This is a genomic window from Dyadobacter sp. 22481 (assembly GCF_052044875.1).
Lineage (GTDB): Bacteria > Bacteroidota > Bacteroidia > Cytophagales > Spirosomataceae > Dyadobacter > Dyadobacter endophyticus.
Genome location: NZ_JBQENV010000001.1, coordinates 865071 through 980413 on the forward strand (window position 1 = coordinate 865071; position 115343 = coordinate 980413).

General features: G+C 51.4%; 93 protein-coding genes (2 of these 93 cut by a window edge). 55 read left to right on the forward strand and 38 right to left on the reverse strand.

Annotated elements, in window-relative coordinates; all coding sequences use genetic code 11:
- Together ACTJJJ_RS03140 and ACTJJJ_RS03145 are read right to left on the reverse strand one after the other, a co-directional pair.
- On the reverse strand, positions 1–327 hold the 5' portion of the coding sequence (locus tag ACTJJJ_RS03140) for a hypothetical protein (RefSeq protein ID WP_188930750.1). It extends 126 nt beyond the left edge of the window; only the first 327 of its 453 coding nucleotides appear in the window; it begins with the start codon at positions 325–327; its stop codon lies off the left edge, out of view.
- Between the two features lie 188 nt (positions 328–515).
- On the reverse strand, positions 516–1037 hold the full coding sequence (locus ACTJJJ_RS03145) for a DinB family protein (RefSeq protein WP_188930748.1): 522 nt from the start codon (positions 1035–1037) through the stop codon (positions 516–518).
- A gap of 168 nt (positions 1038–1205) precedes the next feature.
- On the opposite strand from ACTJJJ_RS03145, the gene ACTJJJ_RS03150 reads away from it, so the two are divergent.
- From ACTJJJ_RS03150 to ACTJJJ_RS03175, 6 genes are all read left to right on the forward strand, one after another.
- Positions 1206–1757 carry a hypothetical protein gene (locus ACTJJJ_RS03150; RefSeq protein ID WP_188930746.1) on the forward strand — a complete coding sequence of 184 codons (552 nt, stop codon included), beginning with the start codon at positions 1206–1208 and terminating at the stop codon, positions 1755–1757.
- A 102-nt stretch (positions 1758–1859) separates the two neighbouring features.
- Positions 1860–4115 (forward strand): FG-GAP-like repeat-containing protein, encoded by a 2256-nt coding sequence (locus ACTJJJ_RS03155; RefSeq protein ID WP_440701423.1) that lies wholly within the window; start codon positions 1860–1862, stop codon positions 4113–4115.
- A 163-nt stretch (positions 4116–4278) separates the two neighbouring features.
- Positions 4279–4860 carry an RNA polymerase sigma factor gene (locus tag ACTJJJ_RS03160; RefSeq protein ID WP_188930743.1) on the forward strand — a complete coding sequence of 194 codons (582 nt, stop codon included), beginning with the start codon at positions 4279–4281 and terminating at the stop codon, positions 4858–4860.
- 103 nt (positions 4861–4963) lie between these two features.
- Positions 4964–5947 carry a FecR family protein gene (locus ACTJJJ_RS03165; RefSeq protein ID WP_188930741.1) on the forward strand — a complete coding sequence of 328 codons (984 nt, stop codon included), beginning with the start codon at positions 4964–4966 and terminating at the stop codon, positions 5945–5947.
- A gap of 320 nt (positions 5948–6267) precedes the next feature.
- The gene (locus ACTJJJ_RS03170; protein WP_229221659.1) at positions 6268–9750 is read left to right on the forward strand and encodes a TonB-dependent receptor; all 3483 of its coding nucleotides are present in this window, start codon (positions 6268–6270) and stop codon (positions 9748–9750) included.
- 35 nt (positions 9751–9785) lie between these two features.
- On the forward strand, positions 9786–11570 hold the full coding sequence (locus ACTJJJ_RS03175) for a RagB/SusD family nutrient uptake outer membrane protein (protein WP_188930739.1): 1785 nt from the start codon (positions 9786–9788) through the stop codon (positions 11568–11570).
- 205 nt (positions 11571–11775) lie between these two features.
- On the opposite strand, the gene rsgA is transcribed toward ACTJJJ_RS03175, so the two are convergent.
- Positions 11776–12840, reverse strand: coding sequence for a ribosome small subunit-dependent GTPase A (rsgA, locus tag ACTJJJ_RS03180; protein WP_188930737.1), 1065 nt, complete (start codon positions 12838–12840; stop codon positions 11776–11778).
- Between the two features lie 410 nt (positions 12841–13250).
- On the opposite strand from rsgA, the gene ACTJJJ_RS03185 reads away from it, so the two are divergent.
- Together ACTJJJ_RS03185 and ACTJJJ_RS03190 are read left to right on the forward strand one after the other, a co-directional pair.
- The gene (locus tag ACTJJJ_RS03185; RefSeq protein WP_440701424.1) at positions 13251–14123 is read left to right on the forward strand and encodes a DUF4349 domain-containing protein; all 873 of its coding nucleotides are present in this window, start codon (positions 13251–13253) and stop codon (positions 14121–14123) included.
- 61 nt (positions 14124–14184) lie between these two features.
- Complete coding sequence (locus tag ACTJJJ_RS03190) at positions 14185–15024, forward strand: hypothetical protein (protein ID WP_188930729.1); 840 nt, start codon at positions 14185–14187, stop codon at positions 15022–15024.
- Here the strand turns inward: ACTJJJ_RS03190 and ACTJJJ_RS03195 are convergent.
- A complete protein-coding gene (locus tag ACTJJJ_RS03195) occupies positions 15021–16364 on the reverse strand; it encodes a hypothetical protein (protein ID WP_440701425.1) in 1344 nt (447 codons plus the stop codon). The two genes, ACTJJJ_RS03190 and ACTJJJ_RS03195, sit on opposite strands and share 4 nt — an antisense overlap.
- A 174-nt stretch (positions 16365–16538) precedes the next feature.
- Here ACTJJJ_RS03195 and ACTJJJ_RS03200 point away from each other — a divergent pair, with 174 nt between their 5' ends.
- From ACTJJJ_RS03200 to ACTJJJ_RS03215, 4 genes are all read left to right on the forward strand, one after another.
- On the forward strand, positions 16539–19598 hold the full coding sequence (locus tag ACTJJJ_RS03200; RefSeq protein WP_229221655.1) for a SusC/RagA family TonB-linked outer membrane protein: 3060 nt from the start codon (positions 16539–16541) through the stop codon (positions 19596–19598).
- Between the two features lie 23 nt (positions 19599–19621).
- The gene (locus ACTJJJ_RS03205) at positions 19622–21292 is read left to right on the forward strand and encodes a RagB/SusD family nutrient uptake outer membrane protein (RefSeq protein ID WP_188930727.1); all 1671 of its coding nucleotides are present in this window, start codon (positions 19622–19624) and stop codon (positions 21290–21292) included.
- A 42-nt stretch (positions 21293–21334) separates the two neighbouring features.
- Entirely contained in the window at positions 21335–23842 is a 2508-nt protein-coding gene (locus ACTJJJ_RS03210) for a hypothetical protein (RefSeq protein ID WP_188930725.1), read from the forward strand.
- 150 nt (positions 23843–23992) lie between these two features.
- On the forward strand, positions 23993–25066 hold the full coding sequence (locus ACTJJJ_RS03215; RefSeq protein ID WP_188930723.1) for an NAD(P)H-dependent flavin oxidoreductase: 1074 nt from the start codon (positions 23993–23995) through the stop codon (positions 25064–25066).
- A gap of 18 nt (positions 25067–25084) precedes the next feature.
- On the opposite strand, the gene ACTJJJ_RS03220 is transcribed toward ACTJJJ_RS03215, so the two are convergent.
- A complete protein-coding gene (locus ACTJJJ_RS03220) occupies positions 25085–28624 on the reverse strand; it encodes a M1 family aminopeptidase (RefSeq protein WP_440701426.1) in 3540 nt (1179 codons plus the stop codon).
- A complete protein-coding gene (locus ACTJJJ_RS03225) occupies positions 28618–29514 on the reverse strand; it encodes an ABC transporter ATP-binding protein (RefSeq protein ID WP_188930719.1) in 897 nt (298 codons plus the stop codon). The genes ACTJJJ_RS03220 and ACTJJJ_RS03225 overlap by 7 nt, the downstream gene beginning before the upstream one ends.
- A gap of 62 nt (positions 29515–29576) precedes the next feature.
- On the opposite strand from ACTJJJ_RS03225, the gene ACTJJJ_RS03230 reads away from it, so the two are divergent.
- From ACTJJJ_RS03230 to ACTJJJ_RS03250, 5 genes are all read left to right on the forward strand, one after another.
- Positions 29577–31205 carry a sensor histidine kinase gene (locus ACTJJJ_RS03230; protein WP_188930717.1) on the forward strand — a complete coding sequence of 543 codons (1629 nt, stop codon included), beginning with the start codon at positions 29577–29579 and terminating at the stop codon, positions 31203–31205.
- The gene (locus ACTJJJ_RS03235) at positions 31202–31918 is read left to right on the forward strand and encodes a LytR/AlgR family response regulator transcription factor (protein WP_188930715.1); all 717 of its coding nucleotides are present in this window, start codon (positions 31202–31204) and stop codon (positions 31916–31918) included. Before ACTJJJ_RS03230 ends, ACTJJJ_RS03235 begins: the two co-directional genes overlap by 4 nt.
- A gap of 72 nt (positions 31919–31990) precedes the next feature.
- Entirely contained in the window at positions 31991–32395 is a 405-nt protein-coding gene (locus tag ACTJJJ_RS03240) for a hypothetical protein (protein WP_188930713.1), read from the forward strand.
- Complete coding sequence (locus tag ACTJJJ_RS03245; RefSeq protein ID WP_188930711.1) at positions 32392–33051, forward strand: TatD family hydrolase; 660 nt, start codon at positions 32392–32394, stop codon at positions 33049–33051. The genes ACTJJJ_RS03240 and ACTJJJ_RS03245 overlap by 4 nt, the downstream gene beginning before the upstream one ends.
- Positions 33051–33776 carry a tRNA threonylcarbamoyladenosine dehydratase gene (locus tag ACTJJJ_RS03250; protein WP_188930709.1) on the forward strand — a complete coding sequence of 242 codons (726 nt, stop codon included), beginning with the start codon at positions 33051–33053 and terminating at the stop codon, positions 33774–33776. Before ACTJJJ_RS03245 ends, ACTJJJ_RS03250 begins: the two co-directional genes overlap by 1 nt.
- Before the next feature lie 92 nt (positions 33777–33868).
- Here the strand turns inward: ACTJJJ_RS03250 and ACTJJJ_RS03255 are convergent, their stop codons facing one another.
- Positions 33869–34225 carry a winged helix-turn-helix transcriptional regulator gene (locus tag ACTJJJ_RS03255; protein ID WP_019943040.1) on the reverse strand — a complete coding sequence of 119 codons (357 nt, stop codon included), beginning with the start codon at positions 34223–34225 and terminating at the stop codon, positions 33869–33871.
- A 190-nt stretch (positions 34226–34415) separates the two neighbouring features.
- On the opposite strand from ACTJJJ_RS03255, the gene ACTJJJ_RS03260 reads away from it, so the two are divergent.
- From ACTJJJ_RS03260 to ACTJJJ_RS03280, 5 genes are read left to right on the forward strand one after another with little or no spacing between them, the layout of a single operon-like run.
- Complete coding sequence (locus ACTJJJ_RS03260) at positions 34416–34631, forward strand: hypothetical protein (RefSeq protein ID WP_188930707.1); 216 nt, start codon at positions 34416–34418, stop codon at positions 34629–34631.
- Positions 34632–34658: 27 nt separating this feature from the next.
- Positions 34659–35426, forward strand: coding sequence for an HpcH/HpaI aldolase family protein (locus tag ACTJJJ_RS03265; RefSeq protein ID WP_188930705.1), 768 nt, complete (start codon positions 34659–34661; stop codon positions 35424–35426).
- Between the two features lie 12 nt (positions 35427–35438).
- Positions 35439–36905: a GntP family permease gene (locus ACTJJJ_RS03270; protein WP_188930703.1), complete on the forward strand. Its 1467-nt coding sequence runs from the start codon at positions 35439–35441 to the stop codon at positions 36903–36905.
- A gap of 28 nt (positions 36906–36933) precedes the next feature.
- Positions 36934–37788 (forward strand): NAD(P)-dependent oxidoreductase, encoded by an 855-nt coding sequence (locus tag ACTJJJ_RS03275; RefSeq protein ID WP_188930701.1) that lies wholly within the window; start codon positions 36934–36936, stop codon positions 37786–37788.
- 60 nt (positions 37789–37848) lie between these two features.
- The gene (locus ACTJJJ_RS03280) at positions 37849–39138 is read left to right on the forward strand and encodes an enolase C-terminal domain-like protein (protein WP_188930699.1); all 1290 of its coding nucleotides are present in this window, start codon (positions 37849–37851) and stop codon (positions 39136–39138) included.
- Here ACTJJJ_RS03280 and ACTJJJ_RS03285 read toward each other — a convergent pair whose 3' ends face one another.
- The 3 genes from ACTJJJ_RS03285 to ACTJJJ_RS03295 are packed head-to-tail and all read right to left on the reverse strand — an operon-like array spanning position 39139 to position 41869.
- On the reverse strand, positions 39139–40017 hold the full coding sequence (locus ACTJJJ_RS03285; protein ID WP_188930697.1) for a sugar phosphate isomerase/epimerase family protein: 879 nt from the start codon (positions 40015–40017) through the stop codon (positions 39139–39141).
- Positions 40018–40074: 57 nt separating this feature from the next.
- The gene (locus tag ACTJJJ_RS03290; protein ID WP_188930695.1) at positions 40075–41631 is read right to left on the reverse strand and encodes a carboxylesterase/lipase family protein; all 1557 of its coding nucleotides are present in this window, start codon (positions 41629–41631) and stop codon (positions 40075–40077) included.
- Between the two features lie 19 nt (positions 41632–41650).
- The gene (locus tag ACTJJJ_RS03295) at positions 41651–41869 is read right to left on the reverse strand and encodes a hypothetical protein (protein ID WP_188930693.1); all 219 of its coding nucleotides are present in this window, start codon (positions 41867–41869) and stop codon (positions 41651–41653) included.
- A 117-nt stretch (positions 41870–41986) separates the two neighbouring features.
- On the opposite strand from ACTJJJ_RS03295, the gene ACTJJJ_RS03300 reads away from it, so the two are divergent.
- On the forward strand, positions 41987–44182 hold the full coding sequence (locus tag ACTJJJ_RS03300) for a phosphocholine-specific phospholipase C (RefSeq protein ID WP_188930691.1): 2196 nt from the start codon (positions 41987–41989) through the stop codon (positions 44180–44182).
- Between the two features lie 124 nt (positions 44183–44306).
- On the opposite strand, the gene ACTJJJ_RS03305 is transcribed toward ACTJJJ_RS03300, so the two are convergent.
- Positions 44307–45203: a phytanoyl-CoA dioxygenase family protein gene (locus ACTJJJ_RS03305; protein ID WP_188930689.1), complete on the reverse strand. Its 897-nt coding sequence runs from the start codon at positions 45201–45203 to the stop codon at positions 44307–44309.
- A gap of 162 nt (positions 45204–45365) precedes the next feature.
- On the opposite strand from ACTJJJ_RS03305, the gene ACTJJJ_RS03310 reads away from it, so the two are divergent.
- Positions 45366–46232, forward strand: a complete 867-nt coding sequence (locus ACTJJJ_RS03310; protein WP_188930687.1) for a helix-turn-helix domain-containing protein — start codon at positions 45366–45368, stop codon at positions 46230–46232.
- A gap of 30 nt (positions 46233–46262) precedes the next feature.
- On the opposite strand, the gene ACTJJJ_RS03315 is transcribed toward ACTJJJ_RS03310, so the two are convergent.
- On the reverse strand, positions 46263–46781 hold the full coding sequence (locus ACTJJJ_RS03315) for a hypothetical protein (RefSeq protein WP_188930686.1): 519 nt from the start codon (positions 46779–46781) through the stop codon (positions 46263–46265).
- Between the two features lie 204 nt (positions 46782–46985).
- Here ACTJJJ_RS03315 and ACTJJJ_RS03320 point away from each other — a divergent pair, with 204 nt between their 5' ends.
- A complete protein-coding gene (locus ACTJJJ_RS03320) occupies positions 46986–48449 on the forward strand; it encodes a Gfo/Idh/MocA family protein (protein ID WP_188930684.1) in 1464 nt (487 codons plus the stop codon).
- 54 nt (positions 48450–48503) lie between these two features.
- On the opposite strand, the gene ACTJJJ_RS03325 is transcribed toward ACTJJJ_RS03320, so the two are convergent.
- From ACTJJJ_RS03325 to ACTJJJ_RS03340, 4 genes are read right to left on the reverse strand one after another with little or no spacing between them, the layout of a single operon-like run.
- A complete protein-coding gene (locus ACTJJJ_RS03325; RefSeq protein WP_229221652.1) occupies positions 48504–49451 on the reverse strand; it encodes an amidohydrolase family protein in 948 nt (315 codons plus the stop codon).
- Positions 49452–49460: 9 nt separating this feature from the next.
- Positions 49461–51236: an amidohydrolase family protein gene (locus ACTJJJ_RS03330; RefSeq protein WP_188930682.1), complete on the reverse strand. Its 1776-nt coding sequence runs from the start codon at positions 51234–51236 to the stop codon at positions 49461–49463.
- 13 nt (positions 51237–51249) lie between these two features.
- Positions 51250–51603, reverse strand: a complete 354-nt coding sequence (locus ACTJJJ_RS03335) for a high-potential iron-sulfur protein (RefSeq protein WP_188930680.1) — start codon at positions 51601–51603, stop codon at positions 51250–51252.
- Positions 51604–51630: 27 nt separating this feature from the next.
- The gene (locus ACTJJJ_RS03340) at positions 51631–53763 is read right to left on the reverse strand and encodes a PVC-type heme-binding CxxCH protein (protein ID WP_440701427.1); all 2133 of its coding nucleotides are present in this window, start codon (positions 53761–53763) and stop codon (positions 51631–51633) included.
- Between the two features lie 275 nt (positions 53764–54038).
- On the opposite strand from ACTJJJ_RS03340, the gene ACTJJJ_RS03345 reads away from it, so the two are divergent.
- From ACTJJJ_RS03345 to ACTJJJ_RS03395, 11 genes are all read left to right on the forward strand, one after another.
- Complete coding sequence (locus ACTJJJ_RS03345) at positions 54039–57176, forward strand: heparinase II/III domain-containing protein (protein WP_440701428.1); 3138 nt, start codon at positions 54039–54041, stop codon at positions 57174–57176.
- A 149-nt stretch (positions 57177–57325) separates the two neighbouring features.
- Positions 57326–59461 carry a fibronectin type III domain-containing protein gene (locus ACTJJJ_RS03350; protein WP_188930669.1) on the forward strand — a complete coding sequence of 712 codons (2136 nt, stop codon included), beginning with the start codon at positions 57326–57328 and terminating at the stop codon, positions 59459–59461.
- Positions 59462–59624: 163 nt separating this feature from the next.
- Positions 59625–60299 (forward strand): hypothetical protein, encoded by a 675-nt coding sequence (locus ACTJJJ_RS03355; RefSeq protein WP_188930662.1) that lies wholly within the window; start codon positions 59625–59627, stop codon positions 60297–60299.
- Positions 60300–60318: 19 nt separating this feature from the next.
- Positions 60319–60942: a hypothetical protein gene (locus ACTJJJ_RS03360; RefSeq protein WP_188930660.1), complete on the forward strand. Its 624-nt coding sequence runs from the start codon at positions 60319–60321 to the stop codon at positions 60940–60942.
- Positions 60943–60952: 10 nt separating this feature from the next.
- Positions 60953–61888, forward strand: coding sequence for a hypothetical protein (locus tag ACTJJJ_RS03365; protein ID WP_188930658.1), 936 nt, complete (start codon positions 60953–60955; stop codon positions 61886–61888).
- Between the two features lie 47 nt (positions 61889–61935).
- Positions 61936–62520: an RNA polymerase sigma factor gene (locus ACTJJJ_RS03370; protein WP_188930656.1), complete on the forward strand. Its 585-nt coding sequence runs from the start codon at positions 61936–61938 to the stop codon at positions 62518–62520.
- Positions 62507–63841, forward strand: a complete 1335-nt coding sequence (locus ACTJJJ_RS03375; protein WP_188930653.1) for a hypothetical protein — start codon at positions 62507–62509, stop codon at positions 63839–63841. Before ACTJJJ_RS03370 ends, ACTJJJ_RS03375 begins: the two co-directional genes overlap by 14 nt.
- 157 nt (positions 63842–63998) lie before the next feature.
- On the forward strand, positions 63999–65216 hold the full coding sequence (locus ACTJJJ_RS03380; RefSeq protein WP_229221651.1) for a Gfo/Idh/MocA family protein: 1218 nt from the start codon (positions 63999–64001) through the stop codon (positions 65214–65216).
- Between the two features lie 77 nt (positions 65217–65293).
- Positions 65294–66250 carry an FAD:protein FMN transferase gene (locus tag ACTJJJ_RS03385; RefSeq protein WP_229221648.1) on the forward strand — a complete coding sequence of 319 codons (957 nt, stop codon included), beginning with the start codon at positions 65294–65296 and terminating at the stop codon, positions 66248–66250.
- A gap of 239 nt (positions 66251–66489) precedes the next feature.
- The gene (locus ACTJJJ_RS03390) at positions 66490–69603 is read left to right on the forward strand and encodes a SusC/RagA family TonB-linked outer membrane protein (protein WP_188930649.1); all 3114 of its coding nucleotides are present in this window, start codon (positions 66490–66492) and stop codon (positions 69601–69603) included.
- Between the two features lie 18 nt (positions 69604–69621).
- Positions 69622–71373 carry a RagB/SusD family nutrient uptake outer membrane protein gene (locus ACTJJJ_RS03395; protein WP_188930647.1) on the forward strand — a complete coding sequence of 584 codons (1752 nt, stop codon included), beginning with the start codon at positions 69622–69624 and terminating at the stop codon, positions 71371–71373.
- Positions 71374–71428: 55 nt separating this feature from the next.
- Here the strand turns inward: ACTJJJ_RS03395 and ACTJJJ_RS03400 are convergent, their stop codons facing one another.
- From ACTJJJ_RS03400 to ACTJJJ_RS03420, 5 genes are all read right to left on the reverse strand, one after another.
- Complete coding sequence (locus tag ACTJJJ_RS03400; RefSeq protein WP_188930645.1) at positions 71429–72139, reverse strand: hypothetical protein; 711 nt, start codon at positions 72137–72139, stop codon at positions 71429–71431.
- A 98-nt stretch (positions 72140–72237) separates the two neighbouring features.
- Positions 72238–73584 carry a TolC family protein gene (locus tag ACTJJJ_RS03405; RefSeq protein WP_188930643.1) on the reverse strand — a complete coding sequence of 449 codons (1347 nt, stop codon included), beginning with the start codon at positions 73582–73584 and terminating at the stop codon, positions 72238–72240.
- Positions 73574–76678, reverse strand: coding sequence for an efflux RND transporter permease subunit (locus tag ACTJJJ_RS03410; RefSeq protein WP_188930641.1), 3105 nt, complete (start codon positions 76676–76678; stop codon positions 73574–73576). The genes ACTJJJ_RS03405 and ACTJJJ_RS03410 overlap by 11 nt, the downstream gene beginning before the upstream one ends.
- Positions 76679–76686: 8 nt before the next feature.
- A complete protein-coding gene (locus tag ACTJJJ_RS03415; RefSeq protein ID WP_188930639.1) occupies positions 76687–77718 on the reverse strand; it encodes an efflux RND transporter periplasmic adaptor subunit in 1032 nt (343 codons plus the stop codon).
- Positions 77719–77821: 103 nt separating this feature from the next.
- Positions 77822–78385: a Crp/Fnr family transcriptional regulator gene (locus tag ACTJJJ_RS03420; RefSeq protein ID WP_188930637.1), complete on the reverse strand. Its 564-nt coding sequence runs from the start codon at positions 78383–78385 to the stop codon at positions 77822–77824.
- 214 nt (positions 78386–78599) lie between these two features.
- On the opposite strand from ACTJJJ_RS03420, the gene ACTJJJ_RS03425 reads away from it, so the two are divergent.
- Both ACTJJJ_RS03425 and ACTJJJ_RS03430 read left to right on the forward strand, forming a co-directional pair.
- Entirely contained in the window at positions 78600–79076 is a 477-nt protein-coding gene (locus ACTJJJ_RS03425) for a DUF6252 family protein (protein WP_188930635.1), read from the forward strand.
- Positions 79077–79140: 64 nt separating this feature from the next.
- Complete coding sequence (locus ACTJJJ_RS03430) at positions 79141–79530, forward strand: LytR/AlgR family response regulator transcription factor (protein ID WP_188930633.1); 390 nt, start codon at positions 79141–79143, stop codon at positions 79528–79530.
- Here the strand turns inward: ACTJJJ_RS03430 and ACTJJJ_RS03435 are convergent.
- From ACTJJJ_RS03435 to ACTJJJ_RS03445, 3 genes are all read right to left on the reverse strand, one after another.
- Positions 79520–80770, reverse strand: coding sequence for a hypothetical protein (locus ACTJJJ_RS03435; RefSeq protein WP_440701429.1), 1251 nt, complete (start codon positions 80768–80770; stop codon positions 79520–79522). The genes ACTJJJ_RS03430 and ACTJJJ_RS03435 overlap by 11 nt on opposite strands.
- Before the next feature lie 208 nt (positions 80771–80978).
- Complete coding sequence (locus tag ACTJJJ_RS03440) at positions 80979–81959, reverse strand: alpha/beta hydrolase (RefSeq protein WP_188930629.1); 981 nt, start codon at positions 81957–81959, stop codon at positions 80979–80981.
- Between the two features lie 167 nt (positions 81960–82126).
- Positions 82127–83368 carry a Na+/H+ antiporter gene (locus ACTJJJ_RS03445; protein WP_440701430.1) on the reverse strand — a complete coding sequence of 414 codons (1242 nt, stop codon included), beginning with the start codon at positions 83366–83368 and terminating at the stop codon, positions 82127–82129.
- 168 nt (positions 83369–83536) lie between these two features.
- On the opposite strand from ACTJJJ_RS03445, the gene ACTJJJ_RS03450 reads away from it, so the two are divergent.
- Together ACTJJJ_RS03450 and ACTJJJ_RS03455 are read left to right on the forward strand one after the other, a co-directional pair.
- Positions 83537–84394 carry an NAD(P)H-binding protein gene (locus ACTJJJ_RS03450; RefSeq protein ID WP_440701431.1) on the forward strand — a complete coding sequence of 286 codons (858 nt, stop codon included), beginning with the start codon at positions 83537–83539 and terminating at the stop codon, positions 84392–84394.
- Positions 84395–84427: 33 nt separating this feature from the next.
- Positions 84428–85237, forward strand: coding sequence for an AraC family transcriptional regulator (locus ACTJJJ_RS03455; protein WP_440701432.1), 810 nt, complete (start codon positions 84428–84430; stop codon positions 85235–85237).
- Here the strand turns inward: ACTJJJ_RS03455 and ACTJJJ_RS03460 are convergent.
- On the reverse strand, positions 85228–86205 hold the full coding sequence (locus ACTJJJ_RS03460) for an endonuclease/exonuclease/phosphatase family protein (protein ID WP_440701433.1): 978 nt from the start codon (positions 86203–86205) through the stop codon (positions 85228–85230). The genes ACTJJJ_RS03455 and ACTJJJ_RS03460 overlap by 10 nt on opposite strands.
- 249 nt (positions 86206–86454) lie before the next feature.
- On the opposite strand from ACTJJJ_RS03460, the gene ACTJJJ_RS03465 reads away from it, so the two are divergent.
- A complete protein-coding gene (locus ACTJJJ_RS03465) occupies positions 86455–88281 on the forward strand; it encodes an alkaline phosphatase (RefSeq protein ID WP_440701434.1) in 1827 nt (608 codons plus the stop codon).
- An 88-nt stretch (positions 88282–88369) separates the two neighbouring features.
- Here the strand turns inward: ACTJJJ_RS03465 and ACTJJJ_RS03470 are convergent, their stop codons facing one another.
- Positions 88370–88903: a hypothetical protein gene (locus ACTJJJ_RS03470; protein WP_440701435.1), complete on the reverse strand. Its 534-nt coding sequence runs from the start codon at positions 88901–88903 to the stop codon at positions 88370–88372.
- Between the two features lie 182 nt (positions 88904–89085).
- On the opposite strand from ACTJJJ_RS03470, the gene ACTJJJ_RS03475 reads away from it, so the two are divergent.
- From ACTJJJ_RS03475 to ACTJJJ_RS03500, 6 genes are all read left to right on the forward strand, one after another.
- The gene (locus ACTJJJ_RS03475) at positions 89086–89784 is read left to right on the forward strand and encodes a LytR/AlgR family response regulator transcription factor (RefSeq protein ID WP_440701436.1); all 699 of its coding nucleotides are present in this window, start codon (positions 89086–89088) and stop codon (positions 89782–89784) included.
- Between the two features lie 18 nt (positions 89785–89802).
- On the forward strand, positions 89803–91686 hold the full coding sequence (locus ACTJJJ_RS03480) for an ATP-binding protein (RefSeq protein WP_440701437.1): 1884 nt from the start codon (positions 89803–89805) through the stop codon (positions 91684–91686).
- A gap of 36 nt (positions 91687–91722) precedes the next feature.
- Positions 91723–92994, forward strand: a complete 1272-nt coding sequence (locus tag ACTJJJ_RS03485; RefSeq protein ID WP_440701438.1) for an MFS transporter — start codon at positions 91723–91725, stop codon at positions 92992–92994.
- Positions 92995–93087: 93 nt separating this feature from the next.
- Positions 93088–94320, forward strand: a complete 1233-nt coding sequence (locus ACTJJJ_RS03490; protein ID WP_440701439.1) for a GDSL-type esterase/lipase family protein — start codon at positions 93088–93090, stop codon at positions 94318–94320.
- A 42-nt stretch (positions 94321–94362) separates the two neighbouring features.
- On the forward strand, positions 94363–97809 hold the full coding sequence (locus ACTJJJ_RS03495) for a PVC-type heme-binding CxxCH protein (RefSeq protein WP_440701440.1): 3447 nt from the start codon (positions 94363–94365) through the stop codon (positions 97807–97809).
- Between the two features lie 185 nt (positions 97810–97994).
- Entirely contained in the window at positions 97995–98738 is a 744-nt protein-coding gene (locus ACTJJJ_RS03500) for a ThuA domain-containing protein (RefSeq protein WP_426294779.1), read from the forward strand.
- Positions 98739–98868: 130 nt separating this feature from the next.
- Here ACTJJJ_RS03500 and bla read toward each other — a convergent pair whose 3' ends face one another.
- On the reverse strand, positions 98869–99603 hold the full coding sequence (gene bla / locus ACTJJJ_RS03505) for a subclass B1 metallo-beta-lactamase (RefSeq protein WP_440701441.1): 735 nt from the start codon (positions 99601–99603) through the stop codon (positions 98869–98871).
- A gap of 191 nt (positions 99604–99794) precedes the next feature.
- Here bla and ACTJJJ_RS03510 point away from each other — a divergent pair, with 191 nt between their 5' ends.
- From ACTJJJ_RS03510 to ACTJJJ_RS03520, 3 genes are all read left to right on the forward strand, one after another.
- Positions 99795–100424 carry a Crp/Fnr family transcriptional regulator gene (locus ACTJJJ_RS03510; protein WP_426294777.1) on the forward strand — a complete coding sequence of 210 codons (630 nt, stop codon included), beginning with the start codon at positions 99795–99797 and terminating at the stop codon, positions 100422–100424.
- A gap of 84 nt (positions 100425–100508) precedes the next feature.
- Positions 100509–100682 carry a DUF1059 domain-containing protein gene (locus ACTJJJ_RS03515; RefSeq protein ID WP_440701442.1) on the forward strand — a complete coding sequence of 58 codons (174 nt, stop codon included), beginning with the start codon at positions 100509–100511 and terminating at the stop codon, positions 100680–100682.
- A gap of 97 nt (positions 100683–100779) precedes the next feature.
- Positions 100780–101142 (forward strand): DUF1304 domain-containing protein, encoded by a 363-nt coding sequence (locus ACTJJJ_RS03520; protein ID WP_188930599.1) that lies wholly within the window; start codon positions 100780–100782, stop codon positions 101140–101142.
- 55 nt (positions 101143–101197) lie between these two features.
- Here ACTJJJ_RS03520 and ACTJJJ_RS03525 read toward each other — a convergent pair whose 3' ends face one another.
- A complete protein-coding gene (locus ACTJJJ_RS03525; protein WP_440701443.1) occupies positions 101198–101791 on the reverse strand; it encodes a helix-turn-helix domain-containing protein in 594 nt (197 codons plus the stop codon).
- Positions 101792–101951: 160 nt separating this feature from the next.
- Between ACTJJJ_RS03525 and ACTJJJ_RS03530 the strand changes: the two genes are divergently transcribed.
- Positions 101952–104201, forward strand: a complete 2250-nt coding sequence (locus tag ACTJJJ_RS03530) for a M28 family metallopeptidase (RefSeq protein ID WP_440701444.1) — start codon at positions 101952–101954, stop codon at positions 104199–104201.
- Between the two features lie 74 nt (positions 104202–104275).
- Here the strand turns inward: ACTJJJ_RS03530 and ACTJJJ_RS03535 are convergent, their stop codons facing one another.
- The 6 genes from ACTJJJ_RS03535 to ACTJJJ_RS03560 form a co-directional block, all read right to left on the reverse strand.
- The gene (locus ACTJJJ_RS03535; protein ID WP_440701445.1) at positions 104276–105406 is read right to left on the reverse strand and encodes an SAVED domain-containing protein; all 1131 of its coding nucleotides are present in this window, start codon (positions 105404–105406) and stop codon (positions 104276–104278) included.
- Complete coding sequence (locus tag ACTJJJ_RS03540) at positions 105403–105888, reverse strand: hypothetical protein (RefSeq protein ID WP_440701446.1); 486 nt, start codon at positions 105886–105888, stop codon at positions 105403–105405. Before ACTJJJ_RS03540 ends, ACTJJJ_RS03535 begins: the two co-directional genes overlap by 4 nt.
- Positions 105885–107108, reverse strand: a complete 1224-nt coding sequence (locus tag ACTJJJ_RS03545) for a nucleotidyltransferase domain-containing protein (protein WP_440701447.1) — start codon at positions 107106–107108, stop codon at positions 105885–105887. Before ACTJJJ_RS03545 ends, ACTJJJ_RS03540 begins: the two co-directional genes overlap by 4 nt.
- Before the next feature lie 816 nt (positions 107109–107924).
- Entirely contained in the window at positions 107925–108758 is an 834-nt protein-coding gene (locus ACTJJJ_RS03550; protein WP_440701448.1) for a DUF3037 domain-containing protein, read from the reverse strand.
- The gene (locus ACTJJJ_RS03555) at positions 108755–109576 is read right to left on the reverse strand and encodes a HipA family kinase (RefSeq protein WP_440701449.1); all 822 of its coding nucleotides are present in this window, start codon (positions 109574–109576) and stop codon (positions 108755–108757) included. Before ACTJJJ_RS03555 ends, ACTJJJ_RS03550 begins: the two co-directional genes overlap by 4 nt.
- Before the next feature lie 113 nt (positions 109577–109689).
- Positions 109690–109908, reverse strand: a complete 219-nt coding sequence (locus tag ACTJJJ_RS03560; protein ID WP_440701450.1) for a helix-turn-helix transcriptional regulator — start codon at positions 109906–109908, stop codon at positions 109690–109692.
- Positions 109909–109913: 5 nt separating this feature from the next.
- Here ACTJJJ_RS03560 and ACTJJJ_RS03565 point away from each other — a divergent pair, with 5 nt between their 5' ends.
- Entirely contained in the window at positions 109914–110306 is a 393-nt protein-coding gene (locus tag ACTJJJ_RS03565) for a SymE family type I addiction module toxin (protein ID WP_440701451.1), read from the forward strand.
- A 26-nt stretch (positions 110307–110332) separates the two neighbouring features.
- Here ACTJJJ_RS03565 and ACTJJJ_RS03570 read toward each other — a convergent pair whose 3' ends face one another.
- Positions 110333–110506 (reverse strand): type II toxin-antitoxin system ParD family antitoxin, encoded by a 174-nt coding sequence (locus ACTJJJ_RS03570; protein WP_440701452.1) that lies wholly within the window; start codon positions 110504–110506, stop codon positions 110333–110335.
- A 160-nt stretch (positions 110507–110666) separates the two neighbouring features.
- A complete protein-coding gene (locus tag ACTJJJ_RS03575; RefSeq protein ID WP_440701453.1) occupies positions 110667–111422 on the reverse strand; it encodes an MBL fold metallo-hydrolase in 756 nt (251 codons plus the stop codon).
- A 138-nt stretch (positions 111423–111560) separates the two neighbouring features.
- On the opposite strand from ACTJJJ_RS03575, the gene ACTJJJ_RS03580 reads away from it, so the two are divergent.
- The 3 genes from ACTJJJ_RS03580 to ACTJJJ_RS03590 all read left to right on the forward strand — a co-directional run bounded on the left by ACTJJJ_RS03580 (position 111561) and on the right by ACTJJJ_RS03590 (position 113522).
- Entirely contained in the window at positions 111561–112352 is a 792-nt protein-coding gene (locus ACTJJJ_RS03580) for a hypothetical protein (protein WP_440701454.1), read from the forward strand.
- Positions 112353–112354: 2 nt separating this feature from the next.
- Positions 112355–112807 carry an SRPBCC family protein gene (locus tag ACTJJJ_RS03585; protein ID WP_440701455.1) on the forward strand — a complete coding sequence of 151 codons (453 nt, stop codon included), beginning with the start codon at positions 112355–112357 and terminating at the stop codon, positions 112805–112807.
- A gap of 73 nt (positions 112808–112880) precedes the next feature.
- Positions 112881–113522 (forward strand): hypothetical protein, encoded by a 642-nt coding sequence (locus ACTJJJ_RS03590; RefSeq protein WP_440701456.1) that lies wholly within the window; start codon positions 112881–112883, stop codon positions 113520–113522.
- 81 nt (positions 113523–113603) lie between these two features.
- Here ACTJJJ_RS03590 and ACTJJJ_RS03595 read toward each other — a convergent pair whose 3' ends face one another.
- Positions 113604–113927 (reverse strand): hypothetical protein, encoded by a 324-nt coding sequence (locus tag ACTJJJ_RS03595; protein ID WP_440701457.1) that lies wholly within the window; start codon positions 113925–113927, stop codon positions 113604–113606.
- Positions 113928–114090: 163 nt separating this feature from the next.
- Positions 114091–115343 carry the 3' portion of an alpha/beta hydrolase gene (locus ACTJJJ_RS03600; RefSeq protein WP_440701458.1) on the reverse strand. The gene runs 115 nt beyond the window's last position, so only the last 1253 of its 1368 coding nucleotides appear in the window; its start codon lies beyond the right edge, outside the window — the gene reads right to left on this strand; its stop codon occupies positions 114091–114093.

Consider the following 115343-nt stretch of genomic DNA (forward strand, 5'->3'; position numbering starts at 1 on the left):
ACTATCCTTAATAAACGCAACCCGCCGGGCGCCGTCATATTTTTTTCTTTCTCTATCCCATCCTTGTTTCAAAATTGCGTCAGGGTCGATCAGAGTGTCTTTAATCCAAAGCATTTTTTCAAGTCTGTTAAACGACAGTATTGATTTGTCTCTTGCTTTTCGGCTGTCGCTTTCATAAAAGGCATGATCGAACATGTCCTCGAAGAACTTAACATGAATATTATCAAGTGTGTAAATAGGTCTGGATGGATCGCAATACTCCTCTTTCCAAAGCTGCCGGAGCTCTTGCTCAGTCATCGCATGCGGCTTTATTTTTTTGTAACCCATATTATCCGCCACCTTACAACTTTGTCGTCAAACAATATTTTTTCTTGCAAGTTGAGCGTTGGGTTTTTGCTTTTGGACAAACCATCCATCTGATATTGCGGTTAGGCTTGCGGCTGCAATATCTTATTTTTCTTTTTGCGATTTGCTACCACTAAAAAGTCTATGTAAGCCGGTTATACATTGCAATTTCACCCCACCCGCAACCCAAAATCGAATCGCCCGCTCACCACCCTTCGTAAAATCCCGATCTGTCCGCAGTGGTACATGGTGTGCTTCACATTCCAATCAATAGCTTCAAACTTGTTGGTGGCGACGGGATGCGGAATAGAAATGGGTTCCAACGGGTTTTCAAGCTCTTCCAATGTGACGGTCGAAAGGATTTCCAGTGATTTCTGCTGCATGATTTTCAAGTCGGTGAGCAGCTTTTCGGGCGTGAACATGCCGACGGACTGTGCTGCCCCGGCGATGGTGAAGTAATCGCTGTAATCCTTGATGGGCAATTGGCGCAGGATATCCATTTGATGCCCGCGGATGACCATGATGGTGTGAAAGTAGTGGCTGACGATCAAGTGCCCGACTTGCCAGTTGATGCTGGATTCGATGGTGTCGGGAATGATCTCCCATTTCTCGAATGGTATGTTTTCGATGAGCTTGTTGGTCCACTCGTAGGAGTTCGCATTCTGGTGGATGAGCAGTTCAATGGTGTTCATGTTTTTGGCTGGCTGAAAAGGAAGTGGAATCCCAATGTATCGTATTTCCGGTAAGTGTTTGCAAGTCACCAATGGAAAATTATGAGACACGCAATTAATGGAAATATTGATAGAATATTTATGACGAATTTTTTTACAAAAACGCCTACATTTGATAAAAACTGACTGGTGAAAAAGGCCTTTTCCATTCTCATGTGCGCTTTGCTGCTCTACAATATCATGGGCTTTCCGCTCGTGTATTGGATAGGGGAGTATTTTGCGGATGGACAGCGTGGCGAAGTTTCGTCGGGATCTGTCGCGCCAGGGGATTTCCTGATCCTGAAAATCCCCATCATGGTCCCCTACCAGACTGACTGGCAGGTTGCCGAACAAGCCGAAGGGCGTTTGCGGCGTGGGGATGATTTTTATCAGATTGTAGAACAACAGCTGCTGAACGACACCCTGTATGTGAAATGCAAGCTGGATCTTTCGGCCAAAGACCGTTACCTCGACCTCGTTTCGCATGTAGACAAGCACGTGAAAGGCGGCGTCACCGACGGCAAAGGCAAAACGCCGCATTTGCTCAAAAACTTCTTAAAGGATTATCTCACGTTCAACAGGAAGCATTGGTTTTTTGTGATTGACTGGATCCCGACAGCGACCAGCTTCAAAGGAATCGTCCTGAACTTCCCTTCCCTATGCCTGCGCGTCGCGTCACCGCCGCCGAGGCCATTTTTTTGAAATACCACCATACATGAGAAACCCTTTACCGCCGTTCGCCGTGTCGGTAAGCGGGGTGCGTGTATGCGTTGTTTTATCAAAAATAAGGCTAACACATAGAATATGAGGCAAAAAATTATACTTTTTACCGTCCTGCTGACAGGCGCGCTGGCAATAAGCCTGTGCACGAAGCCAACCTCGGAGGACAAGATGCTGAGCTTGTTGCAGGAGTCGAAGCAAAGGGCATTTAACTACCAGAACAATTTCAGTCCGGACGCCCAGCTGCTTTACCTCGATTCGCTCCTCAAAGCCATACCGCCAGGTGAAGTGGCGCAGCAATTCAGGGTAAAGCACTTTAAGGCCAATATACTGCTGCAACTGGGCAGGCCCGACGATGCGATCGCTATCCTCAGACAGCTGGAACGGAATCCGGGCCCGTTCATGGCTTTGCCCGGCGTCATGCGGAAGGTAACCGACGACATGGCTGTGGCATATCTGCGCTTTGGTGAGCAGATCAACTGTATCAATAACCATTCTGTGGATGCGTGCATCCTCCCGATCAGGAATGGGGGTGTGCACAGCAATACCAAAGGGTCGAAAGGGACAGTTGATATTTATAAAAGAATGCTCTCCGAAAAACCGGATGACTACGAAGCATTGTGGCTGCTTAACATTGCGTATATGACCTTGGGTCAATACCCGGCACGCGTGCCCAAAACGATGCTGATCCCCTCGATGGATGCCGACGACCCCGTAGCTGTAAAGCCATTCGAGGACATCGCGCCGGATTTGAAACTGGATGTCAAAAACATGGCTGGTGGGGTGATTACCGAGGATTTTGATAACGATGGTTTCCTGGATATGGCGATGTCGGGCTGGGACCTTAGCGAGCCGATGCATTATTTCAAAAACAATGGCGATGGGACCTTCACGGATAAGTCGGAGCATTCGCGGCTGAGCAAGTTCACCGGGGGATTGCACATGACGCAGACCGACTATAACAACGATGGCTTTAAGGACATTTTCGTTTTGCGCGGCGCGTGGCTGGGCAGTCCGTATGGCGACCAGCCGAATTCGTTGCTTCGGAACAATGGCGACGGCACATTCACCGACGTCACGATCGACGCTGGACTGCTTTCCCACCACCCGACGCAGACGGCTACCTGGAACGATTTCAACAACGACGGCTGGCTCGACGTGTTTATTGGCAACGAAACTACCATCGGCGCCAATTACCACCCGTGCGAACTGTATCTGAACAACAAAAACGGCACATTCACGGAAGTGGCCAAGCAGACGAAAACGGATGTGGCTGCATTTGTAAAGGGCGTAACCTCGGGCGATTACGACAACGACGGCTGGAACGACCTCTTTATTTCCACACTCAGCGGTCGCCGTTTTCTGCTTCGGAACAAAGGGGCCGCCAACGGCGGGATCAGTTTTGAAGATGTTACTCAGGCTGCCACGCTCGACCAGGATCAGAACCGCAGCTTCGCGACCTGGTTTTGGGATTATGACAACGACGGCTGGCAGGACATTCTCTGTGGTGATTACACGATGGATTATGCATTGAGCTACTACGCGGCTGCCGAGCGGCTGGGTAACTCGCCGAAATTCCACGGCCAGCCGGTACTTTACCATAACAACCACGACGGTACATTCACGAACGTCACCAAAGCAATGGGACTCGATAAAACCGGCTTCGCAATGGGCGGTAATTTCGGGGATATTGATAATGATGGTTACCTCGATATTTTCATTGGAACGGGTAATCCGAGCTACAAGTCGCTGATTCCTAATAAAATGTTTAAAAATATCGGGGGAAAAGGTTTTGCGGATGTGACTACCTCCGCGAAAGTCGGCAGCCTGCAAAAGGGGCACTCGGTAGCATTTGCGGACATGGACAATGATGGCGACCAGGACATTTACATCGAAATGGGTGGCGCATACATTGGCGATGCATACCAGAACTCATTTTTCATGAACCCGGGCCAAAGCGCCAATAACTGGATTTCCGTCAACCTGGAAGGGGTAGCGGCCAACAAGGCGGCCGTCGGTTCCCGGATTAAGCTGACCTTCACTGAAAATGGTCAAAAGCGGAGCGTCTACCGTGTCGTGTCTTCCGGAGGTAGTTTCGGTTCTCAACCATTCAAGCGGGAGATCGGGCTGGGGCAGGCTCGGACGATCGATGAGGTCGAAATCCGCTGGAACGGCAGCGGAAAGGTGCAGAAGCTGCAAAATATCGCAGCGAATCAGTTCATTAAAATCCGAGAAGGAGCTGCCGCACCGGAGAAGGTATTAATCAAAAAACTGACTTTCAAACATTCGGAAAAGCACGAAGCACCGGTTTGCTTGCCGGTAGCGAAAGCGTCGATCTGATCATTTTTTTCAAAACTCCGCGGAACGAGGCTGCCTGGTCTGTTCCGCGGGGTTTGTTTTGTCAGGTGGACAATTATTATGTTTTATATCATTAAATTGTAAACCCCATCCGCTTTACCAGGTAGTAGCCATACATTTTTTTAACGCTTTACGTTTGCCGCCCGTGAACCATCCATACAGCAGCTATTCCGAACAGGCCCTGATGACGCTGATATGCGAGCAGGACGAGGAGTTGGCGTTCAGGGAGTTGTACCGCAGGCATGTGCGCCTGCTCGTGCATACGGCCATCCGAAAAACGGGCGTCAAGGCCATCGCCGAGGACCTGGTGCAGGAAACTTTCGTGAAGTTCTGGTTGGGTCGTCACCGGTTCGACATTCAAAAAAATATCCAGGCTTACCTCAATGGCACGCTTCGCCATTGCATTATCAACTACTACCATCAGGAGCAGCGCCAACAGGTTTTTACGCTTGAAAATGACGACTTTCTGCCCGACAATGTCACAGCCGAGAATCTGGATTTCAATACCCTCAATGAATTCTACGAGCAGTCGCTGCTCAAATTGCCCGAAAAATGCCGGGAGGTTTTCACGCTCAGCCGCAAGGGGTACAGCCTCAAAGAAATAGCTGCGCAGCTGGAAATTTCGGAGAAAACGGTAGAGGCGCACATCAGCAAAGCGCTGAAAATCCTGCGCGTGGAGATGAAAGATTATATCGCGCTGGCGCTCCTATTGCTGCCTCTCATTTGACGCATCCAATTTTTTGAAAAAAAATTACTATTGGAGTAAGGGTTGTACCTGCTTTTCCGGGACTGTACTGTTAGATGATTAATAAGTGTAAAAATTACACCTAATGAGAAAGCCCCCGTTATCTCCTGAAACCCTTAGAAAGTATCTAGCCAACGAATGCACGGACGAAGAGCGTCGTCTGGTGAATGAATGGTACCAGCATTTGGACCTCGCAGCCGATGAGCCATTTGCCGATGCCGACGAAGACCGGTTGTATCGCCGCATCAAATCGTACCTCTCGGAGTTGCGCAAAAGCGACGAGCAAGCGAGGCCGGTAGTCAGCCTGTGGAGCTACATTGGCCGCATTGCCGCCGTGCTCCTGATTGGCCTCGGTTTGCTTTATTTTTTGTACCAAAGACCAGCGGATGTCGCACAAATTGCCAGGCCAGATGGCGATTGGGTGACATTCACCAATAAAAAGCCGAAGATCGTACCGCATATGCTGCCCGACAGCACGGTTATCTGGCTACATCCGGGCGCTCAGGTTTCACGTGCGCATCCATTTGTGAACCGACATGTGACATTTTCCGGTGAAGGTTTTTTCGATGTAAAACCCGATGCTTCGCGGCCTTTCGTGATCCATACGGGCGATTTGGAGACGAAAGTACTGGGCACAAGCTTCAACGTGCGGGCCATTCCGGGCGAAGGAACATTCAAGGTATCCGTTGCGACGGGCCGCGTGGAAGTAAGCGATGTTAAAAAGAAAGAGAAGGTGGTATTGAAACCGGAACAGGAAGTGGTTTTTGAACCCGAAAACAAACGCCTGGAAGTGCTGGCCGTGCAGGAAAAGGCTTCGGACAAGGAGTTATGGCAATCGGCGTCCCTGGTATTCAACGACACCCCGATGAACGAAGTCGCCCAGCGCTTAATGCAAACCTTTCACGTAAAAATCGGCTTTGCGGATGATGGTCTGGCCGACTGCCGATTGAAAGTAGATTTTACCGACCAGCGCCTGCCCGAAATTCTCGAAATGATCGATACGCTGCTTGGAAGCACCTATCGTATCGACGGCGAAAGTATTACGCTGAAAGGTCAGGGGTGCAAGTAATTGTATTTCGGTGTGTTGCGTGCACAATCTCACGGGGTTTTGCACGAGAGATGTTAAGGTGCAGCGCACCATAATATTTGCAGGGTTTTCGGTAGGACATATTCTCTAGAATTGAATCAATTAATTTAAAATCAACCCATCATGAAAACATAGCTACCCATCATCCAGCATTTTTAGCCATAAAAAAATCAGGAGTGGTTACGACACCCCTGATAACGACGGGCTAAAATATCCCGGAACGTGCGGTTCACAGGCTCGCCCGAAGGCAGGCTTGGCAGGATAACTATTGTCTGAATTTTAACCCAGTCAAATGTAAAATTATGAAAAAACCTTTTCATCCATGGCATAGATTGCTACTCCATATCATGCGCCTGACTTTTTATCAGTTACTGTTGATCAGCCTGTTCTCGGTAGTGGCCGTGGCGAGTCACTCGCCGGCCCAGGAACTGCTGAACCGCGATGTGACCCTGGACCTCAGGAATGTCACGCTGAACGAGGCCCTTACCCGCCTCGAACAGGGCACGAAAGTGAAATTTGCGTACAGCAGCGGTTTGGTCAACCTCCAAAAGACCGTCAGCGTCGATGCCCGGCAGGAAAAGCTTTTTGCGGTACTCGACCGGCTGCTCCTGCCGCTGGACATCAACTACCGTGTGCGAAACAACCAGATATTACTTTCCCGCGCACCTAAAAAAACAAGCGAAATTCCGGCTGCGGCATCCGCCGAAAGCCTGGCCGCGACAGCCGACCGGACGGTAAAGGGTACCGTCACCTCGCCCGAAACCAACGAGCCGCTACCTGGCGTGAGCATTATCCTGAAAGGTACTCAGCGCGGCACGACCACCGATGTCTCGGGTAAATTTCAGCTCGATGTGCCGGACGAAAATGCGACGCTGATCTTCTCATTTGTGGGTTACCTTTCGCAGGAAGTGATCGTTGGCAACCGTACCGACCTCGCCATCGCATTGCAGCTCGATACGAAGGCGCTGGACGAGATTGTGGTTGTTGGGTATGGTACGCAAAAGAAGTCGACATTGACAGGCTCCATCGCGTCTGTGAAGGGCAGCGAGATTTCTGAAAACCCGGTCCCTAATATTTCCAACTCCATTGCCGGCCGCGTGGCGGGTGTGAGCATGCGGCCCAACGGTGGCCAGCCCGGTTCCGATTCGCCTGAAATACACATCCGGGGCATTGGTACCACGGGAAATAACAAGCCGCTTGTGGTAGTGGACGGAGTGATCCGCGATAATATCAACCAGATCGATCCCAGTTCCATTGAGACTGTCACCGTGTTGAAAGATGCCGCGGCTGTTGCACCATACGGTTTGGGCGGCGCAAACGGGGTATTATTGATTACCACCAAAAAGGGTGCTACCGGTGCTCCGACACTGTCGTTCAGCACCTATTATGGTACTCAGACACCGACCTATTATCCCAAAATGCTGAGCGCGCAGGATTATATGCGGCTTAAAAATGAGGCTTATTTAAATGAAAACCCAACCGGAACCCAGCTGCCATTCGCGACAGACCTGATCGAGAACTATGCGAACCTGAACCGTGAGGACCCGGACAAATACCCCATCAGCAACACAAAAGACCTGGTAAACATGAATGCACCGATGCAGAATTACACTTTGCAGCTCAGCGGTGGTTCCGACCGGATCAAGTACCAGACGGGTCTCGGCTTCCTGAAACAAAACGGGATGTTCGATCCGGTGAAGTACATGCGTTACAGCTACAATATGAACCTGACTGCCGAAGCGACGAAAACCACAACGGTTTCACTTTCGGTGATCGGTTCTGTGGAGCGGGTATCCTCGGTAGACACTGCAGTATCGGCGGGTAATTTGTTCCGTAATGGCTTCAAATACGTGCCGATACGCTCGCTTTATTACAGCAATGGTTTATGGGGAGAATTTGCAGGAAACTCGCCCGTAGGTATTCTGAAAGCGGGTTATACTAAAAATTCGAACACTACCTTGCTGACAACGATCGCTATCGAGCAAAAACTGCCGTTCATCAAAGGGTTGAGTATTAAAGGTACATTCAGCTATGACCCCAGCCAGCGAACCAAGAAGGGCTACCACAAGCCATTCTATTATTATACCCAGGATCTGACGACCACTCCCTACACCTACAAACGCGAGATTTCGACCGCGGAAGGGGGCGCGGCGGCATTCTCCTGGCTGGCGCAACAGTTTATCAAAACCCAGACATTTACCTACCAGGGTTATCTCAATTACCATAATACATTCGGAAAGCACGACTTCACCGGTCTGCTTGTGGCCGAAGCCCGGAACAACACCTATGAGCTGTTTTCGGCCCGCCGCAACAACTTTGCCGTGGATGTGGACGAGCTGAATATGGGTAGTTCCAACAAAAACGACTTCGATAATGGTGGAACTTCCTCGACCGGCAGCCAGATCGGTTACGTGTACCGTGTGGGTTATGCTTATGCTGGCAAGTATTTGCTTGAAGCTTCGGGGCGTTACGACGGCCACTACTACTTCGCGCCGGGCAAGCGCTGGGGCTATTTCCCAGCATTCTCGGCGGGCTGGGTTATTTCGGAGGAGAATTTCATTAAAAACGGCTTCAACTGGATCGATAACCTGAAAGTGCGCGGCTCGTGGGGTAAGTCGGGGAATTTGGCGGGTACGGCGTTCCAATACCTGACCGGCTATAACCTGAACGGCAACGCCTACGCATTCGGCCCGGGGTCGATGGTGCAGGGTGCCGTAGTGCCGAACGAAGCCAATAAAAACATTACCTGGGAGATTTCTACCAAAACCGATATTGGTCTCGAAGCATCGTTATGGCGTGGTTTGTTAACGATCGAGGCGGATTACTTCCATGAAAAACGCACCGGAATGCTCCTTCCGCCCGCGGTGAGTGTGCCGGTCGAATACGGGCTGGCATTAGCTGATGAAAATGGCGGGACCATGGAAAACAACGGCATTGAACTGAGCCTCGGTACCAACTACCGCTTTCAGAACGACCTCAGGCTGGGCGTCAATGGCAATGTAAGTTATGCCAAAAACAAAATGATCAAGGTCTTCGAAACCGCCGCGACGCGCAACAACCCGAACCGCAGCCGTACCGGAAGGGCATTGGGAACGCAGTTTGGCTATAAAACAGACGGTATCTTCTCTACCGAGGACGATAAGAACGACGATGGCCTGATCAACACCGCCGATGGCTATAATGTCACCCAATTCGGTGCGTTACGCCCCGGCGATATTCGATATGTGGACGTTAGCGGCCCGCAGGGCGTTCCGGATGGCAAGATCGATTCGAATGATGAAGTAGTGATTGGCAAGCCCGTTTATCCGCTGCTCACCTACGGATTAAATGCTACTGCCGACTGGAAAGGCTTCGACCTGAACCTGTTCTTCCAGGGCTCGTCACTCGCCAGCCTGGACATCCGTCAGTTTCAGACCATTCCATTCAATAATAACAATAGTAATTCGAGCTACGAATATTACGACAACCGCTGGACGCCCCAGACGCAGGATGCCCGCTACCCGCGCGCTACCCAGGCACCTTACGCGAACAACACCCAGCTTTCGAATTTCTGGATGACGAGCACGGCACATTTGCGCCTCAAAAATGCGATCATCGGCTACACGCTGCCAAAAAGCCTCACACGCGCCATCGGCATCCAGAACGTACGCGTGTATGCGTCGGGTCAAAACCTGCTTACGTTCAGTAAGTTGAAGTTCATGGACCCCGAAGTAGGCTATACCGACCGCGAAACCGCTTATCCGAACCAGAAAGTGTATGTGTTTGGGCTTAATGTGACATTCTGATTAGTAGTGACGGTACCGCAAAAACATTCAAACCAATGAAAAAAATAAAATATACCATTTCGCTCGCGTTGCTGGCTATGGGTCTTTGCACGACGTCCTGCAACGAGGATTTTCTCGAAAATGATATCAAAAGCCGCCTGACCGAGGATATGCAATGGTCGTCCGAAGGCAATGCCGACCTGGTACTGAACGACATTTACGCTGTTCTATCCAACAAATGGAACTCGCCGGATAACCTCGACAATTTCACCGACGACAACGACGCGGGTTTCTACTGGAAGTCGTATTCGTGGCGGCAGGGCATCGTGGACCCGGCCGTGAATAACGGGACACCGATGGACCACGCAAATGGCAATGCCACAGACTACGCTTCGTGGGCGGCTGGTTTCCTCAAAATCCGCAAATGCAACCTGTTTATCCAGAAAGTGACCGAAAACTCGGCCAATTTCTCGGAGGCCTACCGCAAAAAGCGCATCGACGAGGTGCGGTTTATGCGGGCCTATTATTACAGCGAGCTGTTTATGCACCTTGGCGGCCTGCCGATCATCACGGAAGTTCTGGACCGCAATACGATGGGAGAGGAGGAGCTTTACCGTCCCCGCGCTACATTCGAGGAGACATTTAACTTTATTACCAAAGAGTTGGGTGAGATTGTCGCCAACAAAGCGCTTCCCGTCAAATATAACAATGGCGATGCGGATGCGGGTCGCGCGACGCTCGGTGCGGCACTGGCGCTCAAAGGGTGGCTGGAACTTTACGCTGCCAGCCCCGCATTCAATGCGGCCACTCCGGCAGCCGGTGCGGACCCCAACAAGCTTGTAGGCTTCGGTAATTTCGATGCCAAACGCTGGGCTACGGCCGCGGCCACGAACAAGCAGTTTATGGATACTTACGGTGGTACTTATGCCTTGTTCCCGGATATTAATGCATTCTGGTGGGAGAAGAACGAGTACAACCCGGAGGTGATCTGGGACCGGCAGGTGGTGTCGGTAATCATGGGTTCCAACTACGAGCAGTACGGTGGCCCGGTGTGGATCGATGGCGTGTATTACACCTGGGGCAATTACTGCCCGACGCAGGAACTCGTGGATCAGTTCGCGATGGCCAATGGCAAACCCATTTCCGACCCGACTTCCGGTTATGATCCGCAAAAACCCTACGTAAACCGCGAAAAGCGTTTCTATGACTTCATCGTTTACGACGGCGCGCCTTACAAACAGGATTGGATGGCCAAAACCGACACCATCTACACCCGCATTGACAAGGTAAGGCCTTCTAAAAACCAGATCGATTTCGGTACCGACGACGTGGGAAATACGGGTTATTATTTCAAAAAGAAAATCAACCCGTTGAAGCCACGCGGGGGCGCAGCTAGTGGGCAGAACTACGTGTATTACCGTTATGCGGAAGTGTTGCTGAACTATGCCGAGGCCCAGAATGAGTCGGTTGGCCCGGATGCATCGGTATATTCGGCCGTTAATGCGATCCGCAAGCGCTCAAACCTGCCGGAATTGCCAGCCGGCCTGACCAAAGAGACAATGCGCCAGGCGATCCGTCGCGAGCGCCGGGTGGAGCTATGTTTCGAAGCCAAGAGGTTCTACGACATCGTCCGCTGGGTGATTGCCGAAGACGTTATGAACAAAGATTTTCACGGGATGAAGATCACCAACACCTCACCGGCCGATAACAAAGGTAAATGGGTGTACGAAGTCGTCGGGCTGAACCACCCCCATGTTTTTACCAAAAAAATGTACATGAACCCGGTGCCGCAACCGGTTGTGGATCAGAACAAAAAGATCGTCCAGAACCCCGGTTACTGAACCGGCCCAGCAACCCCGGCGGCTTCCAGGCGCCGGGGTTTTTTATTGTCTGCATGATTTTACAAATACCGTATAATCGGTGATCTGGGCAAAAGCATTAGAGAATCGGGCCCAACTGCCTTTTAGCAGGGTCCGGTCTCCGGACATGATTTCATTGTAGTTTGAGTAAAGAGAGGGGCGGCATGTTCCTCTTTTTCTTTTCAACTTAATATTTCCGTTGCTTCCGGTGTTGAACTACCTGCTTGGCGATCTTGCCAAACTGCCGTTCTACCCGCTTACGTTCGACGGAGTCTGTCTGGTAATGTGCCTGTTCCCGGCTGATTTTAAGATAACTCTCATAAACCTCACGCGGAAGCTCGCCATCGCGCACCGCGGCCGCTACCGCACAGCCGGGCTCGTGCCGGTGCGTGCAATCGTGGAACCTGCATGCTGCCGAAAGGGCCGCCAGCAGCGGATGGTAATTCATGCCCTGGTCGTCGGATCCGAGCGTCACACCAAATTCACGCATACCCGGCGAGTCGATCAGCATCGCGCCGGACGGCAGTCTCACCAGGTTCCGCGAAACTGTCGTGTGCTTGCCTTTGTGGTTGAAATCACTCACCGCGCCCTCTTCCTGCAAGCGGTAACCCAGCAATGCATTCACCAGCGTACTTTTGCCCACGCCCGAGGAACCGATGAGCACGTACGTTTTACCGGTCAGCAAATGTTCGGCTGCCCATTCTTGCAATCCTTCATGGCCCGTCGCGCTCAGCAGCAGCACCGGGCATTCGTATCCTAATGCGATCACTTCCCGCCGGTAACTTTCCGGGTCGGCGACGAGATCCTGCTTGTTCAGAAGCACTACGGGTTGAATGTCGCATTGCATGATCTGCACAATGTAGCGCTGCAACCGCATCGGGTTAAAATCACGGTCGAGGCCCTGCACGATGAACGCCGTGTCGATATTGGTCGCAATCACCTGTTTTTCTGTTGTCCTGCCAGGCATTTTGCGGCTCAGTTCGTTGATCCGCGGTAGCACGGAAACGATAATGCCCTCATTGTCATAAGCTTTCAATGCGACCCAATCGCCCACCTTGGGCAAGTCCCAATTGTCGGCACCGTTCATCAATGCGCCGGAAAGCATGGCGTCGGCTGTGCCATTGGCGGTGATGAGCTTGTGGCGGAAACCTTCGATGGCGGTAATGCGTCCCGGTTCGAGTCCTTGGGCCTGGTAAGTAAGGAAATGTTGTTCAAAATGGGTGTTCCACCCGTATGAAGTTAAAGATGTCATTGAGTAAAGTCTGAGCTATGGGCAGCACATCACCTGTCCGCGCGCATAGCGTGAGGAAATATTGATCAAAGCAGGGGATTGTCGCGGGTCCCGAAAAGAAGTTAATTCAGAAGACCGGCGTCAGGCTGCAATGTCAGCAGATGGGCGATATGTAGTTTCAGACCTTGACATATTGGCAACAAAGGTAGGGAATAATTTACATATCAGCCCCGCCGGGGCCGAAATGGCGGAGGAGCGTAGATACAATAAAGAGAGTGAGGCCGGTAATAATAACCTGGCGTTCATCCTTCCTTGCCGGTTGTTCATCGGTTTGCGTGTTATCTCGTTTCATCTGAAATTTTTATAGCAAGTCCTATTGCATTTAATCAGTTACAAATATATATTAAAGAAAATTAAATATAAAGATAGCCATGAAACGACTTTGGTTAATTTCGATCATGTGGTTGGCGCTCGCCGGATGTAGCGGGCCGAAGGAAGAGGACGCTTCGGTAGCTAACTTGATAGAGGTCGCACCGCAATCTCCGGATCAAAGCAAAGCGATTGAATCGGTTGCGGAAGAAGCACCGACGGAGGAAGTAGAAGGAGCCGCAAGCGGAGTTGTTGCCGACAAAAAATTCATTAAGACCGGTCGCATTGAATTTGAAACCGACGATGCGGAGGCCACGCGTAAGACGATTATGGCGTCCGTGAAGGCCAATAGTGCTTATGTGAGCCGGGACGACGAAAATCGTAGCGTTGATGCCGTCAGCTTTACGATCGTTGTGCACGTACCGGCTGCCCGTTTCGAAACGTTTCTTGCTTCGGCGACAAGGGGGATCACCGACTTCCGGGAAAAATCCATATCCATTGAGGATGTGACGGCCCAATACGTCGATACGGAATCGAGGCTGAAAACGAAAAAAGACATAGAAAACCGCTACCGCGCATTACTCACCAAGGCGAATACGGTGAAGGATATTTTGGAAATCGAAAGGGAGCTGGGCGAGATCCGGACAGATATTGAAGCGACCGAGGCGCTGTTCCGGCAACTGCAAGGTGACATCAAATATTCGACCTTGCATATCGTCTTCTTCAAGCCTATCGACACATCGAACCCGTTTCTCAAAGAGCTGGCCGATGCATTCAAACAAGGCGTAGGGAATCTCCGGTCTTTCGCCGTGGTGCTGGTGGCGATCTGGCCGTTTGTGTTGCTCACTGCCGGAGTCGTGGTGATGTTGAACTGGGTAAGAAAAAAGAGGAAAAATGAGGCAAAAAAGGAAAAGGCCAGGCTATCTTCGGAGTAACCGCAATGCAACGTTTTGGGAGGCATGATTGTCTCCCAAAACAAAACTTGCTTTCCGCCTTATGAAACGATTGCTCCACACCGCATTACTGCTTTGGCTTGCACTTTCTACCGGTTGCAAAGACCGGGATGAATTGAACGTCATGAACGACCAGGGCCTGGGACTTTACTGGCATCACGAAGCCGACGGCGAGAGAGGCAGGCACCTGCTCATGAGTTTTATAAACGAGAAACCTTCTACCGATAAATTTGACTATAAGTTCGACTTTGAGGTTCAGGGGCGGGTGATTGATGTCCGTCTGGTTGAAAAGATCCCTAGAGGGAAATGTCCGGTGTTCCCTAGTCCGAGCGGCGATCAATGCCATTCGTGGGGAAATATTTACATTCCCGAAAGCGCGCTTTCCGACGGTACTTACCAGTTTAGACTTCAAACAGGCAAGGCGATAGTGACTTCTGAATTGGTAGTCGGGCGCAACCAGTATGAGATGAAAGTCCCCGTTAATCCTTACTTCACGAACAACATACCATTTGTTTATGCAATCCCGAAAAACATCGTTTTCGGATCAATATCCTATTTTGGCTTAGCTGACGGCCTGCTTGCCAATGCGTTGATCGACGATTTGACGAATGCGGGACTTAAACCGGCGAATGTCCCCGTCCATCCGTATCAATATCTAAGGGAAGACCAACTGACGCATTTGTCGAAGTCGTTTTCCGAACCCGACAGTTACAGGATCAACCTCGTTTTCAGTTGGGACGGTGATTTTGAAAAGGTCGCCGAAATTTGTAAAAAGCATTTTGAATTATCGAAAAAGCGGCTTGGAATCGGTTTATGGCACAGCAATTTCATGGAGCAGATTAATGGCGAGCAATACGGTACATTCAGTGTGTATTTGCGCTAAAAATTGCCCGCAAACCGCTTGCCTGTTTTCAAATCCTTCAACCGCACGGATCGCACGGTACCAATGCCGGCAAACATGATATCCAGCCCGTAAATGTGCCTTAATGCCTTCTTATAAGTGTTTTTGTAAACCACCCGGTCATTGATCAGCAATGTGGCCCGGCGATTTACGACTTTCATCGCGATGGTACCTCCTGCGGTGAGGTCGGCGCCGAGGAAGTTGGGGCCTTCGGAGCGGCCGTCTCTATGCAGTTCCGAAAATTGCAATTTACTCCAATGCACGCAGCCAGGTTTCATGATATCGACCATATGACTGGACGAATCCCCATACACGGTTAGCCGCACCTGCGAGCAGCGCACGCCCGGTCGCGGGGGGGAGGCTTTCACGTCCACCAGGAGTTCGAAGTTGTCGCCGTCGATACCGGTAAGGTGGGTGTTGATAAAATTGACAAAGAATGTCCGGTTGGTATCGACGCCAGCTCGGGCTATTTCTCTGGCGCTGATGCTGTTGTAGCCCTTCACGAAAAGGTTTGGCGCTTCGATGGGGTATACGCGCGTGGTGTCGTACATCATGTTTGCGGTGGCAGTCCACCCACTTGTGTGCAAGAAAACGGGTACGGTATCCAGTGCGATGCCGGCCTTTTTTAACACGGCAAAATAGCGCCCGGGTACTTCGTAGTAATGCGAATAAACGCTGTCCTTTGCATTCAGCTGCGTTTTGTCGGCATCACCGTATTCGATTGTATATTCATTTGTAAGCCGGGAAACACTGCCGAAATTCCTCAACACAAAAACCGCCGAATGCGGATTATCGCCCTCCGGATTTTTACAAAACAAGGTTATTGCCGCTTCTTTGTCTTGCCAAAACAAAAACCCGAGCAAAGCTCCAACGGCGATCAGAATCAACGCAAAAATAGCCGGCAGTATCTTATGCGCCTTGGATTTCCCCGCGTGTAGCCGTGGCAATGGCTGGTCAACCGGCGGAAGGATTACAGGCTGAGTGTCGGGCCGTTGTGGCAGCCGCATGGGTTGCTGCGTCGACTGTGCATGGATGAGCTTATCCCAATCCGGAAACCCCACGTATTGGGCCAGGGCATCGCGCGTGGCCCTCTGAGGATAGTACCGCGCATCCGTTTTTATTTTCCCGAAAATCCTTTTCAAAGTGTTCGGGCTGATCTGTACCTGCGTCTTTTTATACAGGATATGGCTAAGCCTGATGAAATCGCTGTTCGTCCATTCCTGGCTGTCGGGCTTGCCGTAGGTGTCGGCCACAAGTTGACAACAGTGATCGAGGAGGTCTAATGTGCTCGCCTTGTCTTGTCCATTCTCCATAATACTCATACAATAAACTTCTGTATGTCAGCTTTTTAGGTTGTCCATAATTTTGGATAGCGAACTGGCTAAGCGCATTCTAAAATCTTCGTATTGTCCAATTTTATATTTACTCACTCAAATTTTTGATCTGTTCCGTTCGGAGCTCCGGGCGGCATGAAAACCTAAATATTGGAAAAAAATATGCGACAAAAAATTCTACTTGGCTGCGCCGTGTTGTTTGCTTCCATGGGACCGCTGATCGCCCAGGTGCGGCAGCTTACCGGCAAAGTGACCGACGAGGGCGCGAAAGACCTGCCCGGCGTGAGCATCGTCATTAAGGGTACCCAACGCGGGACGGTTACGGATGCGAATGGCGGCTATGCGCTCGCGCTGCCCGACGACGAACCCGTTACGCTTACATTCTCTTTTGTAGGCTACCAAAGCCAGGACATTGCACCCGGCAACCAGACAAAGCTGGATGTAACCCTCAAACAAAGCGATAATGCCCTTTCGGAAGTAGTAGTGGTAGGCTACGGCACCCAAAAAAAGAAAGACCTCACCGGCGCTATTTCGTCGATCGGTGCACGTGATGTGGGCGGTCGGCAGACATTGCAGGTGTCGGATGCCTTGCAGGGCAGCGTAGCGGGCGTTTCAGTAACCCGAAGCAGCGGTGCGCCCGGCTCGGGTTCAAGCATCCTCATTCGCGGTATTACCACGATCGGCACCAACAGTCCGCTGGTGATCGTCGACGGCGTGCCGGTGGCCAGCATCGATAACGTGAACCCCGGAGATGTAGAGAACATTACGGTGCTGAAAGACGCGGCTTCGGCCGCCATTTACGGCTCGCGCGGCGCGGCCGGCGTCATTCTGGTCACCACCAAACGTGCGAAAAGCGGGCAGGGGAGCCTGGAATATACCTACGAATACGGCGTGCAGCGCGCTACGGCCACACCTGAATATGTGGGCGTACAGGACTATATGCGGTATTTCAACGAGCAGGCCGTCAACGATGGTGCCACTGCCGGGCCGTTCGCCGATGCTTACGTCGCTTCCTACCTCGACAGCAACCGCGTAAATCCCGATCGTTTCCCGAACACCGATTGGCAAAAAGCCATCCTTACGCGGAAAAGCGCCCCAAGGCAGCGCCATGACCTGGTTTTCACCATGGGGACGGGTAAAATCAAAACCAAGGCGTCGCTCGGCTACGCGAATTCCGGTGCGTTCTATGATAACCGTTCGTACGACCGGTACCTCTTCCGTGTGAATAATGATATGCAGGTGAACGACAAGATCAGTGTTAACCTGGATGTTTTTTACAAAAGGACAACGAACAAAGGCAATGGTAACGAGCTTCCCAACAGTGCTTATAATCCCATTTACGAAGCACGGATAATGCCGCCTATTTATGATGATGTATATGAAAACGGCAAGCTGGCAGTAGGTAAGGACGGCCGCAACCCGCTCGCACAGCTCCGCGAGGGTGGGTTTACACGGCAGCTATATAACCAGTTGGGAGGCCGGATGCAGTTTAACTTCAAACCAGTTAATGGCCTCACGCTCACCGCATTGGTAGCCCCAGTGTTCGATTTTGATAAAACCAAATACTTCTCGAAGCAAATCCGTTTCACGAATCCCGACGGTACGGTGGGCACGGTGGTGAACCAGGCAAGGACGGTGTTGAACGAAGGCCGGTCGGAAGGGGTGACGATCAACGGACAGATACTGGTGAATTATGCGAGGGAGTTCAATGCAATGCATTCGATTGATATTCTGGCGGGTTTTGAGGAAAACTACCGCTCGCAGGAATCGTTGGGGGCGTCGCGCAGCGGGTTTGCATTGACGGGCTTTCCTTACCTCAATTCGGGCTCTACGGAACTGCGCGATAACAGCGGCAGCGCGAACGAATCTGGCCTGCATTCGTTTTTTGGCCGCTTGCAGTACAATTTCAAAAGCAAATATTTCATTCAGGGAAATTTGCGTTCGGATCTTTCGTCACGGTTTGCATCCCAATACCGGAAGGCCGTTTACCCTTCCGTCTCTGCCGGGTGGACAATTTCCGAGGAGCAATTTCTTAAAAGCACGCGCTGGCTCTCGTTCCTGAAGTTGCGTGGCTCGTGGGGTAAAGCAGGTAATGAGAGGCTGCTCGATAAGGATGGCAACCCGGCCTATTATCCCTACATGGCCACCATCGACTTCTCCAACGCATTATTTTATCAAAATGGAGGTGTAGTGCCCCTCACCGGCGGTGCGCAACAGGTGTACGCGGTTGAAAATATCAGCTGGGAAACGAGCCGGACAGCCGATATCGGCCTCGACGCTGCGTTCCTGAACGACCGGCTGACCTTGGGAGCGGATTATTACAAAAAGACGACCACAAACATCCTCCTGCCGCTCGATATCCCGCTTTACCTCGGTTACGACAAACCCAACCAGAACGCCGGAACCCTGAACGTGAAAGGTTGGGAGCTGGAACTTGGCTGGCGTGACCGCATCAACAAGCTCAATTACTCCGTTTCGGCGAATTTATCCGATGCCAAATCGACGGTAGGGGATTTGAAGGGCACCGAATTCCGTGGCGATCAGATCGTCCGCAACGGCAGCCAGTATAACGAATGGTTTGGGTATGTTTCAAATGGGCTATTCCAAACGGTGGACGAAATCAAAGGGGCGCCGGTGCTCAATGTGACTACCAGGCCCGGGGATGTACGCTACATGGACGTAAACAAAGACGGCAAAATCACAACCGACGATAAAGTGCTGCTGGGTGGCGCATTGCCGCGTTACCTGTACGGAGGAAATCTGCGGGCCGATTATGAGGGTTTTGATGTGGGTTTGACATTCCAGGGCGTTGCCAAAAAGCTCTCACGCCTGAGCTCGGAGGTGACTCAGCCATTCTCGGAAGCATTTGGCAATATGCCTGCCGAAATGGTAGGTAAGTTCTGGAGTAATACTAATACACCCGATCAGAACCTGAAAGCGACCTATCCAAGGCTTTCGCGGACGTCCAATGCGGCCAACTATGCACTTTCGGACTACTGGCTGATGAGCGGCACCTATTTTCGCGTGAAAAACCTCACATTGGGCTACACCCTGAAACAGGATGTGCTGAAAAAGACCGGCGTGCAGTCGGTGAGGCTCTACCTTTCGGCCAACGACGTATTCTCGCTCAGCAAGTTTCCCAGGTACCTCGACCCTGAATCGGGCAGCTATTCGTACCCGATCGTCGCGACCTTCATGGCCGGTGCCACTATCCGGTTTTAGCAACCTTTTTTGACTAATAAATCATGAAAAAGACCCTATTTTTGCTGATCCTCACCGGGGCTACCAGCTGCCATACCCTCGATCTCAATCCACTCTCGGAGGCATCTACCGGCACATTCTATTCCAACCAGACCGAGCTTGAACTCGCCGTAAACGACTTGTGCCGGCTTGCATTCTGGGGTAACGACAACGAGCTTTTCAGTGACAACGAATGGCACCGCGGGCAACTGACCAATGCCGTGATCGGCGGCACCATGAATGCCGACGACGCAGCCGTGCAGACGTTTTGGCTCAATTCTTACAAAGCCATCGCCCGCGTCAACTCATTTCTTGCAAACAAAGACCGTGCCGCGTCCAGTACCCCTGCTGCGGTAATGCTGCGGCTGGAAGCGGAAATGCGGCTGATACGCGCCTACCAGTACTCACGGCTGGTCACGCATTTCGGCGATGTCCCGTTGCTGACCGACCCGGTGGCTTTGGAGGAGTCCTATGACATTGCCCGCAAAAACCAGACGGAAGTCCTGCAATTTGTCTTCGACGAGCTCGATTTCGCGGCCGCTAACTTGCCGGTTGCCTACGGCACTTCGGAGACAAAACGGCTGACGAAAGGTGCTGCGCTGGCGATCAAGGCACGCACAGCATTGTACACCGGCAAATGGCAGGCCGCTCGTGACGCTTCCAAAGCGGTGATTGACCTGGGTGCTTATGCGCTGCACACGAGCTATTCACAGTTATTTTTGAAGGCCGGGGAAACCAGTAAGGAGCTTATTATCAGCATTCCCCGCGATGAAAAGCAGCAGGTTTTCAACGGCGCTGGTTATGTGCAGGACAATATCCCACGTAATGCCGGCGGCTTTGGCGCCCAGCTGCCCACGCGTGACATGATGGACGCCTACGAATGCACGGACGGGAAGCCGATCGATGAATCGGCATTGTATGACCCCCGGTCCCCATTCAAGAACCGCGATCCGAGACTCACGGCGACCATCGTCGAGTTTAACACCCAGTGGTTGGGCTACAATTACATGCCGCACCCAGACTCCCTAACAGTGTTCAGTTCGAAGGAAAACCGCCGTGTCCCCAACAAAGACACCCGCGCCGTGGCCGCATTCGCGAGCTTTACAGGCCTGCTTTGGAAAAAAGGCATCGACCAGACATGGCCAGACCGGCTTGTGGAGGACAACGACGCCATTATCATCCGCTATGCCGAAATGCTCCTGACGTACGCAGAGGCCAAAATTGAGCTTGGAGAAATCGACGGAAGCGTTTTGAACGCTGTTAACCAGGTCAGGGCCAGGGCATATGGGGTGAGTGCGGAAAATTCCGGCGCCTACCCAGCTATTACCATGACCAATGCGGCAGCACTACGCAAAGTACTGCGCCGCGAGCGCCGCGTGGAATTCCCGCGCGAAGGGTTGCGGTATATGGACCTGATTCGCTGGAAATTGGCCGAAAAGGCGTTGTCGACGCCAGTCATTGGCCTGCCTGACCCTGGGGCTCAGAACCGCGCCAAATGGCCTTTCCCTGGCGTGACACCGCTCGACGACGATGGCCTGGCCGACTATTCCGGTTTCGGCACGGATGTAAAAGTGCTTTCCCAGCGAAATTTCGACAAATCCCGGCAATACCTCTGGCCGATCCCGGCGGTGGAGCGGCGAGTAAACGCGAACATCACCCAGAATGCGGGATATTAATTCTAAATTTTACAATTGATTTTCAAACCAATGAGTTTTTCGATGAAAAGAAATCGTGTGTGGGTGTTTGTGGCTGGTTCCCTGATGTGTATGGCCCAGCCGGTAATTGCGCAAACCCCGAAACAGCCTTCGTACAGCGGTATTTACCCGCATTTGGCGATGTACAATAACGAAGGTGAATGCGGTACAGGGGCGATTGTGCCCTGGGCCGGGAAATTGTGGGCGATTACTTACGGCCCGCACCTGCCGTTTGGCTCTTCCGACAAGCTGTACGAAATCGGGGCCGACCTCAAACAGACGGTCCGCCCCGAAAGCATCGGTGGTACGCCCGCCAACCGGATGATCCACCGCGAAAGCAACCAGCTATTTATAGGTCCTTATGCGATCGACAGCAAGGGAGCGGTACGCACGATTCCGTATAAAATTATGCCGGGCATCGCTATGCCGGGCATCGCAATGCCCGGCCGCCATACCGGCAATGCCCGCCACCTCACAGACCCTGCCGGAAAGATTCTTTACGGTACGATGGAAGAAGGTTTTTATGAGGTAGATGTGAAAATGCTTACCCCCAAAATGCTTTATGAGGACGGCAATATCGACCGCAACAAGGAGACCAACAAGGCTACCTACCAAACGAAAGGCCTGCTCCCGGGTACGCACGGGAAAGGTTTTTACTCTGGCCAGGGAGTGGCTGTTTATTCCAACAACGGCGAGCCGGGCCGGAAGGCTGAAATCCAGTTTGACATCGAATCCGGGTCGTTATCGGAATGGGACGGAAAAAACTGGAAGGTGGTTCGCCGCAACCAGTTTGTGGAAGTAACCGGGCCGGGAGGCATTTACGGCAATGCCAACCCGGCAACCGACCCGATCTGGGCCACGGGCTGGGACCACAAATCGGTGTTACTTGGCGTGCGCGATCATGGGAAATGGACTTTTTATCGCCTCCCCAAGGCCAGTCACGCCTACGACGGTGCTCACGGCTGGAATACCGAATGGCCGCGTATACGGGATGTTGGTACGGCACAACAAGCCGATTACCTGATGACGATGCACGGCATGTTCTGGAAGTTTCCGGGGCAGTTCAATTCGCGAAACAGTGCCGGCATCCGTCCGCGTTCGGCCTATTTGAAAGTAATCGGCGATTTTACCCGCTGGAACGAGCGGCTCGTTTTCGGCTGCGACGACTCGGCCCAGCGCGAGTTTCTGAACAAGCGCAAGGCCAAGGGTGGGATAGAGGGTCCCGGTCAATCCAATTCCAATCTTTGGTTTACACCCATTAACCTGCCCGACCAGCTGGGACCTAATTCCGCAGAGGGTTCGGTCTGGTTGAACGAAGCCGTTAAAGCAGGCGAAAGCTCCGAGCCGTTCCTGTTCGCGGGCTGGGCGCATCGCTCAGTGTGGATACGCAACGACGGAGACAGCGAAACGGGTTTTGTATTTGAAGTGGATAAAAAGGGGAATGGGGAATGGTCGGTGCTGAAAACCGTGAAAGTCGGTGCGCACGCGGCTTCAAATATAGCATTTACCGCTGCCGAATCGGGCGAATGGGTGCGCGTGCGGCCACAAAAGACTACGCGAGCAACGGTTCATTTTACCTATACTTCCGACGACAGGCGCGTGAGTACTCCGAATACGGTTTTCAAAGGGCTTAGTAATGCCAGTGCGGTTGCAAGCCATGGCGGATTACTCTATGGTTTGGGTGAAAACCGGCGGGTACTGGGCATTGCCGCGATGGATTTCAGCAGCGCCAGGCCTGGGGAGGCAGGCTACTACGAGCTCGACGCCAATATGAAGCTCAATCGCCGGGAGGATCCTGAAATGCATGCATTTATTAAAACAAAATTTGCTATTCCTAAACAGGTGGTGACCGTGGACGCCTCATCGGTGCTCGTGGTGGACGACAAAGGCCGTCGCTGGCGGCTTCCGCTGGGTAATGCGGCATTCACCGGCCTCACTAACCAGGCCTCGCTGCGCATTTGCCGCGAAGTGGCCACCGAGCGTGATCTTTTCAACTGCCATGGCACCTTTTATGAATTGCCCGCAGAAAATGCGGATGGCTATGCTAAAATCCGACCGGTTTCGTCGCATAACCTGCGCATTCATGACTATGCTTCCTACCGCGGCTTGTTGGTCATGACGGGCATCGATCCGAAAGCAATGCAGCACAGCGAGCACATTATCGTTTCGGAGGACAAAAAGGCGGCGGTATGGGCCGGTGCCATTGATGATCTCTGGAAACTGGGTAAGCCAACCGGCCACGGCGGTCCGTGGAAAGCCACGTCTGTAAATGCAAATGAAAGCTCAGATCCTTACCTGATTGGTTTTTATGATAAAAAGGATTTGAAACTTTCGCATGACGCTAAAGAGGCCGTGACATTTACGCTCGAAGCCGATCCGGTTGGAAACGGTCCATGGATGGCGTATAAAACGTTCACAGTAAAACCGGGGGAAACCGTTTCATTTGCATTTCCGCAAAATTTCTCGGCACGCTGGGTACGGTTTAAGGCAGACAAACCGTGCAAGGCAACAACCCTGCTCGATTACAAATAAGCCATATTCCCAGAAACCCTCGAACTGACCTACGCGCAGTTCGAGGGTTTTTTAGGCTGATGCAAAATGTGATGTAGGTCACATATGGCTGAGCGTTTTCTCTGCTTAATTTGTGTAGCGGGTTTCACTTACCGCCCGCGGTCTGGATTTATGTGGAATCAAACCAATGTTTCCCGCACGCTGGGAATTGAATATCCGATACTGCAAGGCCCTTTTGGAGGTAATCTGTCGTCTATAAAACTCGTTTCGACGGTTTCCAACCTCGGCGGAATGGGCGGGTACGGCGCCTACATGCTCACGCCCGACGAAATCGTCACACTGGATAAAGAGCTGAAACAAGCCACCAATAAACCCTATAACATCAATCTCTGGGTAGCCGACAGCGATTTCCCCGACGGAGAAATCTCAGATGAACAATTTGAAAAAGCTGCTGCGTTGGTAAAACCGTTTTTTGAAGAACTTGGTGCGCCGTTGCCCGCGAAGCCCAAAGCCTACCCGTCGCGGTTTGAAAACCAGGTAGAAGCATTGCTGACCACCAAACCGCCCGTTTTCAGCTTTATTTTCGGGCTGCCTTCGCAAACCATCCTGGAAGAATTTCATAAAAAAGGCATTAAACTCATCGGTAATGCGACCACGCTCGACGAAGCCATTGCACTGGACAATGCCGGTATCGATGTCATCATTGCTTCCGGTTTCGAAGCCGGCGGGCACCGGCCGTCATTCCTGGAATCGCCGGAAGCTTCGCTGACCGGTACGTTTGTACTCGTGCAGCAAATTCGTGAAAAGGTGAAAACGCCGGTTGTAGCTGCCGGCGGTATTGCCGACGCCCGTGGCCTGGCAGCCGCATTGACGCTCGGGGCGGAGGGTGTGCAAATCGGTACCGCCTTCCTGGCGACCGAAGAATCCGGCGCATCGGCGTATCACCGCAATCTCCTGCATTCCGACGCCGCGCTCTACACCACTTTAACGAAAGTTTCAACAGGTCGTTTGGGCCGGGGCATCCGCAGCCGTTACACCGAAACATTGGCCGGCCATAACGATGAACTACTGCCGTTTCCATTGCAAAATCAGTTTATCGTGCCGCTCCGCAAAGCTGCCACCGAAAAGCAGCAATATGACCTGATCATGTTCTGGAGTGGACAGATCGCGCCGGTATTAAAGCATACCAGCGCGAAAAAGCTCTTTGAGACGATCGTTGAAGAGGTGCCCGGGTATTTGAAATAAACAATATGCCGGCCTGCCTCATTTTAGCACCGCGACATTATCGTGTTCGCCCACATCGAGCATATACGACAGCGGATCGAGCATGACTGTGGCCGGTCCGTCCGGCACCGCAATGCGGATCACCGACCTCTCTTTTGAAAAATGGTGCCGTTGCAGGTAAACAGGTTTTGATGGCCCGCCGCGTGACGGTTCGCCGCCCGACGTTAATACCTGGTCGAAAACAACTATTTCGATATCGTCATCGGGTTTCAATGGTACCGGTTTGCCCGAGGTTTCGTCTGTTTTGCGAATATTTATTTCCAAAGTAAGCAGTTGTCTGTGGTTGGCCAATGGCTTGTTCGACAGTATTTTAATAGCATTATCAAATACAATAACCTTCTTGAAAAGCTCGTCGATCAACCGCATTTGGGCGGCATTTGCGCCGCGTTTCAATGCATCGATCAGGTCGGCGGGACTGGGTTTTCGTAATGGGTAACCGTGGTGCGTCACCAGTTCACGCAATGCCCGGGCCAAATGTGCCTCGCCTAAGGCTTCTTTGAGCCGAAACAGCACCAATCCTCCCTTCTGGTAATGTACAAAGGGCTGTTCCGTGGTTTTCCATAGCGGTATTTCCTTCTCGCCGACGGCACTGCGGTAGGCGAAATAGAGCTGTGTGTCCTTTACATGATACGGCCGCAGATACATTTTGCCAAAGCGTTTTTCGGTCACTAACGCTTCGGTGTATTTGGCTAGCGATTCCGTAAGCAATGCATAACCGGGCCCTGCCGGGGCTGCTACTTGTCCCGCCCACCACTGATGCGCCGTTTCGTGCGCGGTAGTGGCATAGGTATAGTTGAAACCGGCGCTGTCGCTGAGATTACTCCTGAAATTGGCCCGCTCCTGACTGAAAATAACACCCGGATAGGCCGTCGCGGAGCCGGGATAATGCGGGATTTCGGCCAAAGTCAGTTCGCGGTGCGGGTAAGGGCCGAAATGGTCAGTGCTGTAATCAACAGCGTCTTTCATGGCCTGCATCATAGCGGGGACATTTTGTGGGTGACCGGGGTGGTGGTAGATTTGGAACGTGGTGCCCTTGTACTGCTCGGTTTTCAAGGCATAGCGGCCGGAGCTCAATGCGAACATATAGGGGATCTCTTGTTCGGATTGGTAGTGGAAATACCTCCGTTTCCCTTTCACCCAGCTTTTTATCAATGTGCCGGTGGTAACTGCCTGCTGATCTGCTTCGGTGGAGATAATGTTTTGAAAATGAATGAAATGGTAATCGTGATCGGTTGATATTCTGCTTTTGTGGAGAGGCAGGCCGTTTTGCCTTCGCTGTTCTGCATCTTCTATTTCGTAGGCTGGCCGGTATCCGAAATACGGCAGGTACTTTTCCAACTCAATGTAGGAGCCATTGACGGCAACCGCATGCTCGCTGTTAAAAGTTTTAAAAGCGGATCGGTCCGCGCGGATTTCGAAATGGATGGTCGTTTCCTGGCCGGGCATCAGGCGTTGATCGGGCCGATACCAATGCTGCCCGAAGGTTTCATCCGACGATAAGTGTGAAGCACCTTCGGGGTGCATTGCTACCAGGTCGATGTCCGGGTCTATACCAATCCATAGCCGCGTAATGGGCTGTTTGGACTGGTTTTTAACCTTCAAATTACCTTTTACCGTGTAATAATGGCCCGAAGGAAAAAGGTTGGTTTGAAGATCGACAGCCGTAACCACCGGCTGTGGAAGGTTTTCAAGCGGCTTGTATTTCCGTTCATATTGCGTCTGCCATGCCGTATCTGCCGCCCCGGTGCGGTTGTGGGCAGAATGGCCGGTTTTATTTTGAATATAAAAACCAGTACCGACTGCGAAAAGGGCACAAAGCCACCTGAAAGCTACATTTGTCCTGATGGGCGTTATCCCGGCATATAGGTGCCTGAACGAATGTGTCTTCCCGTTGCCCGGCCAAAGGCGCACCGCGATGGACGCGAGCCCCAGCGCGACGAATGTCCAATAGAGCATGTACCAATTAAAGGCTAAACCGCTGTGCCCAAAGCCGTGAAAGTCGGAGTAGTGCAGGCGCGGAGCGGTGGCGAAGCGTGCCAGATAGCTTTCGACGCCCAGTTTTCTGCCAAAAATGAAGACCCCGATCACCAGTCCACTGATGAGCATCCCCAGGTATTTGTTGGACACGAGGGTTTGGATGAATACGATCAGGATCGCATAGAGCACCAGGGGAAGGCCTGCATAGTAATAGAGCGAAAAGTAGGTTCCCCATTCCAAAACCTCAAATCCTGAAAACAATTGGACCGACATGCCGATCGCGATGTGAACGGTAATGAGGGCCAGAATCCAGGCGATCAATGCGAGGGATTTGGCAATGGCGAAGACAGTCAGGGAAACCGGCGTGGCGAAAATCAGCGATTGGATTCCCGTGGCTTTTTCCCGGTGTATCACCTCGGAAGCATAAAAAATGATCAGCAGCAATGCCGGACGGACGGCTATGAGCTGCTCGGCAAGAATTCCGCTGGTTGCGTAGCTGCGCACACCATAGGGGCCGTTGGAAAGATTTCCAAAAAGCTCGACTGCATTGAAAAATAGCCATATTGCAAAAAGTAGCATTGTTAATATTGGACTGAAAAGTGTCTTCGCTTCCAGGCGGAATACCCGCAAAAAGGCCTGCCGGTGATAAATTGGTTGCTGAATGTGCGTACTGATCGTGCGGTAGGGAGCGGAGGCCAGGATTTGCACATCCGGGTTGGCTTTTGTGTCTTTTTCTGATAAAATCCTGAATTTGAACCGACTGTAAGCCAGTCCCAGCAGGGCCAGAGAAATGGCGGTCCAGAGCAGGCGGTTGGCTAAGAAAATCGGGGTGATAGGGAACAGCTCCCGGTTGCGCCGCCAGGCCGGCCAGTTCATGGTTTCTCCGAAAAACGCCGTAAAACCGAAAGGATCGATCAGTACCGAAAACCAGCCGGGGCCTCCCGGGGCAGGTATGGAACCGGCCATCACCGGTGAATTACCCAAAATGGAAGCCATGAAGTAGGTAATGAAAATCAAAACGCCGGCCGCGTACACGAATCGGGCGTTGCGGGTAAGCAATGCAGCCGCGAATACAATGCTGCAACAAAAAACCACCCCGGGAAGGCCGAATGCAAGCAATGGTGCCAGGTAATGGGAGAAATGGAAGGGCCCGAGCTGTTCGGGCGGGGCTATGAAAGATACAGTTGCCGTGCCCATTGCGGCAAGAGACACAATCAGAAAAACGGCCCCGAGCAGCCCCAGAAGCCGGACTGTGAAATAGGACATACGGCCGATGCTGGTAGTGAAGATGAGCGGCTCCATGCGGTGGTGGGCGTCGCGCAGGACTACGGAGGCACAGGCGAGCGTGCTCACGAAAATGGTGAATAGTGAAAGCAGGCAAATGACGAAATTGATCACGTGGGGTGCGTTCCGGTGAATTTCCTCGCCGCCAAAGTTGCCGAACGGCATCGCAACACCCAACGCCAGGAACAGCAATGCCGCAATACGGAAGGCAATCTGCCGGAAATGATAGCCCATTTCGAAGCGCAGTGCGGCTAGCATGACGCCACCTCCTTCCACCCTGTGCCCGGGAGCTTGGCAAAGTATACGTCTTCCAGCCCGGGCTCGAATGCTTCGAAACCGCTGGCCGGTTGCTCTCCCGCGAGTACATGCACGTGAATGCGCCCCGCTACCCTGCGCGTGGAAATGACGTGAACGGTGGTTTGCAATTCGGCGAGTTCTGACGGCGTTACCGTTTTGCGCCATAGTTGCCCTTTGAGCGCGCTTGTCAACGTTTCCGGTCTGCCTTCGAGCACGATTCTGCCGGTTGCCAATACCGCCATTTGCGGGCAAAGGTCGTGCACGTCGTCCACGATATGGGTGGAGAGTATCACGACAATTTGTTCCCCGATCTCACTCAGCAGGTCGTGAAAGCGGTGACGTTCGGAGGGGTCAAGCCCGGCGGTGGGTTCGTCGACGATCACCAGTTGCGGATTGCCCAGCAATGCCTGCGCGATGCCAAAGCGTTGGCGCATTCCCCCTGAAAAGGTACTCACAGCCTGCCTGCGGTGCTGATAGAGGTTGGTTCGCTGCAATAGGGCCGCTACTTGCTCCCGTCTGCCGGCCTTGTGGACCAAACCCTTCAATACGGCCAAATGATCGAGCAAATCTTCCGCTGAAATGCCCGGATATACTCCGAAATCCTGTGGGAGGTAGCCGAGCCGGCTTCTCAGCCAGGTGGTGTCGTGGGCAATATCCCGGCCGTCGAAGGTTACCAGCCCGTTGTCGGGTTGTGTAAGCGTGGCCAGGATCCGCATAAAAGTCGATTTACCCGCGCCATTCGGACCGAGTAAGCCGAACATGCCGTTCGGTATTTCGAGCGAAACGCCGTCCAGCGCACGGGTGCCGTTAGGATAGGTTTTGGAAAGTCCCTGAATTTTCAATCGTTGCATGACATGGCTTTTGAAGTTTAAGCTTCAAAGATGAATGCACGAAAGCGGGTATTCAATTAATAATGAGGAAGGTGCTGCGGGCGGTGATGAACGACTTTGTCGGACCGTTTTACCTGCCTGTTTTACCAATATCACCAAAATCGCGACGGTCGTCATTAATTTTTGACAGCAAGCGCATAGTCGGGTTTATTTGCAGGATGGCGGCAATAGAAAAATGGGTTGGCGTGCTGACGCGCCGGAGGGATACGGGACTTTTCATGGGTTTGTTCTGCTGGGTTTCGATCGGTTTTACGATCGGGCGCGACGATCCGTGGGACGCATATTTTCAGTCGATGACTGCATTGACCCTACTTTGGTCACCTGTGCTCGTGGCTACCTGGATGCGCGGAGGGAGCGATGAGGGGCGTTTCGGGGGGCGCAACAGACGTTATTGGTTGGTGTGCTTTTTGGGATATTTGCCCTTGCTATTGGTGTTGTCGGGAGCACTTATGGATGCAGGAGCGTTGTTTTGGCCGGTTGTTTTTACCGGCGGGCTTTGCATTGCCGCGCTGGAATGCTTGCTGGTCGCGGATAGCCAGTATATCAGCCGGTTGCGCCATGTAAAATGGGTACGGAAGCTGAGCCTGGAAAAGGCCGTGCTGATCAGCATCACCGGGCTTGCATTGCTGCTGGGCGCAATGGCGGTGTCGAGTCTCGACAATCCGGCCTACCATTCGGGTAAGCAACTGCTCATTGGTTTTGAAATACATATTCTTAAAATCCTTGCTCGGTTTCCAACGTTCATCAGTTTCTCCCTGCAACTGCTGCTGATGTACCTGGCAGGGTATTTCTTTTTTTATATCAACAGCCGCTTGCTCGTTCCGCGTATTCTGAAAGAACGGGGCATTTTGTATTACCTTCTTTGTTCGACGGCGCTGGTAGGTGTTTTTTACCCTTTCTGGGGAGAGTTGCTGGCCGGCTTGCCCCTCTGCAAGGTGCTGGGAGGTGTATTTTCGGCGAATCCTTTTGTAGCGGAAAATGCATTTGGCGCGGTACTGGTGCTGGCGGTGAGTCTCCCGGTACTGTTGGCGATTCAATGGGCGAGGCAGAACAGCCTGATCACAGCCCTGCAACACGAAAAATCCCTCGCAGAGCTCGACCTTTTGAAACAGCAGTTGAACCCGCATTTTTTTTTCAATACACTCAATAATCTCTATGCATTGAGCCTGCAACGTTCAGAGCAGACCCCGGAAAGCATATTGCAGCTATCGGAACTAATGCGTTACGTGATTTACAAAGCCAAAGAGCCATTGGTGGGTGTGGAAGACGAGGTCAAGTACCTGAACGATTACCTGCAATTGCAGAAGATCAGAGTTAAAAAGGGCCTCGATCTGCAATTTGATAGCGAAATCACGGATGGTACGGTGCTGGTCGCGCCGCTGTTGCTGATCGTTTTTGTGGAGAATGCCTTCAAGCACGGTGTTGAAAATGCGGAGGAGGCTGCATTCCTGCACATTAGTCTCCAAGCCGACCGGCATTCTGTTCGTTTTATCTGTAAAAATTCGTTCGAACCGGCGGCGGATGCGCATACCGGCATCGGATTGACTAATTTGCGGAAACGGCTGGCATTGCTCTACCCGGGGAAACACCGGTTAACTACGGAAGCAGCGAACGGAGTGTTTGTTGCCAGCCTGGAAATTGACCTGCTATGAAATTACGCTGCCTGATTGTCGACGATGAGCCACTGGCCCATGATGTGATCCTGAGGTACCTGGAAGATATCCCGTTTCTCGAAAAAGCCGGGCAATGCTACCTCGCAACGGAGGCATTTGCCTTTCTCAACCATCAGGCCGTCGACCTTATTTTCCTCGATATCCGCATGCCGAAGCTCAGCGGGCTCGATTTTCTGCGTACGCTCGACCAGCGCCCGCTGGTTGTGATCACATCCGCGTATGAGGAGCACGCTCTGGAAAGTTTCGAGCTCGAAGTGGTCGATTACCTGCTGAAACCGTTTCGTTTCGACCGGTTCCTGAAAGCCGCCAACCGTGCATTGGAACAGCATACTTTGCGAAAACAAGCAGCTACTGCGCCCGCACAAGCCGTAACGCAGCACGAGCCGGAGCCGTTGTATATCAAATCCGACAAGAGGCTCGTCCAGATGCAGCTCGACGAGGTGTATTACCTTGAAAGCCTGGGCAATTACGTGAAGGTTTGGGGGCGGGATCAATTTCTGCTCACGCAACGGACACTGGGAAGTTTTGAAGAGCAGCTGCCAGCCGAGGCGTTCATCAGGATACACAAGTCGTTTATATTAAATAAAAAATTTGTACACTACATCGAAGGCAATATGATCCGGTTGCTGAACGGAAAGGTCTTACCGCTTGGTAAAACGTTTAAGCACGTTGTCAAACTCTTTCCGGGCTGATCCTTGAAATTTTACCGCTGGCTGGATATATTTGTTTATACACGAATTGATAGACACCACCCACGCACCATCATGAATTCACTCGATTACTTACGCGACCAGATCAGAACCTACTTCCCGGATTCGAAGGAATTACAGCTTTCGTCGGCATTCGACGGTCAGCGCCGCTTTAATTTTTACTTTGAAATAGCTCCCGGACAACGCCATTTACTTTACCTCAATTGGGACGGCGATATTGACGGTTTTACTCTGAAATGCCTTGAATTCCAGGATGCTGCATTGTTGAGAGAGCTAGCCGACGCTTATACCGAGAAAGGGTCCAAGATCTTCAACGCCGGCCAGCCGGTGGCGACACTATCATTTATATATCAGGGAGAAGACAACCTCAGGGTACGCAATTACAAAGGCAGGTCGCACATCGATTCCCATGAAATATCGGCGAGGAATCTGATGTACGCGGTCAATCCGTTTGAATGAACGGCCAGCTTCCAATGTTTCTGGATATCCATACCCATCACCCGGCCGGCGATCAGGACGTACTTGCCATTGAAAACCGGCACGGCGGTTTCGGGGACGCGGCCGCTTCCCGGTATGTGAGCGCGGGGTTGCACCCGTGGTACATCCGTCCCGAAACGCTTTCCGATGATCTCGACGCATTGCGCAAATATGCTACCCAGCACGGGGTGCTTGCAATCGGCGAATGTGGCCTCGACAAGCTTACCAAAACCGATTGGCACACGCAATGCCTCGCATTTGAACGGCAAATAGCCCTGGCAGAAGAATTGGAAAAGCCAGTGATTGTGCATTGCGTGAAAGCATTTGAGGAGTGCCTGGCATTTTTGAAACAAACCGGCGTCCCCGTTGTTTTTCATGGGATCAATAATCGCCTTTCAGTAACCCGTCCGGTGATTGATGCGGGCTATTTCCTGTCGTTCGGAAAGGCACTGCTTCATCCCAACGATGCCATTACCGAGGCATTCAGGGCTGTTCCGATGGAGCAGCTTTTTCTGGAAACCGACGATACCGGTGCCGACATCCGCGAAATCTACAAAACCGCGGCACAGCTGCGGAATATTCCCGAAAAAGAGATTGCTTTGCAGCTCGAAACGAATTTTGGCAAAGTATTTAAATAATGACGGAGGATTTTTCCTGGCTTTCCAGGACTGAATTATTGGTTGGAAGAGAAAACCTGATAAAGCTCAGCCGGGCGCATGTACTGGTGATCGGGCTGGGCGGAGTCGGTTCGTTTGCCGCCGAATTTATATGTCGCGGCGGGGTAGGGACGATGACCATCGTGGATGGCGACGTAGTTGACCCGACCAACCGTAACCGGCAACTGCCCGCCCTGGCGACGAATCACGGCCAAAGCAAGGCCGATATTATGGCCGAGCGTCTCAAAGCCATCAACCCGGAGCTCACTTTAAATGTCGTGAAAAGTTTCGTAACGCCGGATGCGGTGGAGCAAATCCTTTCGATGACCAACTATGATTATATTATTGACGCGATCGACAGCGTAACCCCGAAACTGACTTTCCTCACGCAGGCGTACAAGCGCAACATACGAATTGTGAGCTCGATGGGCGCGGGTGGGAAAATGGATCCGACCAAACTGAAAGTGGTCGACATTTCCAAAACCTTTAACTGCCCGTTTGCCCAGCAGGTGAGGAAAAACCTTAAAAAGGCAGGAATTTACAAGGGTATCAAGGCGGTATTTTCAACCGAAGAGCAAATCCGCGAATCGCTCATCCTCACCGATGGGAGCAATTATAAGAAGTCAGCTTACGGTACCATGCCTTATCTCCCCGCCACTTTCGGAGCGACCTGCGCATCGGTGGTGCTGCGGGATTTGATTGGTTAGTGGCCGGTAACGGCCATTCCCAGTTCACTCACAATTTCCGAAGTGGTTGTTAACAATTGTTAAGGACCGGGCGGGCTGTCTTTAAGAGTGGCTCATTCCGGAAATTCCATCTCGGTTTCGGAGAAGTGGCAGAGGCCGTCGAGGAGTTCGCTCAGCTTCGATCCGGTTTCGGACAGGGAGTATTCGACACGGCTCGGAACTTCGCGGAAATTGTCATTTCGGATGATCAGCTTGTGCTGTTCGAGCAGTTTCAGACGATCGGCTAAGATGTTGTCGCTAATGTGTTTAAGGTCCTCTTTCAGGGTCGAAAACCGGTTGTTGCCTTCTTCAATGCTGAACATCACCTCCGTCAACCACCGTTTGCTAAGCAGGTTGATCAGTTCGTTCAATGTACATTTCTCTTCCAGGAACGTCTGGTTGTAGTAATTCGTCGAGGTTAGTTTTCTCATATGGTCGGCTCATTTTTGTAGGAGCTACTCACAATTTACGCAGATATTGATAGGTTGTCAACACGACGCCATCGAGCCGCAAGGAGCCTTCCGTAAACAATTCGGCATTATTTTGATAAAAAAGATAAAAATAGTGGGGTATATATTCTAAAAATGAGTCTCATCTAGAAAACGTGATAGCTACCACGAGATGAGACCACGCATTACTCCGGATGAAGCTCAGAAACTTTGGAATGACTATCAGTCGGGCGTCATGTACGCACTCGCGAACATCATGCAGGGCTATTATTCCGACCTTTTCGATTGGGGCCTGAGGCTGTATGTGCAAGCATTATCTCCCGAGCTCATAACCTTCGCTTTGCGTATGCGTATAGTCGGTAGCGTAACAAAATCAGAACGGGAATGAGGCTTCATCGTATCAACCGATTTTTGAATGAAAAACCTGAAAAAAAGACTGCAAAACGGGGAAACCCTGCACGGCTGCTGGCTCAATACAGGCAGCCCCCTCACCGCCGAGATCGTCGGACTGGCCGGGTTCGACTGGGTGCTCATCGACCTGGAACATGGCGCCGGCTCCGAAAAGGACGTGCTTTACCAGTTGCAGGCGCTCGAACACACGCCCACGGCGGCGATTGTGCGCGTGGAAAGTTCGGAAAGCCAGCGCATTCACCGCGTGCTCGACATGGGTGCGGAAGGGGTAATGTGCCCTAAAATCCAGAACCCGGAAGGGGCACAAAAACTCGTGCACGGCCTGCATTACCCGCCGTTCGGTAGTAGAGGCGTGGCTAAAATGGTGCGAGCGACGGGTTTCGGGCAGCATTTTCAGGACTATTACGACAACAGTCGGGACAATATCCTGGGCATCGCGCAGATCGAGACGGTGGAGGTTCTCCATCACCTCGATGCGGTTGCGACAACCGAAGGCGTCGACGTTCTTTTTATCGGCCCGGCCGACCTTTCGATGGAGCTCGGCATTTTTGGGCAGTTCGATCATCCGAGGTTCCGGGACGCCGTTCGGGAAACGTGTGAGGCCGCCCGAAAAGCCGGGAAAGCAGTGGGTATTCTTTTTTTTAATACCAATGAATACACGGCCTACCATGAGATGGGCATCCGGTTCATAGCGTGCGGCTCCGACGCCACTTTTGTCGCCGAGGGCGCCCGCACCATGGCCAAAAAGCTGAACGAACTCCGTCCATCCTAAACCTTCCTTTTCATGACTTTAATGACTGCGTTATTCAGCGACCCGCTCTTCATTCTGCTCATCGGTGTGATTATCGTGGTGGGCGGCATTATTTTCCTGCAATTGCACCCGTTCCTGGCGCTTATTCTGGCTGCATTTGTGGTAGCGTTGCTCACGCCGGCGTCGTCTGTCGAGGCATTTGCGATCGCGAAAGGTTCCTCTCCCGAAGCCGCCGCAGCACTGGCCAAAAAAAGCATCGGCGAGCGCATTGCTACTGAATTTGGTAGTACCTGTGGGAAAATCGGCATTCTGATCGCGATGGCCGCCATTATTGGTAAAGCCATGCTCGAAAGCGGGGCTGCCGAGCGGATCGTGCGGTCGATGCTGGCCGTGACGGGCGTGAGCAATGCGCCGTTTGCATTCCTGGTGAGCAGTTTCTTCCTGGGTGTGCCGGTGTTTTTTGATATTGTGATCTTTCTGATGATCCCGCTGGCCAAAGCGGTGAGCATGCGCATTGGTAAGAACTATCTGCTTCTGGTACTGGCTATTACCGGCGGCGCAGCGATGGCCAATTCGTTCGTCCCGCCCGCACCGGGGCCATTGTTCCTGATCGGTGAAATGAATATCCCGATCGGCATGATGATGGCCGGCGGCACATTGCTGGGGTTGGTCACGATTACGGCAGGTTTCTTGTTTGCCAAATGGGCCAACGCCAAATGGCCGGTAGAACTCCGCGATTCGCTCGATGCCCGGCTGGACGATATCCGTTCGTTGGCCGAAAAGGCCGATAGGGAGCTGCCGCCGCTATGGTTCTCGCTTCTGCCCGTAACCTTTCCGCTGGTATTCATTTGTTTGGATAATATCCTGAAATCGATGATCAAATCGGGCGCATTTACGCCGGAATCTTCGCCGGCACACTTTCTGGTGGATTTTGTAGCATTGATCGGTGACAAGAACATCGCGCTGGTAGGAGGCGGGCTGATTGCCCTGGTGCTGCTGGCTGTTACGAAAAAAGGAAGTAAAGAAGGCATTTCGGCGTTTGTGCAGGCTGCATTGATGAGCGGTGGAGGGATTATCCTCATTACCGCCTCGGGTGGCGCATTTGGTGGCGTTTTGCAGCAAACAGGTATCAGCTCGCGCATTGCCGCACTCACTGCCGACTACCAGATGACGCTCATCCCGCTCGCCTTCGTGATCAGCGCGGTCGTACGTACGGCGCAGGGATCGGCTACGGTGGCGTTGATTACAGCTTCCGGCATTCTGTCGGGAATGGCTACCAGCGCCCATTTGGAGTACCATCCGCTGTATCTGGGCCTTGCGATCGGTTGCGGCTCGAAACTTGTGCCCTGGATGAACGACGCCGGGTTCTGGATCATCGTCAAGATCAGCAACCTCACCGAGAAGGAGGCATTGAAAACCTTTTCGCCCATGCTGGTAGTGATGGGCTGCGTGGGCCTGATCGTCCTGATGATCGCGGCGCGGGTATTTCCATTGGTTTAATCATTTCAAAAAAAGATAGTTATTTAAAATGGAGAAGATCGGTTTTATAGGGCTCGGCATTATGGGTAAGCCAATGGCGCTCAATCTTTTGAAGGCAGGCTACCCGGTGGGGGTGCTTGCAGCAAGCCAGGCGTCGGGTATATTAAAAGAGGCCGGCGCCGAAGTGTGGCCGGATGCGGCCGCGCTGGCCGCGGGAAGTGATATTGTGATTACCATGTTGCCCGATTCGCCGCAAGTCGGGGAAGTAGTCAATAGCGGCGTTCTGGCGGGCATTCGCAAGGGAAGTTTATTCATAGATATGTCCACCATAGCGCCGCTCTTTGCCCGTAAACTCTTTGATATAATGCAGGAAAAGGGCGTGGAAGCCCTGGACGCACCGGTATCAGGCGGACAGGTGGGCGCAGAGGCTGCCACGCTGTCCATTATGGCTGGCGGTAATGCGGCTGCATTTGCGCGGGCATTGCCGGTGTTTCAGGCCATGGGCAAGAATATCGTGCATATCGGCGAACCGGGTGCCGGGCAAACGACGAAGGCTTGCAACCAAATGATCGTCGGGCAAACGATTCAGGCCGTGGCCGAGGCATTTACATTAGCTGAAAAAGCAGGGGTAGACCTTGCCAAAATGCGGGAAGTATTGCTGGGTGGTTTCGCTCAGAGCCGCATTCTCGATCTCCATGGGCAGCGGATCATCGATCGGAATTTTAAGCCGGGTTTTAAAATCAAGCTACATCAGAAAGACATTAACATCGCCCTCGAAACTGGCGGCGAGCTCGGTATCACATTACCCGGCACTGAAACGGCGGCCGGACAAATGGACGCCGCCATGCAGCAAGGCAACGGCGAGCTCGACCATAGCGCGCTGTTTTTGGCATTAAAAGATTAACAGGTTTTGACGGCATGGTCATGCCCGGTCACCCATTCAACCATTCAAAATTCAGTACCGATGTCACACATCCAGGAAATCCACATTACTCCCATTGCTATTATTGACCCGCCGCTGCTGAATGCGGCAGGGCTGCATGCACCTTATGCGCTTCGGACTGTTGTTGAGATCGTTACTGACGATCGTATTTCGGGCATTAGCGAGATACCGGGCAACAGCGATATCGACGCGGCTCTGGAAGAAGCCAAAGCATTACTGATCGGTCGCGATCCGTACAATCTGAATGTGATCCGGCAGATACTGACCGACCATTTCGGCACCGAATCGGCGGCTGCGCGCGGGGATGCGCCCTGGGACCAGCGGAAGCTCGTGCATATTTTCAGCGCGGTGGAAGTGGCTTGTCTGGATATTATCGGCAAAATTACGGGCCGGCCGGTGGTGGATTTGCTGGGAGGTAAAATGCGGGACCGTGTGCCATTTTCGGCCTATTTGTTTTATAAATATGAAGGTGCGGGCGGCCCGCTGGGATTCGGTACCGACCCGGGTGCCACTGGTTGGGCCGCCGCACGGCAAGCCGCCGCACTCGACCCCGAAAGCATAGTCGGGCAAGCACGAGCGATGTGTAAAGAATTTGGCTTTCAGTCCATTAAATTGAAAGGCGGCGTTTTCGAGCCGCGTATCGAGGTGGATTCCATGTTGGCATTGCACAAGGCATTCGGCCCGAATGTGCCATTGCGCGTCGACCCGAATGCAATCTGGGAGGTAGAAACGGCCATTCAATATGGCCGTGAACTGAAAGGTATCCTCGAATACCTGGAAGATCCCGTGCGCGGGCAGGAGAATATGGCGAAGGTGCGAAAGGAGCTGGGTATTCCGCTGGCTACCAATATGTGCACCACTTCTTTCGGGGATATTCCGCGGAGCATAGAACTTGGTTCCGAAGACATTATCCTCAGTGACCATCATTTCTGGGGCGGATTGCGTGCTTCGATGACGCTTTCGGGAATTTGCGACACGTTTGGGCGGGGCCTGTCGATGCATTCAAACAGCCACCTGGGCATTTCGCTGGCAGCGATGGTACACCTCGGCGCGGCGTTGCCGGATGTTCCCTACGCACTCGATACGCATTATCCGTGGCAAAGCGACGAGGTCATCGTTGGCGGGCGTATTCAGTTTGAGGAAGGCAGCGTGAAAGTGCCTACCGGCCCCGGCCTGGGCGTGGAACTGGATCGCGAGGCATTAAAAAAACTGCATCAGAATTACATTGCCTGCGGTCTTAAAAAACGCGACGATGAAATTGAGATGCAGAAAAAAGTGCCCGGCTGGAAGTTTAAAGCGGTCCGTTGGTAATTAATATTTAGCCATCATTTTGTCAAAAACCTGGCGTTGTTCTTGCAACGCCTTGATTTTGTCATCGGGGTTGGTGTGGCATTCCAGCAGTACCCAGCCTTTGTAATCCATTTTGGCCAGATTATCTATTAGTTCGGGATAGGGGTAATCGGTGCGGTTGAGTTCGCGGACGTGGCAGGTATCACCGAAATACTTTTTGACGAGGTCGAAGTTGTATTGAAAGCCTTGTCCGTTCAGGTCCTGTTTGTTGCAATTCCAACATATTTTCGCGTTACGGTGATCGGCATAGTCCATGATCTTGCGGATGTTGGGAAGTTCCTGCGTCTCTTCACCATGAACTTCCAGCCGCAGTTGCTGACCGAAATCTGCGGCATAACCCGCCAGCCCCCGCAATGCCAGCCCGATCTGCTCTAATGTTTTTTCGGTAGGGACTTCTTTATGCAATGCATTCGGCTTCACTTTCACGCCGGTGCCGCCGACATCTGCGCTCAGGCGGATGAATTCTTTTGTGCGATCAATAGAGGCTTTCAGTTTGTCCTGGTCAGGATAATCATATTGTTGATTGGTTCCCAGCCCTATTATTTTGACAGGGCTGTCGGCAAATTGCTTTTTCACTTCTTTCCGTTGGTCAGGGGTGAGATCGGGCATGACTTTGTGCGCATGCTCCACACGCAGCTCGACGCCCGTAATGTGCGTATCGGAAAGGTTTTTGATCAACGTTGGCACATCCCAGTCTTTGCCCCACAGGTAAGTCACAAATCCTAGCTGCATTTTAGGTTTTTTCAGAAAAAGCGGATCGGCCAGCGTCAGGTCCGGGAGAAGTGCTGCGCCGGCAGCCATGGAGAGATTTTGAAGAAAGGTCTTTCTGTCGATACGCATAAGGAGCCGGTTTGGTTTGACTGGTTACAATCGCTCTAAGCCGGCTTCCAGCAAATTCTACCGTTTGGCAGCCTGCTCGATCAGGAAATCGAGCGCAGGTTGTTCGGTTAATGGCCCGGCCTTAATTTCGTCGCCAAGCATGATCATTTGGGGTGCGTTGGTATTGAATGCAGGCCATTGTGGTAATCCGGTGCCGTTAGGATTGCCGGTTTTTATAAAATTGACCCAATAGGCAGACATGACGTTGGCAATCTGATCATCCGTAGCATTCAACGGGCGCAATGCACGATCGATAAAACGGAGGTTATCGTACGCATATGCGACTTCGCCCGTATGAAATGCGCCATACTGCGCGTAAATGCCGGTGGCAGGCAGCTTGCGTGTGAAACGGTATAAATATGCGCCTTTGCCCTGCTGTGCCTGCGCTTGTGCCCAGGAGTAGTTCTGAATACCATAACTCATGTCACGGGCGAGCTCGTCCTGCGAATGCGCGGCTTCGGCGTCGGATTGGGCCGGGTAATACTGGAAGAATGTCTGGGCAATCGGACCGTACTGTTGGTTATATTGTGCCTGAAAATCAGCTGCATTCTTCGGCTTGGCCACTGCGTTTTCATTCTGGTTCCAGCCGGTAAGGAGTGTGACTGCATTTTGTTTTCCAGCCTGGTAAATAGTGGATACCGACTCCGGAAGCACCAGTCCGTCCGTAATAGGTCCGCGGTAGGTGGTAATGTTCTTCAAAATTTCTTCTGCAGGCACTTTTCGCAATGCTGCCAGGCTGGTTGCATTCAATTTTTCACCGGCCTTTAAACCGGCTTCTTCGGCCTGTTTCAGGGATGGATAATTTCTGCCGAAACCTGCGCCGCTTTCTGCGATTGCTTTGTTGAAAAGGCCTTTTGCCTGTGGGCTTACCACCAGGCAGTTAACACTCATCGAGCCTGCCGACTGGCCAGCAATGGTGACATTTTCGGGGTCGCCACCAAACTGGGCGATATTCTTTTTAACCCATTTCAAAGCCGCAATCTGGTCCATGAGGGCATAATTACCCGATGCATTCTTTCCTGATTCCTTCGTCAGTTCTGGATGCGCAAAAAAGCCGAATGCGCCCACACGGTAATTGATACTGACAAAAACGACGCCTTTTCTGGCTGTCGCTTCGCCATCGTATATGGCACACCCCGCACCGCCGCTCACAAAGCCGCCTCCATAAATCCAGACTACTACCGGCTTTTTGGCCGTTGTTTTGCCCTGTTTATCTGTCCATACGTTCAGATAAAGGCAATCTTCACTAATAGGTGCTTTAGGAATAAGAAACTCCGCGCTCCACATGCTGAACGGTGCTGGTTCATTTTGGATTGGGCTTGGGCCAAATGCGTCGCACACTTTTACGCCACTCCACTTTTTCACGGGTTGTGGTGCTTTCCAACGCAAGTTTCCCACCGGCGGCGCAGCGAATGGAATGCCTTTGAAAATGCTGATACGGCCGTCAGAACTCACTGTGCCGGAAACCCTTCCGCCTTCAATGCGAAGTGTATCCGAAGCCTGCGCCGAAAAATGAAGGGTGGCCAGGGCGACGGCCAGGAGTAAGTTGGAAAGCGAAAATGCGCGTAATTTCATCCGGAATATCAGTGATCGTTTAAAGCGCAAGTTCGATTTTATTTTTGACATGCTTGCTTTCCTGCTCACGAATTGCGGTGTCCTGCGTCAGCTCCGCTTCCTTCGATTTTTGTACCAGCCTGAGCCACCAGGAGGCGGGTATCAGGCCATTTGAATGCAGTTCCAACCGGATCAGGAATTCCTTAGGCGGCGTGCGATGGCCATTTTGCCGATTTGGTAACGCCTGTAAGCATATCAATTCCTAGACGGTTGGTTATGGCAGATTAACGGAGTATGAAAATTTAGCTGGGGCGGAGGCGCGACAGGTTAAATGAAGCCCTGTTTTGTCTTTTGATTTAAAAATTGATCCGGAAAAATGTCTGAAATAGATCGTCGAAAATTCCTCAGGATGTCTGCCGGCGCGGCAGGTGCAGGGGCCGCTTTGAACATGTTGCCGCCGTTGATCCGTAAAGCGTTGGCTGTGAATGCGTACAGTCCTACCAAGACGATTCAGGATGTACAGCATGTGGTGATCCTGATGCAGGAGAACCGTTCCTTCGACCACTATTTCGGAGCGATGCGTGGTGTAAGGGGTTTTGGCGACCGCTTTCCTATTCCGCTCGAAAGCGGGAAGCGTGCATTCACGCAGTCGGACGGGAAGCGGGAATACTCGCCCTACCGTGCAGATAAAAAGACCGTCAACGCGGCGCTCGTAAATGGCACGCCGCATGACTTTCCCGACACGCAGGCCGCCTGGAACCAGGGCAAATATGGCTTCTGGCCGATGTTCAAGACGCCGTATTCAATGGCCTATTATACGCGTGAGGAAATTCCCTTCCAATATGCATTGGCCGAATCGTTCACGATCTCCGATGCCTATCATTGTTCCATCGCCACAGGTACCGATCCCAACCGGATCGTTTTCTGGTCCGGATCGAACTTTGATCCGGAAAAACGGGCGGCCGGCATCAATTGTACCGATGCCGAGTCTGAGCCGGTGAATTTGCGCTGCTGGGTAGAGGGAAAGATGCCAGATCCCGGCTATATTTATCGGGGCAATGCATTCAAATGGGACACAATTCCCGATGTTTTGCAAAAAGCTGGCGTAAGCTGGCGCATTTATCAGGACCCGAACGATAACTGGACGGGCGCAATGCACGGCTGTCTGGCATTCGAAAGCTTCCGTAATGCGAAACCCGGGTCGCCAGTTTATGAAAACGGCATGAAGCACTGGTCGATCAAAGACCTGACCGAGCAAGTCAAAAATAATACTTTGCCGCAGGTAAGCTGGATTCTTCCGTCTCAAAGTAATTCGGAACACCCGAGCGGGCCGTCGAGCCCCAACCGAGGGGGCGATTTTACACATCAGGTTTTGACGGCCATTACTTCCAATCCTGAGGTTTGGAGCAAAACCGTTTTCTTCCTCACTTTTGACGAAAACGACGGGCTTTTCGACCATCATCCTGCACCGGCCGTGCCTTCGTATAATGCCGACGGCACATTGGCGGGTAAGTCGACGATGGACCTGGCGGGCATGTATTTTAACAACGACAAAGGCACATCCGAGTTTCCAAGCGCTTTTCATGAAGCGATCAGAAAAAAAGACGGACCGGTGCGGACGCGTGTTTACCAGGACAAGCGCGATACGATTTCCGGCCCGATCCGTCCCTGGGGTATGGGGCCGCGCGTGCCGATGTACATTATTTCTCCGTGGAGCAAGGGAGGGTGGGTCGATTCCGCAGTCGCCGATCATACGTCTGTCGGTCAGTTTCTGGAAAAACGATTCAAAATTACCATCCCCGCGATTAGTCCCTGGCACCGTTCGGTAAGCAGCGACCTCACTTCGGCGTTTGATTTTGTTCACCCAAACGACCCTGTTTTTCCGGCATTACCCGACACCACCAACTATGCCAGCATAGAAGACGCATCGAAATTGCTTCCCAAAGCCACAGCGCCTGAATTGCCCGGGCCGCTGTTTCAGGAAAAAGGTACACGTTACTCCCGTGCACTGCCTTACCGCCTGCATACGTATGCAGAAGTGGTTTCAAATAAAATCGGACTGTTTTTTGAAAATAAGGGCACCGTCGGGGCCGTGTTTCACGTATACGACCTCAAACACCTCGATCGGATCCCGAGGCGTTACACGGTGGAAGCGGGGAAATCACTTTCAGATGAATGGACACTCGCATCCGATTCGGGGGATTACGCATTGGAAGTATTCGGGCCGAATGGCTATTTCCAACGATTCTCGGGGAGTAGTACCAGTGACGAACCGGAAGTAAAGGTTAGCTATGACCACCGGAAAAGCATAGTCCGTTTGGAATTACAAAACCCGGCAAAATCCGGTGTTGAGCTGTCGGTAATTGATTTTTATGATCAATCTGAATCTGTAAATATCAACATCCCGGCTGATGGAAAAGTCGTCAGGGAATGGGCATGTGGTAACCAGGGAAACTGGTATGATCTTACCGTTCAGTTTAGGTCCAAAGGCGAATTCCAGCGCCGTTTTGCCGGAAGGATCGAAACCGGCAGGCATGGCATCAGTGATCCGGGCATGGCCACAGAGATTTGAAATGCCCCAAGGAAATCTTTTAGTAAAAAATCCCTTTTTCGCAACGCGCACGCCAGGCCGTAAACACAAAATAGGCTACCCGGTGGATAGCCTATTTTGCAGCGTGTGTTATAATCAATCAGGTTTAGGAATAGTAGCGTTTTGCGTTGAAAAGCAGTGGAAAAAACTGCCCGCTTAATTTTTCTCCTTTCGGAATGGCAGGCACGCCGTCGAGCAATGTACCGTTGGTGTCCGACATTGTACCGTCAGCAAAAACATTGAGCACAAATGCGCGCCGTGAGCGCTCCGAGCGGTTTTCATACGATCCGTGGACCATTAGCGGGTGGTGGAATGTTCCATGGCCACGCTTCATTTCGATCGGGATGGGTTTGAACTCCGCTTTTTGGTCTTCGGTCAGGTACTGCATGAGCCCTTCCATGTCGCCGGCCAGTTCGGGCTTGTCAAGCAACCCCCAGCGGTGGCTTTTGGGAACATAATAAAGGCAACCATTTTCGACGAGCGAGTCGTCCAGGCCGGTCCAGCAGGTAAGGTGCTGCATTGGAACGGAGCGTGTCCAGTAGGAGTAATCCTGGTGCCATGCCACCACTCCACCATGTCGCGCCGGTTTGCAAAACAGCTGATCGTGCCAGAACCGCACCGCTTTATTGCCGAGCAACTGGCTGGCCGCCATCACGAAAGCCGGGTTCCAAAGTACATCGTGGAAGCCTTCTGTCACGCGCCAGGCACCAAGAGCATGCAAAAGCACTGCATTGGGATCGACCGATTCATTCGAATGGAACTCGTAGTATAAATGGTGACTTGGGTTGGCCGGATCGGTTGCCGACACCAGTTCCTCGTTCAGTACATCCACCTGCCAGTCTTCCAGCAGTTTGATGTTGGACAGATAGCCGTTTTCGTGAAAAAAAGCCACCTGCTCATCGCTGAGGCGGTATTGTTCCCACTCCTCCCGGCTGGTGGGCTGCTTGAACAAATCCGCTATCAACTCGTGGTATCTGGAAAGATCTCCTGTTGCAACTTCCATAACTTTTCGTTTCGGGTTTAGTTTCAGTATTACAAATATGAGCGATGTTAACCTTTAACGGGGTTGCTGATTTTGATTAATAACTAACCTATTTTGTATTAATTTTGAAGTTAGTATTTGCAATGTCTACTAAATAGGTTATAAAATGTCGGTTTCAGCGTTATGAAGGCACAATACGAAGCATTTCAGCCTATGCCCGAATCTTCTTTCCGCATATTCGGGTACGAGGTGGCAGAGTTTGACGCTCCCTGGCATTACCATCCGGAATACGAGTTGACCGTCATTTTACGAAGTGAAGGGATTCGCTATGTGGGCAACAGCATGGAGAGTTTTGAGGCGGGCGATCTGGTATTGCTGGGGCCGAACCTGCCCCATTGCTGGAAGAATACTCCGGATAGCCCGGGTCCGGCGAGTTCGATCGTGGTGCAATGGCCGGGCGGGTTTATGGGCGGGGGCTGGCTGGATGTGGAGGAGTTTAAATCGGTGAAACGCTTGCTGCAATTGGCCGGGCAGGGTATCCGTTTTGACCAGCACGTATCGGCACGCGTAAAACCGATGCTGGCAGAAATGCTGGAAATGCAACCATTTCCCCGGTTGATCAGGTTTCTTGAAGTGCTGGAATTGCTGGCTGCCGTGAAGAATATCCATTTCCTTTGCGAACAGGGGTTTGCCTATCCGCTCAACTACGAGGACAACCAGCGCATTAACACCGTCTACAACTACATCAGGGAGCATTATGCCGAACGCATTACGCTCGCAACGCTTTCGGGCCTGGTGTATATGAGCGAGGAATCGTTTTCGCGGTTTTTCAGCCGGATCATGCAAAAGCCGCTTTTTACTTTTCTCAACGAGTACCGCATCAACATGGCTTCCAAAATGCTAATCGAGACCGATTTGCAGGTGGCGGAAATCAGTTTTGCATGCGGATACGAGAGCCCCCCCTTCTTTTTCAGGCAGTTTCGTAAATTCGGCGGCATGACTCCGGCGGCTTATCGCAAGCAATTCCGGACTGTCGAGACCGCGGTATAAATGGTAATTCTTTTAGGCTTTGGAAAGTACCTACCGGGCCTTCGCAAACGTCTTGACGAGCTTCGCATCAAATGTCACATCCACAACCGGGCCGCCGGAGGCCGACTGGTCCAATTTCAGCGTACCGGCCAGGCGATCGGGCGTATCGGTGGTTAAAGTGAGGAACTCGTTTTGTGCGGTACCCGAGTATTGTACGAGCTGGTTGTTCAGGCTGACCCAGTAAAGCAGCCGCGGTGCGGCGTCGAGGTCGACCTGCATGCCTTCAATGTATTGATCCACACAATTCATGGCGCCGCACGATTTGATCTTATCGTCGAGCGCTTTTGTCGTGAAAATCAGGCGGCGGATTTTCTTGCCGCTGTCGAAACCGTCCGGCCCGACGATGAAGTAGGCCGATTTGATGTTCATATCGAAAGATTTGCTGCCGGTTTTGTAAACCAGTTTGCCTTTACCGACGTCGGAGCGGGTGATCAACGAAAGCAAGAGCAATGTGCAGACTGTCAGCAGCAAAGAGAGATGCGCCGTGCGGAAGCGGAAATGTGTTTTCATAGGAAGGGGTGTTTTAGGATTTTTAAAAGTTAGGAAAAAAAGGCGGTTGTTTTTGCGGTATTCATCGAAATCGAATAGCCGGTTAGTGGCCTTAATTGGAATATTCAGAGTAAATACTTAAAAAAAAGTACTTAGGCGAGTAGTAAACTTAGGTGAAGTACCTGTAATCTGTATGTCCATTTCCTAAATCAAAAAATCACGTACATGGAAAAAAAGAATACCGTTCAAGAGCAGCCTTCTTCTTCGCGGAGGGATTTCATTAAAGCGGCCGCAGGTACCGCAGCAGGCCTGATGATCGTTCCGCGCCACGTGTTGGGCAAAGGATATGTTGCACCAAGCGATAAAATTACCGTGGCAGCGGTGGGCGCGGGCGGAAAAGGAACCTCCGATATTGCCAATTTCTTTAAAAGCGGAAAGGCCAATATCGGCTACCTCTGCGATGTGGACGACAGACGTGCAGCCACCTCCGTTAAGAACTTTCCGCAAGCCAAATACTACAAGGACTGGCGCGAACTGTTTGAAAAAGAATCTAAAAACTTCGACGCTGTTTCGATTTCAACGCCCGACCACACCCACGCGGTAGTAGCCATGGGGGCCATGCAGCTCGGCAAGCACGTATATGTGCAAAAGCCGATGACGCACGATATTTATGAGGCTCGTATGCTCACCGAAGCGGCAGAGAAATACAAAGTCGTGACGCAAATGGGGAACCAGGGATCGTCGGGCGACGGTGTACGACAGTTGCACGAGTGGTACGATGCCGGCGTTATCGGCAATGTGCACACTGTATATATCTGGACCAACCGCCCGATCTGGCCACAGGGTATTCCCTGGTCGACCGAGAAACCGCCCGTTCCAAAGGAGCTCGATTGGAATTTGTGGCTCGGTACGGCACCTTATAAGGATTATGTAGACAACCTGATCCCGGGAAGCTGGCGTGGATGGTGGGATTACGGTACCGGCGCTCTCGGCGACCTGGGTTGCCACCTGATGGAAGCGCCTTTCCGAATTCTGGACCTGAAATATGCATTGGACATGCAGGCGAGCGTCAGCAGCGTATTTACCGCATTTGGTAAGCGGGGCATTTTCCCTGATAGCTGCCCGCCGGCGAGCCATGCAACCCTTACATTCCCGAAAACGTCGAAGACGAAAGGTAAAGTTACCATGCACTGGATGGATGGAGGGATTAAGCCGGAACGTCCGGAAGAACTCGGTCCTAACGAACTGTTTGGCGACGGCAACAGCGGTATCCTTTTCGTAGGTACCAAAGGCAAAATGATGGCCAGCGAATATGCGGCTAATCCGCGCCTGTTGCCGCTTTCGCGCATGGAGGAAGTAAAGGTGAAACAAAAATTCGCACGCGTGCCTGGTTCGGCCGAAGGCCACTATGCACAATGGGTGGAGGGATGTATCGCAGGCTATGGCAAGATGGAGCTCAGCTCGCCGTTTGAAAAAGCCGGCCCGCTCACGGAGGCGATTTTGATGGCGAACCTCGCGATCCGTGGAGCAGACATGCCAAAACCACGGGCAACCGGTAACGGATTCGACTATCCGGGATCGAACCTGAAAATGCTTTGGGATTACAAAAACATGAAGGTGACCAACTTCGATGACGTGAACCAGTGGGTGAAACGGAACTATCGCGAGGGGTGGAGCCTGGGAGTTTAGTAGGATAATAGATTCACGGAAATGCCCTTTTGCGAAAACAGAAGGGCATTTCCGTTATATTCTGAATAGTTTTTGAGCATTGTCATAAAGGATTTTCCTTTCAACGGCTTTGGAGGCTGCCAGTTTCCGGATCTCGGCGATGGTTTGCGTGCCCTGGCACTTTTCTCCCGAGCCAATATGGTCGTCACAATCGCTGCCGTAGAGCAGTTTGTCCTGGTGGCGAACCAGAAACTCGCGGGCGTGCTCTTCGTCGCGGGTCATCGAGAGAAGACCTGAGCCGGCGGACATATCGCCGAACATATTTGGATAATCGCTCAGCAAACGGTCGGTGAGGCCGCCGGGCGTAACTTTCGTTTTTGGGTAAAGAACGCTTTGGTCCGTATGATCTTTGTCGATATTGGCCCACCAGGTCTGTGCGTGGCCGATAAAATTCACTTTCGGGTATTTTTCGAGCATTTTAGGAAAACGCTCGAAATTGTAATTGAACATTTGGAACTGCCAGTGCATCAACACCGGCACATCGTAGGCCTCGGCCAACTGGTAAATTCGCTGCATTTCCTTCGAATCACAATCCATCCCGAATTTCAACTCGCCGATCACCTTTCCACCTAGTTTCAGGTATTTTTCAATTTCCTGAACGGCGTCAGACAAGTCGGGCACCTCATTGGAACCGAATGTAAACTCACCCGGATATTTTTGCGCGATGCTGTAACACGCGTCATTACCTGCGCATTGCGCTTGCAGGCCGTTGGTTTTTCCCTGATGTGTGGAAGTCCCGAACGCGGGCGTTCCTGCGGGAAGCAGGATCGTGTGCGTAATGCCCATTGCCCGCTGATGCGCTAGGAGCACATCGTCCGGTCGCGCGGCGTAATGAACGTGCTGGTGAATGTCGATGATCGGTTCGGCAGTGGATGCTTTCACTCCGAAGGCATTACCCAGTAGCATTGCGCCGGTACCGGCCAGGAACCCCCTTCTCGACAAGTTGTTTGCGCTAGACATCATTTGCGGTATCTATTTTGAGGTCAGTGAAGGCCGGTTGTGTTCCGGTAGCCTGTCGAGGCAGGGTTTAATGACGTGCATCGCATTTTCGGCCAGCACTTTCTTTTTGACTTCCAAAGGCAATGTTGAGAATACCAGCCACCCGAGCTGCTGGCGCGGGTCGCGCATGGGCAGGTCGGAGCCGTAGAGGATGCGGTTTTCACCGGCACCGGCTACAAGGTATTCGATCACGCCAAGCGGGACGGGCGTCAGGGTGATTTCGGCGAATACATTCGGATACTTTTTCATCGCTGCAATCGCCATATCGGCCATTTTGTAGCTGCCACCCGCATGCGCAATTATCCAGCGGACGTCAGGGTATTTCTTGGCAAGGGTCTCTACTTCAAGCAAATCGGAGCGGGAGTTGTGGATCAAACCGTAAAATCTATTTTGATTACCATATTCCCACCACACATCATACACCGGATCGTGATATTCGAAGCCATAAAACTGGTAGGGTTTCATTCCGATAAACCGCTTGTCGGCGTACACCTCGGCGATCATCGCACGCAGCTCTTCCTGGCTGTAATGGCTCGGATCGAACGTCGCCAGGCCCCAGTATCCTTTCGGCGCAACATCCAGCGCTTCGGCTGTACATGGGTTGCCGGCAACGGCATTCTGGCTTACCACGCCGTTCCAGCTCATAATGCCGCCTCCCCGGTAACCCAGCCGTTTCGCTGTGGCGAATATGCCTTTCGGACCTCCGTTTTCCATGCGATAGGTCCAGCCACCGCCGTTCAGGCCTTCGTGCAGCATGTGCATATGCATGTCAATCACGGGCACCGGCAGGGGGGAGCCCGCGCGTGCCGCCTGCATGAGAATATCCTCGTTTTTGTTTTCCCGTAACGCAGGTTTTGAACTGATCTTCAACAACCGCATCAGGTTACCACCCGCTATTTTAGCGCGGTCGGGCTCGGGAATGGCCGAATAATCAATGTACGTCCGATGGGCACCGGCCGCCATGGCAGGGCTGTTCGAGGCAAAAATCAGCTGGTCCACACAGCCGATACGGTGCAGGTATTCCAGGCCTTCATTAATCTGAAAATTATCAAAACTGATATGCAGGTTCTTGCACTGCTGCACCAGCGGGAGCAGATATCGCTGCTCGTTCCAAAACGCGCCTGTGATCAGTAGGGGAAGTGTTGGGTAACGGTCCAGAAACTCCGCTACATCTTCCCAGGCCCCCAGCTCACTCGCGGTAGTGATCGTAAGTATTTTATTTTTGCTCAAATGCGCAAATAGTGGTGTGCAGTGGCGCGCTTTCCAGTCCCAAGCATTGGTTTTGGGATGAATACTGATAGCCCTGACATGGTGCTCGGCCATTAATTTCCCAAGACCGGCTGGCTCGGGAAACTCGCCCGTCTGGTGCGGCATTACATTCCAGATCGGAAACAGGTGCGGAAAGGGCTTGATCATCCGGCTCAGTTCCAGGTTGGAATACATCAGGTCGTAATTGACGGATTGCGTGTAAGCGACGAGCGCAGCCGAAATCGAGCATTGGTCCATGTCTTTCAACAAATCGTCCAGCTTCCATTTCTCTGCCGGATGCTTGTACTTCCGCGGCCCGATCCGGGTGAACCCGTCAAAATACAACCGCCCCTCAGCAGCATTTCCATCAGAAAATATTTCCTGGCTCTCCCTGGATACCTGCGGATCTTCCCCGATAAATCCTGAAAAAACAGTCGAACCAAGCCCCAGAACGGCATTGGCTTTTAAGAAATCCCGGCGGTTAAATGGCGGCTGCGGCATAAGCGGTATCGTTTTAGACTTGTGGAGCCCAGTAAGTACAATGCCCTGCGGGGTTTACAGGCCCCGTAAAAAGCAGGCAGCCCCCGCATTCCTGCCCTTCTTTGACCGGAACCCATAATTTACAATTGTCGCATTGGCTGTCGGGCAGGGGCGATTTGTTCGTGTAACCGAGCGATTTGCGCTTTTGCACATCGACCGGATCGACGCTCGTCAGGTCGCTGCAAGGGTCAGTAGCCGGGGTATTTTTGGACGCGCCTGATTGGGCCACCGGTGCTTTTTTGGATCCGGCGCATCCTGCGAGCGTCACCACACCGCTCAATGCGAGCCATTGGCGAAGGAACATTCTCCTGTTGGCGAGGTTATTCATACAATACTGGTGGTTGACGATATAAATCTAATTGATATTCAGTGCCTTCTTTACCTCGGCGGCCTGTTTCCTGACGGCCTCTGTAGTGTGTTTTTCGAGTTTTTCAAGGGATTTGGCAATGCCTTTTTCCGGCTCCATTTTGTTGGAGGATTTTTTGATGCCTTTGGTAAGTCCTGTCAACGCCGCCACAGCCCATTGCGGATCGGCGGCGACGACGGGAGTTTGGATCACATTCAGTAATGAGGCAATGTCGTTCCTCCCGTTTCGCGCCCCGGAGACGTACGCATATTCTTCGATGAATTTCAGCTTACCGGCCGCAGATGCGCCGAAGAATGTACCCTTGCCGACCAGCAATGGCATTAGTTCGGGCGAAGAGCCGGCGTTAGAGCTCAGTATGGCCAGCCGATAGGACGCATTATCGGAATGTTTCTCCGCGCACGCTGCCAGTGCGGGCAATACCTCTTTTTTGTCTGATTGCCCTGCACTTAGCGCGGCCTGATACGCTACTTGCGGCGAACTGTCATCCATGGCGCGGACAATTTCGGAGAGCAGGGAAGGGTATTGTTCTGCCAGAATGATCGCGTGTTCGCGCACGCCTGCGTGGGCGTCGCTCAATGCTTTCTTAACGAGCGTTTCATCCAATCCGCCAAGTGCCTCCAACGTGTAAATCGCATGGAGGCGGGTTCTCGGATCTGCATGTGCGATAGCCATTTGCTGTAAAACGGTATTGACGGATTTGTCCTGTCTTTCAACCAACATGCGCTGGGCATTCAGCCGCCACCATTGGTTGGGGTGTTCGAGCAGCGACACGAGTTCGGCAGCGGTTTTGGTGCGTAAATCCGGCAACAGGACCGGGCGTTTTTGGCCCTCCTTGGGAAATATTCGCCAAATGCGGCCATACTGCTCGCCGTTGGCAAAGTCCATATCCGTTTTGAGGTCTTCGGGGATCGAAACGGGTGTTTCGATGTGCTGGCGGTACATATCGACTACGTAAAGGTAACCCTCCGGGCCGGTGGCAAGGTTAGCCGGACGGAACCACGAATCGGTCGAGGCCAGAAATTCGCGGTCTTTTTCCCCGGTGTCACGAACGGCCGAGAATGCTGGCGAGCCGCTTGAGGTATGGATCACGTCGCGATGGACGAGGTTTCCGGCCACTTCTCCGGTAAAAATAGAACCCTGGAATGCCCTCGGAAAACCGTCGCCGCCATAGAAAGTCCCGCCCGACGCGCCGGTGAAATGGTCGCGGGCGTATTCGGTGAAACCCGTTTTCAGGGAATCGTATTTGGCTTGCCTGCGGTCGCTGCGCTGCTGACGCCAATAGGGCGTGCCCGATTTCTGAAACATTTCGAGCTCGTGGTCCGAGATGTTCACGTCGCTTCGGAACGAAGGCAGGTAGTTATGCCGGTGCAGATACCGCCAGGCGATCGGCGATTGCTGTATGTGCAATGTGTTTTGGGTATAAAAACGATGGCCCCATTCGTCCATGGCCAGCCCGAACTGCCCGCTCCCGGATTCCACCTCGAAACGCGTTTTATCGAGCCTGAACCTGAAATTGCCGCCCGCGACGTTTAGCGCGGGCGCGTCAGGGCGTAGCGGCGAGGTAATCGTCCCTGCCTGGCCGCTGTTGTTGGCGTAAATCCAGTTGTCGACGCCATAGCGAAGGCTCGTGATCTGGGCCTCGGAGTTTTTGGCAAAAAAGCCCGTGAAAAGCAGCTCGCGGGTATCTGCCTTGAAATCGCCGTTCGTATCGCGCAGGAGCAGAATATCAGGCGCAGCGCAGACAATGATGCCGTCTTTATAAGGCAAAACGCTCGTCGCACTTGGCAGGCCATCCGCAAAAACATACGACTTATCGATCTTACCATCACCATTGGTATCTTTCAAAAGGCGGATACGTCCTTTGAAACGCCCCGGCTGAGCGTCATAGGGGTAGTCGCCCATTTCGACCACAAATGCATTCCCGGAAGCATCGAAGACGAGGTCCACGGGTGAGAGTACATCGGGCTCGGTAACGACGGGTTCGATACTAAATTCCTCACGGAGTTGGAACGTCCGCGCCGATTCGGTGGGGGAAAGGGCATCGGAGTAGCGTTTCTGCGCCAGGGAGTGAGCGGAAAACAATACCATCACGGCTACTCCGAGTGATTTCAACTGCCTCATTACATTAAGTGTTTAGGATTTCGCGTGTACGTGCCCGAATTTATACCAAGATAGAAATCGGACGGCCGTCAAGCAAATCTATCAATTTACAGTTTGGGAAAAGAATATTTTGAACAAAAAAAGTTTACGAAAATAAAATATTTTAGTTTACAAAAAATTATTGGAAAATTGTGTGAGTTCTGCACACTGATTTCCCATTACAAGAATTGAAGTAGATTAATATAAGCCCACTGCGAGGAGAAGATCCTTTTTATGAAATTTTTATGTCAACAAAAATGAGTGATACGGTTCACTTTATGGAAGCGATCTTCCGAACTTTCCGCAAATGTATTATCGCATTGCTAACCGTGCTTCCGTTGCAGACGCTCGGGCAGACGGCGTTAAATTTGGCCGGCGATCACCTCATCATTCCGCCATTTGTGCCCGTTGCGGAACGAACGCCCCATTTCCCGCTTAAAACAGCCCGTACAATCTACCGGGAAGCGGATATTCGTAAAGCGCGCATGAATATGCTGCATTATGAAGCGGCCCGCGAGGTCCGCGACAAGATATTGAAAGCCGCCGATCCGTGGCTCGAACGTCCCGATTCCGCCATCATCGCGCTCATGCCCGACGCGCGCGTGCCCCGCGCTTTCGACCTGAACCCGAAAGGCAGCCCGGTCCACGGTGATACGGTTTTCAAAGTTGGTGGCTTTTACCCGTGGTTCGTCGATCCCGACCATCCGTTACAGGTAAAATCGCCGATCGACGGCCAGGTTTTTCCTTCGAACGATTACCTGGCTTATTACAAAGGCGGTTTTAAGGATAAAACAGGCCTCGACCGGAAGTTTGCCGACGATGGCTGGGGTTGGATCGCACCGGATGGCGAATGGTACTGGTTTGTGGCCTATGCCAACCAATGGATGTGGAAAGGGCATATCGAGCCTGCATTCGCCGACCTCGCGCACGCCTACCTGCTCACGGGCGACAAGCGCTATGCGCACAAGGCGGCGGTAATGCTGTATCGGCTAGGGGAGGTGTATCCTTCGATGGACCATGCCAACCAGTCGCGGTACGGGCTGATGGAAAAGATGAAGGGCCACACCTACAATGGCAAGATCCTGAACCTGATCTGGGAGACGAGCCTTATCCAGAATGCGGCGGAAGCGTACGACGCGGTGTGGGACAGTATTGATAGCGACGCAGACCTGCAACAAGCAACCGGCAGAACCGGCGAGCAAATACGCGCTTTCATCGAAGCCAATGTGCTGGAAGATGCGGTGGACGCCTATATGGAGCGTAAAATCCAGGGCAACTACGGCATGCACCAGATCGCGTTGCTGTATATTTTGCTGGCCAGGCAGCACATGGGCACCGAAAAGTACCTCCGCATGCTCGTGGAAGAGCCCGGCGAGAGCCGTGTGCAGTCGGGGTTGAGGTATGCATTGTATAACATGATCTTTCGCGATGGCCAGCCGCTCGAAGCGCCGGATTACAATCTACTGACGGTGCAGAAAATCACCCGTTTTGCGGATATGCTGCGCACCGGCGGTACGGATCTTTTCGGCGAGCCGCGGCTCCGCGCGCTGATGAATAGCCCGTTGGAAATGGTCGCAATAGGGAAAATTACACCAGGGATCGGGGATAGCGGTTCGGTACTTGGGACGCTGGTAGGGCAGGACCCGGATGTGTACCAGGTGGGTTATGGTGCCTACCGCGATCCGCGCTATCTGGCATGGCTTGCGCCCGCGGGCAAGGTGGGGCCGCATTCATTTTCAACTTTCGAATCGCTTTTCCGCGATGTGTTGCCCGATGTAAAGCCGCTTGCAAATGGCCGCGCGTTGCCTGAGCGCCCGTCGCATTTGCTGGCTGGTTACGGGATGGGTATTCTGAACAACCGCTCCGACGCAGTCGCATTGACATTCAATTATGGCTTCAAAGGCACGCATTACCATTGGGATTTCCTGAATTTCGAGCTGTTCGCCAACGGACAGAAGATGATCCCCGACCTCGGCTATCCCGACGCGATGAACGAATATGTGAAAGAAGTTTACACCTGGTCGTTCAATTCGGTTGCACATAATACGGTGGTCGTGGATGCACAGAGGCAAGTCAACAACGTCCACGGCGTGCTGTATGACTTTGCCGAAGGTCCCTTCGCCCGGTCGATGGACGCTTCGTCGGCCACCTATCCGCAAACAAGTGCCCACCGTCGTAACCTGATCATGGTCGATGTGGACAGCGCGCGCAGTTATGTGGTCGATTTTTTCAGGGTAGCAGGCGGCGGGCGGCACGATTACGCATTGCATGGCCCGCCGGGGAAGATGATCGCAACAGGCAAATGGACTCCAAAACAGCCCGGAACCCTGGCGGGCCGCGACGTAGCATTCGGGGATATTTATGATGATAGTAAAATGGGCGTTGCAGGTTATAAGGGCAGCTATTGGAATTACAAAGGGTCTGGTTATCAATACCTTTTCAATGTTCAGAAATTGAATGGGGATAGAACTACGCTGACGTACAGCCATGTTTCGGACGAAAATGCGAAGGTCAGGATCCATATTATGCCGCAATCCGGTCAGGAAATCGTCATAGCCGACGCATGGAATAAGCCGCGGGCGAAGGACCACCTTTTGAAATACGTCATTACAAGGCGTAAGTCGGTTGGTAATGAGGTTTTGAAAAGCACTTTCATTGGAATAATGGAGCCGTTTTTAGAGAATAATCCCTTGATTAACACATTGAAGAAACTGGCGGTAACGCACGGGGCAGCTGTGGAGGTGGTCCGAAATGGTGCGACGGACGTGATCGTAAGTGATACGACAAATGCCCGGAAGAGCATTGCCGGCTATCAGATCGAGACGGACGCACATGCTGCGGTGGTCAGCTTTGACCCGAGCGGCGTGCCATCGCGGGTGTTTTTCAGTGACGGTAGTTATTTGAAAGTCAAAAACAAAACATTCCGCGCTGCGGCATTAACCGGTATTGTGACGAATGTGGATGTGAGAAATCGCCGCATATCAGTCGCTTTGGAGAAGGGAACGGTGGAAAATATCCAGCCGGGAATGATCGCGCATTTCGCAAATGCGCTCCGCAAAACCGAGCACCCCATTCAATCAGCGTCGATAACAGGAAGTGTCCTGACCATCGAAGCGGAAGACGATTTGCTGATCGGGAAAGTACATACGGTGCATAATTCGCCGGACTCACTGGTAACCGACACCAACCTTCCATTCGCGCCCTTATACACGGGCGCGACCGTGCTCAACGAGAAATTTGAGCCATTAGGAATCCTGAAAGCGGTTGCGGATAATGCATTAAAACCGGTGGATAAAATGGATGGAATCCCGGCCGATGGCGCGGATGTCTGGATTTCGAACATCGGTGTCGGCGATCGCGTCGGGATCAAAGCGAGATTCTCCTGGGAGCGTTAAGGCTTGTTAAGTGCCTCTGAGGCAACCGGACATGCCGGGGCAGGCGTGGTTTGTGATGATATTATTGATTTTTGGGGTAGTATTCCAATTCAAAAAAACAGTATATCAGGGTGACATTCCAACCTTGTTCGGCTCTGCCCGGCTTTAATATGTATTTCAAAAACAGTATTTCAAAAGTTATTTCAACAGGCACATTGGCCTTGTGGGCACTGGCTGTTTCGGCGCAAAATACGGATCGCTATGCCCCCACAGTCGAACCCGACCGCATTGTACTCAACGTTACCGCCGATCCTTCAACTTCAATGGCGGTCAATTGGCGAACTTCCGACACTGTGTCGGAAAGTTTTGCCGAAATCGCGGTGGCAGAGGCCGATCCGCGGTTCGTGTCAAAGGCCAAAAAATACAAAGCCAGCACGCAAAAACTGGTCTGGGAGGATACACCGGCAGCCAATTACCATTCGATAATCTTCGATAACCTGCAACCGGGCACCAAATATGCCTACCGGGTGGGCGGGGAAGGAGGGTGGAGCGAATGGATCCATTTCACGACCGCCGGTACGAGCGACCAGAAACTGTCGTTTATTTACTATGGTGATGTTCAGGTCAATATCTCCTCGCTGTGGTCACGCGTGGCACGTGAGGCGTACGCGAAAGCGCCCGACGCGCGCCTGGCCATCTATGCGGGCGATCTGATCAACAAAGCGAACCGCGACGCCGAATGGGGCGACTGGTTCCGGGGCGGAGGCTTCATCCACTCCATGATCCCCGCCTTCCCGACACCCGGCAACCACGATCATTTCGATACGCCGGAGGGAATTAATACAACGTCGGTATTCTGGCGGCCGCAGTTTACACTGCCCGAGAACGGCCCGAAAGGCTTGGAAGAGACTTGCTATTATGCAGACGTTCAAGAAGTAAGGTTCATTTCGTTAAACTCGGATCAGGTAGATGTGTCGGAGAAATGGACGCAGGTGCAGAAAGAATGGCTGGAAGGCATTTTGAAAAACAATCCTAACAAATGGACGGTGATTACTTTTCACCACCCGATTTTCTCCCCCAAAACCACGCGCGACAACAAGCGTATGCGTGAGACTTTCAAGCCGTTGTTCGACCGTTACAAGGTCGATCTCGTACTGCAAGGCCATGACCACACTTACGCCCGCGGCATGGTGAATATTCCCATGACCGAGAAAGGTGCGCAGTCGGGAACGATGTATGTGGTGTCCGTAAGCGGGCCGAAAATGACGGATTCGAACATCGATCGGGCTGCTTGGATCGACCGTTCGGCCATGTACACCCAGCTTTTCCATGTGGTAAATGTCGAGGGTGAAAAGCTTTCGTTTGACACCTACACCGCTACCGGCGAGCTTTACGACGCATTTGACCTGGTTAAACAAAACGGAAAGATCAACCGGATTGTCGAGCGCATTCCTGCAACTGCAACCGAAGAATTCCCGGCCGAAATCGTCCGGTTCAAGCCCCGTGCGGGTAATCCGGTTTTCAAAGGAACGGGCGATCCGAAGACTTGGGACGAAAAGATCCGCGAACGCGGGTACATCCTGCGCGAGGGCAACAAATATTACATGTGGTACACCGGCTATACGAAAGCCAAGGGCGACAGCATGAAATACCTCGGGCTGGCCACCTCCGACGATGGCCTGAAATGGGCCCGCCACCCGAAAAATCCCATTCACACGACATTATGGGTGGAGGATATGTCTGTGTTAAAGGAGGGGAACACCTATTACATGTTCGCCGAGAGCAAAAACGACATTGCACATTTGCTCACTTCAACCGACCGCATTCACTGGAAGGACCGGGGAGCCATCGACATCCGCCTCAAAAACGGATCGCCGCTTAACAAAGGCCCGTACGGTACGCCGGCGATCTGGAAGGAAAAGGGCATTTGGTATCTCTTCTACGAACGGAACGATGCCGCCGTGTGGCTCGCAACCAGCAAAGACCTGAAAACCTGGACGAACGTGCAGGACGAGCCGGTACTGAATGCCGGCCCGGAAAAGTACGACGCATTTGCGGTCGCGTTCAACAAGATCATTCAGTATAAAGGCCTTTATTACGCCTATTACCACGCGTCGGCTTTCAAAGACTGGCGCGAATGGACGATGAATGTAGCCGTTTCGAAAGACCTGGTCCATTGGAAGAAATACGCGGGAAACCCGATCGTGGGGAACGATTCATCGAGCGGATTTCCGTTGTTCGACGGCCAGCAATGGCGGTTTTACACGATGCACCCCGACGTAAGGGTTTATTTTTCAGAAAAATAGCATGTCTTTGATGATCTTTGAAGCATTGCAGCTCAGGTTGCAATGCTTTTTTGTTTAAAATTGAAAAAAATCTTTGACGATCGCCACGTTTGAAACGGGCATTCGTGTCTCTGCTATGGGAAGCGCGAAACGCAGCTATCCGATCATTAATCAGGCACCGGTTATGAAAAGATTATTATCCATAGGTTGTTTCCTGTTGCTTGTAACATGGCAGTTCGGCTGTTCGAAAAATGATCCGTCGCACGATCCGGAACCCGAGCCTGTTCGCCTCGATCGCGATACCGTTTCGGCCTGGCTCTCAAGAGGCTCGTTCTACATTACCGACGCCTGGCGGTTTGCCGGGAAGGATTCGGTGGACATGTTCAAGGCGGACACGCTGCTGAAACTTTATGCCAATGCCGCATTCCTGCACTTCTACATCAGCAAAGGAGAAGGGCAGATTATGTTTCACGGCGGCGGGAGCCAGTTCCCCAATACGGAGATTCCCGGTAATGCACTCACGTTCAACCTCAATATCCGGATTTTTCTGCCCACGGAAATGGATCTTAAATGGGATGAGGAGAAGGGCACGCTGGGCGTCGAGACGATGCGGACAACCTCCTATTTCCCAATGATCGTCCCGGGCAAAAAAGGCTACCTCGAACCGGCAAGTTTCAATGTGAAAATGTCATTGGAGCAGGCAAAAAAAGCAGTCGTCAAGCCTAGGATGCGGTTTATTTTCGAGGACGACGATCCGAAACTGGGTAAAGTCACTTATAAAATAACCATGAAACCCATGTACCAGTACTACCGCGAACCGGGGCAGCAGGTCAGTGCCAAGTATGTTGTTTTTCCTTAAATAATTGATAGTTAGCAGAATGAGATATTTGTTTGCCTGTGTTGTGTTGTTGGGAGTATTGGCCGGATGTTCGAAAAAGAAAGAAGTGGTGCCGCCTGAACCGGTTTTGCAGGAAGAAGATGTGATGCCGTTTCTCATTAAGAATGTTTACCAGGTTGCGGAATGGTACTCTGTGAAAGGCAGCGACACCGCTTTTATTTCGAGAGACTCTGTTTACCAAAGTTGGTTTGTCAAATCGGTATTTTTGCAGTTCGGCGACGGATATGTTTTTTACTACGGCGGGAATGAGTTCCCGAATACCGAAATCAGCGGGTATGCCCGGACCTTTAATTTAAATCTGAAATTTTTGTGGGGATCCAATATGAAATATAACTGGGACGCGACAAATAATAGGCTGGTCATCAAGACTGATTCGGGCCAGGGCTGGGTTCCGTTCCTTAAATCGGGCTTGGAACTTACGATGGATGCGTCGGGCTACCATGTGATCAGGGATACCGAAACCACATACTTAAATCATCAATCCGGCACGATGCGGTTTACCTATGAGGAGAATGGAGCAGTCACCACAATTCTATTAAAACAAATGTGGCGTTACCCGCGACCAACTCCCGAAGGACACAGAGTTTATTACGTAGTTTTTTGAACCCCGAATCATGAAACCCCTCATTCAGATAGTCGTTCTCGCGTTCCTGCTGTATAGCTGCAATAACCTGAACGACCTGCGACCGGAGGACCCAAGCAAGGTCATCCCGCAAATGGTTGTCGATGTGGTGAAAGATAAATTTCCAAAAGGTGAAAACCTGGTTTTTAAGCCTGTGCTCGAAGACAGGGTTTGGGAAGTAAAACTGGAATCGGAGGCAGATCGTTATTCGTCGCTGGTGGATCATGGTAAAATGTGGGAGACGTTTAAGGTAATGCAGGGTGGCGTTCCCGAGACTTTGCAGGAATCGCTGAAAAAGACGGCATTAGGTGACGGTGTATTGTCGGCTTACTCCACGGCCTATTTCGCAACGACGACCAAGAACAAACTGATTTACAATTTTAAAGGAGAGAATTATTCGTTCCGGTGGGAAGGGGAATTTCCTAATTCAAATAGCTCGGCGTCGTTTGATCCGGTCCTTTACAGAATCACAACCTACGAGATTAATGACCTGCCCGGTTTTGTGAAGGACACGATTGCTGCCATACCGGATTTGGGGTTTGTAATGGGTTATACGTGGGTACGAATGGATGACACGAAGCGCTATCATGTCTTCGCTCGCAAGAGGATCGGCAACCAGTTCGAACCGCTATCGATGCTGTTCGACGACAAAGGCAAGCTCAGGTGGAGCAGCACGTTTTTTTCGAGCTTGGGTAATCTCACCACCAACTCTAATCTGGAAACAGTTCCGGTCGAAATAAAGCAATATCTTGATAGCCTCCCCGAACTCGCAGGTTATGAGTACGAAAAGAAGCTGGTCAACCATGTCAATGGGCTCACAAGCTATTACATCACCGTAACCGTCGGCGGCATTTCTAAATGCGAGTTTTATTTTGACAAGGATTTCAATGTATTGAATAAAAGTTACACTGTATTATTATATAAATAAATAGTATTTAAGTAAGTTTAAGTTACTCCTGAGCCAACGTCCCCTTGATGAAATTCTTTCTCTCTAAAAAATACGACAGCGTCGCCAGCCTCGTCAAGGCCTGCCAGCAGCAGGACCCGAGGGCGCAGACCGTATTTTACGAGCGATACAAAGCCCGGATGACGGGTATCTGCCGGCGTTATGCCCGGACAGTGGCGGAGGCTGACGATATTTTCCAGGATGCATTTGTTAAGATTTTTAACAGCATCAACGACCTGAAAGACCCCGAAGCGGTGGACGGCTGGGTGAAAGTGACGGTGATCCGGACGGCCATCAACTATTATAACCGGACAACCCGGCGCGAGGAACTCCACAGCCCACTCGACGGCGTGGAATGGCAGGTGGAATCGGACGATTACGTGCGCATGATCGATCAGATGAATGTCCGTGACCTGCTGGACCTTATCAACGAGCTGCCGGATAAGTACCGGACGGTGATCAACCTGCACCTGATCGACGGCTATACACACACCGAAATTGGTGATATGCTGTCCATGTCGGACGCCACGGCCCGGTCGCAGTTTATGAGAGGACGTAACCTGCTAATGAAAAAATTGGAACTAAAAGGAATAGTGCATCATGAAAACTTCTGAGGACAAATTCAACGAAGCGCTGCGCGACGTCCTCAAACGCAAATTTGATGACTATGAGGAGCAGCCCAACCCAACCGCGCTCGATCGCATACGCGCCCGCGTAAAGCCTGCACGCACGGGAAGATATTGGTGGTTCACCGGCGCACTGGTCTTGATTTCGGTCTCCGGAATCTTGCTCAGCCGCTATGCCGGCCAACTCAGCGCGCCGTTCGGGGTTCCGGACAAAGTACGCGCGCACGCAGCAAACCAACCGGCATCGACGGAGCCTCACACGGCAAGCCCCGCAGGAACGTCGGCGAATACCGTTGCAGAAACGCCGGGTCGCGCGTCGCAGCCGCTGAAACTGGCAGTGAAAGTACCGGATCCGCGGTCTGAACGGGTAGTTAAAAATGTTTTTGTGGAAGACCTGGGTAGCAAACCGGCAGCGAAGGTACATCGCTCGCATTCCGGGAACATCGGGGGCGCCACTGTAAGCAGGTATGAAAGTTTACCGCTTGCCGATGGCAGTCAGGTAACGGAAGGCCAGATCGGTTCTGGTTCGGTTTTCGACGAAATGCAGGCCGCATCGGCCGATGAAATATCAGTGGTGGCAGATTCGGCCCTGCATGTGGCTGCGCTGGAAGAACTGGATGCGATGCCCTTAACGCAAGCGGAGATCCCGCTGCATTTGCGCGGCGTTGTGGCACCGGTGTACAAACCGGCCAAGGTCATCGTGACCAATCCGGCGCGCATTGCCTGGCTATTCAATGCCGCGGAACTACACTCTTATCAGATATTGACCGTGCCATCGTCGGCAGCGAAAGATTTTCAGAATTTCAGCTTTCCGTCGCTATTCACGGCGCGATCTATGGGTTATAAGCTAAGCGGAGGCGTGGAGCGGAACGGTATCCAGCTGCAATTGCATTTCAGCAACTTCCGGCAAACGTATTCCTACGAAATCGCGAACGACAACTACCTCGTCAAACCTGATGATAAAGGGCAATATCAAACGGTTCGCCAAGGCGACAGAATAGAGGAAAACCGGAAATTTTCGATGCTCGGTATTGGCGTTACAAGACAGTTGCGCTGGGGACATTCGCCGGTCAGCAGGTTCTTTGCGGCATTCGGTGCGGAATATTCGCATGATTTGAACAGCAGCCAAAGCCTCGGGTGGGTCAGCCTGGGATTAGGAAAGCAATTTGCCCTCAGCCGCAACACGGCATTCAGCATCGGGCCCTATGCCGAGTTCAGCCCGGTGAAGGTCAAAGGTACCCAAAACCCGTTCTACTATCAGCCATACCGTGTGGGGATATCGGCCGGGCTTCGCTTTGTGAGGCCCTGAATCACCCACAGGTAAAGTCCCGGTAACACACTGCCGGGACTTTTTTATGTCCTGAATTTTTTTCTCCCGCCGAGCCATTTCGATCTGATTAAAAAATACTTACATTTACGGGCACGTGCCCGTAAATCATTCTTGACCAAACCGACGATCCCCAATCATGACCCAATCGACAACGAGAAGAAATTTTATTACAACAGGCCTTGCCGCTATGGCAGGAGCGGGCCTGACCAGCGCTTTTACCCCCGCATTCGCGAAGGCCATTGGGTCGGCGGACAAGATCCGGCTGGGGATCATCGGCACCGGGTCGCGGGGTGCCGGCCTGGCGACGCTGATCCGGGAAATGCCGGATTATGACCTGGTTGCCTGTTGCGACATTATCCCCGAAAACCTGCAAAAAGGCCTGAGTCTCGCCGCAAAAAATGCCAAAGGCTACACCGATTACCGTAAGCTGCTCGACGATAAATCGATCGACGCCGTAGTGATTGCCACGCCGCTTTACCTGCATTATCCAATGGCCGTTGCCGCATTGCAGGCCGGAAAGCACATTTATCTCGAAAAATCGATGACTTACGACATCCCGCAGGCTATCGACCTCGTGAAAAAAGTGAAAGTATCGGGTTTGGTTTTTCAGATCGGGTATCAATACCGGTATTACGGCCTTTATCACAGGGTAAAGGAGATTATGAAGGAAAACTGGCTGGGCAAGATCACGCATTTCGAATGCCAGTACAACCGTAATTCGAACTGGCGCTTTCCTGTCAAGGACCCGAAAATGGAGCGGGCGATCAACTGGCGCATGTACCGCGAATATTGCGGCGGCCCGCTCTCGGAGCTTTGTGCGCATGAGATCGACGTCGTCAATTATCTCACCGACAGTCGGCCCGTCAAGGTAGTCGGCCTGGGCGGTATCAATTACTGGAAGGATGGTCGGGATACTTATGACAACATCCGTACCGTTTACGACTATCCCAACGGCGTGAAAGCGAGCGTGACCTCGGTACTTTCCAACGCGTATAATGGTTACAGCATTCGCATTCTCGGCGATAAGGCCACCGTGGAAATTCTTCGGGACAAGGCATTGATTTACCCTGAAACAACCAACAATGCCAAAGGGGTGGTGGACGGTGTTACCGGCGCTACCATTGCCGTAACGACCCAGGGTACGGGCGTGGAAGTGAAGTTCGGGAAGCCCGGCGAAGCGCAGCTGGAACCGACCGTGTTTGCATTGAAAGACTTCGCCGAATGCGTAAGGAACAAAAAGGAGCCGGTTTCCAACGTCGAAACCGGCCGCGACGGCTCGATCGCCATCCATATGGGCAACGCCGCTGCCGACACCGAAAAAGTACAGTATTGGAAGCCTGAATATTCCGCCTGATGAAGCATGGGTGGCTTTGTGTAAGATCTTTGTTGGTGATAATGTGCTTGGCAATGAGTGCATTACACCTTCCTTTAATGCAGGAGACCTATCGGATCGCCGGGCAGGCGCAGGGGACGACCTATGCTATTACCTGGTACGCCGACCGTGAGTTGGTGAATAAAACGCAGATCGACAGTATTTTCAAAAGCCTCGATGCGTCGCTTTCTATTTACCAGTCCGGCTCGCTGATCAACCGGTTCAATGCCTCGCAGAAAAGCATTGAAATGGATGGGCACCTGGCACGTGTTGTTGAAAAGTCCATGGAGATTTTCTGCCAGACAGGCGGGCTTTCCGACATTACCGTGTACCCGCTCGTACGAGCCTGGGGCTTCGGAGCAAAACCGACAGATACAATGCCCGACAGTGCTACCGTTCGGGAAATCCTCGCGTGCGTAGGCTCGGATAAATTGCAGGTTCGGGACCGCAGGCTTTTGAAAACCATCCCTTGTGTACAAATCGATGTGAATGGCATCGCCCAGGGCTATTCGGTGGATGTGGTCGCCGGGTTCCTGGAAGCACGCGGCATTTCCAATTACATGGTGGAAGTGGGAGGGGAGATCCGAACGAAAGGCCTGAAACTGCCTGACAATGAGCCGATGAAGATTGGTATCGAAACACCTTCCGTCACCGGATTTGACGCGCCGGTGATCCGCGAAGTGATCAGCATTGGCGATGGTGCCGTTACGACATCGGGCAGCTACCGTAAATTCAGGGAATCGGGCGGCATACGCCTTTCTCACATTATCGATCCTAAAACCGGATTCCCCGTGCAGCGCGAGATCATCAGCGCGACCGTAGTGGCGCCCGACGCGATCACCGCCGACGGCTTCGACAACGCGTTGCTCGCCGCAGGCATCAACGGTGCGTTTGAAATTCTGAACCGCCGTCCGGACATGCAGGCCTATTTTATTTACCGGCAGCCAGATGGCACCGTCGCAGATACAGCATCAGCCGGTTTCGGGCGATATGTCGTTGCGAAGGCCGACCGCTGACGGCCGATGGGGACCTGCGGTGTTGGTTCCGAGAACGTTATCGCTACTATTTCCGGCGATTATCGCGGATACCTATCAAATTCATTGTAACATTGTTATAAGCCAAAATTAAATACTGCTTGGTGCTTTAAATGCACCATAATCAACTTCGCAGCCGCATTGCGAAGCCGGGTTTGGTGTGTCCGGATTTTGGCTTGCTATCCTCTGAAAATCCATTTTCAATTCCTAACCATAATCCTATGCATGTAAAACTACCAACCCACCCGTGGGTCCGTATTCTCGTCGTTTTTGCGTGGCTTAGCCCGTTTTGGCTGCACGGGCAAAATCTCAGGGATGTTACCGGCGTGATCACCGACAGTTTAAGTAAACAGGGCCTTCCGGGCGTCACTGTCGTGATAAAAGGTACACAACGTGGCACAACCACCGATGCCGATGGCCGTTACGCTGTTCAGGCGGCCCCGTCGGATATGCTGACATTCAGCTATGTAGGTTATCTGACGAAAGAAGTGGCTGTCGGTAACCAGTCGGTCATCGAAATTGCCCTGCAACCGAGCACGAATGCGCTTGATGAACTGGTGGTGGTGGGTTACGGCACGATGAAAAAGAGTGACCTGACAGGTGCGGTGATCCGTATCGATTCGAAGACATTCAAAAACCAGCCGATGACCCAACTCACTGATATGCTTACAGGAACAGTCGCGGGCTTTAATGCAAACCAGGGCACTTCCGCGGCGGGTGGAAGCTCCTTGCAGATCCGCGGACCCAAATCGCTGACGGCCAATTCGAGCCCGATGGTGGTGATGGACGGGGTGATCTTCAATGGCAGCATCGCTGACATTAACCCCGCCGATATCGAAACGATGGACATCCTCAAAGATGCCAGCTCGGCAGCCGTTTTCGGGGCGAGGGCAGCAGGAGGCGTGATCCTGATTACAACCAAAAAAGGCGCGACGGGCAAGCCGGTGATCAATGTTTCGGCCAATGTAGGAACGGTGCAGACAGCGAACGATTTCAAACCATTTGACAAGGATGGTTACCTGACCTTCCGCCGAGACCTCCTTCGTGCAACCAATCCCGACCGCCCTTCTTTCTATTATGACAATCCGGGCACGCTACCGGCTGGCATTTCACTCGAACAATGGCGTGCCGCGAGTAACAATCCGCAAGCCGACAATACCCAGGAATGGCTGAGCCGGCTACGTTTTTTTCCCATTGAAACCGAAAATTACCTCGCGGGGAAAACAGTGGATTGGTATAAGGAAGTGATCCGGACCGGCATGCGGCAGAACTATGACGTGAGCATCGGCGGCGGCTCGCAGAACGTGACTTATTACTGGTCGCTCGGCTACCAGAACAACGAGGGGATTTTGCGCGGCGACAAGTTTTCGACTATTCGCTCGCGGCTCAATCTGGATTTCAAGGTAACCGATTGGCTTAATGTGGGTGTGAACAGTCAGTTTGCCGACCGCGACGAGAGTACCGTTCCCGCCAACCTGCCGCAGATGTTCATCATGAGCCCCTACGGGTCGATGTTCGAGGCGGACGGCAGTGCCATGTGGTATCCCAACAGCTTCGCGGTGGCCAATCCGCTCATCAATTATTATGGCCAGGAAAGAATGAAGAAGGTGAATACGCTCTTTGCTTCACTTTACGGAAAGATCAAGCTGCCTTTTGGATTTGATTATAAAATCTCTTTTCAACCGCGGTATGAGGCTTCGAAAGACTATAATTTCTGGTCGTCCAACACGCTCGACGGCGGCTCCACGCGCTCCGGCGGGTATAGCACGCGCGCGGATGCGTCTACGTACGAGTACATTCTCGACAACCTTCTGCATTGGAATAAGCAATTCGGTGTACACCAGTTCGACGTGACGTTGCTTTACAGCGCCGAGCGTAACCGAGGCTGGTATTCCAGAATGGCGAACCAGGGTTTTGTACCAAATCAAAACCTGGGCTTTCACGGCATGCAGTACGGTACCAGCCCGGCCATGGAGACCAACGACTCCCAGATTACCGGCGACGCGGCCATGGCGCGGCTGAATTATACATTGTTTGACAAATACCTGATTACGGCTTCCGTCCGCCGGGATGGTTTTTCGGCATTCGGCACAAAGCAGCCGAGAGCGGTTTTTCCGGCAGCGGCAATCGCCTGGAAGATCTCGGAAGAGAAGTTTTTCAATGTGGATTTCGTGAGTCAGATGAAGCTCCGGCTGTCGTGGGGGGTGAATGGTAACCGCGATATCGGGGCATATTCGGCGCTCGCGCAGCTGCTTTCCGCGATGTATTACGATGGTACCAATGTGCAGGTGGGTGTTTACAATACCTCGCTTGCCAACCCGAACCTGGTTTGGGAGAAAACCAAGTCGATCAACATCGGTATGGACCTGAGCCTGCTCAAAAACCGCATCGATCTGAGCATGGAATATTATGATATGACCACGACAGACCTGCTGATGAAACGTCTTTTGCCGGAAATTACCGGTTTTAAAGACATTACGACGAACCTGGGCTTGCTGGGCAACAAGGGTTTTGAAATGACCATTAACACTATCAACACCGAACAAACCAATTTTTCGTGGCGCAGCGGGTTAGTGTTTTCATTTAACAGGAACAAAATCAAGCGGTTGTTCGGGGATTACAAGGAAGAAACGGTGGATGGCAAAACCGTCAGCAAGGAACTTCCGGATTACTCCAATGAGTGGTTTCCCGGCCAGGCGATCGACCGCGTTTGGAACTATAACGTGACGGGTATCTGGCAAACAGCAGAAAAGGATGCGGCAGCGGTTTACAAATTACAACCTGGCGATTTCAAAGCGGTGGACGTGGATGGAAATGGTAAATATGAGGCGCTGCTGGACAAACAGTTCATCGGTTACCGTCAGCCGCGTTTCCGGATCGGTCTGCGGAACGAGTTTACATTCTGGAAAAACTTCACGGCTAGCATTTTCCTCCGAAGCGAACTGGGCCATATCGCGCCATTTGCGGAAGGCTTGCGCACAGGCGGCTCCGATACCTACGACCGGCGCAACACCAACGATTTCCCTTACTGGACGCCCGATAACCCGACCAACGAATACGCGCGGCTCAACACCAATACCAATGTGTTCGGAGGTGGGATCAAGGTCTACAAAAAACTGTCGTTTCTGCGGGTGCAGGATGTGAATGTGGGTTATTCGGCACCTTCGGACATTGCTAAAAAACTGAAAGTGAACAACGTACGCGTGTTCGCATCTGCACGTAACCTGCTCACCTTCACCAAATGGCCGGGCTGGGACCCCGAAGCGTGGGATAGCGATGGAAATAACGTTCCGATGCCCCGGAATTTCACAGTTGGTCTTAACCTGTCATTATAAGCCATTAACCTCAGCATTATGAAGCTCTTTAAATACCTCATATTATCTGTTCTGCTGCTCAGCCAGTCGGCGTGCGACAAGGATTGGCTGAAACCGGAGCCGCTGTCGTTTTTCAGCCCGGAAAATGTATTCGTGGATAAGGCTGGCATGGAGGCGCTGCTCATTACCATGCGTAAAGACCTCAAAAACGAGAGTACAGGCACCATGCCGAACCTCACGATGGAGTACGCCGCCTCGGATCTGGCATCGCCCTGGTCGCAGCTCGACTTCTATAACCTTACGCCCAACACCGACCAGTACTACCGCTTTCTGGCGATGTTTACGGTTATTTATTCTTCCATAAAAAACTGTAATGTGCTCATCAGCAGGATTGATGAAATTAAATGGAACTCGGAGCAGGAGCGGAATGCAATTCTGGGCGAGGCGCTCTGGCACCGTGCGTACTGGTATTACCGCCTCGTAAATTCCTATGGCGATGTGCCTTTTTTGGGTGGAGAAATACAGGAAGCGAAGTTAGACTTTCAGACGCACAGCCGCTGGACAATTCTGGAAAAGATCAAAACAGACGTCGAATTTGCTGCCCAATGGCTTCCGGCAACGGCCAAATCGGGTGTGATTACCAAAGGCGCGGCGAACCATTTGCTAACAAAGATCTATCTGGCCAATCTGGAATATGATAAGGCCATTGAAGCCGCGAACAAGGTTATCAACGGGCCTTATACGCTCGTGAACCAACGTTTTGGCATCGATGCGGCGAAGGGGTACCGTAACCTGATCTGGGATTTGCACCGTGCCAAAAATTTCAGCATTGCACAGAACACCGAGACCATCCTGGCGTCCATCGATCGCTATGAAGCACCGCCGGCCGCGCGTTCCGTAGGTCTGTACACAATGCGGCTTTACAATTGCCAGTGGTTCCAGCCGCAGGTGCTTGATAGTCAGGGTAAGCCGGGGATGGTCGCGAGCGGGCCTATGTATGATTCACTGGGCAGAGGTAATGCAAATATCAGGTTGACGGGCTTTTATCAATACGATATCTGGTCGTATAAAGGAGCGAACTGGCGCAACACCACCGATTTGCGCCGCGCGGACATTAACTGGGTGGACATTCACGAGTTGAAATACAACAACCCGTCCTCTGTCGATTTTGGCAAACCTATCAACACCAAATTCCTGGCAGCGCAGGTGGATACGTTCAAGCACGTGTACGCGATGCCGCATTACATTATGTACAATCCGCAGGACGACCCGAAAGCGACGCCGATGGGTGGTAATGGCGACTGGTATATTTTCCGCCTCGCCGAAACCTATCTGCTCCGTGCCGAGGCTTATTTCTGGAAAAATCAGCTCGCATTGGCTGCTGACGACATCAACAAAGTACGCGAGCGCGCGAAAGCGCTACCGATTACCACCGGCGAGGTGACGATTGATTTCATCCTGCACGAGCGTGCACGGGAGCTGTTTGCCGAGGAGCCGCGTCATTCGGAGCTTGTCCGCATTTCGTATATCATGGCCAAAGCGGGCCTTAATGGGTATAGCCTCACCAATTTCAGTGAAAAGAACTACTATTTCGACCGGGTGATGCGCTACAACAATACCTATGAGAAGAAGATCCAGCTCTTGGGCAACACGGCGAATATGGCGCCATTCCACGCGCTGTGGCCGATTCCGTCGCTAGTGATTACTGCGAATACGAAGGGAGTAATCAATCAGAATGTGGGTTATGACGGTGCGAACCGAAATGTGCCGCCGCTGACGAAGATCGAGTAGAAGGCACGGGGCAATAGCAAACGACCCTCGCATAATTGCATGCGAGGGTCGGTTTTTAAAACAGGACGGGCTTTTTCGATATGTATAATGTTCCGCTTCTGTTGGTCTGGTCGCAATATTCGAAGTTATTGCCATCCCCGCAAAGTGGCGCCGAGCCCGTTACATACAACCGTGATTTTTTATCAAAATTTACACTAATCAACTGATGATGTGCGGGAAGTGAAATTTTTCGGCCAGTTTCCGATTTGAGCCCGATTGTTTGTAAATAACCTTCCGCGGTTTGAATCATGTCGATACTGAATAGGATGCCGTTGCCGGAATATGCGTAATTGATCGGCACTTTCCATTCGTCGTAGATCCAACGTCCTGTTGCGCGCTCCCAGGTCAGCCCGCGATCCATACTGAACCAGGTTGGTTGAATGCCGAAGGAATTGTCGCGAACGGTGGTGGTGCCTCTCTGGCCTTCCATGACGAACAGCGTATCTTCTTTTTCCAAAAACGCAAAAAGGCCTATCCCGGCGTTGTAGCTTCCTTTTGTCCAGGTTTTACCCTTGTCGGCCGTTACAAAAACTTCGAAACCGGTGGTGATCGTCAGGGTATCGTCGATACTACCGTGTACTGCCTTGATATCCCGGTTGTCGGGCGAGCGGAGGATGTACCAGTCTTTGTCTTCTACCGCCAGTTCGGGCTCCGGCGCGGCGTCCTTGTCATGACGACAGCCCACGAATGCCAGCAAAGAAATAAGGATGATAAATGATCTTTTCATGGATAATAGGTGAATGTAAGTTGTATTATGGTTACAATTTATACAGTTACCTGTTATCTTGTACGTTCGCAATGTGAACTAATTGTGAAATTCCAAAATCATTCCCCGGCCAGCCGCTGCAAATCCGAATAAGCCAACCGGTAATTCAATTGTGCCGCGAGCAAATCGGCTTCCGCTTTGGCCAGTAGCGAACGCGTGCTGAGGATGTCCGCTTCAAGATTCAGCCCCGAGGCCTGCTTGTCTGTCTGTACTTTTAGCTCCTCTGTCCGGTATTTCACGGCTTTTTCGGCCACGGCAATTAATGCAGTTGCTTGTGTGAGCTTCCGGTGGGTTTTCGAAACGTCGTTTTTGACCTGATTTTGCGTATTAATCAAGTTTTCGCGGGCCTGCTCGCGCAACAAATGCCGCTGGCGGATCACCTGTTTGTTGGCGACTAGGTCCTGAATATTCCATTTGAACTGCGCGCCCACGAAAGGATTATTGTTTGGAAAAAGCAGGTTGCCTGTCTGGTAGGAATAACCCGCGACGAGGCCGATGTCGGGTAAATTACCCTGTTCTGCTGCGCGAATGGCCTTTTGCGTTTTGATTTCCGTCAGGTTGGCGATTTTAATGTCGTTGTTTGTCGTCGCGGCATTCGTTAAGTAAGAATCCAATGTGCCTGGTACGCCTGCATTAGCTACCGGCGCCAACGTTAGGCTATCTGTTTCAATGCCCGTCAGCTGTTTCAAATCGGCCGTGTAATCTTCCGTTTGGATGCGAAGTTTCAACAGGTTTTGCTCCTCGTCGGCGATATTCGCTTGCAGGCCAGCCTTGTTTACATCGATAGTTTTACCCGAAAGCAATGCACTTTCTACATCGTAAAGCCGCATCTGGGCCAGTTTGATCTTCGCATTGGCCTCGTCCTGTTGTTTTTGGGTAATCAGCAAACCATAATACAGCTTCTCTATCGCCTGCCTGATTTGGAGCGACGCCCTCGATTGCTCGTGGCGTGCCAGTTCAGCATCCGTCTGGGCCACCTCGATCCCGGTTTTGATCTTTCCCAGCTGGGTAATAGGCTGGTAGAGCGTCACGCCCGCATTGAAATTATGGTGTTTACCCAAAGGAAAGGTCTTCTCCTCGTTAGGCAGCGCAATGCTGGTTCCCCCAAGCGGCAATGTACCGAAAGAACCCTGCTCGATTACCAACTGGCCGAGGTTTGCATTGTATTGATAGGCGGAGCTTATCGAGGCCACGGGAAACCGTTTGATACGGTCCTCGGCCACTTTGGCCTCTTTTTCGGTGACTTGTAACTTGCGCACGTTCAGCAAATGGTTGTTCTGCAATGCCTTTTCTACAGCCTGTTCGAGCGTGAGCGGCTGCACCTGCTGTGCGTATAAGCGCACGGGTGCAGCCACCTGTACGGCTGCCAGGACAATGAGTATCGGGAGTATCAGCTTAGTTTTCATGGTGTTCTGCAACAGGTGTTACCATCAGGTCTTTTTTATCATGCGGTTTGATCATCGCGATGTACAGCACCGGCACGGTGAGCAGCGCCATTACCATAGACCATATCACCCCGACGGCGATCACACTCGCGAGCGGGCTCCACATCGGCGAACCGGAAAGGATCATCGGCAATACGCCTATCGCCGCGGCCATTGCCGTGAGGAATATCGGGCGGAGCCGCCGCTTGCCGGATTCGATAGCCGCCGTGCGGATGTCCATCCCGTGGCCCAGCAGCTCATTGGTATGGTCCACCAGGATGATCGCATTCCGTACCACGATGCCCGACAGGCTGATCAGCCCTACAAATGCGGTGAAACCGAAGTTGTTATGCGTAATATAAAGTCCGATTAATGCACCGAACAGGCTGAGCGGGATCGTAAGCATTACCAGCGCAGCTTCTTTGAGGCTACGGAACTGGAACAGCAGGATGAAGAATATCAACACCAGGCTGATCGCTAATACCACCATCATCTGGCTGAACGTCTCGTTTTTGTTGAACTGCTCGCCGCCGTATTCGATCCGGTAGCCGGCTGGCAACGGAATATCGGCGATTTTGCCTTTAACTTCCTTCACGAGGTCGGCGGGAAGCACATCGCCTTCGGTTTCGCTCAGGATGGTGAGCGTCCGCACGCCGTTACGGTGCATGATCTTGCCCGTCTGCCATTGCGGTTTCAGGTCGGCGATCTGGCGGAGCGGCACATTGGCGTCGGTAACAGGCGAGGCTAGGTAAATGTTTTCCAGGTTGTCGGACGACTGACGGTTGCGTGCGTCGAGGCGGAAAACGATATCCAGCGGGTTGTTGCCTTCATACATCGTCGAAACCGGCGCACCGTTGAAGCCCGTGTACACCATTTGCGAAATGCTGCCGGTGGTAAAACCAAGCTTGTTGGCCTCGTCTTTGAGCTGAATGCTGATGCCGTAATAATCCTCGCGGAAATCGGGACGGACCATCGCGCTGCCTTTTGCATTTTTAAGAATATTCTGTACCTGCAAGCCGATCGCTTTGAGGCGGGAAACGTCGTCACCTACAATGCGTACCTCCACGGGCGATTTGTATGGCGAGCCCTGCTGCATCAGTTTAACCTGCGGCGAGCCTTCGGGGATCAATGCGGCTACCTTGCCTTCGAGCTCCTGCGCGAATTCCTCGGCGGTTTTGTCGTCGGTGGTGTTGATCAGGATCTGGGCGTAATTGGTTACCGGTACTTCGGGGGAGAAGTTGTAATAAAACCTCGGCGCGCTCGTGCCTGTGAAGGTCGCGTAGGAGGTTACACGCGGGTCGCCTTTTACGAGTTTTTCCGCTTTCAGGATTGCCTCACCGGTTTTGTCAAGCTTGGTGCCGGTAGGCATCCAGAGTTCGATTACAAACTGGTTGCGTTCGGCCGCGGGGAAGAATTTTTGTTTAATTCCCTGATATACAAATAATGAAAGCACTATTGTCACAAGGCTGACGCCGATCGTTAGTGCTGAATGCCTCACGCACCATTCGAGCGCGGCATTATACCCGTTTTGCATGCGGTCGAGCAGGGTAATGCGTTTCTTTTTATCGGTTTCTTCGGCGCTGTGGTCGTGGAGTCCTTTTTTGATAAATGTATAACAAAGCAATGGCGTGAGGATCATCGCTACGATGAACGATGCGGCTAATGCAATGGCCACTGTTATGGGCAATGCGTGGATGAACTCACCTACGGAGCCGGTCAGGATCACCATCGGCATGAATGAGGCGATAATGGTTACAGTGGCTGCCAAAACGGGGATTACCAGGTCGGTAGCGCTGCGCCAGGCGGCTGTCCAGCGGTCGATGCCCTCGTCGAGCAGCTCCACATAGTTGTCGGCGATTACGATGGCATCGTCTACCACCATACCGAGAACGACGATCAGGGCAGCAAGCGACACCTGGTGCAATTCTATGCCAAAAGCATTGAGCAATGCGAATGTGACGGCGATCGTCATCGGAATGGCCATCGCGGCCACGGCGGCAATGCGGATCGGCAGCAGCAGGATCACAACGATCACGACGGAGAAAATGGCCAGGAAAAATTCGCGTATGAAGTGCGTGATGTTTTCATCCACCAGTTTTGGTTGATTTACAATGGTCGTCAGCGTCACGTCCGAAGGGAACAACCTTTCTGCTTCGGCCAGCTTGGCATTCACCTCCTCGCCGAACTTCACGATATTGTTCCCTTCCTGCATCTGGATCGCGAGCATCATCGCATTATTGCCGTTCACGGTCGTCTTGCTGGTCGGTTCGGCATATTCGCGGTTGACCTGTGCAATGTCGCCAAGCCGGATTAGTTCCCCTGTTTTGGACGCTCCCACGACCTGGTTCGCGATCTCATTTTCCGTATTATAATAGCCGGATGTGTACAGTGGCGTCTGGCTCGTTGCGGTTTTGATATCTCCTGTCGGACTAATCACATTCTGCGATTGCAGCACCTGCACCACGGACGACAGTTTGACATTATATTGAGAAAGCTTCTCGGAGCTCGAAGTGACCGTGATCTGCTCCTTCTGCTCGCCAATGCGTTTGATTTTGGAAACAGATTTGACCGTACGGAGAACGTCTTCCAGTTTCTGGGTATAATCTTTCAGCTGCGCATAGGTGGCCTTGTTGCTTTCAATGCCGATCACCAATGCCTCGGTGTCGCCGAAATCGGAGTTCACAATCGGGCCGCGGACGCCTTTCGGGAAATCCACCTGCTTGGCTACCAGCAGCTGGTGCCGGAGTTTGCTCCAAAAAACATCAGGATTCTTCACGCTTTCACCCAGCTCCACATTCACGACCACCATGCCGTCCTGCGACGTCGAGTAGGTTTTGTCCTTGCGGATTTCCTCGAATTGGAAAAGGTATTGTTCCAGCTTTTTGGTAACCTGGTCTTCCACCTGGGCGGAATTGGCGCCGGGGAAAAAGGCTAGGACGAGGCCTTGCCTGACGGTTATTTTCGGGTCCTCGCGCCGGGGCATGTTCAGCAGCGAATAAACGCCTACCGCAAACACCAGCAGCAATACCGACAGCGTTACCTGCGGATATTTCAGGGATGATTTGACAAAGTTCATAGCGCAGCTTATTGGGTGATGGAAATGGCGGTGCCGTCGGTGAGCTTGTGTTGCCCGCCGGTTACCACGCGGTCGCTTTCGGTGATCCCGGAGGTGATCTCGATCTGGTTATCGGTGAGCTGACCGAGGCTGACCTTCCTTTTTAATGCGATTTTACGGTCGGGATCGGCTACGAACACGTAGCTCTGGTTGTCGAGGTCGTGCAGAACGGCCTCGGTTGGCAGTACCAGGGCCTTTTTGGACTGGTTGGATGCCAGCGTTACTTCGGCGATCATGCCGGGGCGGATCAGTAGTTTGGGATTGTTGAGGGTTATTTTAATGGTAAATGCTCGCGATGCAGCATCAGCAGCGGACCCTACTTCGATTACCTTCCCCGTAAATGTCTCACTTAGTGAAGAAACGAGCACTTTGGCTTCCTGTCCGAGTTTAATATTGTGCAATTCACTTTCGGGAATATACGCGTTGACTTTGACCGTCCGGATGTCGGACACCACGAACAGCGGCGTGCCTACACCCACGATCTCGCCGACTTCTGCCATTTTTTTAAGCATTACTCCGCTGATGGGTGCAAACAGCTTGGTATCCGAAAGATTTTTGGCGTGCAGCTTCTCCTGTGCGCGGGCCTGTTGCAAGCCAAAGCCGACCTTTGCAAAATCGCTTTCGCTCAGGCTGCGGCGGTCGTGCATTACTTTCAGACGGTCGTATTCGTCCTGTACCTGAGCCACTTGCACATCGGCTAATTCTTTGGCTATGCTGTAATTGCCGGGATCGAGGCTGGATAGCAGCTGGCCTTGCTTCACAAGCTGCCCTTCGGCGGCGGCGATGTAGTCGATCTTTCCGCCTACCATAAAACCGAGGCGGACCGTTTTGTTGCCTTCGACGTTCCCGCTGACGGAGATCTGGTTGTTGGCCGAGATGTTCTGCGCTTGCCGGGTCACGACCGGGAGGGGCTTTTCAACTGACTTTGCCTGATCGGCGGCTTTGTTGCAGCCCGCGAGCGCAGCCATCGCGAGCATGAGATAGATAGGATTGCTTTTCATAGAATGGACGACCGTTAGGTTTAATATCCTGGCGCAAAATTGGCCCCGATTGATGGCAATGCTTTTGATCTAAATCAAAAAGTAACCCAAGATCGAAAAATTGTCAAACTTTTCCTGCCCTAATCCGGCTTAACGTCTCCTGCGTAATGCCCAGATAGGAGGCAATATGGCCGAGCGGCACACGCAGCATGATGTCGGGGAATTTTTCGAGCATGGAATTGTAGCGCTCCTGCGCCGATTGAAACTGGATCGAATACAATTTGTCCGAAAATGTTTTCACCGCATTGATCATGACGAGCCGGCTTAGTTTCTGCAATGCCTGGGAGCCGTCGATGAACTTTTCGAGTTCCTGGTAGGGAATGGTGCGGATCATGCTCTGTTCCAACACTTCGGCACCGTAAGGCGATGGGCTGTCGAAAAAAGCGCCTTCTATCGAGACGAAGAAAGACCCTTCCAGAATAAATGAATGCGTAATATCCTTGCCGTCTTTGATATAATAGGTGCGCACAACGCCCTTTTCGACGTAAAATACCTTTTGAGAAAAATTATCGGGAGATAACAGCCGGTGCCCTTTCGATAACTCCTCCCTCTTGAAAGCCTCTTGCACCTGTGCTTCCATTTCGGGGGCTAATAGGATATGTTGTTTCAGGTAGAGAATCAGGTCCATAGAGTAATGCAATGGTCGTAGGCTGTTTGTGCGACGGTTCTAACATAGCTATTTCCTGCCAGATACCCGAAGGCTGATGCCGGATTTAGGTTGGCCGTCGCCGGGTTTAAACTCAAACCCGCCTGATGTGTAGTAGATTACATGGGCAGTTCGATAGATATTAGTTTTGAAATGTCAAACGACTACTACACATTTCTTTATCTAAATCAATTCTATGAAAACTTTCAGATTACTGGCCATCCTATCCGTTTTAAGCATCACTATCCTCACAGGTTGCAGCAAGAAAAGCGACGATGTAAATCCCGATCCGGCAACGGGTGCGGCAGGTTTCAAAGTAAAGGTGGACGGCAAGGAATACGCGCCGGATTTTTCCTATGCGCTGGCCAGCTTCCCCGCCAACGACCTCTACTACGCGATTTACGGACTCGACAGCAAGACGAGCGATATCGTAGCCATCGCATTGCCTAAAACAGTGAAAGAAGGCACATTCCCGATCAACAATGTGAATTTCGCGATGGCGACATTCAATAAGCAGGATTTCTCCACGATCAATGGGGGCAGCGGCACGATTACCATCACCAAGAGAACCGACACCAACGTCCAGGGGACGTTCAGCTTTACCGCCGTTGACGCAACGGGCAAACTATCACGCACACTGACGGACGGCAGCTTTAACGTGAATGTACGCTAGGCTGCGGCCATCTGTCATCCTTTCCAGCCCGACCATTTATCCATCGACCAGTACTTTTTCTTGTATGAATACTTTTACTCCTTTTAATCCGCACGCAGATGCGACCAGCCCCAAACCCGCACAAATCTCGGTGCATTTTATGGGCAGGACTATCACAATCGGTGCCGAGCATATTACTTTGCTCGAAGGCGATGGAAATTACACCTACGTATACACATCTTCGGGTAGGAAATATTTGATCTGTAAAACGCTGAAATGGCTTGCATGCAAGCTCGACAGCAACTTCATTCGTGTACACAAATCGTTTCTCGTGAATTCCGATTACGTGATCGGATGTGCACAGGACGGCCGTGCCCTTAAATTGCGCTGCGGCAACGAGGCCGTCGTAAGCCGACGCAAAACGAAGGAAATCATCAGTATTTTCGGCGAGCGCACGCAGCGCATCAGCGCGTAAGCAGCCCGCGTTCATCAATCAGTTTTACCAATGCTTCGGAAATTTTCGCATGCCCCGAAGCTTTGATGTGCCCGTCGACAGGGTAATAGTCCTGTGCTTTGAGCAACTCGTAAGCATGGAGGAAATGCAACTGTTCGTCGCCGGCGCGTTTCGCCTCTGTTTCAAACGCACGGATCATTTCGGGGAGCGTGTAGCGGCCATCTAGGTGCATGATCACGATGTTTCCTTTGTAGAACCTGCGGATCCTGGCGAGCGATTTGAAAAAATATTCGGTGTGGGCCTTCGTTTCGGCAGGGGTTTTGATATCCGGCGGCGTTACAACCGCCAGCTGACGTCCGGTTAACCAGGCGGAGAGCGCGCCGCCGATCTCACGAGAGACTTGTACCGGGCTGGTCCAGATTCTTTTGAGCAGATCTTTTTCCCGGACAAAAAAATAGGTGTAACGCATTGGATAATAGCCTTCATTAATGCGGTTGAAAACCGCTGTATTGGCAAAGGATTGAGGCGTCAGGACCTGCCCCTGGTTATTGGGTTCATTACGGGCTTCGTTTTCCTCGATGTCGTTGTCGCAATACTGCAGCACGACGAGGTCAACGGAGTCCCTTTTGATTTTAGAGAAAAGCAGCATTTCGCGGTAGGTTCCGTATGATGAAATGCCTGCATTCAAAGTTTTGATGCCCAGTTTCCGGCCCGTAAGGTCGGCATAGGTCTGGTCCTGGTCCACACCCCAGCCCATGGTGAAGGAGTCGCCCAGGAAAACAAGTCTGGGGTTATCAAGCGAACGTTCGTCATCGCGAACCCCGAAGCTGTTGACCTTAAATGTATTACTGTATTCGAGGCTGGAATGCACCCCCTCACTTTTGGGCCGCAGCACATAGCCAAGGTCGGGCGAGTAGCTGGCGAAATGGCGGTTGAACTGGATTACATCGCGGTAGCTGATCCATTTAGAGAGCACGCCCACCTCATGCCGGTCGGTGTCCTGATTGGCCCCGATCGTGTGCCGGATGTAAAAATAAGAGGCAGCTTCGATGAGCAGTGGGGTAAGCAGCGCCGTCCAGAACGGCAGTTTGAACAAGCGGATGATGGACCAGCAAAACAGGACAAATGCAATAGGTACCAGCGCTTTAAAGAGCCATATGGTCCAAATGAAGTGTGTGAAAAGCTGCCACCGGTAAACTGTAATGGCGAGGAGCAGATAGCCGGAAAAGACGGCGATCACCCCGAATTGTCTTTGCGTCATAGAATCACTGTAAGGATTTAGGTGCGGCAAGTTAACCGCTTACTCAAAATCCAGACACACAAAACGGGTGATTTCTTCGCGTCATTCTCCTATTTTTTTTAAAAATATTTATAATTACCTGATATTCTGGTTAATACAAATTACAAAATGTAAAAAACGGGTTACACTTTCGCATAACCCGTTTTCGTGTGTCAGTATATTCCAGAAATTATTTCAAAGCTTCGCGGATAGCGGCTCCGGCTTGCAGGAGCGCGCCTTGCACGGCGGGCACGTGGGCCAGCGGGTTCAGCAAGCCGTAGTCGTGGATGAGGCCCTGGTATCTTGCCAATGTGGTTTTCACGCCCGCGGCTTCCAATTTGCGTGCATATGCTTCGCCTTCGTCACGCAAAACGTCATTTTCGGCAGTTTGTACCAGCGCAGGAGGCAGGCCCTGTAATTGTTCGGTAGTGGCTTGTAATGGGGAAGCGTAGCGGTGTTTTCTTTCTTCCGGGTTGGTGGTATAGTTATCCCAGAACCACTTCATCATGTTTTTGGTCAGGAAGCGGCCTTCGGCAAACTGGTTGTACGAACCGGTTTCGAAATTCGCGTCGGTTACCGGCCAGAGCAGCACCTGCAATTTGATTTCCGGGCCATTGTTGTCTTTCGCTTTCAGAGCGGTAACGGCCGCCATATCGCCACCCACGCTGTTGCCAGCCACAACCAGCCTGCTGCCATCGACATTGATCTCGTCGCCGTGTTCGGCCACCCATTTGGTTGCCGCGTATATTTCGTTGATCGCCACCGGATATTGCGCTTCGGGCGATGGGGTGTAATTCACAAAAACCGCCGCTGCGCCCGAGTAAACCACCAGGTCGCGGACAATGCGTTGGTGTGTGGGGAAATCTCCCAATACCCAGCCGCCGCCATGGATGAAGATGAACACCGGCAATTTCTCAGTGCTGCCTGCCGGTTTTACAATATCGAGTTTGACGGTAAGGCCGTCCTGTGTAATGGTTTTTTCGCTGGTTTCGATGCCCGATAAATCCACTTCCACCGAGTTTTGCGCTCCTACGAGCACGTTGCGTGCGTCGGCGGGTGAAAGTTGTTCCAAAGGAGTACCGCCCCCGGAGTTCAATGCGTTGAGAAAAGTTTTTACATCTTCAAAAATGGCAGGGTCGTTGGCTGGGTCGATGATATTCAGAGTTTCCATGATGTTAAAAAGGTTTTGAGATTTGATATTTCGTTTTGTCTTGTTGTTCCTGATTTGATATGACAAAACTAGGCCAGTGGAAGGGTGGAAACATTAACCTAGGTTAAGAAATGTGCGGCAGAGGAGAAAAGTTGCAAGCCTACGGCGTCCGATGACTTAACAAACGCCTAGTTGCCCAACCGCTTCACGATCCAAGGTAGCGTCAGCCCCTGCCCGATGAGCGTAAATAACACCACGCCTACCGAAATGAAGATAATCGCGTCGCGCATGGGAAAGGGTGTGCCGTCGTGCAGGTGCGTGGGGAGACCGATGGCGATGGCGAGCGAGACAATGCCGCGCATGCCCGACCAGCTGATAATGAGGCTGTTTTTGAAATCGAGCAGGGCGTTTTCGCTGATCCTGCCGCGACCGCTTTCGAAGCCTTTTTGAAGATTGGCCCTTTGCCAGAAAACCCGCAGCATGCGCAGTATTAGGGCTATAATGGTGATAATCAATGCATAGCCAATATAAGGGAGGAGCTGGTCGCCTCTGATGTTTTTGATCACGTAGGGGAATTGCAGACCTATTAATATAAATATGAGTCCGTTGAGCAGGAAGATAATGATCTCCCAAATGGTTTTGGATTGCTGTTTGAGGCGGTCGGGAAATATCTTTTTGCTGAAATCGGCAATGCCCAGGCCAAGGATGACGACGGCGATCACGCCCGATACTTCGAGCTCTTCCGCTACCCGGTAGGCCACGAATGGCATCAGCAACATCATACCAATGGTCGCCTGTGCATTGTGGTGGATACGCATGATGATGGCGCCCAGAATACGCCCAATGATCAGCCCGACGATCGCTCCGCCCAAAAGCAGCACGGCGAATTCGGCAGAGGCTTTCCAGAATATAAATGCAGAGCCTGTTACTGCGGCAACCGAAAACCGGTAGGCTACCAATGCGGACGCGTCGTTGACCAGGCTTTCGCCTTCCAGAATGGTATTTGTTTTGGAAGATAACCCGAGGCCTTTGGTAATGCTCATCGCGGCCACGGCGTCGGTAGCCGACAATATGGAGCCGAGCACGAATGCGAGTGGCCAGGTCATCCCGGGAATGAGATAGTATGCCACGGCTGCAATGCCGGAAGCTGTGATGAATACCAGTGAAATGGCGAGTGTGCCGATGGTATTGATGTTGGTCCTGAAATCCTGAAAATTGATATTGAATGCAGCGTCATACAGCAACGGCGGAAGGAATATGAGGAAAACCACTTCCGGATTGAGCTCGATCACGGGCAGCGTGGGAATGAATCCAATGGCGATTCCGGCGGTGATAAGCAAAACGGGGTACGGTATCCTGACACTATCGGCCATGGCGGAAAGGCCGATCATGATGGTCATAATAAAAATGACGATACTGTAATTCTCCATAATTGCGGTTAATGTTCGGGTGTTCGGGCGTCCGGCCTGCGATCTCAAATCTAAGGATGATTGCGAAAAATCAAGGTTTCCGGGCCAAAAAATCGGCTGTGTCGGTTTTGTTCTATTTTGAGGGACGGGCGGGGTCTAGTTTTGCTTTAAACCAAAACAGACAAAACAATGATAGCCATTACAGGAGCAAACGGAAATCTGGGGCAAGCCACTCTTTCATTTTTAATGAAAAAGACATTGCCCGAAAACATCGTCGCGATTGTGCGCGACGCCAGCAAGCTAAGTGAATATGCAGGTTCGGGGATACAGATTCGTACGGCCAATTATGAAGACCAGGAGTCGTTGGAGCGGGCGCTGACCGGCGTGCACAGGCTGCTGCAAATATCCGCTTCGGCCACGGGTGTGCGGGCGATGGCGCAGGAGACGCGGGTGGTGCATGCGGCGGCGAAATGCGGTGTAGCGGAAATTGTTTACACGAGCACGCTTTTCCCGCACGAATCGGCGCATTTCCATGCGGCGCATATTTGCAGGAATACTGAGGAACTGATCCGCCAAAGCGGAATGCGCTACGTGTTTTTCCGCAACAGCATGTACCACGAAACAATCCCGCTGTTTATCGGCGAGGCCATGGGCGACGGGCGGATCTTCTACCCGTCGGGCAGCGGGCGCGTGAGTTTTGCGTCGCGGAAGGATATTGCCGAGGCATTATCCAACGTGCTCACCGGGCCTGCATTCGCCAATGCCACCTTCGATATTACTGGGTCTGAGACGTTTAGTTTTGCGGATATTGCCTTGACATTAAAGGATATAGCAGGCTATCAGGAGGCTGCACATACCGATATCACTGCGGAAGACTACCGCAGGGGGCTCCTCGGTTTCGGGTTGGGTGAAGATGAGGCCGGTTTTTATGCCAGCATGGCCGATAGTATCCGAGCCGGCGAGTTTGAAAAAACCCATCATTCACTGGAAGGCTTCCTGGGGCGCAAACCGCTTGGCGTTCAGCAGTATCTGAGGGAATTGTTTTGAAAAATCGGTAACTTGCCTCACTACTCAATAGCCATGAAATACCATCAGATCCAGCCACCGCCGCATTTGCAAGACTACGTCCGGTACTATTGGGTGCTCGAAAGCTCGGGCGAGCCCGATGAGCAGATTCATTTCGTGACCATCGCGGACGGCTCTCCGGGCATTGTTTTCCAGCAACTGGAGGGCGCGTCGTTTCAGGAGGGCAGGCAACTTTCACCGGTGTATATGTACGGGCAATCGACCAGGTACACCCGCATCATTTCGCCGGCTACTTTCAGCACAATCGGGGTCTACTTTTATCCTCATGCCCTGAAATCCATCTTCGGTCTGGACTCCAACGAACTAACCGACGACTGCCTGGATCTGGACCTTTTGCTGAATGGTAAGCGATTGATGGAGCGGCTGAAAAGTACCTCCGATGTGGAAGTAAAGGCAAATATCCTTTCCGAATGCCTCTGGGAGCAGATCTGCCGCAATGACCACACCCTGCAAGCGGCCACGCGCTATGCATTACAACGGATCATCCAATCGCAGGGCAACGTTTCGATGAAGGACCTGCGGCGGGAATTGCAGGTTTCGGAGCGCACACTGGAAAGGCGTTTTCAGGAAGGGATCGGGCTGTCGCCGATGCTTTTTGGAAGAATCTGCCGCTTTCAGGCTTCGCTCAACCAGCTTCGTGCTCAGTCGTACGACAAGCTTTCCGACATCGCCTTCGAACAGGAGTATGCCGATCAATCGCATTTCATCCGCAATTTCAAAGAATTTACCGGGCTTACCCCGTTCCAGTTCAGGAAGAGCATTCAGGAAACGGTGGAGAATTTTCCGGTGCTGGTTCAGTCGTAGGCAATTACATCATTGATAAATTTCCATTCAAACCGGGCCGAAACGGGGTGATGGTCCGATAGCGGTAACCCTTTTGCATTGGTGAACATGGCCTTCTCCAATGCATAGGCCGCCGGTTTGAGTTGAATGAATGCGCTGCTCCGGAAAAGTATCTTGTCGATCGTCTCACATGAATCGGTAAGGCTGAGGATATCGCTGGCAGGAATAGCATTGCTGCGGAACGGCAACTGATTTTTGCAATGCAGACTAACCCACGCATCGCTTAACTCATTCTCCTTCAACAGCCAATCCACATTATCCAGCCCGAAACTGTAACGGCCGTTCAAATCACCCATGACAATTACCGCATTGCCGGTTGAATGGAGCCGTATGTAGGCCGAGAGCTGCTCCATATTGCGTCTTCGCGCAAGTGCTGCACGCGGATGGTTGTACGCGTTGGCGTGTACGTTGTAAAAGTCAATGAAGCGGGTAGGGGCGATTTCTATGCGTGTATAGGTAAAACCTTTGGGGGTGAAGCAATCGGCGCCGGTGCAGTCCGTCCACGAGATGCGGCGCAGATGCTTTACAGGAAATTTCGAAAGGGTATTGAGACCGTCGCCGGTCATGACGGCCCCCTTGGTGGTGGTGCGGAAGGGGTGGGTGTTGCCGGCATGGTACAAGTATTGATTGTAATTGAAATCTTCCTGCACATGGGCTATATCGAAGCGGTTGAGCAGGCGACCGATGGCGGAAATGCTTTCTTTTCTTGGTGTGATAGCGCTGCAAATAAGCTGGGGAAGTCCGGCGATGTTGTAGGTGATCACGGAAAAACTGCCTGCATCAAGAGAATCGGGTGGAAGCTTTGCCCGAAAAGCGGTGGCAGTCTGTTCCCGGGTAGCGGGAGTGGCTTCCGAGAGGAAGAAGAGGATGAACAACCAGGAAACGGTTTTCAGGACCCTGTTTTTATCAAGAACTAAATATGCCTGCATAATGTGCCGGTTGGTATGCACAAAACTACCAGCGGCATATGGTCAGGATAATTTCAAATTGTTAAGAATACATTATTTTTCAATCGGATGAGTTCTTTTGGGGCAATCGGCAACGGGCTTTGAGCTGGCCGGCGGTTTTAAATAATTGTTATGAAAATGCCATTTGCAGGTTGATGAAAGCCATTTCAACGGATATTTGTGGCTATTCCCGGTTCCAATCACATGTTCAAACCGCCGGGACACCCATTCATGAAAGCTTTTTTTCGACTATCAATTCCTTTCTTTGCCCTTTTACCCTGGGTCGTGTCTGCCCAGAGCAGCGCCGAAAACCCATTGTCGCGCGCGCATTCGCATAACGATTACTTGCAGGCGGCACCGTTTGTACTGGCTTACCAGCAGCAGTTCGGCTCGGTGGAAGCTGACGTACATTTACGAAACGACACCCTTTTCGTCGCTCACGATTCCAAGGACATCAGTGCTGACCGCACTTTGGATAAATTGTATTTGCAGCAGATTATTAAGCAGGTGTCTAAAAACCAGGGAACTATCTACAAGGATAAAAACCGGGTAATGACCCTGCTGGTTGATCTTAAAACTACCTATAAAACGACTTTGCCGGCATTGGTGAAAGCATTGGCGCCGCATGAGGCATTGCTTGCCCCGAAAGGTTCCGTGAAAGTAATATTAAGCGGTAACACACCCCCACCGGCAGAATTTGAACAATACCCGACCTACATTTTCTTTGATGGCCGCCCGGGTACTAGCTATACGGAGGTGCAGGCGGCCCGGCTCGGGATGATCAGCCAGGACTTCCATAAGTATTCACAATGGAACGGGAAGGGTATTCCCGTGGAAAAAGACCGCAAAGCGCTTGTGGAGGTGATTTCACAGGCACATGCCATGGGCAAGCCATTCCGTTTTTGGGCCAGTCCCGATAATATCAATGCCTGGAAGGTGCTGATGAACCTGGGTGTGGATTATGTCAATACCGACCACGTGGCAGAGCTGGGTACATTTCTGAGTGGCCGCAAGAATGCCGAATACAAATCCACCGGGTTTTATAAACCTTATCAACCCACCTACAAAAACAACGACGCATTTGGCAAGGTGAAGAACATTATCCTGCTGATCGGCGACGGAATGGGTTTGGCCCAAATCTATTCGGGGCTGACGGCCAACCGTGGTGAGCTGAATCTGGGTAAGTTCCTGAATATCGGTTTTTCCAAAACGGCTTCTTCGGACAATTATATCACCGATTCCGCGGCGGGCGCCACAGCGTTCGCAAGCGGCAATAAAACCCGGAACCGCGCGATTGGCGTAGATTCTAATCTGGTAGCGGTACCGTCCATCATCCGTCAGGTCAAAGCAACAGGCCGGAAGTCGGCCCTGATTTCCGCCGGCGACATTACCGACGCTACTCCCGCCGCATTTTACGCGCACAGGCCCGAGCGGAGCCAGATGGACGAGATCGCGACGGATTTCCTGAAAGAATCCGTCGATGTATTGATCGGCGGCGGTTACAGCCATTTTGCCAAAACAAAAACCGTTGACTCTCTCAAAGCAAAAGGTTTTCAGGTGTCCGACAACTGGAATGACCTTGCGCAGATGAAGGCGCCGTTCGTCTTACTGGACGATAAGCACACTGTTTCCATGCTAAACGGTCGGGGCGATTTCCTGAAAGATTCATTTCAAAAAACACTTCAATCGCTGCAATCGAACCCAAAAGGCTTCTTTATAATGGCCGAAGGCGCGCAGGTGGATTATGGCGGCCACGCGAACATCGTTCCGTACGTAGTCACGGAAATGCTGGATTTCGATAAACTGGTGGGAGAGGCGCTCCGCTTCGCCGATTCGAACGGTGAAACGCTCGTTATCGTCACTGCCGACCACGAAACCGGCGGCCTGACGCTCCTGGACGGCAACCTGAAAACCGGCTACGTCGACGGCCAGTTCAGCACCGGCGATCACACGGGCATTATGGTACCCGTATTCGCCTACGGCCCGCATTCCCTGGATTTTAGAGGGATCTACGAGAATACCGAGATTTTTCGGAAGATGAAGAAGGTGTTGAAATAGGGAAGAAGGGAGGAAAGGGAGGAAAGGAGGAAGGAGAAAATCCTATCTTCCCCTTCTTCCCCTTCCTCCCCTTCCTCCTTTCCTCCTCCTATTTTAAAGTGCTAAAAAACGATACCTCGCCGTCTGTTTTGACCATCAGCACGTCTGCGTCTTTGCCTTTGGAAACGGTCACGAAGTAGTGGTCGGCGTCCTCGAACTGGGTGCCGTAGAGCAGCATGTTGGTATCGTTGTTCTCGTTGTCTTTGTATTCCACCACAGCGCCGATCGCGTAGCCTTTAAATTGTTTTTCGATCTCTTTTTGCGCTTTGGCAGGGACGTCTGCGAATTTTTTGTCAGCAGTAGTACCAACGAGGATGAAATGGTTGTCGTAATAGGCGGTCTGTTTCTGACCGTCTTTGGTGAATGTCACCTCGTCGAATAGGGGGCCTCTCAACCATTTGGCGTCGGGCACTGTACCAAAATCGGCATAGAAGCTGTCTTTGGAGCGGGCGCTTACCTCGTGGCGTGCCTCGGCGCGTTTTTCGGCACGGTGTTCTTTTTTAACGTCCTGAGCAACGGTCTGTGCCTGAGCTCCTGTGATTGCCAATGCGGCGATGATTGCGGAAGTGATGAAAGTTCTCATTGTGATGCTATGTTTTTGGTGGATGATCGTTTGAATGATCCAAAACTAGCTGGTGCAGCCAACGTGGGAAACAGCGCGTAGGCAGAAGGGCAAAAGTCGTCGGTGGAATGGGCAAAAGTGTCTTTATGATTTCTTTTCGCTACATTGGTTTTAGCATTACTCTAACCTAACTCGGACCGATAATGATGAATTGCCTGGTGATCGACGATAACATTATCGCCCGCACCACTTTAAAACAACTTGTAAAGCAAGACAAAGAGCTGGTACTCGTGGGCGAATGCGAGAATGCAATGGATGCCTACCGGAAGATCATGGACGAACAGGTTGATCTCCTCCTGCTCGATATTGAAATGGATGGAATGACGGGTATTGAACTGGTCAAGAGTCTGGGTACTAAAAATCCGGTCATCATATTCACTACCTCGAAAAAGGAGTACGCTGCCGAAGCATTCGAACTCAATGTAGCCGATTACATCACCAAACCGGTGACCCCCGCCCGCTTTTTGCAAGCCATCGAAAAGGCGCGTGAAATTTTCAGGAGCAAAAAGCAGGAGGTAAGGATGGAGGACGACAGTTTCCTATTTATCAGGGATTCAAACATCGTCCGTCGGCTGAAAATTGGGGATATACTGTATGCCGAGGCAATGGGAGATTATGTCAAACTTTACACCCTCGAAAAATTTTACTCGGTACACGCTTCCTTAAAGGACGTCGAATCGAAGCTTCCCGAATCGAAATTCCTGCGGGTGCACCGGTCATTCATTATCCAGGTGGGCAAAATCGATACGATCGAGGGTGGCACGCTTATTATCAACAGGAAAATGGTGCCCGTGGCCGATACTTACCGCGCGGCGTTGAACCGCCGGCTGAATATGTTGTGATTTTGAAAAGCTGAATCCATGCGAATCCGCACGCTCGTCATCTATATTACCATTGGGTTTGTAGCCGCCGTACTGGCGTTGATCGCCGTGCAGTACATGACGCGGCGCAATTTGGAGGAACTCATCAGCGCCAACGAAAACTTGCTCGACGAGTACCGGATCGGCAGCGGGCTTTCACACCAGGCCGATAGTATCAGTCGGGCTACGCTGGCGAGGAAAATGGACGCCGTTGACCAAAGCGGCCAGCGGGTCCTTCGTTGGAACCTGTATGTGATCGTAGGCGTGCTGGCATTGCTTACAGCCGTTTTTGCGATCATTATCGGTCGCATGAAGAAACAAGCCGAGCTGATCGGCCAGCTCAATATCAGTGAACGGAAGCTGAAAGAGGCGGTGCTGGTAAAGGAGAATTTCCTGGCGAATATGAGCCACGAGATCCGGACGCCGCTGAATGCGATTTTGGGTTACACCAATTTGCTCCAAAAGAAAAAACTTGACGCTGATACCCGCTTGCATATCAGTACCGTACAGCAATCCGGTGAAACGCTGCTGGCGATCGTGAACGACATTCTCGACCTGTCCAAAATAGAATCCGGCATGATGCGGATCGAACATGTGCCGTTCGACCCCGAGGCGCTGGTACATTCGGTGGGCACCATGTTTCACCATCGATCGGCGGAAAAACAGGTGCCGCTCCTGGTGCATTTCGACCCGGAAATCCCTGAAACAATTACAGGTGACCCCACCAGGCTGACGCAGATTCTGGTCAACCTGGTAAGCAACGCATTTAAATTCACCGAAAAAGGCGAAGTAAACCTTCGGGTAACTGTCGACCGTATTGACGGCGGCCGGATAGATCTTACCTTCGAGGTGAAAGATACGGGCATAGGTATCGAAAGCGCACGGCTGGAAACGATTTTCGAGCGCTTCCGGCAGGCGGAGGACTCTACCACCCGGCAATTTGGCGGTACAGGGCTGGGCTTGTCCATCGTACGCGACCTCGTGCATTTGCAAGACGGGCGTATTAGCGTAACGAGCAAGCCGGGCGAGGGTACTTCCGTGAAGGTGACGATTCCCTACCGGATTACGGCGGTGAGCGAGCGGCCCCCAGTGGATACCCCCGCGGCGGAAATACATCCGCGCAGACCCGGGCTCCGCGTGTTGATTGCCGAAGACCATGTCATCAATCAGGGGCTCATGATGCGTCTGATGGAAGAGCGGGCAATAGAGGCGCGGCTGGCAGTAAACGGGCATGAAGCCGTTGAAATGCTGCGTACTGAGCCCTTTGACCTGGTTTTTATGGATATCCAAATGCCGGGGATGGATGGTTACACGGCTACGCGCATCATACGCGAGGAACTGAAACTCACCATTCCCGTCGTTGCCATGACGGCCCATGCCATGGAAGGGGAAAAAGAAAAATGCGTTCGCCTCGGAATGAACGACCATATTGCCAAACCGGTGAGGGAGAGCGAACTCGACAGGATTTTTACGAGCTATACCACGCCCACATCTGCAGACGGCTCGCCCGAGAATGCTTTCAAGGTGATAGACCTCAACTATATGCGGGAAATCAGCAACGGCGACACGATTTATGAAAAGCTCGTCACTGAACAATTCCTGCACCTGATGCCGCGCGAGCTGGAAGCATTATCCGCGGCCGCCGGAAAGCGCGACCCGGGAGAGATACGCCGCATTGCCCACGGAATCAAAACCACCATTTCAATTATGGGCCTGAATGCATTGCTGGACGAGCCGCTGGACATTCTCGAAAGCGAAACGACCGTCGCGACAGATTTTGCGGCGCCGGTGGAGCAGGTGCTGACCATCTGCAAGGAGGCGCTGGGGGAGGCGGGGGTATTCTATACGCAGTTTTTAATCCCCGATGGTAGAACCGACGGGTAATTGCGTTTTTAGTGCATATCACTTCCTGAATCCTGCATGAAACCGCAACTCGCCCAGGTACGCTGGTACCGGATTATCCCCGTTGTTTTCGTCACATACAGCCTCGCATACCTCGACCGCGCCAATTTTGGCTTCGCCGTCGCGGGCGGGATGGCCGATGACCTGCACATTAATCCCAACACCTCTACGCTGCTGAGCTCGCTGTTCTTTCTGGGTTATTTCTTTTTCCAGATTCCCGGTGCACATTATGCGGCCACGCGCACAGCCAAGAAGCTGATATTCATTTCATTGATTCTCTGGGGTGCACTGGCGGCGGCTACGGGGATGGTCAACAACGCGACGGCGCTGATCGTCATTCGTTTCATGCTCGGCGTGGTCGAAAGCGCAGTAATGCCGGCGATGTTGATCCTGCTGAGTCAATGGTTTACGAAAGAAGAACGCTCCCGGGCAAACACTTTTTTGATATTAGGTAATCCCGTGACAGTGCTTTGGATGTCGGTACTTTCAGGCTATCTGATCGAATCGCTGGGTTGGCGATGGATGTTCATCATTCAGGGCGCGCCGGGGATTGTGTGGGCGTTTATCTGGTGGAAGCTCATCGATGAGCGGCCCATGGATGCGAAATGGCTGACGCGGGAAGAAAAGATCGCCATTGAGGAAAAGTTAAAAGCGGAGCAGGCGGGTATCAAACCGGTTAAAAACTATGCGGAGGCATTCAAATCCACCAAAGTGATCCTGCTTTGCCTGCAATACCTGCTGTGGAGCGTCGGGGTTTATGGCTTTGTGATGTGGTTGCCATCGATCATCAAAGCCGCTCCCAATATGAGCATGGTCACCACCGGCTGGCTCGCGTCGGTTCCTTATGTATTTGCTGTGATAGGGATGCTTGCCGCGTCCTATTTTTCGGATAAAACCGGAAACCGGAAAGTGTTCGTCTGGCCCTTCCTGCTTATTGCGGCGGTATGCCTGTATGCGGCGGTCTGGATCGGTACGGACCATTTCTGGCTAGCGTACGCATTGCTGGTAGTCGCGGGAGGCGCGTTGTATACGCCTTACGGGCCGTTTTTTGCGGCCATCGCTGAGATATTACCGAAGAATGTGATTGGAGGAGCTATCGGGCTTATCAATAGCTTGGGTGCGCTGGGCTCATTTGCAGGGTCTTATCTTGTTGGTTATCTCAATAGCGAAACGGGGAATTTCAATGCCTCCTACACATTGATGGCTGTTGCGCTGGTGCTTGCCACCGTGATCACGATGGTCGTCATTCCCGCTCCGAAAGCCGTGCAACCGGTGGTGGAGGAAGTCTGACTTTCGATTTTTGTGTAACGGGCGGTTAAGTTCGGCGGCTTTGGGTCTTTGTATGCTAGTAAAGTACTCTGCCAAACACTTAACCCAAAGTAAATGAGCAATTTTAGACTGCCGGGGCCCCCGGTTTGTGTTTTTCTGTTACTACTTACCCTCGTCTACGGACCCACCATCGCTCAGAACAAAAGCCCGAACGCATTCACGCTTAAAGACGGCGACCGGGTCGTTTTCCTGGGAAACTCTATTTTTGAGAACGAGTTTCAGTATGGATACCTGGAACTGGCGCTCACTACCCGTTTTGCCGATAAAGGCATTACCTTCCGAAACCTCGGCTGGACAGGCGACAACGTCTGGGGTGAGGCGCGCAGCACTTACACGAACCCGCCGACGCCGTACGAGCACTTGATGGAGGATATCACCAAAGCCGCTCCGACCGTCGTGTTCCTCGCATACGGAGGCGTGGAAGCGCAGGAAGGCCAGGCCGGCGTAGGGCATTTCAAGGATGGTTTGAATAAACTCATTGATAAAATTGAATCGCTGGGCGCTAAAACAGTGTTGCTTTCGACGATTCCCGTCGTTTCTGCCGACACCTCGCAGCACATCGACGCCCGCAATGCGGATCTTGAATTGTATTCCAAAGTGATAGCGGATGTGGCTTCCCAGCGCGGCAAGCAGTTTATCGATATTTATAATCCGGTACTGAACACGAGCAAGAAGGCCGATATCATCGAAAATACCGTCCATTTGAACGAAACCGGTTATTACTACCTCGCCGACGTACTGGAAAAAGCATTAGGGCTGCCCAATGAGCGCACGACTTCGACGATTACCATTGCAAAGCCGACTCCCTATTCTTCCAATGTCAAGATCCTGACAGACAGCAAGGACAACAACGTTATCGCGCGGTTTGTAGCTTCCGACAAATACCTGCCTTTGCCTTTTCCACAAGCCAGCAGCTGGGTTGGGGGCGATGCCAATGTGGTGAGGTTCATTGGGTTAAAAAAAGGATATTATACCTTGACGGCCGCCAATGAGCAGGTAGTTACCGCTTCCGCGAAGGAGTGGGAGAAGGGTGTGGAAATCAAGCAGGGACCGCAATTTGAGCAATCGGCGCGCATTCGGGAGATGATCATCCGCAAAAACGAGCTGCATTTTTTCCAGTACCGGCCTTTGAACCAGACTTATATCGTCGGTTTCCGACGGTATGAGCAAGGTCGCCATGTGAAAGGGCTTGAAGAGCAAAATATCCTTATCAAATGGCTGGAAGGCCAGATTATCCTCAACAGCGAGCCGAAGGAAGTGGTGTATGAGCTGAGGAAGCTGGATTAACAAAATGCATACTTAGGTGCAGAGCACCGCAATAATTATAACATGAAAAGATTATTATACGGAGCATTGCTCCTCCCAATGATGCTGCTCACCTCATCGACAGAGCCGGACCAGCATCCTTTTAACCTCGACCCGGACGTTGAAAAGGAACTGAAATCCTTCAAACTAGCCGATGGCTTCGAAGTGACACTCTTCGCGGCCGATCCGATGGTTGCGAAGCCGATCCAGATGAACTGGGACACCGAAGGCCGCCTTTGGGTGGTGAGCAGCACGGTGTACCCGCATTTGAAAACCGGTGAATCGGCGAATGACAAGATCTTTGTCCTGGAAGACACCGACGGCGACGGCAAGGCCGATAAATCGACGGTTTTCGCCGAAGGATTAATCCAGCCAACCGGTATTTTGCCAGGTGACGGCGGCTGCTACGTGGCTAACTCGACGGAAATCCTGCATTTCGCGGATACGGACGGCGACGGTAAGGCCGACAAAAAACGCCGCATCCTGAGCGGTTTCGGAACGGGCGATACGCACCATTTGATCCACACTTTCCGGTGGGGACCCGAAGGCCGGATGTATTTCAACCAGTCGATTTACATTTACAGCCACGTCGAAACACCATTTGGTATTAAACGCCTTGAAGGCGGTGGCGTTTGGCAGCTCAACACGCGCAATCTGGATATGGATGTTTACGCACGCGGGCTTGTAAACCCGTGGGGCTTGCAGTTCGACCGCTGGGGACAGTCTTTCCTTACGGATGGTGCTGGTGGTGAGGGTATTAACTATGCATTCCCTGGGGCGACATTCGTGACAGCGCCAGGTGCTGCACGCCTTCTTCGCGGATTGAACCCGGGCCAGCCGAAGCATAGCGGCCTGGATGTCGTTTCCGGCGGCCATTTGCCCGACGCGTGGCAGGGCCGAATGATCACCAACGACTTCCGCGCCAACCGCATTAACAGCTTCAAACTGGAAGAGCAGGGTAGCGGTTATGTGTCGAAACAAACCGACGACCTGATGTGGTCCGATAATGTGGCTTTTCGTCCGGTCGATATTAATGTAGGTCCGGATGGTGCCATTTACGTCGCCGACTGGTATAACCCCATTATACAACACGGTGAGGTGGATTTTCACGATCCCCGTCGCGACCAGCAGCATGGGCGCATCTGGCGCATTGTTGCCAAAAACCGGCCGCTCGTTAAAAAGCCGCAACTAGCAAAAGCGACGGTAAATGAATTACTCGAATCATTGAAATTGCCAGAAGACTGGACGCGCTTGCAAGCGAAACAGGTATTGAAAGCGCGTGGCGCAAAGGAAGTATTGCCTGCGTTGGAAAAATGGGTAGCTGGTTTGGATAAAAACGATGCGAAATACGAGCACAATTTGCTGGAAGCGTTATGGTTATACCAAACGCTTGAAACCCTGAACGAACCGGTGCTGCTGAATTTGCTGAATGCGAAAAGCCACAACGCGCGTGCGGCTGCATTGCGTGCACTGGCACTTTGGTATCCAAAAGTTGCGAACACGCCCGCATTGTTGGCCAAGGCTGTCGGGGATTCGCACCCGCAGGTACGCCTGGAGGCTGTAATTGCCTTGCGTAAAACGAAAACACCGCAAGCTGCAAAAACCGCATTGACAGTGCTCGATGCGCAAATGGACGAATTTCTGGATTTCGCATTGTGGCAAACCGTCCGTGAACTGGAACCGGTATGGGTAGCGAAGCTGAAATCTGATCCGAATCTATTAGGTGATGCCAAAAAGACGGCCTATGCGCTGAAATCCGCAACAAGTTCCGATGCTGCTGCATTGCTGACTGCATTGTACCAAAAAGGCCAGGTACCCGATGAATATCAAAAGGACGTCCTCGCATCGATAGCCCGCCTCGGCCAGCCCGCCGACCTGAATATGCTGCTTGACTTGGCTGTTCAATCCAATAACAAAAATGCCGCTGCTCAGTTGGCTGCATTGGAAGAAGCCGGTAGCCAGCGCAAAGTGATCCCAACCAAAAATCCGGAGCGCATCGCATCGCTGATTGGTAATGACGAGGAAGCCGTCAGCCTCAGCGCTATTCGCCTGATCGGCCTTTGGAAAGTTTCACCGTTAAATGACAGGCTGACCAGCCTTATCCAAACGGGTAACCCAGCTACCAAAAAAGCTGCCCTCGGCGCATTGGGAGCTATCGATAAACCAAAAGCATTACAATTGGTAACCGACCTGACAGGTCCGAAAAACACCCCGGAAGTCCGCATCATCGCGGCTGCGCAACTGGCTGGCCTGGATGAAAAAGAAGGAGCAAAGGCTAGTGCCGAGTTGATGCGCACGCTACCTGCGGATACCGACATGTCGGACCTATTCCTGGCATTCATTCCTTCCAACTCCGGCGCAGCTGCATTGGCAGATGCCATTGCAGCGAAAAAGATTCCGGAAACCGTTGCCAAACGAGGCCGTGTACTCGTACAGCAACGCGCCGGATGGACGCGTCAGAGTATCGACGAAATCGCTGCATTGAAAAAGGCCCTGGAAGCATCGGGCGGTTCATTGCCTGCGCCTAAAATGCCGCAAGACCTCGATGACAAGACCATTGAAGGCCTCGCCAAATTGGCCCGCGAAAAAGGTGATGCTGCCAAAGGAGAGTTGATTTTCCGCAAAGCCGAATCGAGCTGTACGACCTGCCATGCGATTGGTGGCGCGGGTGGATTGATCGGGCCCGATTTGAGCAGCCTCGGAACGAGTTCACCTGCTGAGACTATCATTAAATCAATACTATATCCAAGTGCGTCAATTAAAGAAGGCTACGATTTGAAACGCGTGGTGAAAAAAGACGGCTCCGAACTGATGGGCTACCTGGCCTCCGATGGCGCCAACGAAATCGTGATCCGCGACGTGACGGGCAAGGAGGTTTCCATTGCCAAAAGCCAGGTGCAGGTTATGGAAAAAGTATCCGGCTCGCTCATGCCTCCGGGCCTCACCGCCAGCCTCGACCGCGATCAGTTCGTGGATCTTGTCGCATTCCTGACCAAGCTCGGCGAACCGGGCGACTTCCGCGTACCTGCGACGCGCTACGTACGCAGGTGGGAGAACATCAGTTTGAGCAAAGAGCTGGCAAGTAAATTCTCTCCGGGAAATCCCACATCGGCGGGTAAAGGGAAGGTTTCCGGCGCGCCGGTTTACAGCAAAGTATCTGGCGAACTTCCGATCGACGAGCTTTCTGAAATCAACAACAGTGCTGGAAAAACATACAGCGTGGTAGGTTTTGAGATCGAGGCACTGACGAAAGGTCCGGTAACCTTCGCATTGAGCACCACAGACGGCATCACCGCATACAGTGGCGGAAAGCCTCTGAAAATCTCCGGCGGTACTGTCACCGCCGATCTGTCGCAAGGCATCCAGCCGATCACATTAGTACTCGACCGCAGTGTGGTGAAGGATGGATTAAAAGTAGAATTGAAAGATGTTAGCGGCAGCGCACAGACGCGGTTGAAGGTAGGGAGATAGTCTTAGAGGGTTTACGCTTTATTGGAGCTGACATTAAAATGTACCTGATTTTAATGTTAGCTCCATTTTTGGCATTAAAACAGCCCTTTGAATTTTAAAAGTAACCTAATCTCACGTGGTCAAAACAGTAAATTTCTAACCCTGCTTGTTTTAAATACTATTTCCATCATTTTTCAATTTTAATCATGCTCAAAAAATTACTGGCCCTGTCTCTTCTGATCGGAAGCGCGGTTACGGCGCATGCGCAGCAGTTCAAAGCGTTGCTTTTTACCAAAACCGCGGGTTTTCACCATGTTTCCATCCACGAAGGTGTGACCGGGATCAGGAGCCTGGCGTCGAGGCATAATTTCTCGGTCGATTGGCAGGAGAATGCCGATGTTTTTAATGACAAAAGTCTGGCTAACTACTCGGTAGTGATCTTCCTGAACACGACCGGGGATATCCTCAACGACACGCAGCAGGCGGCCCTAGAAAAGTACATCAAAAGCGGAAAGGGCTGGGTAGGTATTCACGCGGCAGCGGATACGGAATACGATTGGCCATGGTACGGCAAGTTGGTAGGAGCGTATTTCAAAACCCACCCGGCGCAGCAAACGGCTTTTCTGGATGTGAAAGACAGCAATTTCCCCGGCCTCGAACGTTTCCCGAAACGTATGCTATGGACCGACGAGTGGTACGAATACAAAAAACCGCTCAACGCCGATGACCTGAAAGTGCTCATTAACCTCGACGAAAAAACCTACGATCCTAAAACCAGCCAGGGCACCGGCATGGGTGAGCACCCGATCGCATGGTACCACAATTTCGACGGCGGCCGCGCATTCTACACCGGCCTGGGCCATATTGGCCTGGTTTACTCCGATCAGTCATTCCTGGATCATCTGTACGGCGGTATTTACTGGGCTGCGACGGGCAAGGGGGTGAAGTAGCGTTGGTAGTCTGATTAACATTTCAGCTCCGTTAGGAGCTTCCTTGACAATTGTGTCGGGAAGCTCTTAACGGAGCTGAATTCGTTTTTTGCAACACTATGTTGCTATAAACAAGGAGCCGCTCTGCGGTTTATTTTTGGGAAAACAGTTTGATCGTGTAGTCCAGTAATGCGGTGTCGCCGATTTTCCCGTGGCCCGGAATCACCACTTTCACGTCCGGATATTGCGCTTTGATTTTGGTCACGGTACCCGACCAGGCCTGCACGTTCGCATCCGCGAGGTTGCCTTTGGTTGCATCCACTTCTTTGATCAGGCAGCCGCCGAACATTACCTTCTCGGCCGGAAAATAGCCGATGATATTGTCGCGCGTATGTCCTTCGCCGTAAAATGCCGCGATAACTGCTTTCTTGCCCACTTTCAGGTCCAGCTGATTGTCGAAACCTTTCTGAGGGACGGGGAATTTGTGCTCTTTGTCGAATGCAATCGTCTTGTTCGTCGCGTAAGATGGGATGCCGTGCTCGTGAAACGCCTTCAACCCGCCGACGCAATCCTCATGGAAATGCGTGGCTATGATGGCCTTTACCTTGCATTTCAAACTATCTTCGACCCACCGGATCACCTTTTCGGAAGTCGCGTCGTCCACTGGTGTATCAAAGATCACCGCCTCGCCTCCGTCGAAAACGATGAGGCCATTGCAGGGTACTTTTCCAAAAGTTTCCGTTTGGAGGTAGGTAAGGTGCGTATATGCGTGGTCGCTTACTTTTTGGAGGATGAGGTCATCGGTTTTAAAGCTTTTGTCGGGCGTCTGCGCTTGCGCGAGTGAACATACATAAAGGAGTAGGCAGGCGAGAAAGTGTTTTTTCATGGATTGATTGGTGAATGGAAGTGAACGCTAAAAGTGGGCGGCAAGATAATATTGGCAATCGGTTATCCAATGAGCAGGAATACGAACATGCTCTACCGCATAATAGATCTTTAAGCAAAGATGCGGTGACAACGAATAACCTCAGTATATTTTCAATAATATTATTGTAATGTATTGAATAATAAATGTTTATGGATAAAAATGAAATACTGGCCAAACTTCCCGGGATGTTTGTCGAGCCGGGGCTAAGGCAGGAAATGGCTCACAATAGCAAATTCCTGCGGGTAGGGAAAGGAGATATGATCGTCCGTGAAGGGCAATACCTCGATTTTCTGCCGATTGTTCTCACAGGGGAAATCAGGGTTTTTCAGCAAAAAGAGGATCGGGAAATCCTGTTGTACTACGTCCGCGCAGGACAGACCTGTATGATGTCGCTTTCCGCCGCGTATTTCAACAATACCAGCGGTTCGTATGGAGTAGCGACCGAGCCGTCGGAAATTTTTGTTTTTCCGTCGCGTCTGGTGAACGAGTGGCAGCTCAAATATCCTTCGTGGAATGCATTTCTGATCCAGACTTTCCGGAGCCGGTACGACGAGCTGCTCGGGTCGTTCGAGAGCGTGGCATTTGATCCGGTCGAGAAAAGGGTCATGACGTATCTGGCTAACCGGTCGCGGCAGGAAGGCACCGACAAGATTGCCATTTCCCACCAGCAGCTTGCTTACGAACTAGGAACAACGCGCGTAGTCATTTCGAGGATACTGAAAAGCTTTGAGCAGCAGGGCAAGGTAATGTTGCTAAGGGGGTATATCCGCCTGAAATAAATTTAGGTTTATGTATCTTTTGATACCGTCGGCTGGTCGTCTCGGGCGCTATTTTTGCCCGTACACTTTTAACCTGTTCCAAATATGAAAACATTACATTGCCGCGACGCGGGATTCGATTGTGAAGGGGTAATCAAGGCCGCCACCGATGAAGAAGTTCTGGCGCAGGCCGCCGTACATGCGCACGATGTACACGGTGTGGAGGTATCACCCGAGCTGGCCAATCAATTGCGAACGCTCATTAAAGAGGAGGCCTAGCCAAATCCGCGGGTTGCTATTAAAATTCCATGATTAAACAGGCCTCGGCATTATCCAAAGGCCTGTTTTTTTGTACATTGTCTTCAAAAAAAGACATATGCAAACACTCGCTACCATCCTCGTCGCCCTCGTTGCGCTGGAACATCTTTACATTCTCTACATCGAAATGTTCGCCTGGGAAACGAAAGGCAAGGAAACGTTCAAAGGCTCCCTCGCGCCGGAGCTGTTCAAGCCTACCAAAACGCTGGCTGCGAATCAGGGGCTTTACAATGGTTTCCTCGCCGCCGGGCTTGTTTGGTCATTGCTCATTGAGGACCATCACTGGCGGCTGTACGTAGGGGTTTTCTTTCTTTGTTGTGTGATTGTTGCAGGTATCTATGGAGCTGTAACCGCTAGCAAGAAGATATTCTTTGTGCAGGCATTGCCGGCGATTGTGGCTTTGGTGGTGCTGCATTTGTGAGGGGTGTCATCTAATTGAATAGGTGATGGATTGGTTCGGCTAAAAGTTTCCTGGTTCAGTATGCCTCGGAGGTTTTTTGCACTTTAAACCAAATGTTCATTCCTGGCCTGTCGATCGCAAAGTGCGTCCATGCGATCACGATGGTGTTGATCACCAATAATGCGCTGCTGAAATACAATGGAAACTGGGGGACGCCGAGGCGGCCGAATATTGAGGAAAACATGCTGATGAGTGGTATCCCATAAGCGAGTACGGTCCAGGCAGCCTGAAATTGCAGCACGCGTTTCCCAAAGTCTGCTACACCCACAACAGTGTTTCGTTTGTAGAGCCAGAGGGCAAACGGCAGAAACACATTACCGAACGGCAGGATCCAGAATGATAATGCGGAAAGGTTTAAAAGTTTGAGGACGCCCGTGTCCTCACGAGCGGGTGCGGACGAGGTTTCGGCAGTGGCCGAAAAATGTTCTACCGGAACTTCGAGCGCCTGCGCGAGGAGGCGGAGCGTTTCACCGCGCGGGATCGTGTCGCCGGCCTCGATGCGTTGCAATGTGCGCAGATTAATGCGGGCATTTTCGGCCAGGCTTTCCTGCGAAAGTCCCTTCGCCCGGCGCAAGGTTTTGATTTGTTCAGAGGTATTCAGGTTGTTCATATTGAAGTTGTTTTACCCAAATTTAACCTTTCCGGAGCGGGAATGATAGCGGCATTTCTACGGCATTTGCAACCGGTGGTAATTTCGCCGATCAAAAAGTCCGCGTTTACGGTGCATTCACTATATTTAAGCATCACCAATAACCTTTCACTCCGTTCCTATGCGACACCTTTTTAAAAGAACATTTACCTACATATTATTTTCAGGCATGGCCGCTACCTCCGTGCAGGCGCAGCAACAGCAGCCGCTTCTCGGTTTCGGTACCGAGGCGGCGAAGAAAGAGCTGGACCTCGAAGCGGCGTTCGATAAGCAGTTGCAGGCCAATAACCTGCGCGACTGGATGAAGCGCATGACGGCATTCCCGCACCAGCTGGGCTCGCCTTATGGCCTCAATAATGCGCTTTTCCTTCGCGATAAACTCGCTTCGTGGGGTTTCGATGCGCGGCTCGATACGGTGCATGTGCTTTTCCCGACGCCCAAAGTGCGGATTCTGGAACTGACGGAACCGACGAAATTCAAGGCTTCGCTGACCGAAAAACCGTTGAAAGAGGACGCCACTTCTGCGCAGACGAAGGATGTACTGCCGCCTTACCATGCATTTTCGGCCAATGGCGATGTGACGGCAGAGTTGGTTTTCGTCAATTATGGTGTGCCCGACGATTATGAGGAACTCGCGAAGCTGGGTGTAGATGTGAAAGGCAAGATTGTGATCGCCAAATACGGCGGTTCGTGGCGGGGTATCAAGCCGAAAGTCGCTTACGAGCACGGTGCGATCGGCTGCATTATTTATTCCGATCCGAAGGAAGACGGCTATTTCCAGGGTGACGTATATCCCAAAGGGGCATTTAAAAATGAATCGGGGGTGCAGCGCGGGTCGGTGGTGGATTTGCCGTTGGCGCCGGGCGATCCGCTTACCAATGGTTTTGTGGCCGATGCCCAGCATAAGCGGCTTTCGGTGGACGAGGCCCCGGCGATGATGAAGATCCCGGTGCTGCCGATTTCGTACGGCGACGCGTTGCCGCTGCTTAAAGCATTGGGCGGGCAGATCGCGCCTGCTACCTGGCGGGGCGCATTGCCGATCACTTACCATGTCGGCCCCGGCCCGGGAAAGGTGCATTTGAAGCTGGAATTCAACTTCGATATCGTGCCTTGCTACAATGTGATCGCGACGCTGAAAGGCAGCGAGTTTCCCGACCAATGGGTGATCCGTGGTAACCACCACGACGCCTGGGTGTTCGGCGCGGCCGACCCGGTGAGCGGTGCCGTGGCCGAACTGGAAGAAGCGCGGGCATTGGGCGAGCTCGTCAAAACGGGCTGGAAACCGAAGCGTACCATCGTCTACTGCTGGTGGGACGGCGAGGAGCCCGGCTTGCTCGGCTCGACCGAATGGGTGGAGAAATACCAATCTATTTTGAAGGAAAAGGCAGTTGTCTATCTCAATTCGGATGGAAACGGCCGCGGGTACCTGGGTGCGGGCGGGTCGCACACGCTCGAAAAGTTCATCAACCAGGTAGGCCGCGACGTCACCGATCCCGAAAAAGGCACGAGTGTGATCGAGCGCCTGCGCTCACGTACGATCCTCAACGGCACCCCGACCGCTAAACAGGAAGCCCGCTCCCGCGCCGACCTGCGCATTGGCGCGCTGGGTTCCGGTTCTGACTATACGCCGTTCATCCAGCACCTCGGCATTGCCTCGCTCAATATTGGTTATGGCGGCGAAGATGCCGGCGGCGACTACCACTCCATTTTCGATTCCTACGACCATTACACCCGTTTCAAGGACGGCGACTTTGCCTACGGCGTAACGCTCGCCAAAACCCTGGGCCGTTCCGTCCTCCGCTTCGCCAATGCCGACGTGCTGCCCTTCGATTTCAGCAACTTCGCAAACACGGTGCAAGGGTATACTGCGGAAGTAAAAAAGGAGCTTGAAGCCGCGCGCACCAAAGCCGAAGATCACAACAAAGTGCTTAGCGAAGGCCGCTTCGAAGCTGCGGCTGATCCGAAAGATCCATTTGTGAAACCCGCTGTTGAATCGGTCGCGCCCTACCTCAACTTCGCGCCGCTGGATAATGCATTGGTGAGGTTGGAACAAAGTGCCAAAGCATTTGCTTCGGCATCCTCCAAATTTTCCGCACTTCCCGCTGACAAGTTGAAGGAGTTGAATGAGATTTTATACAAAACAGAAAGGAAGCTGATCCATGCGGATGGTTTGCCTCGTCGGCCCTGGTACCGGCACCAGATTTATGCGCCAGGCTTTTATACGGGGTATGGGGTGAAGACTTTGCCGATGATCCGGGAGGCGATTGAGCAGAAGAATTGGAAGGAGGCTGAGGAGGGAATTTTAAGGGTTAGTGGGGTTTTGGAGGGGTTTGTTGGGGAGGTTGAGAGGGCGTTGGGGGTGGGGAGGTGAACGGGGGTGGTCTGGGAGCGCCTCTGGCAGTTTAAGTCGAGGCATTCCCAGATTCTGAATGTATGAAACTATATCTATTGATTTAATATCTGAATGGCTTTGAGAAATCCCCCCTTTGAAGTGTTCTCGTCATACAAATGCAAGGGCATATCTGCCTTTGGCATCCAAACTCGTCCCATTTCAATAGCAGTCGCGACTGGCATCGTTGGGAAAACATGCAAGGGTGTTTTAGAATTATATTTTGATTTTATCACATTGAATACTTCTTGAATTTTCGTGCCAAAATCCGCCAACTGCCTTTTGTTTTGAAGGAAGTTGGTACTAGGGTTGTCAATTGTTAACGTGAAAATGCTACAATCTGTGCCTAACACGTCTGTAATTCTATCATTAGTAATATTTGCGCTTAGGGAAATATTTAATGCGACTGTTGGGTAAATGCAATTCGGTTCTATAAAATGGTAATCTATTGCTTCATTCGCGTCAGATAAATTCCAGGTGTCTGGTACTCTTATCTTTTGATGAATTCTGGCAGGATAGATGTTGTTAATTAGTGTTCCTAACTTCACAAGTAGCGGCATTGGAGCTATGGCAAAAATTGATAAGTGTTTTATTTCTCCTTTTGTAAAGTTTTGAAGGAGTTTGCGATTAAACTGCCTTTCTAGATTCGCTTCTTCTTCCGACCAGTAACTTGGATCGCTATCTCTATTTAAGCTGTTCGATGTGCTTAAATCAATGGTTTCTGACACAGCAGGATAATAACTTGGTAGTAAATAGTTGCTTACTACCTGGTAACTTAGGTTTGGAGTGGAGTTTCCTATATTTGCTTTGTATGTCACTATATGACTTTGCATATCGTGCGCTATGTCAGTGTTACGCTTAATTCGATCTTCATGTTCTTTTTTCATTTCTAAAAGGATCGATTCTGGATGTGCCGCAACTTCAATTTTATCTACTAGTCTGTGATGAGTATCACACAACAGCATCAGGTTAGTAATGTCGTCAGCTAGCTGCGGTGATCGTGTTGAATGGCCTCTTGGTCCACCAGGTTGGTCAGCAACTACATGGGCAATATATGATTGATTAAAATTCTTCTTAGTTAGAATATCTTCTCTTAATGACTTATTGCAACCTCGGTATTGACATCTGCCCGCGGATAAAACCCACAATAGGTATTTATTGTTTGTTGATATACTTGTTACGCTCATTTTCTTCTTGAAAATTTAGTGTTGAATGGAAGCTTGTTTGTTGATTTGTTTTTTCCGCTGGCCACTTTTTCTAAGTGTACTCCTCCGCCATTCCACTCCCCGGTGCCAACCCAAATCTCGTAGTGATATAGCCAATCATACATCCAAGGGATTACTGTTTTAGCCAAAGACATTGTGCTATTCCATTGCCTGCCATCCGGATAGTATAGGCAGAGAAGCTGCTCTTTTTGATTATAGCAATGTGGGAGCGCTAATTTTCCTTTTGCCAAAGTCAATGGTTTGGGTGTAACTACATAGGCCTTGGGTGATTCTGATATCGCATAGATGACCTTAACACCGTACCTGTCTCCAAGTGGCGATGGTGATATTTCGTAAGTCCATGTTAGACGATAATCTCTTTCTATTACGATTTTGGAATCAGGGGTTAGTTGCCTAATTCCAAAAGCTTGGGCTGCAATGCCCAGTGATTTCGCTTTTATCATTCGTTTCCGAAAAAGGTGTGTGGCTTAAGAATATTTGTTGCGGCTGATGTTATGCCAACTTTGGTGTCAAATCGAGTTCCACCCTGTTCTGTTAGTATTCTCGTGTTGATGCCAATGTTGTTAAATGTTTTCCTGACTTCATTTTCGCCAAATAACCCTGACATTTCTTCTTTAATCAAAATGCCACGTTGTTGAGTTATTTTCTTAATGTCGTTCTCAACTGCATCCAGCCAGTTGTAAAAGTTCGTTTGTTTGTTGGGATTGTCTTGCCATTTGTCGGCAAAGTTTTCTTCGGGATTTGCTGGGTTGGCAATGAATTTATACTTCCTTCCAGAGACAATGTCATATCGATCTTCTATGAATTTTCTCATGCTAGATACTACGCCAACTAGTGCCAGACTGATATCCGACTGCTTTTCGTACGAATGGGCCGCCAACGTCGTTATGATAACTGAAATTGGTTTATCGCAATCTCCGTCAAACATAATGTCTCGGTGGCGTTTCAATATCTGTACAACTCTTTGAAGTGGGAGCCGCTCTTTTTGATAATTCGGAAATTTTCCCACGGCTTCTCGTAATGAATAAGCTTTTGATGATGCTAGCTGTGCTCTGTTATAAAACCATTTTGCGTAGCCAAAAGGGTTACTTAACAGCCAGCGACTAATATCAGTATCCCATTCGTAGTTTGGTAATTGCTTATCAGTTATCCGGATGGATAGCTCGTTATAGTTGTCTCCCATTGCTGACAGTGAGCGCTCCATTAGTTGTTTATATCCATGACTTACAATCGATGGCAGTATATCCATATGGTATTTGTCAAAGTTGTCAGAATTTTCGCGATACCGTAATGTCCAACACCGCCTCCCTTCTTCATCCAGCATATCTTTGTATACTCCGTGATCACGAATTCTATCTCCGACAATCTTTTTCAGATCTTTTTGGGTCCAATCCCACTTTTTACCAGATAATTGACAAGCAAGATCAACGTCTAGATCGTCTTTTGGATTAACTGGCTTAATCATTGTTCCAAGAATGAAAGATCCTTGTGGTAGCACCTCCGGATTGTAGGGAGCGAGTTCCGAATCTTCTTTGCACAGCCATTCTCCAACGGCATTGTAGCTTCGGACCGCGTTGTTATAGTCAGTTTCGGAAATATCTAAACTCTTGCCGAGTTGGTCCCAGATCTCATTAAATTGTTTTGTTTGTTCAGGTGTTAACATAGTTCGTTAGCTTGGTTTATTGATTAAAAAATGCACATTGGATATGTTCATTCATACCATCCGCAGCTGTCAGATAGGCTGAACTGAAACTTGTGATATGATTGTCCTTGCCTTTTTATTGACGAAGGATTCCAACCTGATGACGGAGTAGGAATTGGTAGCCGGGCATTAGGAAAAAAAGTGAGACCCGTTTGGATTTTGGCGAAGCAACTATACTTTTGCAGTCCGTTTTAACTGTGCTCAATCCTTTGGGCTTAATTTTTGGGCAAGTGCCAACTTGACCAATCTCGGTTGGAAAATCGCAACTTTCAAAGTCCCCACTTTGATTGCTTGCGATTTTTCACTCAAGAACCTAGCGAGGCAACGTATATAACTGTGCCAGGCAGGGATCGGTGACATAATGTCAGAAGTAAATGTGGATTTATGATTGGTATGGCAAATATTATTCTAGTACAATGCAAAATAGCCAAATAGAATATGTTCGATAGGTGCCTAGTTCGATTCGAAAAACTACCACGTATTTAGTTGACATTCTTGGTTTTGAGAATTACAAGAAAGTTGCTGGCGGCGACTTAGAGGGATAGAGGAGATTTAATCTTGGAGACAATGACATAAAAGATCTATTTCGCCTATCACATTAATGTAAATCTGATACTTTAATAGATTGAATTACTTCTACAATTGATACTGACAGTATCTGCCTGCCATTTTGTAACTGATTTCCAGGAGTGTCACATTAGTTGGCAGTCTGAATAATTCTCTAAATTTTTTCAAATAAACGGAAATCTCAAATAGCGCCCCGTTATAGCAGATTGTTCAATTCACATGCTCATCCATCTCCTTAAATAACCTTCTCACAAATCTCTCCGCATCCGTTTCCGAAACCAACTTCACGGAAATGCCAGCCGAATTCAAAGTCAATTTGTCTTGAATAAAGCCATTCAATTCTTTATGTTTTTTTGGAGTGGAAGTGAGCAGGGTAATATCGATTTTCTCACTGGCCGTTGCCAATTCCGCAAGCTTACCGGCCCATTTATAAACCTTGCTCCTTATATTTTCCACATTCTGCAAGTCGAATGACACGGGCATGTAACAATGCCAAATCTCGTTTTTCCAAGCTTTGTCAAACTGGAAGCTGTCGTATTTAGTTTCGACTTCGTGTTCAGTCAGCTTGGCCGTAATCCCGTATTCGTCAAAATACTTTTTATACTTTTTTTTCCAAACGTCGGCGTCGCTGGTCGCGGATTCGTCGGTTTCATTTTGCCATTTGGTTACGAGCAGGCGGTATAGGTCAGTCAGCGATTTGTTGAAGTCCAGGTCGATACCTTTTTTTACCTCGGTCAAAGTCAATGAACTGTCGTCGTCCGGGAGGATTTTTCGTGTGAGTTCTGCCAAGTCCTCAGAGATAGGAAGGAGTTCAGAGAATAGCTGTTTTGCTCTTATGATTTCTTTTTCAAAATGGCGGAGGGCTTTTAAAATTGCTCTCCCGTCCGCTCCCGGAAAGAATGAGGTAATCCTTCCGTACTTACTGATGATCTTGCAGTTTAGATATTGGTATTCAGCAGAGTACACAATCACACCAACGTTGATAAACTCGCCGGTAGCGCGGTCGTGAAGATATCGGATGATCTGATATTGATATTTTTTCATACCAAAATTGCCTGTTCCAGTTGTTGCGCAAAGATAGTTCTATTCTCGACGATCGACGCAAGGTGGTTTTTGATTGTTGTCAAGTCGTCTGAAATCCAGGCCGGTGGGAGCAAGTGTGACGCTTTTGTCCAGAAATTGTCGCCAAGGCGAGTGAACCGTTCAATAAAGTCGTGAATTTGAACCTGTGTTCCTCTCAGTTTTGGGTAAAGAAAGTGCTTTCTGAGCATTGTTAGCTCCATTTCGCCGAGCTCCCAGGGTCGTGGATTACGATTGAAGGACAACATGAGCATAAAGTCAAATGCCAGCTCGTGATCAAAAACGAACAGATCAGATTGCACGGTTAAGAGATTCGGTTTTTCTTCACGTCGATCCGCATTTGAAATAAATAGATCAAACGACGTTACTTGTTCTGCCTGCGAAACCTGAATTCTTGAAAGGCAGGTCGGGCCCACGACTGGAATCGTCCCCGGAATATATTTGGTTCCAAAGTTTAGGCCAACGCTTTCGATAAACCGCTGATAGTGTGTGGTTCCGTGAAGTGTATCGGCAAAATCCGTACTTACTTCAATGTAAACCGGTTCGAATGTATTCAATCCCAGTTCCAGGGCAATCCAAGCACCCAGACATTCTTTCATCACAGCTTGCTGATAGATTCTCGGATGGCCGAATGGCTTTACCACGTAACTATCACGATCTCCGCTTTCGAAATCCTGCGCCCAAATCAGCATAGGCTCGGTGGTTCCCGTTGAAAGAACATCAAGCCATTCGGTGGCGTGGACAGTTTTGACCTGATAGTTTTCGCCTGTGATTTTTGGCATTCAATAGCTGGTTGCAGGTTTTGCTATTGAAAGTTAATTTCTTAAAACACTTACTAACTTGTTCGTTGTCAATGATCGAACGGTAGGTTCAGAATGAAATGTAGTATCGGTGTCTATTCTTTGGTACTCACCAACAACTCCCGAATATCCACCTTCAAATACACCGAAATCTGGTAAAGCATCTCCAAAGAAGGCTGAGCATCATTGGTGCACCAGCGGGAAACAGTAGATTGCGCTTTTCCAAGATCCTTGGCTAGATCTTTACTAGTCTTTCCTTTTTCATGTAGTAATATCTTTATTCTATTAAGGCGCATAATTAGCGGCGAATGCATATTTCATGCTATCTAACGCTATTTCAGAATTTAATCAACCCAGTAAAAGAGCTGCATATGGCCTAAAAAATATTGTTTTACATCATTTTTATTACTTTATTAGCTATGTAATTGATGTAAAACAATATTTTATGACACACGAAAAAAAAATTTTACACCCTTCCAAAAGAACGTTAACAGTTTACCGCAAATACCTTCCGCGGGCGTACAAGTACGCGATCATGCCCGAAATCCGCCTCTGCGGTAGATGGCTGCAAGAAGCCGGTTTTGAATGCGGCGACGAGGTGACAGTGAAATGTTTGGGCAATAAATTGGAAATCACGCTCAATCCTGTGCAAGAGCCGGAGCCTGTGCCGGTGAAGAAACGGAGAGCTGCGCAAAAGGAGGTTGGTTGGTAGGAAATGTTTAGACAACCGAGATTCCATTAGGAAACAGTTTTGGCACGCATTCGAGCCTTGAATTTCTCAGGATCAAAGTTCTCGACCCAGCCACTTTGTTCCCCGGCGATCAATGTTTGCCTTAATAGGCTCAGTTTTTCGTCTTGTGAAGTAAGCAGATAGGAATGCAGACGGAGGGAAGTGGATGTGTTTTTGGCCATGATGAGTGTTGTCAATATTATAAAAATACCAAAACCCGCGCACAAAAATCCTTCTGATGAACAAGCGGAAGTTTTGTACAGTATGGACTGTCTTCGACTCCGCTCAGACTGACATCTGCCTTTGTCACGCAGGAGCGGAGTCGAAGCATTATGCACGATGTCACTTCACCGTATACCAATCCCTAACCCGCACATCAATCCCCTTATCCTTCTCATTCACCAATTTCTTAAACGCCTCCGTATCGCTAAACCCATTCTGCCCGCGGTAATGGTACGGATAAACCACCTTCGGCTTAAACGCCAGCACAGTGGTAGCAGCCTCGTTAATATCCATCGTATAAGGCAAATTCATGCACACGAATGCCACATCGATATTCTTCAAAGCCTTAATCTCTGGAATGCCCGAAGTATCGCCGCTGAGGAAGACCGATTTGCCGCCCAGTTTGAGGACATAGCCGTTGCCGCGGCCTTTGGTGTGGCGGGAGTCGGCGGTTTCGGGGAGGTTGTACATCGGGATGGCGGTGATGCTGATGCCGAGCTTTTCGGTGGTGGCGCCGTTGGCGAGGACCGTCGTTTTGGCTTTCAGGGCGTCGGACATTTTATCGACTACGGCCTGCGGGGCTACGATGACGGTGCCGGTCAGGTCGAGGGCATCGAGGGAGGCCGGGTCGAAGTGGTCGCCGTGGATGTCGGTGATCACGATCAGGTCGGGTTTGGCGACGCCTACGAACGTTTTAGGCGCCTGATAAGGGTCGGCGTAGATGGTTTTGCCGTTCCAGGTAAGCGCCAGCGTGGCGTGGTTGAGCGGCTGGATTTTGAGCGGACCTTTGGAAGTCGGGATTTCATCGGGTTTAGGAAGCTGGGCCATGCAAAGCGAGGCCGCGAACAGGAGTAAAAAGGTGAACGTCGTTTTCATGATTTGTTTGTTTTTAGACAGGTCAAATTTAGGGTTTAACGGCCCGCAAGCAAGTTTTCAGGCTTTTTTTCATGGCTTTTTAATAGCGAAGTGAAAGATGTGCTTAGCTTGCGGAAGGATCGGTTACCGTTTGCTATCATGACGCATTTTCGTAAAGCAGCGCTTCGCATGGCGCAGTTTACATTTGGTTTCGTTTCAATATTCATCGTAAGCGTGTACGATGCGTTCGCGCAGGAGTTCGTGGTGGCGCCGTTCAATTTCAGGATCGAAAGCGGTTTTTACACGCCCGCGAGCACGGATGCGGAGGCGCTCGAGCGCACAAAGCCGGAAATCTGGCCACAGACGTTCATGCAAAAAACCGATCAGAACCTGGCAATGCTCTTCCCGCCGCCGGGTGGGATTTTGCTTTTTAAATCAAAGCATTTGAAAGATCCTGCGAATGTGGCGGTAAAGTTGGTCGCTCCGTCGCTGGTCATCGTCGATACGATTTTTCATAACCAGGTTTATATTCAAAAAGTGAGTGGTAACGAAAAGTATTCTTTCGATATGTGCTATTCTTTACGAATTGATGGTCAGCGATATTACACGGATTTTCGCCCACACACGATTGATTATCGATATCCATTAATCTATCACAAACAGCTCTTCATAATCGCGTCGCAAGAAATGGGTTATGAAATGTATGCCGACAAAGGTTATCCCGAGCACTTCCGAATTGCCGTGTTTAATATGCAAAACGGAGGCATTCAAATGCATTTCACGAGTGGAGAATTGCCCTTTCATTATGGTCTGGAATTTCTGGACGAGAGCGACGACGCGATCCATTCGGAGTACAGCGCCAAGGATCAGACCTTTCGCATTGAAATCAAGGGTTTGAATGAGACTTATAAGGGGATTTGGAATGGGAAGGAGTTGAAGCATTTGCATTAAACATGACAACGATTCAGTTGACAACCCTGATTCATGCGCCGATCAAAGCTTGCTTTGACGCCGCTAGGAGTGTAGATGCGCATTTATCATCCGCAGCCGGCACCCATGAAAAGGTCGTTGCAGGCAGGATGACCGGGCTATTCGAAACGGGCGATATCGTCACGTGGGAGGCAAGGCACCTGGGAATCAAGCAGCGGCTTACGGTGGAGATTAGCCGTATGATCGAACCGACATTTTTCGAGGACAAAATGCTGAAAGGCGCTTTTAAAAGTATGCGCCATAAGCATCATTTTTTAGAAGAGAACGGTTCGACGATTATGACCGACGTCTTCGAGTATGAAACGCCGTTTGGTATTTTAGGTGTTCTATTTGATAAGTTGTATTTGGATAACTACATGAGAAAGTTCTTGCAGACGCGGAATTTTCACTTGAAAGAGTTGCTTGAAAGGGTTTAGCAGTTTTTCCAAAGTCGGTTTTTTCATACAATCAGGCTACCTTCGAGCCCTATTTTCAATTTTCAATAACTAAATGAGACATTTTTCCCGCATTACCTTTCTGGCATTGTTTCTAATCCCAATGCTGACCACCGCGCAGCAAGCGGAGGAACAGCAAGTCAAGAAAACATTTGACAACTATAAATCTGCAATCCTGAATGACAAAGGCGAAGAAGCTGTTGAACAGGTTGATACGAAGACAATTGCCTATTACGGCGACATTCTCGAAAAGGTGAAAACTGCGGATTCATTGAAGGTCGATAAGCTTTCTTTGATGGACAAACTGATCGTCCTCGTGGTACGTCACCGCATTCCGAAAGAGGAGATTATGAAAACGAACGGCAAGCAATTGCTGGTGACGGCCATCAAAATGGGCATGGTAGGAAAGAGTTCGGTGATAAACAATGAGGTGGGTACGGTGAAAGTGAATGGGGATTTTGCTTCGGGCGAGCTTTTGGTGCGGGGGCAGAAAACGCCGCTCGCATTTGAGTTTCATAAGGAAAACGGTTTGTGGAAACTGGATTTGACTGCGATTTTCCCGGCGGGCGAGGCGGCGTTTCGTCAAATGGTAAAGCAAAGCGGCGAGCCTGAAAATGAATATTTGTTGTCGCTGATCCAACTGACAACGGGCAAGGAGCCGGGGGCGGAGGTTTGGGTGCCCACCAAGCAACAGTAATGTTATCCAATCGAAGTACTATCAAAGTATCTTCACCGACGCCAGTATTTTCAAAACCTCATCTTCATCTTTACTCCTTCCCTAAATGCTGAGCTTTCTTAAATCATCGACTTTAATGTAAATCCCTATCAAGCCCTGCCCAGTCTTTTTGGGCCATACTGTGAGTGTTTTATAGCCATTCTGCACGGTTTCAGTGCGGTGGTGGGTAGCGTTGGTCTCCTTCGTAAATGAATACGAATACATGCCCATGTCGTATCTGAGGGTATCCTTTCCATTGGTAATGCCGCCTACTTTGGAATCGTAGCCCTGCGCTTCGAATTTTTTCCAGCTGGAAGGTGCCACAAACGAGAAATCATCGAAAGCCATCGGGATCGGCTGGTCCTTTTTGCAAGCCAGAACGACCAAAACCGCGAGAATTGAGAAAAAAGTCTTCCTAGCTCTAAGTTGGGGAATGTGAGGTAGTTCGAAGACCAAAATGTGTGAAACTTGGTTGGTAGTCGGGCCGTATTTTTCAAGCGATCTCGCCCAGCGTGACATAAAATTTGCTCTTGCTGTTTTTTAACTCCCCCTACACAATAGGCGCTTCCTCCTCAGGCACGCGCGGTTGCGCAGGCACGCCCGCAAGCCGCTGTAACACGTGCGCTACCACGGGCCGGCAACTGAACAGGTATGCATGGTGCTTCATCAGAAAGTCCTTTTCCCAGAATGTTTTGAGGAGGTTGATGCCGCTGTAATCGCCATTCCTTGCTTTCGTCATGCCTTCGTCGTCGTTGTCGAGGAAGCCGTAAAAGAGCGGGTCTGCTTTCGGGCCGGTGTCCTGTTTGATGATATCCAGCACGTTATAGAAGTTGAAACCTTCTTCCAGTTTCAGGGTCGGGTCTTTTTTGAAGATTTCGTCGCCATAGCTGCCCAGGTTGCGGAAGTCGGTGGTAAGGCCGTCGGCATCGGGGCGGGGATCGAAAGCAGCGGTATTTTCATTGAGGTTAAACTGTTTGGAACTCACGTACAGCAGGTAATCGCTCGGGTCGTAATAAATGTGGACGTGTTTGGCAAGCTGCTTCAACGGTGTGTAATTGTAGTGAAAATGCGGGCCTTTGAATTTCCTCCGCATGTTTCTCAACTGTACGCCTCCCTGCTGTACGGCCAGGTAAGTCACGTCGGGCGCCATGAGGAATATGTTTTCGAAAATGCCGGTCGGAATGCTGTGGCCTTCGCCGGGATTGATCATGCCGTTCAGCAGCTGGTGTCCAAATGAATGCACGACCAGGTTGAGCGTTTTACCCGCTTCTTTCAGTTTTCGGGAGAGCACTTCAAAGTATTCAAACAATCCATTCCGGGTGAATTGCTCGCCGTAGCCGATCGAGCGGTCGTCGGCCTTCTTACGCCATCCGTATGACGGCCAGCCGAAGTAGAGCACATTGGCCACGCTGTTTTCGGGGTGGGCCAGGTAGCTTTGTACGAATTGGGGTACCAGTTCTAGTTTGAGACCCGGTTCCCAATCAAACCCGTGGATGTAGACAAAAACGTGTTTGCGCGACTCCGGCAACCGGCTCACGGCCTGCGTCACACCGGTAGCCCATACCTCGGGGAACAGCTCTGTAACCCGGAACGGCAGATTAGGCGCAGGAGGGAGGTTCGCAAAGAAAAGCTTGTCGGGCGCGTCGGCCATATCGATAATCGGGATACCTGCATTTTGCGCGCGGTAGCAAATGAAAAAATGCGATTTGTCATTTGCCGAAAGGCCCGAATAGGCGTCCAGCTCGACCTTATTGCCGATCACCTTCGTTCCATCGCTGGTAATGTGCCACAATGTGCGGCCAT

What these genes read in the sequence shown, in the direction of transcription:
- ACTJJJ_RS03465 (WP_440701434.1), top strand. Translation starts at nt 86,455, where the DNA reads ATGAAAGCTTTTTTTCGACTATCAATTCCTTTCTTTGCCCTTTTACCC.
- ACTJJJ_RS03265 (WP_188930705.1), top strand. Translation starts at nt 34,659, where the DNA reads ATGAAAAACCTGAAAAAAAGACTGCAAAACGGGGAAACCCTGCACGGC.
- ACTJJJ_RS03550 (WP_440701448.1), bottom strand. Translation starts at nt 108,758, where the DNA reads ATGAAAAAATATCAATATCAGATCATCCGATATCTTCACGACCGCGCT.
- ACTJJJ_RS03410 (WP_188930641.1), bottom strand. Translation starts at nt 76,678, where the DNA reads ATGAACTTTGTCAAATCATCCCTGAAATATCCGCAGGTAACGCTGTCG.
- ACTJJJ_RS03240 (WP_188930713.1), top strand. Translation starts at nt 31,991, where the DNA reads ATGAATTCACTCGATTACTTACGCGACCAGATCAGAACCTACTTCCCG.
- ACTJJJ_RS03190 (WP_188930729.1), top strand. Translation starts at nt 14,185, where the DNA reads ATGAAACGATTGCTCCACACCGCATTACTGCTTTGGCTTGCACTTTCT.
- ACTJJJ_RS03325 (WP_229221652.1), bottom strand. Translation starts at nt 49,451, where the DNA reads ATGATGTCTAGCGCAAACAACTTGTCGAGAAGGGGGTTCCTGGCCGGT.
- ACTJJJ_RS03245 (WP_188930711.1), top strand. Translation starts at nt 32,392, where the DNA reads ATGAACGGCCAGCTTCCAATGTTTCTGGATATCCATACCCATCACCCG.
- ACTJJJ_RS03260 (WP_188930707.1), top strand. Translation starts at nt 34,416, where the DNA reads ATGAGACCACGCATTACTCCGGATGAAGCTCAGAAACTTTGGAATGAC.
- ACTJJJ_RS03285 (WP_188930697.1), bottom strand. Translation starts at nt 40,017, where the DNA reads ATGCGTATCGACAGAAAGACCTTTCTTCAAAATCTCTCCATGGCTGCC.
- ACTJJJ_RS03440 (WP_188930629.1), bottom strand. Translation starts at nt 81,959, where the DNA reads ATGGAAACTCTGAATATCATCGACCCAGCCAACGACCCTGCCATTTTT.
- ACTJJJ_RS03415 (WP_188930639.1), bottom strand. Translation starts at nt 77,718, where the DNA reads ATGAAAAGCAATCCTATCTATCTCATGCTCGCGATGGCTGCGCTCGCG.
- ACTJJJ_RS03275 (WP_188930701.1), top strand. Translation starts at nt 36,934, where the DNA reads ATGGAGAAGATCGGTTTTATAGGGCTCGGCATTATGGGTAAGCCAATG.
- ACTJJJ_RS03435 (WP_440701429.1), bottom strand. Translation starts at nt 80,770, where the DNA reads ATGACGCAAAGACAATTCGGGGTGATCGCCGTCTTTTCCGGCTATCTG.
- ACTJJJ_RS03545 (WP_440701447.1), bottom strand. Translation starts at nt 107,108, where the DNA reads ATGTTAACACCTGAACAAACAAAACAATTTAATGAGATCTGGGACCAA.
- ACTJJJ_RS03405 (WP_188930643.1), bottom strand. Translation starts at nt 73,584, where the DNA reads ATGAAAACTAAGCTGATACTCCCGATACTCATTGTCCTGGCAGCCGTA.
- ACTJJJ_RS03230 (WP_188930717.1), top strand. Translation starts at nt 29,577, where the DNA reads ATGAGGAAGGTGCTGCGGGCGGTGATGAACGACTTTGTCGGACCGTTT.
- ACTJJJ_RS03310 (WP_188930687.1), top strand. Translation starts at nt 45,366, where the DNA reads ATGAAGGCACAATACGAAGCATTTCAGCCTATGCCCGAATCTTCTTTC.
- bla (WP_440701441.1), bottom strand. Translation starts at nt 99,603, where the DNA reads ATGAAAAAACACTTTCTCGCCTGCCTACTCCTTTATGTATGTTCACTC.
- ACTJJJ_RS03580 (WP_440701454.1), top strand. Translation starts at nt 111,561, where the DNA reads ATGACGCATTTTCGTAAAGCAGCGCTTCGCATGGCGCAGTTTACATTT.
- ACTJJJ_RS03375 (WP_188930653.1), top strand. Translation starts at nt 62,507, where the DNA reads ATGAAAACTTCTGAGGACAAATTCAACGAAGCGCTGCGCGACGTCCTC.
- ACTJJJ_RS03210 (WP_188930725.1), top strand. Translation starts at nt 21,335, where the DNA reads ATGAAAAGAAATCGTGTGTGGGTGTTTGTGGCTGGTTCCCTGATGTGT.
- ACTJJJ_RS03365 (WP_188930658.1), top strand. Translation starts at nt 60,953, where the DNA reads ATGAAACCCCTCATTCAGATAGTCGTTCTCGCGTTCCTGCTGTATAGC.
- ACTJJJ_RS03305 (WP_188930689.1), bottom strand. Translation starts at nt 45,203, where the DNA reads ATGGAAGTTGCAACAGGAGATCTTTCCAGATACCACGAGTTGATAGCG.
- rsgA (WP_188930737.1), bottom strand. Translation starts at nt 12,840, where the DNA reads ATGACATCTTTAACTTCATACGGGTGGAACACCCATTTTGAACAACAT.
- ACTJJJ_RS03530 (WP_440701444.1), top strand. Translation starts at nt 101,952, where the DNA reads ATGCGACACCTTTTTAAAAGAACATTTACCTACATATTATTTTCAGGC.
- ACTJJJ_RS03495 (WP_440701440.1), top strand. Translation starts at nt 94,363, where the DNA reads ATGAAAAGATTATTATACGGAGCATTGCTCCTCCCAATGATGCTGCTC.
- ACTJJJ_RS03395 (WP_188930647.1), top strand. Translation starts at nt 69,622, where the DNA reads ATGAAGCTCTTTAAATACCTCATATTATCTGTTCTGCTGCTCAGCCAG.
- ACTJJJ_RS03235 (WP_188930715.1), top strand. Translation starts at nt 31,202, where the DNA reads ATGAAATTACGCTGCCTGATTGTCGACGATGAGCCACTGGCCCATGAT.
- ACTJJJ_RS03255 (WP_019943040.1), bottom strand. Translation starts at nt 34,225, where the DNA reads ATGAGAAAACTAACCTCGACGAATTACTACAACCAGACGTTCCTGGAA.
- ACTJJJ_RS03520 (WP_188930599.1), top strand. Translation starts at nt 100,780, where the DNA reads ATGCAAACACTCGCTACCATCCTCGTCGCCCTCGTTGCGCTGGAACAT.
- ACTJJJ_RS03460 (WP_440701433.1), bottom strand. Translation starts at nt 86,205, where the DNA reads ATGCAGGCATATTTAGTTCTTGATAAAAACAGGGTCCTGAAAACCGTT.
- ACTJJJ_RS03470 (WP_440701435.1), bottom strand. Translation starts at nt 88,903, where the DNA reads ATGAGAACTTTCATCACTTCCGCAATCATCGCCGCATTGGCAATCACA.
- ACTJJJ_RS03225 (WP_188930719.1), bottom strand. Translation starts at nt 29,514, where the DNA reads ATGCAACGATTGAAAATTCAGGGACTTTCCAAAACCTATCCTAACGGC.
- ACTJJJ_RS03565 (WP_440701451.1), top strand. Translation starts at nt 109,914, where the DNA reads ATGCTATCTAACGCTATTTCAGAATTTAATCAACCCAGTAAAAGAGCT.
- ACTJJJ_RS03540 (WP_440701446.1), bottom strand. Translation starts at nt 105,888, where the DNA reads ATGATAAAAGCGAAATCACTGGGCATTGCAGCCCAAGCTTTTGGAATT.
- ACTJJJ_RS03535 (WP_440701445.1), bottom strand. Translation starts at nt 105,406, where the DNA reads ATGAGCGTAACAAGTATATCAACAAACAATAAATACCTATTGTGGGTT.
- ACTJJJ_RS03475 (WP_440701436.1), top strand. Translation starts at nt 89,086, where the DNA reads ATGATGAATTGCCTGGTGATCGACGATAACATTATCGCCCGCACCACT.
- ACTJJJ_RS03340 (WP_440701427.1), bottom strand. Translation starts at nt 53,763, where the DNA reads ATGAGGCAGTTGAAATCACTCGGAGTAGCCGTGATGGTATTGTTTTCC.
- ACTJJJ_RS03575 (WP_440701453.1), bottom strand. Translation starts at nt 111,422, where the DNA reads ATGAAAACGACGTTCACCTTTTTACTCCTGTTCGCGGCCTCGCTTTGC.
- ACTJJJ_RS03590 (WP_440701456.1), top strand. Translation starts at nt 112,881, where the DNA reads ATGAGACATTTTTCCCGCATTACCTTTCTGGCATTGTTTCTAATCCCA.
- ACTJJJ_RS03195 (WP_440701425.1), bottom strand. Translation starts at nt 16,364, where the DNA reads ATGAGTATTATGGAGAATGGACAAGACAAGGCGAGCACATTAGACCTC.
- ACTJJJ_RS03345 (WP_440701428.1), top strand. Translation starts at nt 54,039, where the DNA reads ATGAGTGATACGGTTCACTTTATGGAAGCGATCTTCCGAACTTTCCGC.
- ACTJJJ_RS03480 (WP_440701437.1), top strand. Translation starts at nt 89,803, where the DNA reads ATGCGAATCCGCACGCTCGTCATCTATATTACCATTGGGTTTGTAGCC.
- ACTJJJ_RS03185 (WP_440701424.1), top strand. Translation starts at nt 13,251, where the DNA reads ATGAAACGACTTTGGTTAATTTCGATCATGTGGTTGGCGCTCGCCGGA.
- ACTJJJ_RS03165 (WP_188930741.1), top strand. Translation starts at nt 4,964, where the DNA reads ATGAGAAAGCCCCCGTTATCTCCTGAAACCCTTAGAAAGTATCTAGCC.
- ACTJJJ_RS03145 (WP_188930748.1), bottom strand. Translation starts at nt 1,037, where the DNA reads ATGAACACCATTGAACTGCTCATCCACCAGAATGCGAACTCCTACGAG.
- ACTJJJ_RS03585 (WP_440701455.1), top strand. Translation starts at nt 112,355, where the DNA reads ATGACAACGATTCAGTTGACAACCCTGATTCATGCGCCGATCAAAGCT.
- ACTJJJ_RS03280 (WP_188930699.1), top strand. Translation starts at nt 37,849, where the DNA reads ATGTCACACATCCAGGAAATCCACATTACTCCCATTGCTATTATTGAC.
- ACTJJJ_RS03175 (WP_188930739.1), top strand. Translation starts at nt 9,786, where the DNA reads ATGAAAAAAATAAAATATACCATTTCGCTCGCGTTGCTGGCTATGGGT.
- ACTJJJ_RS03290 (WP_188930695.1), bottom strand. Translation starts at nt 41,631, where the DNA reads ATGAAATTACGCGCATTTTCGCTTTCCAACTTACTCCTGGCCGTCGCC.
- ACTJJJ_RS03525 (WP_440701443.1), bottom strand. Translation starts at nt 101,791, where the DNA reads ATGAACAACCTGAATACCTCTGAACAAATCAAAACCTTGCGCCGGGCG.
- ACTJJJ_RS03370 (WP_188930656.1), top strand. Translation starts at nt 61,936, where the DNA reads ATGAAATTCTTTCTCTCTAAAAAATACGACAGCGTCGCCAGCCTCGTC.
- ACTJJJ_RS03515 (WP_440701442.1), top strand. Translation starts at nt 100,509, where the DNA reads ATGAAAACATTACATTGCCGCGACGCGGGATTCGATTGTGAAGGGGTA.
- ACTJJJ_RS03320 (WP_188930684.1), top strand. Translation starts at nt 46,986, where the DNA reads ATGGAAAAAAAGAATACCGTTCAAGAGCAGCCTTCTTCTTCGCGGAGG.
- ACTJJJ_RS03250 (WP_188930709.1), top strand. Translation starts at nt 33,051, where the DNA reads ATGACGGAGGATTTTTCCTGGCTTTCCAGGACTGAATTATTGGTTGGA.
- ACTJJJ_RS03350 (WP_188930669.1), top strand. Translation starts at nt 57,326, where the DNA reads ATGTATTTCAAAAACAGTATTTCAAAAGTTATTTCAACAGGCACATTG.
- ACTJJJ_RS03360 (WP_188930660.1), top strand. Translation starts at nt 60,319, where the DNA reads ATGAGATATTTGTTTGCCTGTGTTGTGTTGTTGGGAGTATTGGCCGGA.
- ACTJJJ_RS03560 (WP_440701450.1), bottom strand. Translation starts at nt 109,908, where the DNA reads ATGCATTCGCCGCTAATTATGCGCCTTAATAGAATAAAGATATTACTA.
- ACTJJJ_RS03570 (WP_440701452.1), bottom strand. Translation starts at nt 110,506, where the DNA reads ATGGCCAAAAACACATCCACTTCCCTCCGTCTGCATTCCTATCTGCTT.
- ACTJJJ_RS03390 (WP_188930649.1), top strand. Translation starts at nt 66,490, where the DNA reads ATGCATGTAAAACTACCAACCCACCCGTGGGTCCGTATTCTCGTCGTT.
- ACTJJJ_RS03215 (WP_188930723.1), top strand. Translation starts at nt 23,993, where the DNA reads ATGTGGAATCAAACCAATGTTTCCCGCACGCTGGGAATTGAATATCCG.
- ACTJJJ_RS03335 (WP_188930680.1), bottom strand. Translation starts at nt 51,603, where the DNA reads ATGAATAACCTCGCCAACAGGAGAATGTTCCTTCGCCAATGGCTCGCA.
- ACTJJJ_RS03200 (WP_229221655.1), top strand. Translation starts at nt 16,539, where the DNA reads ATGCGACAAAAAATTCTACTTGGCTGCGCCGTGTTGTTTGCTTCCATG.
- ACTJJJ_RS03445 (WP_440701430.1), bottom strand. Translation starts at nt 83,368, where the DNA reads ATGGAGAATTACAGTATCGTCATTTTTATTATGACCATCATGATCGGC.
- ACTJJJ_RS03490 (WP_440701439.1), top strand. Translation starts at nt 93,088, where the DNA reads ATGAGCAATTTTAGACTGCCGGGGCCCCCGGTTTGTGTTTTTCTGTTA.
- ACTJJJ_RS03300 (WP_188930691.1), top strand. Translation starts at nt 41,987, where the DNA reads ATGTCTGAAATAGATCGTCGAAAATTCCTCAGGATGTCTGCCGGCGCG.
- ACTJJJ_RS03455 (WP_440701432.1), top strand. Translation starts at nt 84,428, where the DNA reads ATGAAATACCATCAGATCCAGCCACCGCCGCATTTGCAAGACTACGTC.
- ACTJJJ_RS03430 (WP_188930633.1), top strand. Translation starts at nt 79,141, where the DNA reads ATGAATACTTTTACTCCTTTTAATCCGCACGCAGATGCGACCAGCCCC.
- ACTJJJ_RS03450 (WP_440701431.1), top strand. Translation starts at nt 83,537, where the DNA reads ATGATAGCCATTACAGGAGCAAACGGAAATCTGGGGCAAGCCACTCTT.
- ACTJJJ_RS03155 (WP_440701423.1), top strand. Translation starts at nt 1,860, where the DNA reads ATGAGGCAAAAAATTATACTTTTTACCGTCCTGCTGACAGGCGCGCTG.
- ACTJJJ_RS03170 (WP_229221659.1), top strand. Translation starts at nt 6,268, where the DNA reads ATGAAAAAACCTTTTCATCCATGGCATAGATTGCTACTCCATATCATG.
- ACTJJJ_RS03555 (WP_440701449.1), bottom strand. Translation starts at nt 109,576, where the DNA reads ATGCCAAAAATCACAGGCGAAAACTATCAGGTCAAAACTGTCCACGCC.
- ACTJJJ_RS03330 (WP_188930682.1), bottom strand. Translation starts at nt 51,236, where the DNA reads ATGCCGCAGCCGCCATTTAACCGCCGGGATTTCTTAAAAGCCAATGCC.
- ACTJJJ_RS03355 (WP_188930662.1), top strand. Translation starts at nt 59,625, where the DNA reads ATGAAAAGATTATTATCCATAGGTTGTTTCCTGTTGCTTGTAACATGG.
- ACTJJJ_RS03510 (WP_426294777.1), top strand. Translation starts at nt 99,795, where the DNA reads ATGGATAAAAATGAAATACTGGCCAAACTTCCCGGGATGTTTGTCGAG.
- ACTJJJ_RS03400 (WP_188930645.1), bottom strand. Translation starts at nt 72,139, where the DNA reads ATGAAAAGATCATTTATCATCCTTATTTCTTTGCTGGCATTCGTGGGC.
- ACTJJJ_RS03420 (WP_188930637.1), bottom strand. Translation starts at nt 78,385, where the DNA reads ATGGACCTGATTCTCTACCTGAAACAACATATCCTATTAGCCCCCGAA.
- ACTJJJ_RS03385 (WP_229221648.1), top strand. Translation starts at nt 65,294, where the DNA reads ATGCAGGAGACCTATCGGATCGCCGGGCAGGCGCAGGGGACGACCTAT.
- ACTJJJ_RS03315 (WP_188930686.1), bottom strand. Translation starts at nt 46,781, where the DNA reads ATGAAAACACATTTCCGCTTCCGCACGGCGCATCTCTCTTTGCTGCTG.
- ACTJJJ_RS03500 (WP_426294779.1), top strand. Translation starts at nt 97,995, where the DNA reads ATGCTCAAAAAATTACTGGCCCTGTCTCTTCTGATCGGAAGCGCGGTT.
- ACTJJJ_RS03220 (WP_440701426.1), bottom strand. Translation starts at nt 28,624, where the DNA reads ATGCTAGCCGCACTGCGCTTCGAAATGGGCTATCATTTCCGGCAGATT.
- ACTJJJ_RS03380 (WP_229221651.1), top strand. Translation starts at nt 63,999, where the DNA reads ATGACCCAATCGACAACGAGAAGAAATTTTATTACAACAGGCCTTGCC.
- ACTJJJ_RS03425 (WP_188930635.1), top strand. Translation starts at nt 78,600, where the DNA reads ATGAAAACTTTCAGATTACTGGCCATCCTATCCGTTTTAAGCATCACT.
- ACTJJJ_RS03485 (WP_440701438.1), top strand. Translation starts at nt 91,723, where the DNA reads ATGAAACCGCAACTCGCCCAGGTACGCTGGTACCGGATTATCCCCGTT.
- ACTJJJ_RS03205 (WP_188930727.1), top strand. Translation starts at nt 19,622, where the DNA reads ATGAAAAAGACCCTATTTTTGCTGATCCTCACCGGGGCTACCAGCTGC.
- ACTJJJ_RS03270 (WP_188930703.1), top strand. Translation starts at nt 35,439, where the DNA reads ATGACTTTAATGACTGCGTTATTCAGCGACCCGCTCTTCATTCTGCTC.